Below are 114154 nucleotides of genomic sequence, written 5' to 3'. Positions count from 1 at the left end.
CCCTTTCCTCCTCCGGTGACCAGCGCGTGTTTGCCCTGCAGCCGCTTCATGATGGGGTCTCTCCGGACTTGTCCCCTGATGCCGTTCCCGATTCACGCGGCACATACTCGAGATTGTCCCGATCACTCATCCGGTCGATCACGTAGACGCGTTCCACGCGGCTCATGCCCTTGACCTGTTCCTCGGTGACCGGCCTGTAGCCCCAGAACAGCGTGGTGAAAAGACGCTCTTTCATGTCGATGCCTTCTGTTTGCCAAGGTGATGAGTCCGGCGGGTGACCATGCCTCTTTCGTTGAGCCAGCCTTGCGCCTGCGCCAATGCGGCTACGCGGGGGTAAAGCTGAAGCGCCTTCTGGTCGATCAGGTTTGCGCATTCGATGGCCGCGATCTGCATAACATCCGCGCGTTGGGCATCCTCCAGGCCGGGCAGGCGGCTCGCGGCTTCCCACACGACGTCCTCCCATCTGTCCGAAGAGTTGTGCAAGGCGTCGTCCAGTAGACGAGGACGCGGCAACGTGGAGAAGATGCGGACCAGTCGCTCCGCTTCCTCGCCTATCAGGGCCAGCACGGCGGGGCGGTCCTGCGCAAGAACGCTGACGTGCTGGAATGACTGCGTGGCATAAACTGAATGGAAGAGCCCAGCGAGGCGCGTGGGCTCTGGAACGTCAAACTCTGTCAGCAGTCGATAGGTGCCCACGAGGTGGTCGTACAGCGTGGCGCGACCGCTGTGGTGGATCTCGTGGGTGCGGGTCTGCTTGAGGAAGCTGGCGCAGCCGGGGGGGACAACGGCGTCATGCGAGCCGGGAACCTTGGTCTTGATCACCAGGCATACCCGCAATGCCGAACAACGGCGACTGACGGAGCGCGCGGAATGTGTCAGCCGGCCATCGAAGGCGAGAACCCTGCCTGGCTTGGGCAGCACTGCATAAGCGACATCGTCCATCTCATTGGCGACGATGGTCTCGCCGGCCCATTCGAGGCTCCAGGTCGGGTTCAAGTAGATGATGGTCGAGTAGTTGCCATTGAAGCGCGTGTCGATGTGGGGGTAACCCTCGACCCCGTAGGTGTGCGCGTTGGCGTAGAACCGAACCAGTTGATGACCCGGCAGGACCGTGCGCTGGAGCAAATCCCAGAGTCGCTTGAGCACGCCGCCGTCCGCCGAGCCAAATAGTTGGCTGGTGTAGTCGGCTTGGCTGTCCGGCAGTGCGTCCAGGAAGTCGTAGTTCCAATGCCCGAATTGCTGTTCGCTTCGGTCAGACTGGGAGCCGAAGGTCCAGCGGATGTTCCGCTCAAAGTACGCCTGCAGGTCCTGCAACAATTCGTGAGGGACGATTGAATCGCTCACCACCACGCCGTTTTCGTTCAATGTCATGGGAATGTCCTTCACTTGCTCATCGATTGTTGGCGCGCCAGGTTGTCGAAGAGCCTCACTAGCGGTGGTCCGTAGGCCATGGCGTTGAATCGCTGAACCGTGGGATCCATGCCCTCCTTTGCTCGGTCGATCTGCTGGGCAATCGTTTCCAACCCGTCTAGCCGGTTGGCGAAGATGTCATTGATCGTCCCAATCTGACGAGGATGCACCGCTTGCTTGCCCGCGAATCCATAGGACCTGGCTTGACGGGCATGGGCCTCGTTGCCAAGATCGTCTTGCATGTTGAAGTAGGGGGTGTCGATGGCCTGCAGCGCAAGGCGATGGGCGTGCAGCGCCACTTCCTGTCTCGCCCAGGAAAAGTCCGTGGTCTCGGGCGACACGCACATGTCGGCGGAAAAGTCGGCGGAGCCAAAAAAAACGCCACCGACGTAGGCCGGAAGCCGGTCCAGGGTGCGCAATTCGCAGAGTGATGCCACCGACTCGATCAGCAGGTAGATCTTCGTGTCGGGACTCGTGTCGCGGACGATCGAATGCGCCAGATGCGCGTCTGCTTCGAGGCGGGGTTTGGGGATCAACAGGTAGTCCGGCTGCAGCTGTCGGTCCCGGATGAAGAGTAAGTCCTCGATGCCGTCGCGGGTCTGCGTAGCGTTGATGCGGATGCAGCGCTTCACGTCGGTTTCTACTGGCAACTGCTCCGCCAGCGCGAGGCGAGCGTTGACCTTCTGGTTGGGTGGGACCGAGTCCTCTAGATCGAAGATCGCCACATCGGCGCCGACCTCCGAGGCCTTTAGCAATAGACGCGTGTTCATTGCCGGCGCATAGAGCCAGCTTTTGATGGTCATGGTTCTCTCCCCTGGTTGCTCGGGCTGATGTCTCAGATCGCTTCGCGGTTGTCTTTGATGAGCCGCCCCTTACGTCGGATGCCGGACTCGAAGTGGCTGAATGGCACAAGTTGCACGCTCACGGGGTACTCTTCCGGAGAGAACTCCGGGACGATCGCGCAGAGTTCACTCTTAACGCGGCAAGTGAGGTCGCCTTCGGTATATCCGGCTGCATCTAGCGCGATGACAACTGTTGCAGAACCGAGGTCGAGGTCGAGACGCAGCTTCAACAGCGGGACATCGATCGATAGTGCAGCGATCAGTGTTGCCACATCTGTCTCCGTGATGAGCACGCGTGGCCCCAGCGGATACTGGGTGGTGAAGCGGCGACCATGTATGGAGAACTTGCGTTCCGCCGCGCCGGGGGCCTCCACCCACATGCCACGATCGCCGATGTCCATGCGGATGGCCGGCGCTGCAGTGCGCAGCAGACTGGTGACTACGCAAAGTCCCATTCGGCTGACCTCCTCAATCGGCTGCATCGTCGTCGGGTCCATGATCTCCAGCAGGCTGGCATCCGCGCAGACCCTGAACTCGTTTTGAGCGAAGCCGGCCTCGCTGAGGCCAATCAAGCCAGTCTCCGTGGTGGCGAACATGAAGGGAATGACCGTCGCATTTGGAAATGCGCGCTGGACGACGCCGAGCTGGGCGCCATACATCAACTCACCGCCGCAGAGGATGCGCGTGATAGTGGCGTCCGGCTCCCCATGCGCCATGATGTGTTGAGCTAATCCCAGGAAGACCGAATTGATGCCAGCCAGCACGTTGGCCCGGAACTTCTGGTAGGTGCCTACGATGTGAGCAAAGGGATGATCCGAGCCAATCGGCACCTCAGCGCACAGGCCGGGGAATTGCTCAAGCGTGCCATGCACGAACATGAAGGATGCGCTGCCCCCCACGCAGAGGTTGGCGACGATATCCCCCTCCTGGAGCGCGCCGGACTTCCAGTGACGCGTAGCCAGGATGTTGGTGGTGGCCTTCCATTCCTCGCGCCCAAACAGAGTGGCCTTGGGCTTGCCCGTGGTGGCCGAGGACTGATAAATGATTCCGTCCGAGCGACCGTGAGGATCAAAAAAGCTGATGGCCTGCGCGTCATGTACAACCTCCATCAAGCGGTCATGAGTGAGCACAGGGATTCGGGCCCATTCAAGTGCGCCCTGGGGGAGATCGCGATAGAGCCTGCCGTACAGCGGTGAGCTGGCGCGGGCCAATGCAATCAGTTGTTCAACGCTATATCGCACTTGGTCACCCTCCTACTTTGGGAAACAGCACCGGCGCGTCAACGTCCACTTGGTGGCCACCTTCTGTCGTCCAGCGCTCGGACAACGAGGGCGGGACCATCAAGCCCAGGGCGTCGCGGAGTGCCGACATCTTTCCGGGCATGATCGGGAACAGCAGAGTGGAGGCTGAGACCAAGCCTTGATGCAGGGTATTGAGGACGGTGTCCAGTTGGAGCTGCCCGTCCGGCTGCTTGGCCAGAGCCCACGGCGCCTGCTCGCTCACATAACGATTCAGTCCGCGTACGAACTCGAGGATTTGCTCCACGCCATGTGAGAGGCGCAAGTCCTCCACCCACGCGGGACACGCCTGCCTCAGGCGCTCGCTCTCCGCCTCCAAGTGGCGTTCGGTGGCCCCGAGATGGGAGGCCGCGGGAACGCGGCCACCGCGATATCGGGCAATCATCGCCAAGGTCCGTGCTGCGAGATTTCCGAGGTCGTTGGCAAGATCATTCGATAGCCGTTGCTCGATGACCTGTTCGCTAATGACTCCATCGGCCCCGAAGGGAACCTCGCGGATCAATACATAGCGCAGAACGTCGACGCCGTATTTGCGAGCTGCATCGAGCGGGTCGACGCCATTGCCCAGCGACTTGCTCATCTTTCGTCCGTCAGAGCCTAGCAGATGGCCGGAGACGTGAAGTCGCTGATAGGGGGGCAGCCCAATGGCCAAGCACATGGCCAACCAGAACAGGGTATGCGGCCTGAGAATGTCCTTGCCGATGATGTGACGTGTATGCGGCCAGAAGCGGTCGAAGCGCCCCTCTTCCTTCCGCAATTCGGACACATAGCTCAGCAGCGCGTCGAACCACACATACGTCACGTGTGCGTGATCCCAGGGCAGCGGAATGCCCCAGCTGACCCGATCCCTCGGGCGGGAGATGCTCAAGTCCCCAATGGGCTCCTCCAGCAAATGCCGGACCTCCGCGGCATATTCCTTCGGATGGACCAGGCTTGGCTGGTTCCTCAACAGCGCCTGAATGGCCTCTCGATACTTCTCCATCCTGAAGAAGTAATTTGTCTCGCGACGCAGTTGAGGCGGTTCCTTGTCTTCTGGCAACTTGCCGTCTACCAGCTCCTTCTGGGTGACGTAACGCTCTTGTCCAATCGAATACAGGCCTTCGTATTCGGCCTCGTAGATGTCGCCGTTGTCATGGAGAGATTGCAGGATGGCGCTTACATACGCCTTATGCGCGGGATCCGTGGTCCGGACGAAGGCTGTGGGTACCACGCTCAATTGGTCCCAAGCCTCGCGGAACGCCGCAGCATTGCGGTCCACAAAGGCCTGAATGGGCTCATTCATGGCGGCCGCGGCCTTGGCAATTTTTTCACCGTGTTCATCCGCGCCCGTGATAAACACGGTGGGCCGGCCCTCCAAGGCGCCAAAGCGCGCCACCACATCGGCATGGATGCTGGCATAGGCGTGGCCGAGATGGGGACGGTCGTTAACATAGTAGATGGGCGTCGTCAGATATAAAGGACGGTCCGCTGCTGGGGCTGTTCCACTCATGAAGCTTCCTATTGCGCAGTGGCGGGTTCTATGTCCGTGGATCGCAGCGCTGCCCCGCAGACGTCCATGAGCGACGTGCAGAACGCATTCATCTGCTCGGGGGTCAAATCTGCGCGCGGCATGATTCGCAGCCCAGCGGTGTCTTTGGGAACAATGGGAAAGAAGACTGCCGAGGTATAGAAGCCGCGAGCCAGCAGCGCCGTGGCGCTGCCAACGGCAGTCTCGGCCGAATCGAGCAGGATGACTCGAACGGGCGATTCCGTGAATCGGTTGATGGACTCAAATTGCTCGTCGAGGCGCGATAGGTTTCGCCGCCACGCGGCTTGCAGCCGGGCAAGTTCCGGGCTCTTATGGAGTGCCAGTGATGCAAATGTCCCACCGATGCCCGCGGAATTCATGTATTGCGACCACGGATTGCCGTACCGAACCAGCCGCTCTTTAATACTTGGATTGCCGCTGACTAGCAAGCCTCCGCAGGCGCCGAACGCCTTTGCCAACGATCCAACGACGATAGTGCGATCGTTGAGTTCGCCCAGGTTTCGAAGCACGTGACCTTCTCCGCGCTCACCGGTGATCGACAAGCCGTGCGAGTCGTCGAGATAGAGAAACAGGCCATAGCGGTCCTGAAGGTACTTCAATTGCTCGACGGGGGCGAAGCCCTCCACACTGTATGTGCCGTCGCCGATATAGGCCACGATTTCGTGCCGCTTGCAGAGATCTTCGACGAAGTTGAGGTCGTTGTGCGGACATGTCTCCACCTGAGTTTCGTCGCCACAGATGGGCTTGACGTGATTCATGGAGAAATGGGCATATTTGTCGAAAGCCATGACTGGCTTTCGACCGCCTGAGAAAATTCCGGAAGCGAACATGGGAAGGAATGCGGAGGTCGCCGCAGCGCAGGAGATATAAGATACCGCCTCACCCCCATAATGCTCCGACAGGGCATCCTCCAGATCCGACAGTAGGGATATAACGAGGCGAGTTCGAGCAGTTGTCAAATGCAGCGTGCCCGCTTTCTCGATTCCATGTATTGCTCCCTGAAGAATGCTTTCATTGGTATCCAGTCCAAGATACGAGCAAGAGCACATATTGATGAACTGCCTGCCATCTCCGGATACGTAGGGCGCCATCTCGTGTTTGACGGCCAATCCTGCCAGCCCAGTTTCTTTCGCAGCCACCCAAGCAGGATCACTAATTGCCACCATCTTTGATATATTGCCAAACTTGTTCACGGAGAAATCCTTGGCGTTAAAGGGGCGAAGTTGTGCCTTGACTGCCTCGCAAGCGTGCGAGCGCAGCAAAGCGCCTTAAGAACAGAGGCTTAGTAGGAGAGGGGGTGTCGTTGGCCGCCGGGGCGGTTGGACGGCGACAGGCGATCGTCGAATTCCTCGACGGCTTGGGTATCAGATAAGCTATCATCCCCACCGACAAGCAGAATATCGAAGGGCACGAGCTCCCTTAAATCAAATATCTCAATTTCGGAGAGGCTGACTTCCGATGTCGGGCGGCGGTGCGCCAATTGCGGGGAGGGCATATGACGTTCATCGGTTTTCATTGATTTCCCTGTGTTGAAAGTCCGCCCTTGACCGGTGCATAAGGGGGGGCTTCATATCTATGCTTGGGTCAATTCGGCTTTATATTTGTATGCTGAATGAATAAATTGCGACATTAATGGTGTGTATAAAGATGGGCGGCTGTGCCAGCCCTTGCTCCATCCAAGAGTGGGCGAAAACCCTGTATTTCGCTCGGCAGGCTTGAGACGTTTTGCCGGACGAGAATCAGTCTCGCGCGCGCAGGAGTGGGGCCCCTTTTCGAGCCGAGAAGCTGTTGAGGGGGCGTTGGAAGCCTAAGTGCTCGCGCAGCGTTGTGCCGGTGTAGTCGGCTCGGAAGAGACCGCGCCGCTGGAGCTCGGGGACTACCAAGTCGACGAAGTCATCGATGCTGGAACTCATATCGTCAAACATGACATTGAACCCGTCAGCAGCACCTTCATTTAGCCAAGTCTGAAAGACGTCTGCGACTTTAGACGGAGTGCCAATCACCACCAAGTGTCCGTCAGCGACGAGGCTGCGGAGCAATTGCCGAATAGTGGGAAGCTCTCTCCGTATCAACTCCATCACAAGCTGTTGGCGGCTTTTGTGAATATTGGTATCGGGGAGCACCGCCGGAATTGGAACCGGTCCATCTATCGGAAACTGCGACAAATCCACGCCGATGCCGATGTACTGCGAGAGTGCCTTCAGCCGCGAGTTTGTGTCGGACAAGGCCAGCAGGTCATCACATTTGGCGATAGCCTGTTCTTCGGTCCGTCCTACAAAGACCAAGACGCCGGGCAAGATCTTGATCTCTTCGCGACTGCGACCAAAAGCGTCGAGGCGGCTGGTCATATCACGATTGAATGCGATGGCTTCCTCTAGATGGGAGGCCGCCGTGAAAATCAACTCCGCCGTTCGTGCACCGAGGTCGCGGCCCGGCCCGGAGGAGCCGGCCTGGACCATCACAGGATAGCCTTGCAAGGGCCGATGGGCGTTTAGCGGCCCTTTGACGGAAAAATGTTGGCCTTGATAGTCGAGCGTATTCATACGCGAGGGATCGCACCAGATGCCGCTCGCCTTGTCCTGCACAAAGGCATCGTCATCCCAGCTGTCCCACAGGCCCCGAATCACATCAACAAATTCCTCTGCGCGGTCATAACGATTCGAATGCAGGACGTGTTCACCTTGGCTGAAGTTGCCCCCGCCACTCAGCGAGGTCACAAGGTTCCATCCAGACCTCCCGCCACTTAGCCAATCCAAGGAGGACAGGCGTCGAGCGAGGGTATAGGGATCGTTGTATGTAGTATTGGCAGTGGCAATCAGGCCAATCCGTCGCGTGACGAGGGCCAACGCCGGCAGCAATGTCAACGGATCCCAGCGAACGCACTGCGGCGTACGGGCAATAACCTCCGGATCCGGCTTGCCGGACATGATGCTGACGCTGTCATTCATGAACAGAGCGTCGAACTTCCCACGTTCCAGAGTCTGCGCGATGCGCTGGAATGGCTCGAAGCGGCGTGCCGCGTCGATATCCGCCTCGGCATCCGGCCTTCTCCAACTATCGCTCGGAGTGCCTGGAATGAATGCACAGAGGCGAAGTTGGCGTCGAGTATCGATTGAGGTTTTTATGGTCATGCCTGCGCCAATCGAGCCAAGTGGCGAAGCTCTGCGCGCGCGATGAAGACAGCAACCAGGACATTGCGGATCTGCGCGAGATTGCCGAGGAGAGTCGGTGGCGCCAAGCCACAGAGAGGCTTGCGTACCGCCGCTTGGGAGAGAAAATTCATGGCACGGCAGCCGGATTCAGTGCATATCCACGTTGCTTGGAGCCATCGGATCGGTTCGTCGCACTGACGAGTGACCATCGCACGCCTCGAAATCGATAATTGCGTCTGCGTTGCATGTCGACGACTCCTCCTGTTCGATAGCACAAGGTCCAACTTGTCAATCTCCGAGGACCGAGAATCTATATAGACAGATCGTAGAAGGGCGAATCCAACTCGTCAAAAGTTGTGTTCAGTGAGGTCGGCGGATCGTTCGCAGTCCCGGCGGTCCGGGTCGTCCACCTCGTCCGTAGACGGGCGGACAGACGCTGCGGCCCACATGTCGAGATCGGCCGATCGGTTCATGGGAGGTTGCTGTGTGAGAGGCTGTAGCGATAGCCACATGGGTCCCGGCAATAGATTGAGGCAATCAAACAAGGAGTTGCAGCGGTCCTCGTCGAGCCCTTGTAACTTGAGCACAGAGACTGCGGCCTCCACCGTTGTCTTCTTGTCCTCGCTGAGGTAGAAGGCGTGCACGGTCGTTGATGGCCCACTCGACCTCCCTCCCAGGATTGCCACAAGCTGCGTCGGGTTGTCAGGTCTTCGAATTCCTGCGACGCTGAGACTGACGAGTCGGCCGTCGACCGGCCGATGGGGCGTAACGGTCTTCAGCGGTGATCGCTGCGTTGCGCTTCTTGTTAAGCACGCCTGGCTGCACCCGGTCAGCAGAACGATCAACTCAGAAAAATCTGCGCATGCAACTGCCTCCAAGTAGCACCAGAGCAGTGTGTCGACATCATGTTCAATGCGCCGTCGATAGGGCTGGAGAATCCTCGATCTGAAGGCCACCGCGCCACTTCGGTCGCGCACACGAGGCATCCGTACTTCGATGTCCCCTGCCAACGAACGCAGCGTACGAGCTGGCAAATATCCGTTGCGTACGAGGTGGACTGGACGGTCTCGCTTCAGAGAATTGTGGTGATCGATGAACTCGTCCACCTCGCGTTCGACGGCCTGCTCGATGAGCGATCTGGCCGCATCGCAGAAGACGGTCGTGAGATGTCTGCGCGTACAGATTTCTACATCCGACGCTACAACTGCATTGGAACCGATGACCAAGGCTGTCCTTCGTCCCCATCGCGTTGATACGGGCTTGGTCTTCCAGTTCAGCCTGAACGCGAGAGTTCACGTTCAAGAGAACTGGCGCCGCACCTGCGCACCTCCCCTACGCCGATGAGAAATTATTTGAATGAAATCCTGACTCTATGAGCGTGCACATCGCATGTGCCCGGAACAGAAGGCAGTCGCTCACCTCGCACTAAGGAAATCCGATGTTAGCCAGTTTGACGGGCACCAACAATCGTTGGCGTTACGCTGATGACATCGTTGCAGGCTTCGAGCATCACGCCGACGTGGAGCGACTCCGGGATGCGGTGCAAACGGGGTCCGAGCCTTTTGCAATTGAGCTATATGGGGAGCACGCGGCTGCAGAAGATGGCAAGCAGCACCATCGACAGAGCCGCGTAGCTCCAGAATTCCCATTGCAGCGACTCCAGTCGCGAAGCCTGCGCTGGGGATGTCGAGAGCCACGCGAACGTTGTTGCTTGTCCTATCGAGAAGAGCGTCAGAACGACCAGGGCGCACAGCGCGAATGCAAGTCGCACTGTGCGCCAGCGTTGGCGTCTTTTCTCTGCCCGATCACCCTCTGCTGCTGGCCTTGAGTGCCGATGGCCAGCACCAGCGCCAGCATCGCCATCACGATGAGTTTCTTGATGTTCATGGGCCTTCCTGTTCCATCGAGTTCCTGGATGGAAGGAAGTCTCTGCAGGCACTTTGAGGAACCCGTGCAGAAGGCCCTGTCGGCCTCAGGTCTGTAGCTGCGCGTAGTACAGCGCGCAGCAACGCCGCGCGCGTGCGATCCGTTGCACACCAGGGCACCATCTCAGGGTTTGCCTCGATCGGTTACACGATGGGACGACCTTAACTTGCGCGCCATCCAGCACCTCGACTGGAGCAACCGAGACAAGCCATGAACCGTAGAAGACTCCTGCTTTCCCTCACTGCGCCGGCCTTGCTGGCCACCTCTCGCCTGGCCCGTGCGGCCGCGGCCGACAAGGGCCTGATCGGCGTGTCGATGCCGACCTTCTCGTCGCGACGATGGGTCGACGACGGGCTCAGCATGATGCGCACGCTGAACCGCCTGAACTACACGGTGGACCTGCAGTACGCGGTCAACAACGCCGCCGACCAGCCGGGCCAGGTCCTGAAGATGATGGACGGCGGCGCGAAGGTGGTGGTGATCGGTGCGAGCGACGGCAGCGCGTTCACCGCGGTGCTGGACACCGCCGCGAAGAAGGGCGTGAAGGTCATCGCCTACGACCGGCTGATCCGCGACAGCGGCAACGTCGACGCCTATGCCACCTTCGACAACTTCGAGGTCGGCGTGCTGCAGGGCCGCGACATCGAGGCGCGGTTGAAGCTGCGCGACGGCGGCAAGGGCCTGATCGAGCTGTTCGCCGGCGCGGCCGACGACAACAACTCGCACTTCTTCTACAACGGCGCGCTGTCGGTGCTGAAGCCTTATATCGATTCGGGCGCGCTGACGGTGGGCTCCGGCAAGGTGGGAATGGCCGAGGTGGCGACGCCGCAATGGAGCGGCGCGATCGCGAAGGCGCGCTTGCAGGCGATGCTGAAGACGCTGTACGCGAAGCGGCGGCTCGACGCGATCCTCTCGCCGAACGACAACACCAGTGTCGAGCTGCTGACGGCGCTGCAGGGCGTGGGCTACGGCACCGCGGCGCAGCCGTGGCCGGTGGTGACGGGGCAGGATGCCGAGCTGAACTCGGTGCGCTCGATCCAGCGCGGCGAGCAGTCGTCGACGGTGTTCAAGGACACGCGGCAACTGGCGGTGCGCGTGGCCTCGATGGTCGACGAGTACATGAACGGCAAGCCGGCCACCATCAACGACACCAAGACCTACAACAACGGCGTCAAGGTGGTGCCGTCGTACCTGCTGAAGCCGGTGTTCGTCAACAAGGCGAACTGGCAGCAGGTGCTGGTGGAGAGTGGGTTCTACCAGCAGGGCCAGATCTGAGGGTCGACGAAGGGTAGATATCGACGCACAGCCGTTGCGCAGCGGCGCAGAATGGACCGTGCCGGCAATCCCCAGGAGACGGCCATGTGCGCAACAGCGAGGTGGACAGCATTGCCGATCGCGGCGTTCGCGGGGACGGCCATGGTGACGGCCATGGTGACGGCACAGGAAGCCAGGCCGAAGACCGAGGTCTACAAGGCCTCGACGGTGAACGTCGGCGACATCGTCCCGCCGCGCGTCGTCGCCCCCTGCCAACCGGGCCGCTGTCCGTTCGCCGGACAGACCGTCACGATGCTGATCATCAAGGAGGCCAACGAAGGCGCGCTGGGCGAACTCAGGGCCGAGTTCGAGGCCGCCACCGGCGCGAAGCTCAACCTGGTCCAGCTCACGCACCAGGATCTCTTCCCCACCTTCATGTCCGACCTCACCACCCATGCCGGCAAGTACGACGCCGCCTACGCCGGGGCCTGGTGGCTCGGTGAACTGGTGGCCGGCGACTACATCCTGTCGTACGACAAGTACTTCAAGGATCCGCGCTTCCCGGCCTGGAGCCTCGACGACGTGCTGCCCGCACCGCGCAGCCTGCTGTCGTACGCCGGCAAGAAGTACATGGTGGCCAACGACCACGACGGCCAGGTCATGTACTACCGGCGCGACCTGCTCGAAGACCCGCAGCACCGCGCGGCCTTTCGGCAGAAGTACGGCTACGCGCTCGACGTGCCGAAGACCTGGGCGCAGTTCCGCGACGTGGCGGAGTACTTCGACGGCAAGGACCTCAACGGCGATGGCGAGCCCGATCACGGGCTGTCGATGCACCTGAAGGTCGGTGCCCAGGGCATGTTCCATTTCATGTCGTTCTCGGCGCCGTTCGTGATCGGCCCCGACAGCCCGAAGCTGTACTGGTTCGATCCCGCCGACATGCGGCCGCTGATCGCGAGCCCCGGGCACGTGCGTGCGCTCGAGGCTTTCGTCGACCTGGTCCGCTTCGGGCCGCGGGACATGCGCCACTGGGACCTCGGCCAGAGCTGGGACTACCTGCTCGCCGGGCGCGCGGCGCTGACCTTCACCTGGGGCGACCTGGGCGCGCTGGCGCAGCAACCGGGCAGCAAGGTCAAGGGCAAGATCGGTGCGGCACCGGTGCCGGGCACGCGCGGGTACTACAGCCTCGCGCACCACGACTGGGTCGCCACCGCGCAGCCGAACGTGGTCGGCAACACCACCGGCGGGTCCTGGGCGGGCGTGATCTCGAAGCACTCGAAGGCGCCGCAGGCGACCTACTACCTGCTCGCGTTGATGGCGACCCGGGAGAAGTCGACGGTGTACGCGGTTCGCGGCTGGGATGGCATCGACCCCGGGCGCAGGTTCCACTTCCTGCCGCCCGACGGCACCGGGCAGATCGGCACCTACCTGCAAGCCGGCTGGAACGAGGTGGACGTGCGCGACTACCTGCATGCCTACTTCGAGAACTTCAGCAACCCGCTGCAGTTCCCCTACCTGCGCATTCCCGGCGCCTTCAGCTACTGGCAGGCGCTCGACGTGCACCTGGGCGAGGCCGTGGCCGGGCAACTGAGCGCCGAGGCGGCGCTGAAGGCCGCCGCGGTCGACTTCGAGGAGATCACGCTGCGCCTCGGGCGCGAACGGCAGCGCAGTGCGTACCGCCAATCTCTGGGACTCTAGACCCTGGGGCTCTAGAGCTGCTCGGCCAGTTCTCCGAGCACCTGGTCCAGTTGGCTGGACACCTCGTGCAACAGCGCGCCGATCTCGGCGTCGCCGGCGTGCCCCAGGCAGGCCTGCTCCAACGCGGCGGCCGCCTCCTGCAGCGCCGGCATGCCGAGCGTGCCGGCCTCGCACTTCAGGTCGTGGGCCGATCGCATCGCGGCGTCGGGATCCCCCGCCGCCAGCGCCGTCTTGAACTGCGGCACGAATTCCGTCTCGCGGTCGCGGAACATGCCCAGCATGCGGCGGTACAGCACGTCGTTGCCCCGCACGTTGGCCAGCCCGCTCACGCTGYCGAGGCCGGTGCCGGCGCGCCGCGGCTTCACCCAGCGCGCCAGCGTGGCGAACATCTCGTCGACCACGATCGGCTTGGCGATGTGGTCGTCCATGCCGGCCGCGAGCACGGCCTCGCGGTCGCCGACCATCGCGTTGGCCGTCATCGCGATCACCGGCAGGGTCCGCAGCGCCGGCCGCTGGCGCAGTGCACGCGTCGCGGCATAGCCGTCCATGCGCGGCATCTGGCAGTCCATCAGCACCGCGTCGAAGCGCTCGCGGGCCAGCACGTCGAGCGCCTCCTGGCCGTCGCAGGCGACGCTGACGCTCACGCCGGCGCGGCCCAGCAGGTCCACGGCCAGCTCGCGGTTGATCGCGTTGTCCTCGACCAGCAGGACGTGCGCGCCGGCCAGTGCCGCGCGGTGATCGAGCAGCGCGTCGGCGCGCCGCGTGCTGCGCGTGGGCGCGAGCGGCACGCGGCCGAGCGCGGTGATGCAGGCGTCGAGCAGCGACGAGGGCGTGACCGGCTTGGTCAGCAGCGCACCGACCGTCAACTGCCGTTCGGCCAGGTGCTGGCGCACCTCGTCGCGGCCGAAGGCGGTGGCCATCAACACCACCGGCGCCGGGTGGCGCAGCCCGGCCCGGTCGACCAGCGCCTGCGCGCAGGCCACGCCGTCCATGCCGGGCATCTTCCAGTCCAGCAACAGCAGCTGGTACGGCCGGTCGCCCGCATCCGCCTGCACCACCCGCCGCAAGGCCTCTGCGCCGCCGGCGGCGGCATCGGCGTCCAGGCCGAGCGCCCGGCTCATCTCGGCGAGCACCTCGCGCGCGGCGGCGTTGTCGTCGACGACGAGGACGCGCGTGCCCGACAGGCTGTCGTGGTGCGCGGCCGGCGCCACCGCCGCGGCGCCCGGCTGCAGGCTGAAGCCGAGCTCGAAGTGGAAGCAGCTGCCGCGCCCCGGCTCGCTGTCGACCGCCAGCTCGCCGCCCATCAGGTGCACCAGGTGTCGGCTGATGGCCAGCCCGAGGCCGGTGCCGCCGTAACGCCGGCTGGTCGAGGCATCGGCCTGCGTGAAGGGCTCGAACAGACGGTCCTGCTCCTGCCGGCTCATGCCGATGCCGGTGTCGCGCACCTCGAAGCGCAGCCGCGCCGGTGTGCCGCTCGCGTCGCCGGCGTCGCCCGCGTCGATCACCCGCACCGCCACCACGACCTCGCCCGCGGCAGTGAACTTGACGGCGTTGTTGCCCAGGTTCAGCAGCACCTGGCCCAGGCGCGACGGGTCGCCCACCAGCGCGGTCGGCAGCTGCAGCGGCAGTTCGAGCAGCAGCTCGAGGTCCTTCTCGTCGGCTTTCATGCCGACCACGTTGCTCAGGTTGTCCATCACCTCGCCGAGACCGAACGGGATCGACTCGATGTCGAGCTTGCCGGCCTCGATCTTCGAGAAATCGAGGATGTCATTGATGATGCCCAGCAGCGATTCGGCCGATGCGTTCACCTTCTGGATGTAGTTGTGCTGCCGGGCATCCAGGCCGCTCTGCAGGGCCAGGTGCGACATGCCGAGGATCGCGTTCATCGGCGTGCGGATCTCGTGGCTCATGTTCGCCAGGAAGCTGCTCTTCGCGCGGTTGGCGAGCTCGGCGGCGTCCTTGGCGCGCTGCGCCTCGGCGAACACCGATTCGAGGTGGGCGATGGTGTCGACCAGCCGCTGCGTCATGGTGTCGATGCTGCGCGCCAGCAGCCCGATCTCGTCGCCGGATTCGACCGCGGCGCGCGCCGACAGGTCGCCTGCCGCGATGCGTTCGGCCACGCCGGTCAGGCGGCGCACCGGCCCCACGATGCTGCGCTGGAAGCGCCAGGCCAGCAGCACCGCCGCCAGCACCGCCAGCAGCGCGAGCGCCGCGGCGGCGAGGCGGGCGTCGGCGATGCGGCGCACGGCGCCGGTCAGCGCCTCGCCGAGGCCCGCCTGCTGGCCTGCCGTGAGCCTGGCCAGGCGATCGAGCATCGCCTCGGCCTGCGGTGCCACCTGGGTGCGGTACAGGTAGAGGTCTTCGTAGGCGCGCTCGCCGTTCAGGATGCCGATGATCTGCAGTGCGAGTTCGGTCACCTCGGCCCGCTCGCGCGCGAGGTGGTCGAGCAGCGCGTTCTGCTGCGCGTCGAGCACGGTGCGCCGGGTCGCCACCGCGTTCCAGGCCGCGGCATTGGTGGACAGATGCGGGCCGTAGGCCAGCTTGAAGCTCAACTCGCCCGACGCGCCGTAGGCGATGAGGTTGGTCACCATCGCGTCGAACGAGGTCTGGAAGCGCAGCAGGTCGGACACCAGCTCGCGGCTTGGCGGGCTCGATGGGCGTGACCGCTGCAGCTCGAGGATGCGGCTGACGCCGTCGAGCACCTGCACGCGCCTGGCCTGCACGTCGACGCGCGACAGCCGCAGCGCGGGCTGGTTCCTCAGCGGGTTGTCGTGCAGGTCGAACAGTTGCTTCGGCAGGCCCTCCCAGCGGCGGTAGTCGGCCGTCAGGTCGCCGACGAGGCGGGCCGCGTCCACCTCGGGCCAGCTGTTCGACATCGCCTGCAGCGCGGCCAGGCGATCCTCGAACTCGCGCCGGGCGGCCTGGTACTGCTGCACGTCCTGCGGGTCGCTGAGCACCAGGTAGCCGCGCACGTGCAGTTGCATGCTCAGCAAGCTGGCCTGCGCCTGCGTCGAGGCGAGCGACGCGGGGAGGCGCAGGTCCTGGGCCAGCGCGATGTCGCGCGTCAGGTGCTGCGCCCCCAGCATGGCCAGCAGCACGACCAGCACCGTGACGCCGGCCAGCACGCCGAAGGCCGCCGTCAGCTTGCTGCCGATGCCGAGCGCCTGCCAGCGCTCCCAGGGCGCCGTCGCGTTCATCGCGGCAGGCCCAGCGAGGCGCGGAAGGCGCTGCGCTGCGCATGGCGCCCGAGCCGCACCGTGATCTCCTCGAAGTCGACGGAGGCCGCCTTGAGTGCGGCCTGCGGGCTCAGTTGCCCGCTCGTCGCGGCGGCCAGGCGCAGGTCCAGCGACTGCCAGTAGCTGAAGGCCCCGGGGATGCGCAGGTAGGGCAGCTGCAGCGGGTTGCTGAACGTGTCGTCATAGGCCTGCAGGTAGTCCCGCACGTCGGTGGCGTCCCAGCCGGCCTGCAGGTAGTCGTCCAGGCGGCCGCTGCCCCTGGGCGGCAGCAGGTGGTAGCGGCGGCCCGGGTCGATGCCGTCCCAGCCGCGTGCGGCGTAGACGCGCGACTTCGGCTCGCTGGCCATCAGCGCCAGCAGGTAGTAGGTGGCCGCCGGCGCCTTGGAGTCGCGCGAGATCACGCCCGCCCAGGAGCCGCCGGTGGTGTTGCCGACCCGGTTGGGCCGCTCGGTCTTCACCCACCGGTGCCGGCCTGCGTCGTAGTACTCGAAGGTGCCGGGCAGTTGCGCCGAGCCCACCTTGCCGCGCACCCGGCTGCCCGGCTGCTGCGCGAGCGCGCCGAGGTCGCCCCAGGTGAGCGTGAGCGCGGCGCGCCCGGACAGGAAGTAGTCCCAGCCGCGACCGAGGTCCCAGTTGAGCATCTCCTTCGGGCCGAACTGCACCAGGTCGACCAGCATCGCGAGGGCGCGCACGTGGCCCGGGCTGTCCAGCAGGGGCTTCATGGTCTGCGGGTCGAACCAGTACAGGTGCGGGTTGTCCGGGCCGATCACGAAGGGCGCGGACAGCGACATGAAATGGAACATGCCCTGCGCCCCGGCGCGCAGCGGCAGCAGCAGGCCGTGGTCCGGCTCGCCATCGCCGTTGAGGTCCTTGCCGTTGAAGTACTCGGCGATGTCGCGGAACTGCTCCCAGGTGGCCGGCGGCGCCAGCGGGTAGCCGTGGGCCTTCTGGAAGGCGGCCCGGTGCTGCGGGTCCGCCAGCAGGTCGCGCCGGTAGTACATCACCTGGCCGTCGTGGTCGTTGGCCACCATGTACTTGTGCCCGTCGAACACCAGCAGGCTGCGCGGCGCCGGCAGCACCTCGGCGATGTCCCAGGCCGGGAAGCGCGGATCCTTGTAGTAGCGGTCGTACGGGACGATGTGCTTGCCGGCGACCAGCTCGCCGAGCCACCAGGCGCCGGCGATGCAGGCGTCGTAGCGGCCGGTGCCGCTGGTCAGGTCGGAGATCAGCGTGGCGAACAGCTCCTCGTGGGGCCGCTGCACGATCTCGAGCGTGGCGCCGGTGGCGGCCTCGAATTCCGGCTTGATCTCCAGCACCGGTCCGCCGATCCCCTGGCCTTCGGCGACCAGCACCGTCACGTGCTGTCCCGCAAACGGGCAGCGGCCCGGCGTGCAGGGTTCGGCCACGCGGGGCGGCAGCACGTCGCCGGGGCGCACCACGGTCGTGTCGGAGCCCTTGGGCCGGGGCTGCGGGTCGGCGCCTTGCGCCAGGCTCGCGCCGAGCAGCCCTGCTGCGAGCGCGTAGACGGCCCGCGCCGGCCAAAGCTTGCGACCCATGCTCGTCTCCTCAACGCACACCGCTGGGCGACAGGGATCTTGCGCCTTCGGCCGCGCGTCTTGAACATGCGGCGGGCCGTTTCCAGGGTAAACGAGGGTGTCGAGTCCGGCATTGACAAGCCGATGCATCTGCCCATCATCATCGCCTGCAGGGGGCGTCTCTCCGTCCGAGCGGAGAACCAGGAGAAGGCGAATGATCGACCGGCGCAGTGCAGTCGCGTGGGGCGGTTCCGTGCTGGTGGCTGCGGCCCTGCCCGCGGCGCGGGCGCAGCCCCGCTACCGCATCGTCATCATGCCCAAGCTGGTGGGCATCGCGTACTACGACGCCGTCAAGACGGGCATCGATGCGGCAGCGCGCGAGCTGCCCGACACGGCGGTGACCTGGACCGGGCCGACGCAGGACCAGGTGGAACGGCAGATCGAGATGATCGAGCGGCTGATTCCAGAGAAGCCGGACCTGATCGCGGTGGCGGCGAACGATCCGGTGGCCATCGTGCCGGTGCTGCAGAAGGCGCAGCGGGCCGGCATCCACGTCATCAGCTGGGACGGCGACAGCCAGCTGCGCGAGTTCTTCGTCAACCTGGTGGATTTCGAGGCCTTCGGCAGCCAGCTGGTCGACGCCGTGCGTGCCGAGATCGGCCCGAAGGGCGACATCGCCATCGTGACGACGAGCTTCGCGGCGCCGAACCAGGCCAGCTGGATCGATGCGATGAAGCGGGCGATCTATGCGCGCAACCCGGGGCTGCGCATCGTCGACATCCGGCCTGCCGGCGAGAGCACCGAAGAGGCTTACCGGATCGCCCAGGACTGCCTGAAGTCGCTGGCCGGGCTGAAGGGCCTCATCGCGCTCGGGTCGCCCAACCTGCCGGGTGTCGCGCGCGCGGTGCGCGATGCCGGGCTGGTCGGCAAGGTGGCCGTGGTCGGCAACTCCACGCCGAACCTGATGCGCGAGTTCCTGAAGGACGGCACGGTCAGGACGGTGCTGCTGTGGAATGCGCCGGACCACGGCTACCTGACCGTCCATGCCGCGCGGCAGTTGCTGGCCGGCGGGCTGAAGGCGGGGCAGCCCTTCCAGGCCGGCCGGCTGGGCAGCTTCACGCCGCGCCGGGATGCGGTCAGCCTGCAGGTGGCCTTGCCGGTGATGGTGTTCACCAAGGCCAACGTGGACCAGCACAGTTTCTGAGCCTGTCGTGAAGATCGGCACGCGACTCAACCTGGTCTCGCTGGCGGCCATCCTCGTGATGACCGCCGCGGTGCTGGGGGCCGCCGTGTTCTTTCTCGAAGCGGAGCTGCGGCAGTCGCACGAGCGGCTGATGCAGCTCGAGCTGCAGGGGGCCACGCAGTCGATCAGGCAGCAGCTCAACCGCTCGGGCGTGGTCGCCGCCGCCAAGGAGGCCGAGGCGCAGCTGCTGCGGCTGCGCGCCAAGGAGGGCTTCGCGTCGGCGACGCTGTTCATCGTCGAGAAGAACGACAACCGCATCGTCTACCACCCGGACTTCCACATGGGCGATCGCGTGGACTACGGCTTCGTCGACGAGATGATGCGGCGCCAGGCGGGTTCGCTGGAGTACAGCTACAAGGACGAGCGGCGCATGGCCGTGTTCCACACGGTGGTGCCGATCGACTGGCTGGTGGGCGTGGCCGTGTCGCGCCGCGAGGTGCAGGCGGCCATGTTCGGGTTCATGAGCGCGATCGGGGGCATCACCTTCGCCGCCTTGTGCCTGAACGCGATCGCGGTCAGCCTGTTCGGACGCTGGCTGTTGCGCCGCATCGGCGTGACGCTGGACTGCGTGCGGCGGATCGAGCAGGGCGACATGACGGCCCGCATCGGACCCGGCACGCACGCCGGGTCCGACGACGAGATCGGCGCCTTGCAACGCAGCATCGACGCGATGCGCGAGCGCATCGAGCAGCGCACCCGGGAGCAGCTCGAGACGCAGGAGGCGCTGCGCGCCAGCGAGGCGCGCGTGCGCCGGGTGGTCGAGTCCAGCATGATCGGCGTGTTCTTCTGGGACACGACGGGTGCGATCACGGAGACGAACGATGCCTTCCTGGAGATCGTCGGCTACGACCGCGACGACCTGCGCGCCGGCCTGGTGAACTGGGGGCGGCTCACGCCGCCGCAACAGGCCGAGGCCGACCAGCAGGCGATCCGGCAGCTGCGCGAGACCGGCCGCTGCCAGCCCTACGAGAAGCACTACATCCGCAAGGACGGGAGCCGGGTGCCGGTGCTGATCGGCGGGGCGCTGCTGAGCGACTCGATGCACCAGGGCGTGGCCTTCATCGTCGACCTCACCGAGCGCCGGCAGGCCGAGACCGACCGCCAGGCGCGCCGCGATGCGGAGGCGGCCAGCTCGGCCAAGAGCGAGTTCCTGGCCAACATGAGCCACGAGATCCGCACGCCGATGAACGCGATCCTCGGCATGTCGTACCTGGCGCTGCAAAGCGGGCTGAACCCGCAGCAGCACAACTACATCCAGAAGGTGCACGGCTCGGCGGAGTCGCTGCTGGGCATCATCAACGACATCCTCGACTTCTCGAAGATCGAGGCCGGCAAGCTCGACATGGAGACGATTGCGTTCAGCCTCGGCGACGTGATGGACAACGTGAGCAACCTGCTCGGGATGAAGGCGGACGAGAAGGGCCTGGAACTGGTGTTCGCGGTGCCGCCGCAACTGCCGGCGGTGATGGGCGATCCGTCGCGCCTGGGACAGGTGCTGCTGAACCTGGGCAGCAACGCCATCAAGTTCACCGAGCGCGGCGAGGTGGTCGTGGCCATCGACGTGATCGAGCGGGACGACGTGTCGGTGCAGCTGCGTTTCGAGGTGCGCGATACCGGCATCGGCATCGACCGCGAGCAGCAGCAGCGCCTGTTCGAGGCGTTCACGCAGGCGGACGCCTCGACCAGCCGGCGCCATGGCGGCACGGGGCTGGGGCTCGCGATCAGCCGCAACCTGGTGCGGCTGATGGGCGGCGAGCTGGCCGTCGACAGCGAGCCGGGCCGCGGCAGCCGCTTCCACTTCAGCGTGCGCTACGGCCTGCAGAAGGGCGTGGCCGCACGGCCGCCGGCGCTGCGCCGGGACGGCTTGCGCGGCGGCCGTGCGCTGGTGGTGGACGACAACGCGAGTGCGCGCGACGTGATCGCCGCGATGATCGGCGCGCTCGGATTGACGGCCGATACCGCCGTTGATGGCCGGGACGCGCTGCGCCGGCTGGAGCGTGCCGACGCGGACGACGAGCCCTACGACCTGTTGCTGCTCGACTGGAAGATGCCCGGCATGGACGGCATGGAGTGCGCCCGCCTGCTGTCGCGGTCTGCCGGGCGGCGCCACCCGTTGCCGATGGTGCTGATGCTGACGGCCTTCAGCCGTGCCGACGCGCAGCAGCGCCTGGTCGAGCAGGCGCTCGCGGTCAGTGCGCTGCTCACCAAGCCGGTCACGCCATCGACGCTGCTGGATGCCTGCAGCAAGGCACTCGGCCTGGCGGTGCACCATCCGACGCGGCTGGTGCAGCGCGAAGAAGACCTGGCCCGGCACCGGGCCGGCCTGAGCGGGGCGCGCATCCTGCTGGTGGAGGACAACCCCATCAACCAGGAGCTGGCGCTGGAGGTGCTGCGGCGCGCCGGCCTGGTCGTGAGCGTGGCCAACGACGGCCAGGAGGCGCTCGACATGCTGGAGGGCGAGCAGTTCGATGGCGTGCTGATGGATTGCCAGATGCCGGTGCTGGACGGGTTCGCGGCGACCCGGGCGCTGCGCCTGCAGCCGCGGCTGCGGGACCTGCCGGTCATCGCGATGACGGCGAATGCCATGGTCGGGGATCGCGAGAAGGTGCTCGCCGCGGGGATGAACGACCACATCGCCAAGCCGATCAAGGTCGAGGAGATGTTCGCGACGCTGGCGCGATGGGTGCGGCCGGCCGAGCCGGCTGCGAAGCGGGGGTCGGGGTGAAGGGGCGGTCAGGGGGCGCGTCGCGTGTCGAGCATCGCGCACACGAAGCCGATGGCCGCGCACACGGTCGCCCAGGCCGTCAGCAGGCCCCCGAAGTTCTTCAGCAGGACGAAGGGTGCGAACCCGCTCGTGAACCAGTGGCTGAGCGGGATGAACGGCTCGGCGTAGCTGCCGGGTGGGCAGATGGCCTGCATGTCGAAGGACGGCGGCTTGCAGCCGGCCATCTCGACGATCTTGCCGGCGCCGATCGTGGAGACGAAGGGCAGCCCGAAGGCCAGGCAGAACGCGATGAGGCTGCCTGTGGCGAGCCAGAAGATGAACCTGCAGATGCTTCGATGTCTTGGCATGCGCGCTTTGATGTGGGGGCTTGCGGGTCGATTCGGGCGGGTGGATTGTGACGCAGGGGGCAGGGTGGCCGGCACAATGCCGGCATGCCGAACCCCTCTGCCGTCGACACCGTTCAGACGTTCTGGCGCCTGATGGCGACCAACGATTTCTTCTCCGTGGCGCAGGTGCTGGCGCCTGGCTTCGTGCTGGAGTGGCCGCAGTCGAACGAGCGCATTCGCGGCGCCGAGAACTTCGCGCGGATGAACAGCGAGTACCCGGCTCATGGGCCCTGGCGCTTCACGGTCAACCGGCTGGTGGGCGCGCAGGGCGAGGCGGTGTCGGACGTGTCGGTCACCGATGGCGTGCAGTCGGCACGTGCGCTCAGCTTCTTCACGGTGGAAGACGGGCTCATCACCCGGCTGGTGGAGTTCTGGCCCGAGCCGTACGCGGCGCTGGCGAACAGGGCGCACCTGGTCGAGCCGATCGAACCGTCGCGGTGAGGAATCTGTTTTGCTCAAGTTCCTGATCCGCTGCCTGTTCATGATTGCCGGCGTCGCATTGCTCAGCGACACCGCGCTGCCGATCCGCGACGAGACCGTCCGCGTCGATCAGCACACGAGCCACGTCAACGATGGCGAGTCGGCGCGCCGCGACAATCGCTCGGGCGACACGAGCTACACGCTGCACCTGGCGGGCGGCGAGGTGGCGAGTTGCTCAGTGGGTTATGCGGCGTACCAACGGCTGAAGGATGGCGATGCGATCCGCGTGCAATCGACGCGGCTGTTCCGCCAATGCGTGCGCGTCACGCGCGACGAAGAGGTGGTGGAGGCGACCCGCCACTGGCGTTGGATCGCCTGGGTGATCGGCGGTGTGTTGGTCGCGCTGGCGATCGGATGGCTGCGCGCCGACGATGAGGACGGCAGCATCGGGCTGGCCTGAAGCGGATGGCGTGAATCGCGCTAGCGCTTGCCCGTGCCGGCGGCCATCAGGACGATTCCGAGAATCGTCGCGGCGAGGCTCGACGCGAGCCCGGGGAACGACATCGTGAGTTTGAGCCAGAGTACGCCGCCGACTGCCAGCAGTCCGCCGATGACGGCGACCACTTGGCGCCACATCGAAAGCGGAGACAGGGCGTCGGCGATGGAGTCGATGGCGCTGCGCCGCTGCGGCACGATCGGCTTGGCAGCCGCTGTCGTTCTGGCGGCACGTGCCGCGTCGATCTGTCTTCGCGTGGCTCGTGCCGGGAAGCCGCAAGACGAGCAGGGATCGGTGCCCGGTGCATTGGATGCTTCGCAAGCGAAGCATTGCCATGCATAGGGGCGTTCAGAGTTCGACAAGTTGAACTTCTCCCGCATGGTCCCCGGTGAGGGCGTGCGCGAACTCGAGTGCGTCGGCAATGGATTCGCGCGGATGAGAAGAGGTCAGGATGAAGCGAGTCATGTTCGAGCCATCGCCGACGACGAGTTCATCGATGATGTCCTCGATGCGCGAACAGTCTTCACCTACCACTCCGACGAAGGCGACGCCGTCGGCAATGAACTCTTCGACGAGCGCGTCGAGTTCCATTCGGTAGCCCCGAGGGCAGTGAAGGACGATCTTGCGGGCGTAGGGCATCAGAACCAGTTCGCGAACGTGCACCAGCAGACGAATGCGATTCCCTTGTCCCGCCATATTTTCAGCAACATCGAGAATCTGTTTCTTCCCTTGGCTAACATGAGGACCATAGCGGTTGTCTTTGAGCCGCACGGCCGCTGGCAGGTCGGCTCTTGATGGCAGGACACCAATCAGGCGGGAGGAGGCAGTATGCATTCGACTTCAGGAGAGATCGACACCAAAGTCGGAGTACTGGTCGACTGCGAAAACGCAGACCCGGACATCCTCGACTACGCGCTGCGGGTAGCGGCCCAGTTCGGGCGCGTTGTGCTGAGGCGGGGCTTTGGTGGCCATGCCACCTTGGCCAACAAGTGGCAGACCGCTCTGGTCCAGCAAGCCTTCACCCCTTGCCTTCAATACGCCTATGCCGCTGGCAAGAACACGTCCGACATTGCCTTGGCGATGGACGCGATCGAGGCCCTGTTCGACCAGCGAGCCAGCACCTTCTGCCTGGTCACCAGCGATTCCGACTTTGCCGGCCTCTGCCGCAAGCTGCGCGAGCGCGGCGCCACCGTTCACGTGATTGGCGAGGCCAAGACGCCGGAGGCGCTGCGTAACGCCAGCGACCAGTTCTTCCAGTGGGCGCCGCCCGAGCCGGCGGCCGCCTCCCAGTCGACACCTCAAGCCACCAAGGCGCTGGCGCCGCCAAAGCCCAAGCAGCGACCGAAGTCGATCATCACTGCCGTCAAACTCCTGGCGGCGGACTCGCCCGACGGGCGCATTCACATCGGCGGCCTCGGCTCGTACTTGCGGCGTACCGACCCATCCTTCTCGCCGCAATCCTTTGGGCACACGGGTCTGGTCAACATGCTCAAGACCTACGATCTGCTCGATTTGCGCCAGGAGCCTGGCGGGCACTGGACCGTGGCCGCACCCGACAGCGCCCTCTGAGTCGTGTTCACCAGCACTCACCAATGATCAAGTTCACCTGACTCCTCGATGCCACTCACCCTTCCCCAACTCGAACGCCACCTCTTCAAGGCCGCCGACATCTTGCGCGGCAAGATGGACGCCTCGGAATTCAAGGAATACATCTTCGGGATGCTGTTCCTCAAACGCTGCTCCGACGTCTTCGAGCAGCGGCGTGATGAAGTGATCCGGCTTGAAATGCAGGCCGGCAAGTCCAAGGCGGAAGCCGAGGCCACGGCCAACAACAAGCGCTGGTACAAGCGCGACGGCTACTTCTGGGTGCCTGAAGAGGCGCGCTTCAGCTACCTGGTGGACAACTCGCGCCGGGCCAATGTCGGCGCCATGCTCAGCAAGGCCTTGGCCAGCATCGAAGGCGAGAACACCAGCCTGTACGACGTGCTGGAGCACATCGACTTCACCCGCAAGGTGGGCCAGAGCAAGATCTCCGACCTGAAGCTCCAGGAACTGGATCACCCACTTCGGCAAGCACCGGCTGCGAAACGACGACTTCGAGTTCCCCGATTTGTTGGGCGCCGCCTACGAATACCTCATCGGCGAGTTTGCCGACTCTGCCGGCAAGAAGGGCGGCGAGTTCTACACGCCACGCTCCATCGTGCGGATGATGGTGCGGCTGCTCAAGCCCACGTTGGAGCACGACATCTACGATCCTTGCTGCGGTTCGGGCGGCATGCTGATTGCGGCCAAGGAGTACATCGACGAGCACGGGCAGGACGGACGCAAGGCCAACCTGTTCGGGCAGGATTTCAATGGCACGGTGTGGTCCATCGCCAAGATGAACATGCTGCTGCACGGCATCAGCAACGCCAACCTGCAGAACGACGACACCTTGGCCGAGCCGCAGCATGTCGAAGGCGGCGAGCTGATGCACTTCGATCGCGTGCTGACGAACCCGCCGTTTTCCATAAACTGGGGCAACACCGAGAAGGACGCGGCCGGCAACCCCGCGTGGCAGCCGAAGTTCAGGGACCGCTTTCGCTATGGTGAGGTGCCGCTGGGCGCGAAGAAGGCCGACCTGATGTTCCTGCAGCACATGCTGGCCGTCGCGCGCGACGGCGGCATGGTGGCCACCGTCATGCCACACGGCGTGCTGTTTCGCGGCGGCGAGGAGGCCAGGATCCGCGGCAAGATCATCGAAGAGGACCTGCTGGAAGCCGTGATCGGCGTGGCGCCCAACCTGTTCTACGGCACGAGCATCCCGGCGTGCATCCTGGTGCTGCGCCAGCGGGTGCAGAAGGGGGCCAACCGCGTGAGCGGCAAACCGGCCGAACGGCGAGGCAAGGTGCTGTTCATCAATGCCGACCGAGAGTACTTCGAAGGCCGCGCGCAAAACTACCTGCTGCCCGAGCACATTGAGAAGATCGTCACCACCTTCGACGAGTTCCGGGCCGTGGAGAGCTTCTCGGACATCGTGGACATCGCGACGCTGAAGGCGAGTGGCTACAACCTCAACATCCGCCGCTACGCCGACAACGCCCCGCCGCCAGAACCGCATGACGTGCGTGCCCATCTGGTAGGCGGTGTGCCCAAGGCCGAGGTGGATGCCAAGGCGGCGCTGTTCACCGCGCACGGGGTGAACCCGCGGGATCTGCTGATGGAGCGGGATGCCAAATACTTGGACTTCAGCGCCGAACTGAACAAGCGCCAAGACCTCAAGCCAGCTATCGAAACCAACGCAGGCCTCGCCGCCAAGGAAGCGGCCATCCGCGCCGCCTTCGAGACTTGGTGGCAAGCGCACAGCGAGCGCATCACGGCGCTGGCGGATCAGATGGGCAACGCAGCCAGCCTCGTCGCGCTGCGCAGCGAGCTTCTGGACAGCTTCAGCCAATCCATCGAGGCGATCGGCATGCTAGACCGTTTCCAGGTGCGCGGCATCGTTGCCGGCTTCTGGTACCAGACCAAGTACGACTTCCTCACGCTGATGGCGCGTGGCGCCAAGGGTGTTGCGGACGCCTGGCGCACCAGCATCGTCACCGCGCTGGAAGACAAGGCCAGCAAGGAAAGCCCGCTGGAACACAAACTGGTCAAGTTCCTGATGAGCGACTTTGTCGAGGCCATCAACGAGCTGGAGGCGAAGAAGGCCGAATTGGATAGCCAGATTAAGGCGGCCAGCCCGAAGAGTGACGAGAATGGCGGCGGCACAGACGGTGAAGCCGAGGCCGCAGAGGCGGAAGATGAAGAGCTCGCGGTCGACGAAGCCCAGGTCAAGGCATGGAAGACGGAGCTCGCGGCCGTCAAGAAGCAGCTCAAGGCCAAGAAGGCGAGCTTTGTCGCGCACATCAACGAGGCGGTCGATGGCCTCTCATCCGAGCAGGCTGCCGACCTGCTGCTGACCATTCTGCACAACGACATGCGAGCCATCGTCGAGCGCTACATCGCAGCCCAGCGCAAGGACATCGTCGCCGCGTTCGAGAACTGGTGGGACAAGTATCGCGTGACGCTGACAGAAATCGAGGGTAAGCGCGACGCTGCGGTGAAGGCATTGCAGGGGTTCCTGAACGGATTGCGTTATGTCTAAGGTGCCGGTCTCTTCGTTGGCAGAGGTGAATCCTCTGCCCTGGATTCCAAGTGGCGTGACCAAAAGCGACGCCGTCTCATTCATTCCAATGGGTGATGTCTCCGAGTCGGGGCATTGGACAAGCCGTCAAGCGAGGCCACTCAAATCACTATCCAGTGGCTTCACGGCTTTCAGGGAGGGGGACGTTCTTCTAGCGAAGATCACGCCATGCTTGGAAAACGGAAAAGGAGTACATGCCGTCGGTCTTGCGAATGGGATCGGCTTCGGAAGCACCGAGTTCCACGTGCTACGCGCGAAGCCGGGAAACGTGCCGCGGTTCGTATTCCACTTGACCCAATGGCGTAGGTTTCGGCATGCTGCGGAAGGGCAAATGGTTGGCTCAGCTGGCCAGCAGCGCGTTCCGCACGCCTTCTTCGATGAGTATCTGGTCGCTGCCGTTAAGGAGGGTCACCAAGCGACCATAGCCCGCGTCCTTGATACCGTAGACAACGCGATCCGCGAAACCGAGGCGATCATCGCCAAGCTCAAGGCCGTCAAGCAAGGCCTGTTACACGACCTGCTGACGCGCGGTATCGACGCTAACGGCGAACTGCGTCCCCCCCAGGCTGAGGCGACACATCTCTACAAGGATTCCGCGTGGGGGCGGATACCGAATAAGTGGGATATTGCCGCGCTTGGTGCGCTACTCTCGGAGTCACCGCGAAATGGCTTGTACAAGCCGCCCCACCTCATTGGCCGAGGAACATTGTTGGTTGGGCAAACCGCCTTCACTGAAGACAGTTCAGTGAATTTCGCGATGGCCCGAAGAACACATATCGGACAGATGGAAATCTCTTCTTTTGGTATTCGCGCGGGGGATGTTCTCGTCTCCCGCGTATTCGCGACGTTGGACGGTGTAGGGCAGCCCGTGGTGGTTCCGGAGCTTCCGGAGGAAGCTGTGTACGAATCGAACATGATGCGCTTGCGGGCAAAGGGAGGCGTCATCACAAGCACTCTGCTCTTCAATCTGCTGAAGCAGCCTGCGACTCGGGCTGCTTTGCGTTCGCGCGCGTTCTTGTCGAATCAAGCGAGCATCAACAGGCGAGGCATCTGCTCTATCGAACTCCCACTCCCACCCTGGGAGGAGCAACTTGCCATCGAGGCACGAATCAAGACGATGACTGATCGGCTGAGGCATGAGGGGGACGCACTCTCGAAGCATCGAGCGCAGAAGGCTGGCCTGATGGATGACCTCCTTACCGGCCGCGTGCATGTCACATCACTGGCGGATGGCGACCAACAAAGAGGTACCTAATGGGTTGGGAACTCGAAGACGTCGAAAGGCCGTTTTTCGCTCAGTTGCAAGCGCTCGACTGGGCATACGTCAAAGGCAGTCCCGACGATTCGGTCGTCACTGGCCGCGCGAACTTTACCGAGGTAATCCAGGAAGGCGTGCTTCGGGAGCAATTGCGCGCTTTGAACCCCGGTCCGGACGGTCAACCTTGGCTAGACGACGCGCGTGTTTCAGCAGCGGTACTGACGATCACCCACCTGGGCACACACAAGCTGATGGAGGCCAACCAAAAGGCCACAGCGCTGCTGATCAAAGGCCTCACCGTCGAGGGCTTGCCCGGCTGGGATGGCGGGCGGGGCCAGACCATCCGCTACATCGATTGGGACACTCCGGCCAACAACCGCTTCACGGTCGTCAACCAGTACCGCGTGGATTGCCCGCCGGGTTTCAACAGCGCCAAAGCCTTCATCGTGCCCGACTTGGTACTGCTGGTGAACGGCATTCCACTGGTGGTGGTGGAATGCAAGAGCCCATCAGTGCAGGAGCCGCTGGCCGAAGCGGTGGACCAACTGCGCCGCTACAGCAACCAGCGCCGCGCGGCCTTCGAGGTGGACGACAACGAGGGCAATGAAGCCCTGTTCGCCACCGTTCAGCTGCTGGTGGCCACCAGCAAGGACGCCGCCCGCGTCGGCTGCATCGGCGCTGCTTTCGAGCACTACGCGCAGTGGAAGGCGGTGGTCGGGCCCGATGGGCAGGGCAGCGAGATCGAGGTCGCCCAATCGCTGGGCAAGCCCACGCTGTCGGAGCAGGAGCGGCTGATTGCCGGCCTGCTGAAGCCGGCGCACCTGCTGGACGTGGTGAAGAACTTCCTGCTGTTCATGCAGGTGGGCGGCCAAACCATCAAGTCGGTCTGTCGCTACCAGCAATACAGGGCAGTGAACCGTGCCATCGCGCGCCTGAAGACGGGGCAGACGCGCCTGCAGCACGGCGAGCAGGATCAGCGCGGCGGCATCATCTGGCACACCCAGGGCTCTGGCAAGAGCCTGACGATGGTCTTCCTGGTGCGCAAGATGCGAGCCGAGGCGGCGCTGCGACGCTTCAAGGTGATCGTGGTCACCGATCGCAAGGATCTTCAGGGCCAACTGTCGGCCACCGCCACGATGACCGGCGAAGTGGTGGAGGTGGCCGAGAGCGCCACCGGCGTGAAGACACTCGCCCGGCGCAAAGGCCCGGCGTTGATCTTCGCGACGATCCAGAAGTACCGCGACACCGACACGCAGGGCGATGCGCCGCTGACGGCGTCTGACCTGCCCGCCAGCCCGCAGCTGGTGGCCGAGCCGGTGGCCGGCTACAAGGCCGACGAGAAGTTCGAGGTGCTGAACGAGGACCACAGCATCCTCGTGCTGGTGGACGAAGCGCATCGCACCCAGGCGGGCGATCTGCATGCCAACTTGCTGGCCGGCCTGCCCAATTGCGCCCGGATCGGCTTCACCGGTACGCCCATCATCATGGGCGACAAGAAGCGCACCCACAAGATCTTTGGCGAGTTCATCGACCGCTACACGATCAAGGAAGCAGAAGCTGATGGCGCCACGGTGCCGGTGCTGTACGAGGGGCGCACAGCCCAGGGTGCCGTCAAGGATGGTGCCAGCCTGGATGAGCTGTTCGAGGACCTGTTCCGTCAGCATTCTCCCGAGGAGCTGGAGGCGATCAAGAAGAAGTACGCCACCAAGGGTCACATCTTTGACGCCCCCGCCCTCATCGTCGACAAGGCGCGCGACATGCTGCGCCACTACGTCACCAACATCCTGCCCAATGGCTACAAGGCACAGGTGGTGGCCTACAGCCGGCTGGCGGCCATTCGCTACTTCGGTGCGCTGAAGGCCGCACGCGATGAGTTGCTGGCCGAGGCGGCGGCACTGCCTGCCGAGGACAAGGCGTTGGACGATGAGGCGCTGTGCCAACGGCCGCCTTCACTGCAGGCCAAGGTGCAGGCCTGGCGCTACCGCGAGCTGCTGGCACGCATCGAAATGGCGCCCGTCATCTCGGGCAGCAACAACGATGACCCGGCGTGGAAGCCGTGGACGGACAGCGCCGCGCAAGAGCAGCTGGTCAAGCGCTTCAAGAAGCCGCTGACGCACGTCAAGCCCGACAAGGCCGACCCGCTTGCCTTCCTGATCGTGAAGTCGATGCTGTTGACGGGTTTTGACGCGCCGATCGAAGGGGTGATGTACCTCGACCGCCCGATCCGCGAGGCCGAGTTGCTGCAGGCCATTGCGCGGGTGAACCGCACGGGCTTCGGCAAGCGCTGCGGCATCGTGGTCGACTACTTTGGCGTGGCGCAACACCTGAAGGAGGCGTTGGCTGCCTACGCCGACGAGGATGTGGCAGGCGCACTGGCGAGCCTGAAGGATGAGGTGCCCATCCTGCGCGAGCGGCATCTGCGGGTGGTGGACTTGTTCCGTCAACGTGGCATCGAGACGCTGGAAGACACCGAGGCGTGCGTCGAAGTGCTCGGCAACGAGAAGCTTCGGGCCGAGTTCGTCGTCAAGCTGAAGGCGTTCTTGACCTCGCTGGACACGGTACTGCCTCGGCCGGAAGGGTTGCCGTTTTCGGTGGATGCCAAGCAGCTGGCCTATATCCACGCGCGGGCGCGCAACCGATACAAGGAAGGCCCCGTCCTGGGCAAGGACGTGGGTGCCAAGGTGCGCAAGCTCATCGACGACCACGTGGTGTCGCTGGGCGTGGACCCGAAGATTCCGCCGATCCAGCTGACCGATGCCGAATTCGACGCACACCTCGGGCGTGCGGCGAGCGAGCGTGCCAAGGCGTCCGAGATGGAGCACGCGATCCGCTCGCACATCCGGCGGCACCTTGATGAAGACCCAGTGCGCTTTCGGAAATTGTCGGAACGGCTGAACGACATCCTGCGCACGCTGGGCGAGCAGTGGAACGAGGTGATCTCGCAGCTGCAGCACATGATCGACGAACTGCGCGCAGGCACGTCCAAGGATGGTGGCCTGCCCGACGACGTACCGGAGCACTGCGCGCCGTTTCTGCGAACCGTTCTGGACGTGGTGTGCGCAGGGCAATCGCCCACCTCTGCCGAGTTGATCCGACTCAAGGACATTGCGGTGGAACTGGTTGCACTGCTGGTGCAAGAGCTTCAAAGCGATCCGAAGATCTGGTCCGCCAACAAGCGGGCGGCACAGGAGGACCTGAAAGCACAGGTGTTCGAGTTCATCATGACGCTGCGGCCACCGCTAGTAGACGATGCCCGCGCGGGCGTCTTGTCCGACGCGCTGATGGACCAAGCTCGGGCGTTGCACGATAAGCTGGTGCAACCATGACGGTGGCTGTCCTGTCACGTTCTTCAGCGAGCAAGCCGACCAAGTCGAAGCTGCTGCCGGACACGCTGGTGGTTGACGACCTGCAACTGGGCATCCGGCGTAGCACGCGCAGGCGCACGATGGAAATCACCGTGGATCGGACCGGTGAGCTTCTGGTGACTGCGCCACCGGATGTGGACGCCGAGGTGCTGCGAGCCTTTGTCGAGGAGAAGCGCTTCTGGATCTATACCAAGCTGGCCGAGCGTGACCGCCTGCACCGCGCGGTGCCGCGCAAGTCGTTCGTTGATGGCGAGGGCTTCCTCTACCTGGGACGGACACATCGGTTGAAGCTTGTGCCTGAGCAGGATCAGCCGCTGAAGTTGGCCAGCGGACGTTTCCTGATGCATCACGAGGTGGCGCCGCAGGGGCGTGAGCATCTGATCCGCTGGTATGCCGAGCGGGCCCGGCCTTGGCTGGCCGGTCGCGCTCAGGAGCACGCCGGACACATGGGCGTAGAGCCGGCCGGCGTGCGCGTGCAGGACCTGGGTTATCGATGGGGCTCCTGCGGCAAGGGCAATTGGCTGTACTTTCATTGGAAGGTCATCCTGCTGCCGGCGCGTATTGCCGAGTACGTCGTCGTGCACGAGATGGCGCACCTGCATGAGCCGCATCACACGCCGGAGTTCTGGCTTCGGGTGGAGCGCGCGATGCCGGACTTCGCTCGCCGCAAGGCGTGGCTGGCCGAGCATGGAATGGATGTGGAAGGAATCTGACGACCATGACCGGCTACTTCACCAGTGATCACTTCAAGCTCCTCGACAAGTGGCGGGGGCAGGTACGGGACAAATCGAACCCGGAACAGAACCGCGCATACCAGGACCTGGAGGCTGCGTATGCGGTCACCGAGGTTTGGGCGCAGGAGGTCCAGAAGCGTCTCTTCCCCCAGGGGCGAGTTGTAGTGCGCAAGCGGCCGACGAACCAGGGGAACAACTTCGCGCCGTACAACTGGGCGCGCATCTACCCGGAAAGCGACTCGCCCAAGGAATTGGCCTACACGGTCGGCATCAATTACGCGGAGGGGTTCGTCGTCAAGATCGACACCGTCGGATTGGATGATGGCGACCCCAGGCGCAAGCAGTACCTGACGCTGCGCGGCGCAGTCGACAACTCGTCACTCATACTGGCCACGCTACCCAAGTCCGACGGCCTCGGAAAGTCACTCGCCGAACTCGTTGACTGGAGCGTGACCGCGATTCGCGGCTTCAAGCTACGGTATGCGGATGTGATCTCAAAGCTCGGCCTGGCTGTTCGACTCAGCGACGAGGACTTGCTGAAGCGCTTCGTCGGCAAGCCCGCCTTCAAGGCGTTCATCGATACCTGGACGGCCGCTGATGCAACGTTGTTCTGCCGTCTTGGGCGAGCTGTGCATGACGCTGGCTACGACTGGTGGCACGTGGGCATAGGCGTCCAGATTCGCTTCGGGCGCAAGAACCCGGGCCAGGAGCGAGCGATCGGCGTGCTGGGCATTGTGAACGGGCGGCGAACGCAAAAGCTGTCTTGGCTGCCGCGTGGAACGGCGAGCTTGACCAAGTTCGAGCGTCAGCCGATCACCGATGACCTGGTCTCAAAGATCGACGCCGCGTTGCAGGCTGACCGAGCTGCATTGGATGCGTGGCTGATCCTTGATGACGAGCGCCAGGGCTTGTGGCCCGATCAACTCCGCGAGGACCCGGTCGAGCCGGGCGACGATGCCGACGAGGCAGAGGTAGCCATGACGAGCACCCGGCGCGAGCCGCTCAACCGCATCTACTACGGCCCACCCGGCACCGGCAAGACCTATCAGCTTCTGCAGCTGCTGGCGGATCAGTACACGCACGAGGTTGCCCAGGGCGATGCAGCGGAGTGGACCGCGCAACGAATCTCATACGAGTTCAGTTCGATGACTTGGTGGGAGGCGCTGGCAGCGACGCTCTACGACCTCCAGAGCCCCGCCAAGGTCGCGCAGATCATCGATCACCCCTTCATCAAGGCCGTGATCGCCGCCAAGGCGCGGACCAAGAACATTCATCAAACCGTCTGGGGAACCCTGCAAGAGCACACGGTTGAGGATACGAAGACTGTCAAGCAGAAGGCTCGCTTCGATCCGATGGTCTTCGACAAGTCCGCAGACTCAATGTGGCAACTGGCCGGCAATTGGAAGGAGCAGCTTCAACCCATTGTGAGCCTGGTCGACGAGATTCGTCGTGGGCCGGGCGGCAAAGGTGAGCGCATTGAGCGCTACTCGCTCGTGACCTTCCATCAGTCCTACGGCTACGAGGAGTTCGTCGAAGGTTTGCGGCCAGTGCTCGACTCTGAGCAGGCTGCTGGCCAAGTTCGATATGAGATCCGTGAAGGTGCCTTCAAGGAGTTGTGCCGCAGAGCACGCTTGGCGCCTGACCAACAGTTCGCCATGGTCATCGACGAAATCAACCGCGGCAACATCAGCAAAATATTCGGCGAGCTGATCACGCTGATCGAGACCGACAAGCGGGATCCCGTGAATGGCTCACGGCCTCCCGTGGTCGTGAAACTGGCGTACTCCGGCGAATCCTTCGCCGTTCCCGCGAACGTTGATCTGATCGGCACGATGAACACGGCCGACCGGTCGCTGGCCTTGATGGATACCGCGCTTCGCCGCCGGTTCGACTTCATTGCGCGCATGCCGGACGCGCGTGACATCGTCGGCGCGCCCTTGCACGACCTGAAAGTGACTGTCGCCGAAGACGTCATCGATATCTCGCGCATGCTTGGCCGGATCAACGAACGGATAGAGGCGCTGTACGACCGCGACCACACGATCGGCCACGCGTACTTCACGCCGCTTGCCGGGGTGCCGGATGGGCCGATCCGCTTCGCTGCACTGGGCGAGATTTTCCGGCAGCGGCTTCTGCCCTTGCTGGAGGAGTATTTTTTTGAGGACTGGCAGAAGATCAGGCTCGTGCTGGCTGACAACCAGAAGCCGGATGGTGCCCAGTTTGTCGTGGTCAGAGACGACCAAGCCTCCGACTTGGAGAGCCTGTTCGGCGCCGAACATGGGCTGGACGCCTATGCGACGAAGCGCCGCTATGCCTTGGGCGACGAGGCCTTTGCCGCGCCTGCAGCATACGTCGGCATCTACGAACTTGATTTGTAGCGTGCGATTCATGCCCAAACGGAGCGGCGAGACCATTTTTGAGTTTGATGCGGTAGCTCCCACAGGCGCTGGCGCGGGTGTCACCGAAGTTCCACCCGAGGTCTTTGCCTGGCTGGAACGGACTTGTCTACAGACTGCAGAGCGTGGGGAGGCGTCCTGGCTGCGGTTGACTCAGCGCCGTGGCCGTCGCGTGGTTCAGGTCACCAGCCACGTAGGCGTGATGCGCAGCCCGAGCGGATTCCAACTGGAGGTGTTGCCCAAGCTCGGGCGTGCCATCGAAGGTGGGGCGCCGGAAGCGCGCCGGTTGCTGATCGACATGCTGAAGTGCTTGCCGGGCTTCAGACACATCCGCACGGAAAGCGCTCACTTGTTGGCGACGAAGATGCCGCTGCTGGAAGTGTTCATCACCGAGTTCCTGTCGGCCGTCGAGCATGTCGTCAAGCGCGGTCTTCGTCGGGACTACGAGCCGGTGCAGTCGAATCTCTTCGCGTTGCGCGGCAAGTTGCTCGTGGCGCAGCAGTTGCGGCAGAACCTGCATCGACCAGATCGCTTCTTCACCGACCACGACGAGTTCTCGCCCAACAGGCCCGAGAACCGTTTACTGCATGCGGCTCTGAGGATTGTTCTCAGCGTCACGACGGCTGACCAGAACCAGCGTTTGGCCCGTGAGTTGTCCTTCGTCTTCGCCGATGTTCCGCCATCTACGCGGATCCGCGAGGACCTGCAGCGCGTTCGAATCGATCGGGGCATGGCCCACTACGAGGACGCCACCGCCTGGGCCCGGTTGATCCTTCAAGAGGAGTCACCCCTGACTGGCACCGGTGCCAACGACGCGCCCTCGCTGCTGTTCCCGATGGATGCGCTGTTCGAGACATTCGTGGCGAAGCACCTGGCCCGGCAACTCCAGCCGCTGCTCATGTTGAAGACGCAGTCCCGGCAGCATCACCTGGTTCGCCACCGGGGCGTCGACTGGTTCCGCCTGAAGCCCGACCTGCTGGTGCGTGAGGCTGCCGGCGAGCGCCTCGTTCTCGACACCAAATGGAAGCTGCTCGACAGCCGCAAATCCAGCGGCGCGGAAAAGTACGGTCTCGCACAAGCCGACTTCTATCAACTGCATGCTTACGGGCAGAGCTACCTTAGGGCCTCGGGCGACGTAGTGCTGGTGTATCCGCGCACTGAGGTGTTCGATCAGGCGTTGCCGGTGTTCGAGTTCTCGCATGCACCTGAATTGCGTCTGTGGGTTGCGCCGTTCTGTTTGAAGACGCGAACGCTCAGGTTGCCGGCGACCGAGCCGTTTGCATCGATTTTTCTGGCTGCAGCGTAGTCGAATGGGATCGACTGCTGTGGTCGATCCAGGGGCGTTGGGGCCCGCTTTGGCGGAGAGAGTGGGATTCGAACCCACGGACAGTTGCCCATCGCTGGTTTTCAAGACCAGTGCCTTAAACCGCTCGGCCATCTCTCCGCTGCCACGCAAGAGGCCGGAATTGTAGTCCGGCCGCGCGCGTCAGCCCGGCTTCTGCGCCTGCTGGCAGTCCACCTGGATCACCTCGGGCAGCTCGCCCGGCCCGCCCAGCCGCACCGCGGTGAGCTGCCCGCCCCACACGCAGCCGGTGTCCAGCGCCATCAGGTCGGGCCGAACCGTCAGCCCGAGCGTCGACCAATGCCCGAACGCGATCGGCACGCCGGCCGTGCGGCGCTGCGGTGCGTCGAACCAGGCGAACAGCCCCGCCGGCGCGGCGTCCGCCCCCTCGTTGCTCGACATGTCCAGCGTGCCGTCGGCGGCCACGAAGCGCACGCGCGTCAGCACGTTCACCGCGAAACGCAGCCTGTCCGCGCCCTGCAGCGCCGGATCCCAGCGCGCCGGCTCGTTGCCGTACATCACCCGCAGGAAGCCCACCAGGTCGTCGCCGCGCAGCCGCTGCTCCACCTCGCCGGCCAGCGCCAGCGTCGTCGCCAGGTCCCACTGCGGCGCCACGCCGGCATGCACCATCAGCCAGCCGTGCGCGTGCACCGCCATGCGCTGCCCGCGCAGCCAGTCGATCAGCGCCGCGCGGTCCGGCGCGTCCAGGATCTCGCCCAGCGTGTCGCGCCGTCCCGGCGCCCGCACCCCGTGCGCCACCGCCAGCAGGTGCAGGTCGTGGTTGCCCAGCAGGCAGGTCGCCGACGAGCCCAGCTGCTGCAGCCGCCGCAGCGTGCGCAGCGAGGCCGGGCCCCGGTTCACCAGGTCGCCCAGCAGGTGGACGTGGTCGCGCGAGGCGGAGAAGCCGATCTTCTCGAGCAGGCGCTCCAGCGGGTCGCAGCAGCCCTGCAGGTCACCGATCAGGTAGTTCATGGCGGGGATTCTGCCCGGCATGTGCCCGGCAAGCGCCCGACACCCCCGTCACGGTCCCGCCGGCGCCATCTGCTACCCTTGCGGCCTTCGTCGTTTTGCGCGTTCCGGGCCGGGCCCCGGCAGCGTGCTTCCATGGACATAGCGCTCCTCGCCTTCCTGATCATCCTCAACGGTCTGTTCGCCATGTCTGAAATGGCGCTCACCGCCAGCCGCAAGGCTCGCCTGCAGGTGATGGTGGAAACCGGCGACGACGGCGCGCGCGCCGCGATGGACCTGCACGAGAACCCCACCAAGTTCCTGTCCACCGTGCAGATCGGCATCACGTCGATCGGCGTGCTCAACGGCATCGTCGGCGAGGCCGCCTTCTCCGAGCCGCTCGCCGGCTGGATCCACCTGACCTTCAACATCCACGAGAAGGCCTCCGGCATCACCGCCACCGCGCTCGTGGTGATGTGCATCACCTTCGTCACGATCATCTTCGGCGAGCTGGTGCCCAAGCGGCTCGGGCAGATGTATCCCGAGAACGTGGCCCGCCTGGTCGCGCAGCCGATGGAGTGGCTGTCGATGGCGGTGCGCCCCTTCGTCAAGCTGCTGTCGTTCTGCACCGAGGGCACGCTGCGCCTGCTGGGCATCCGCGGCGGCCCGAGCCGTTCGGTGACCGAGGAAGAGATCGCCGCCAGCCTCGAGGAAGGCCTGGATGCCGGCGTGATCGAGGCGCAGGAGCACCAGATGGTGCGCAACGTGTTCCGCCTCGACGACCGCCAGGTCGGCTCGATGATGATCCCGCGCACCGAAATCATCTGGCTCGACGCCGCGGCCGGCCTGGACGACGTGTTGAAGGTGACCGGCGACCAGGAGCACTCGCGCTACCCGGTGTGCCGCGGCAGCCTGAGCGACGTGGTCGGCGTGATCTCGGCGCAGACGCTGTTGCAGCAGATGCTGCAGGGCCGGCCGCTGGCGCTGACCGAGGGCCTGCAGGCGCCGGTGTTCGTGCCCGAGACACTGTCGGGCATGGAGCTGCTCGAGCAGTTCCGCGCGTCGTCGGCCCAGCTGGTCTTCGTGGTCGACGAGTACGGCGAGGTGCAGGGCGTCATCACGGTGCGCGACGTGCTGGAGGCGATCACCGGCGAGTTCACGACCCCGGCCGACGGCGAGGCCTGGGCGGTGCAGCGCGCCGACGAGAGCTGGCTGTTCGACGGCCTGATCCCGGTGCCCGAGCTGAAGGACCGGCTGGCGCTGAAGGAGTTGCCCGAGGAAGACCGCGGCCGCTACAACACGCTGGCCGGCATGATCATGTTGTTGTTGGGCCGGCTGCCCAAGACCGCCGACACGGTGGATTGGGAAGGCTGGCGTTTCGAGGTGGTCGACCTGGACGGCAAGCGCGTCGACAAGGTGATGGCCACCGCCTTGCCCCCTGGAGCTGAAGTTCAATGATCACTGCCCTCTACAAGAAGCCCGCGCTGCTCGACCGCACGCGCCATGCCGGCAAGCACCTGCTGCCGCTCGACGCATCGGTGGCTGCCGGCATGAACGCGCTGTTCTGCACCTTCGGCGAGTTCGTCGAGGCGGGCAAGGAATACCCGATCCTCTTCGTCAACAGCGGCACCACCGAGAGCGGCGGCCCGCAGCTCAACCCCGTCGTGCTGCTCGGCCTGTCGCCCGGCGAGAACCTGTTCGTCGAAGGCAGCCAGTGGTTCGGCCGCTACGTGCCGGCCGCACTGCGCTGCTACCCGCTGGGCCTGACGCGGGTCGCCCGCGCCGACGGCACCGGCGACGAACTCTCGGTGGTCGTCGATGAAAGCTACGCCGGCCTGGTCGACGGCCCCGAAGGCGTGCCGTTGCTCAGCGCCACCGGCGAGCCGACCGAGACGCTGACCAACGCGATGAAGCTGCTCGAGCTGTACGACCAGGAAGCGCAGCGCACCCCGTTGTTCTGCGAACGCCTGCGCGAGCTCGACCTGCTGAAGGGCATGCGCGCCGAAGGAACGCTGAACGACGGCGAGGCCTTCTCGGTCGACGGCTTCCAGGTCGTCGACGAAGACAAGCTGCGGGCGCTGTCCGATGCGACGGTGCTCGAGCTGTACCGCAACGGCATGCTGGCGCTGATCTACGCCCACCTGGGCTCGCTGAGCTGCCTGCAGCGCCTGAGCGATCGCAAGACGCACCTGAAGACGCAGGCCGCGGCCGCCTGAGCGGAGACTGGTGATGTCGACAGGGCCTTCGGTGTTCGAGAGCTTCCTGTCGACGCCCGAGATGTCGGCGGTGTTCTCGCCGGCGTCGGTGATGCAGGCGATGCTCGACTTCGAGGCGGCGCTCGCGCGGGCCCAGGCCGCCGAAGGCCTGGTGCCGGCCGCGGCCGCCCAGGCGATCGCCGGCGTCTGCAAGGCCGAGCTGTACGACCTGGGCGCGCTGGTCGACGCCAGCGGCCGCGCCGGCAGCCTGGCGATTCCGCTGGTCAAGGCGTTGACGCAGGCCGTCGGCCTGTTCGATGCCGACGCGGCCGGGTTCGTGCACTGGGGCAGCACCAGCCAGGACGTGATCGACACCGGCCTCGCGCTGACGGCGCGCCGCGCGCTGGCGCTGGTCGACCGCGACCTCGGCACGCTCACCGCGTCGCTGCTGCTGCTGGCACGGCAGCACCGTGGCGTGCCGGTGCTGGCGCGCACGCTGATGCAGCCGGCGCAGGTGGTCAGCGTCGATTTCAAGCTGGTGGCCTGGATCGCGCCGCTGCTGCGTTGCCGGCAGCGCCTGCGCGCCGCGGGCCTGCAGGCGCTGCAGCTGCAGCTGGGCGGCGCGGTCGGCACGCTGTCGGTGATGGGCGAGCGCGGCCCGGCCGTCGCCCACCGCGTGGCCGGCGACCTCGGCCTGCGGCTGCCGCCCGGCCCGTGGCACACGCAGCGCGACGAACTGGCGTCGCTGGCCGGCGAGCTGGGCGTGCTGGCCGGCGCGCTCGGCAAGATCGCGAAAGACATCTCGCTGATGGCGCAGGGTGAGCTCGGCGAACTGGCCGAGCCCGCGGGCGCCGGGCGCGGCGGCTCGTCGACGATGCCGCACAAGCGCAACCCGGTCGCCGCGATGACGGCGCTGGCCGGCGCGCTGCGTACGCCGCACCGCGTGGCCGCGCTGCTGGCCGCGATGGTGCAGGAGCATGAACGAGGCCTCGGCAACTGGCAGGCCGAGCTGGCCGAGACGGCGGGGCTCTACCTCGGCGTGCACGGCGCGCTGAAGGCGCTGGCCGATGCCGCGCCGGGCCTGCAGGTCGATGCCGCGCGGATGCGGCACAACATCGATGCGCAGCACGGGCTGGTGTTCGCCGAAGCGGTGGCGATGCAGCTGGCGTTGCAGCTGGGCAAGGCGCGCGCGCATGCGCTGCTCGAGGCGTGGTCGCACGAGGGGGTGGCCGGTGGTCGATCGCTGCGCGAGGTGCTGCTGCAGGCGCTGGCCAAGGACGACACGCTGCGTGCGCTACTCAACGCCGAGCAGGTCGACGCGCTGTTCGATGCCGACCGCGCCGCAGCGCAGGCGAGCCGCGTCGCCGATCCGCAGCTCGCGCTGTGGCAGGAGCGCGCCGCCGCGCTGGACGCCGAGGCGCCGTGGTCGGCCTGGTTACCCCCGATAGTGCCCCACTGAGCCATTCGAAAGGGCCCGTGATGCCGAAGCAACAGGATGATTTCGACCGCGGCGTGAAGAACCGCCGTGCGGTGCTGGGCGACGCCTGGGTCGACCAATCGCTCGACGGCACGTCGGCCTTCAACGCCGAATTCCAGTCGCTGATCACGCGCTACGCGTGGCACGACATCTGGGGCCGCCCGGGGCTCGACACGACGACCCGCCGCCTGCTGGTGCTCGGCATGACGATGGGCCTGGCGCGCTGGGAGGAGTTCGAGCTGCATTGCCGCGCCGCGGTGCGCGGCGGCGTGCCGGTCGAGAAGATCCGCGAGACGCTGATGCAGGGCGCGATCTACTGCGGGGTGCCGGCCGCCAACACCGCGTTCAAGCTGACCACGCAGATCCTGCGCGACGAAGGCCTGCTGCCGCCGCCGGCGCCGCTGTCGGCCGGCGTGCGCACCTCCGCCCACCACACCTTCAGCCGGCCGCAGCTGAAGGTCGCGCTGCAGGGCGAGGGCGCGCCGGTGCTGCTGAGCCACGCGCTGGGGCTGAACCTCGGCATGTGGGACACGCTGGCCGCGCGGCTCGCGCCACGCCACGAGGTGCTGCGCTACGACCACCGCGGCCACGGCGGCTCGGCCATGCCGGCGGGGCCGTACCGCATGGACGAGCTGGTCGATGACGCGGCCCGCGTGATCCGCGAATGGGGCGCCGGGCCGGTGGCCTGGGTCGGGCTGTCGCTCGGCGGCATGGTGGGGCAGGGCCTGGCGATCCGCCACCCGGAGCTGGTGCGCTCGCTGGTGCTGGCCAACACCACTGCGCGCTATCCCGAGGCGGCGCAGGCGGCCTGGGCGCAGCGCATCGCGGCCGTCGAGCAAGGCGGGCTGGAGGCGATCGCCGACGTGGTGATGGAGCGCTATTTCCACGCCGGCTTCCGCAGCGGCCAGCCCGAGGCGCTGGCGGCGTTCCGTGCGGCGCTGCTGCGCACGTCGGCCGCCGGCTATGCCGCGACCTGCCACGCGGTGCGCGAGGTCGACTGGCTCGAGCGGCTGCCGCAGGTGCGCTGCCCGACGCTCGTGATCGCCGGCGAGCTGGATGCCGGCGCGCCGGTCGCGATGTCGCAGGCCATCGCGGAACGCATTCCCGGCGCGCGGCTCGAGGTGCTGGCCGAGGCCTCGCACCTGAGCGTGGCCGAGCAGCCGCAGCAGTTCGCGGCGCTCGTCGAGGGCTTCCTCAGCGCGACGACGTGAGGAAGCGGTTGCTCAGCAGCGGCCGGCCGCGCAGCGCGGCGCCGCGGCCGCTGGCCAGCGACAAGGCCTTTGGCGACTCCTGCGATGAAGCCACCGGGCAGCTCCCGTTCGCGCGGTAGTCGAGCGCGGCCTTCAACATGCCTTCGTTCGCGCTGCCGAGCGGCTGCGTGAAGTCGTCGGCCACCGTGCAGCCGGCAATGCCGGCGCCGCCGCTGCCGTTCGGCGCGAAGCCGTCGGTGTAGTCGCCGAAGCCCTGCGCGTTGACGCCCTGGAACTCGATCGGGAAGTACGAGATGCCGCAGTTGTCCTGCGCCGCGAAGCCGTAGGGCTTGCCGCAGGTGGTGCTGCCGATCTGCCGCACATCGACGCCGACGCCGCGCAGGCTGTTGATCACCGACTCGCTGGCCGAGCAGGTCTCGTGGGTGGTCAGCATGTAGACGCGCGACAGGTCGAGCGTCGGCAGCGCCGCGTTGGCGGTGCTGGTGGACTGGAACGGGTACGGCGCCTGCGCGTTGTCGGAGGTGCGCTTCGCGTTGTAGTTGAGCTTCTCGAACACCTGGCCGCTGGTGCGCGCGGGGCCGGCGATCATGTAGGCGAGCTCGCTCGCGATGTAGAGGTAGCCGCCGCCGTTGTAGCGCAGGTCGAGCACCAGGTCGGTCGCGCCCTGCGCCTTCAGCGACGAGATCGCCTCGATCAATTGCGCCTCGGCCGGTGCGACGTGCGACGTGAAGACAATGGTGCCGACCTTGCCGGTGGGCGTGGTCACCACGTTGTAGTTCAGCACCGGCTTGGTGGTGATGGCGGCGGTGGTCAGCGAGACGCTCACCTGGCCCACGCCCGCACGGTTGAGCACGTACGCGTGCGTGCCGCCGGTGTCGCTGGCGAACAGCGCGGCATTGAGCACGCCGACGCCGGCCGCCGTCTCATCGTCGGCCGACACGCCGTCGACCGTCACCAGCGTGTCGCCGCGCAGCACGCCTTTGGTGGCGGCCTCGGTGCCCGGCGTCACGTACGACACACGCAGCCCGCGCGGCGCCCGCGACGACAGCATGCGCCAGTTGATGCCGGTGCCAGCCTCGACGCCGGAGTCGAACAGCGCCGTGGAGGTGGCGGTCGGGAGGATGAAGCTGAACTGGTCCTTGCGGGCGCCACTGGCGGTGACGGCGGTCGTCTTCAGGGCCTCGAAATAGTTGTCGAGCGAGCCGTAGACGTCGGACGTGTTGCTGTATTGCGCCTGGCCGGCGGTGATGTTCGGGACTTCGCCGTACCAGAGGTAGGCATCGTTCATGTAAGCGCGCACCCATTGCTTCTCGATGTCGAGGCTGCCGGTGTGGCTGGACGCGTCGGGATTGGTCGGGGCGCATTGCTGCGCGTACTGCTGCGACGAAACGAGGCGGTTGCTGGAATCGCCATCCGAACCACCGCCGCAGGCGGTGAGGCCGGCCGCTGCGATGAGCAGGCTGATCCAGGTGGCGCGCATGCGTGCGCCGGCGTGCCGTTGGCGTTGAACTCCCATCCCTCGCTCCCGATGCATTGATCAGCCGCCGACTATACCGGCCGCTCCGAGCTGCCGTGAGACGGCTGCGGCGCAGGCGTTCAGCGCCAGCGCAACCGGGCCGGCCGGCCGCACGTCGAAGGTGGCGTTCGGGCCGATCGCGGCCAGGCTCAGCACCAGGTCGCCGTGCAGGTCGAACACCGGGGCGGCCATCGCGCTGACGCCGGGCACCGCGCCGTCGACGACGCGGCTCAGGCCCTCGCTGCGGATGGTCGCGAGTTGCGCGCTGAAGGCGGCGTCCAGCGTGCGGCGGCCGCCGTGCGGCTCCTGCGCCAGCACCTCGCGCAGGCGGGCCGGCGGCAGGTGTGCGGCGAACAGCAGGCCCGACGCGGTGCCGCGCATCGACATCACGGTGCCGTGGCGCATGTTGACGTGCACCGCGGACGGCGCCTCTTCGACGCGCACGATGGTCGGCCCACGGTTGCCCCACACCGCGATCGCGACGGTGTGGCCGACCTGCGCGGCCAGCGCCGGCAGCAGCGGCGTGGCCAGGCGCAGCGGGTCGAACTGCTGCAGGCTGATGAGCCCGAGTTCCATCGCGAGCGGACCGAGCCCGTAGCGGCCCGATGCCGCATCCTGCGCGATCAACCCGAGCTTGCCGAAGCTCACCAAGTAGGGGTGCGCCTTGGCGGGCGCCATGCCGGCTTCGCGCGCCAGGTCCTTCAGCGCCATCGGCCGGCCGTGGTGGGCGAGCGCGCGCAGCAACTGGCCGCCGACCTCGATGCTCTGGATGCCGCGAGGGGTGTTGGATGTCATCGGTGAATTCGGATATGTAGAATCAGTTAGACAGTAACGAATTCGTCGGCGGAGATCAAGCCATGGCACCCACGGACCCCTTGCGCTACCAGAGCGGCTTCGGCAACCAGTTCGCGAGCGAGGCGGTGCCCGGCGTGCTGCCGCTCGGCCGCAACAGCCCGCAGAAGGCGGCGCACGGCCTGTATGCCGAGCTGCTGAGCGGCAGCGCGTTCACCGCGCCGCGGGCCGAGAACCGGCGCACCTGGATGTACCGGCGCCAGCCGTCGGTGGTGGTCGGCGGCTACGCGCCGCATGCGCAGCCGTGGTGGAAGAGCGGTGCGGCCGAGGGCGTCGACGCGCCGCCCGACCCGCTGCGCTGGGCGCCGACGCCGGTGCCCGACGCCGCGGCCGAACCGCTCGATTTCGTCGACGGGCTGCGCAGCATCGTCGTCAATGGCGATGTCGATGCGCAGACCGGCATGGCCGCGCACATCGCCTTCATCAACCGCTCGATGACGCAGCGCGCCTTCGTCAATGCCGATGGCGAGATGTTGCTGGTGCCGCAGCAGGGCTCGCTCACGATCACGACCGAGCTCGGCGTGCTGCAGGTGGCGCCCGGCGAGATCGCGCTGCTGCCGCGCGGCATGGCGTTCAAGGTGGCGGTCGACGCGCCGTCGCGCGTGTACGTGTGCGAGAACCATGGCGCGCATTTCCGCTTGCCGGAGCTGGGGCCGATCGGCAGCAACGGCCTCGCGAACCCACGCGATTTCCTCGCGCCGGTCGCCGCCTTCGAGCAGGACGCCGCGCCGCACGAGCTCATCAAGAAATACGGCGGCCGGCTGTGGTCGGCGCGCTGCGCGGCCTCGCCGTTCAACGTGGTCGGCTGGCACGGCAACCTGGTGCCGCTGAAGTACGACACCGCGAATTTCATGACGATCGGCTCGATCAGCTTCGACCACCCGGACCCATCGATCTTCACGGTGCTGACGTCGCCGAGCGACACCCCGGGCACGGCGAATTGCGACTTCGTGATCTTCCCGCCGCGCTGGCTGGTGGCCGAGGACACTTTCCGCCCGCCCTGGTACCACCGCAACCTGATGAGCGAGTTCATGGGGCTGGTGCACGGCCAGTACGACGCCAAGCCCGAAGGCTTCCGGCCCGGCGGTGCGAGCCTGCACAACTGCATGGTGCCGCACGGCCCGGACGCCGATGCGTTCGAGCGTGCGTCGAACGCGCCGCTCGCGCCGCACAAGCTCGACAACACGCTGGCCTTCATGTTCGAGAGCCGCTACCGTTTCCGCCCCACCGAGTGGGCGATGAAGGGCGGTGCGCTCGACGGCGCGTACGCCGATTGCTGGCGCAACCTGAAGGACGGATTCCAATGAACGCCGCTGACATCGCCGGTCTCGACGACACGCACGACGCGGGGCTGCGCAGCTGGGTCGCGTCGGCCCAGGATCCGCTGACCGATTTCCCGCTGCAGAACCTGCCGCTCGGGCGCTTCCGGCGCCGTGGCAGCGACGAGCCGCTGCGCGGCGGCGTGGCGATCGGCGATGCGGTGCTCGACCTGCGGCTCGCGCACGAGCTGTGCCCGTGGTCGCCCGAGGTGTCGCGCCTGCTGGAGCCGCTGGCGCGCGGTGAACTCAACGCGTTCATCGCGCTCGGCGCGGCGGCACGACGCACGGTGCGCGCGGCGTTATCGAATGCCTTGCGCGAAGGCTCCGACGACGAACCGTGGCTGCAGTCCTGCCTGGTGCCGCAGGCCCAGGCCGAGATGGCGATGCCGTGCGAGGTCGGCGACTACACCGATTTCTACACCGGCATCCACCACGCGACGGCCGTCGGCAAGCTGTTCCGGCCCGACCAACCGCTGCTGCCGAACTACGAATGGGTGCCGATCGGCTACCACGGCCGCAGCTCATCGCTGCAGGTCAGCGGGCAGGCCTTTCACCGGCCGCGCGGGCAGTACAAGACAGACGCCTTGGTGCCGGTGTTCGGGCCGTGCCAGCGGCTGGACTACGAGCTGGAGCTCGGCGCGATCGTCGGCCCCGGCAATGCGCTCGGCGAGCCGATCGCGATGGCGCGGGCCGAGGAGCACCTGGCCGGGCTGGTGCTGCTGAACGACTGGTCGGCGCGCGACGTGCAGGCCTGGGAGTACCAGCCGCTCGGGCCCTTCCTCGCGAAGAACTTCGCGACCACGCTGTCGCCGTGGATCGTCACGATGGAGGCGCTGCAGCCGTTCCGCCGGCCGTTCGAGCGGGCGGCCGACCGGCCGCAGCCGCTGCCGCACCTCGACGGCGAGGCCAACCGCGCGCAAGGCGCGATCGACATCGTGCTCGAGGTGTGGCTGCAGACGCCGGCGATGCGCGAGCGCGGCGAGGCGGCGGCGCGGCTGATGCAGTCCAACTTCCGCGATGCGTACTGGACGCTCGCGCAACTGGTGGCGCACCACAGCAGCAACGGCTGCAACCTGCGGCCCGGCGACCTGCTGGGCAGCGGCACGCAATCGGGGCCGTTGCCGGAGCAGGGCGGCTCGCTGCTGGAGCTGACGCAAGGCGGCAAGGCGCCGATCACGCTGCCGAACGGCGAGACGCGACGCTTCCTGCTGGACGGCGACAGCGTTGCGCTGCGGGCGTTCTGCGAGCGCGATGGGCAGCGGCGCATCGGGTTCGGTGAGTGCGTCGCGACGGTGCTGGCGCCGCAGTCTTAATCCTCGCCTCACCGAGCCCTAACCCACCGCTAACCCACGGCGTGCCGCCCGGCCCTATCGTTCGTCCCATGCGGAATCCTCCGCGACGCTTGTCCCCAGGAGATCACATGAAGATGAAGTCGTTGACCGCTGCCCTCGCCGCAGCTGGGGTGCTGGCCGCCGGATCGGCCGGCGCCTTCAGCCTGACGCCCGAGTGGCTGAAGAGCAAACCCGAGGCGAAGCCTGTCGCCGTCTCGTCCACCGCGCCGGCCCCGGTGCCGATGCTGCCGGCCGCGGGCCAGGTGCCCAACTACCGCGCGATCGTCGCCACCTCCGGCCCGGCCGTCGTCGGCGTCACCGTCGCCGGCCTGCACAAGGCCTCGGCCGAGGAACAGCAGCAGCAAGGCCTGCCGCCCGGTGCCGAGAACGATCCGTTCTTCCAGTTCTTCCGCGGCCTGCCGGGCTTCCAGCAGCGTGGCCAGCGCGGCAACCCGTCGGTGCCGTTCCGCGGCCAGGGCTCGGGCTTCATCATCAGCGCCGACGGCCTGATCCTGACCAACGCCCACGTCGTGCGCGAAGCCAAGGAAGTGACCGTCAAGCTCAGCGACCGCCGCGAGTTCTCGGCCAAGGTGCTGGGTTCGGACGCCGCCACCGACATCGCGGTGCTGCGCATCCAGGCCAAGGACCTGCCGATCGTGCGCCTGGGCGACCCGCAGAACATCGAGGTCGGCGACCCGGTGCTCGCGATCGGCGCGCCCTACGGCTTCGAGCAGACAGCCACCACCGGCATCATCAGCGCGAAGGGCCGTTCGCTGCCCGGCGATGCGGTCGTGCCCTTCATCCAGACCGATGCGGCGGTGAACCCCGGCAACTCCGGCGGCCCGCTGTTCGACGGCACCGGTGCCGTGATCGGCATCAATGCGCAGATCTATTCGCAGACCGGCGGCTTCCAGGGCCTGAGCTTCGCGATCCCGATCAACGTGGCGCTGAAGGTCAAGGACCAGATCGTCGCGACCGGCCGCGCCACGCACGGCCGACTGGGTGTCGCGGTGCAGGACGTGAACCAGAGCCTGGCCGAGTCCTTCGGCATGAAGCGCCCGGATGGCGCGCTGGTCGCGAAGGTCACCAAGGACAGCGCTGCCGAGAAGGCCGGGCTGAAGCCGGGTGACGTGATCACCGCGGTGAACGGCGACCCGATCGTGCGCTCGGGTGCGTTGTCGAGCCGCATCGGCCTGGCGGCGCCCGGCGACAAGGTGAAGCTGTCGGTGTGGCGCGAGCGGGCCGAGCGTTCGATCGACGTGAAGCTGGGCGGTGCCGACCCGGACGAGGACGTCGCGTCCGCCAATGGTGGCGACGCGCAAGGCGTGCAGCTTGGCCTGTCGCTGCGCCAGCTGACGCGCGAAGAGAAGCGCCAGAGCAAGCTCGAGCAGGGGCTGGTGATCGAAAACGTCGACGGCCCGGCGGCGCGCGCCGGCATCGAGGCGGGCGACGTGCTGCTGGCCATCAACGGCAAGCCGGTCACGTCGATCGAGCAGGTGCGGGCCGTGATGGCCGGCAAGCCGAAGAGCGTGGCGCTGCTGGTCGAGCGCGATGGCGAGCGGATCTTCGTGCCGGTGAACCTGGGCTGACCGGGTTCTCGCTGCCTGGCAAAAGCCGATCTGCGGGTCGGCTTTTTCTTTTCTTACAGAGAAAGGCCTCTGCACTGACACGTCCGCGCGCCGATGCCTGTCCGGTAGCGCCGGCATCGTCCCAGGCACATGCGCCACGGTAAGCGGTCCAATGAAGCTCACTTTCATGACAAGAAAGGACTTCATCATGAACAGCCACAAGTCCCTGCTCGCCCCGATCGCCGCCGCCCTCGCCATTGCGTCCGGCACCGCCGTGTGGGCCCAGGACGACCGCGCCCCGCTGCCGCCCACCAAGCAGGCCGGCGACATCACCTACGTGACGGGCGGCGTGGCCTACGAGGAAGTGCCGGCGTTCAAGGACGCCAAGCGCGACTACCCGCTCGCCATCGAGATCTACGAGAAGGCCGGCTCGAAGAACCAGTTCACCGCCGACACGCAGGTCAAGCTGATGGACAGGGAAGGCGACGTCGTGTTCGACGCGCAGGCCGACGGCCCCTACATGCTGGTGAAGGCGCCGCCGGGGCAGTACAAGATGGAAGCCACACTGAACGGCAAGACGGTCACCAAGCAAGTCACCGTGAACTCGCGCGGTACCGCCAATCCGGTGGTGGTGTTCCCGCAGGGCACCGACTGACCCACGCACCGCTCACTGCGCTGACGGGTCCGTCATCAGCGCGGTGTAGCGGCGCTGCATTTCCTCGTGCGTGAGCTTCTCGATGCTGTGCCCGATCAGCCATTCGTGGCCGAACGGATCACGCAGCTTGCAACTGCGTTCCCCATAGAACTGGTCGGTCGGCGCCATCAGCACGGTGGCGCCGGCCACCACCGCCTGGTCGAGCACCGCGTCGGCGTTGTCGACATGCAGGTGCACGCTGGCGTAGCTGGTCGTGCCGCCCACCGGCGGCGCTTCAATGCCGTACTCGGGGAACGCGTCCGACAGCATCAGCACCGACGGGCCGAGTTGCATTTCGGCGTGGCCGATGCGCCCGGAGGGTTCGGTCAGGCGGAATACTTCCTTCGCACCGAAGGCCTGTGCGTAGAACGCCATCGCGGCGGCGGTGTCGCGCACGCGCAGGTAGGTGAATACTTCGTGGATCATGTCGACTCCTTGTGTCTCGAACGTCTCCCGGATTGGCATCCGGGCTACAAATTCGTGCGCAATCTCCAGATCTCGGGGAACAGCACCACGTCGAGCATCTTGCGCAGGTAGCCGACGCCGCTGGTGCCGCCGGTGCCGCGCTTGAAGCCGATCACCCGCTCCACCGTCGTCACATGGCGGAAGCGCCACAGCCGGAACGCATCCTCCAGGTCGGTGAGTTCCTCGCCGAGCTGGTACAGGTCCCAGTGCTGCTGCGGCGCGCGGTAGGCCACCAGCCACGCCTGCTCGACGCCATCGTCGCAGGCGTAGGGCTGCGACCAGTCCCGCTCCACATGCGAGGCCGGCACCGGCAAGCCGCGCCGCGCCAGCAGCCGCAGCGCCTCGTCGTACAGCGACGGCGCGCGGTACACCGCCTCGACACGCGCCAGGATCTCCGGCGTGTGCGCATGCGGCTTCAGCATCGCGGCATTCTTGTTGCCCAGCATGAACTCGATGCAGCGGTACTGCCAGCTCTGGAAGCCGCTGCTGTTGCTCAGGTACGGCCGGATCGCCGAGTACTCCGGCGGCGTCATCGTCGCGAGCACATCCCAGGCATGCACCAGCTGTTCCATGATGCGGCTCACGCGCGCCAGCATCTTGAACGCCGTGCCCAGGTCGTCGCTCGCGATGCGCTGCACCGCGGCCCCCAGCTCGTGCAGCATCAGCTTCATCCACAGCTCGCTGGTCTGGTGCTGCACGATGAACAGCATCTCGTTGTGCTCGGGCGACAGCGGGTGCTGCGCGTTCAGGACCTCGTCGAGGTGCAGGTAGTCGCCATAGCTCATGTCGCGCGAGAAATCGAGCTGCGCGCCTTCCTCGCGGACGATGCGTTCGCCCGCGCCTTGCTCGCCCGAGGCGTCGCCGGATTCGTGGTGCGGGCAGCTCATGTCACCGCCGCGCGCTGGTTGAAGCGCGCCTGTTGCCACTCGCCCGTCTGCAGCACCTGCACCAAGTGCTCGACCGCGTCCCACACGTCGATGAACCGGGTGTACAGCGGCGTGAAGCCGAAGCGCAGGATGTCGGGCGCGCGGAAGTCGCCGATCACGCCGCGCGCGATCAGCGCCTGCATGACCGCGTAGCCACCCTCGGCGCGCGCGAAGCTCGCCTGGCTGCCGCGCTGCGCTGCGTCGCGCGGCGTCTGCAGCGTGAGGCCGTGGCCGGCGCAGCGCGCCTCGACCAGCGCGATGAACAGCTCGGTCAGCGCGACCGACTTGCGGCGCAGCGCCGGCTGCCCGCCGTGCGCCTCGGCCGCGAGCATCGTGTCGACGCCGCACTCCAGCGCGGCCAGCGACAGCACCGGCGGCGTGCCGCAGACGAAGCGCCGGATGCCGGCGGCCGGGTGGTAGTCGGGCGTGAACATGAACGGCGCCGCATGGCCGAGCCAGCCCGACAGCGGCTGCCACAGCTGCTCGGCGTCCATGCGGGCGGCGATCATCGGGTGCATCCAGACGAAGGCCGGTGCGCCCGGGCCGCCGTTCAAGTACTTGTAGCCGCAGCCGACCGCGAAGTCGGCCGCGCCGGCGCGCGGCCCGCTGCCCTTCAGGTTCACCGGCACCGCGCCGGCCGAGTGCGCGAGGTCCCACACCACCAGCGCGCCGGCGGCATGCACGGCGAGGTTGGTCTCTTCCATGCGGTGCATGCGGCCGGTGCGGTAGTTCACGTGCGTCAGCATCAGCACCGCGAGCCGGTCGTCGATCAGCGCCGGGATCTCGTCGGCGCCGGCCAGCATCAGTTCGAAGCCGCGCTGCCGCGCCAGGCTCTCGGCGATGTACAGGTCGGTCGGGAAGTTGAAACGCTCCGAGACGATGCGCTTGCGGCTCGGCGTGTCGCGCTGCGCCAGGTCGAGCGCCGCCGACAGCGCCTTGAACAGGTTCACCGAGGTCGAGTCGGCGACGATCAGCTCGTCCGGCCCTGCCCCCAACAGCAGCGCGATCTTGTCGCCGATGCGCTGCGGCAGGTCGATCCAGCCGGCGGTGTTCCAGCTCTTGATCAGGTCGCGGCCCCATTCGGCGGCGGCCACCTGTTGCACGCGGGCCGCGGTGGCGCGCGGCAACGCGCCGAGGGAATTGCCGTCGAGGTAGATCACGCCATCCGGCAGGTCGAACAGCTCGCGCAGCGGCGCCAATTCATCGCGGTTGTCGAGTGCGAGGCAATCTTGTCGTGTCGTCGTCATGCAGGGGTCTTTCAGAGTTCGCGCAGCACGGCGCGCACCGGGGAGGCGCACGCGAGCATCAGCTTCAACGGCAGCGCGATCAGTTCATAGTCGCCGGCCGGCACGTCGTCGAGCACCAGGTTCTCGAGCACGCGCAGGTCGCGCGCCAGCAGCTGGTGGTGGCTGTCCAGCGTCTTGCTGTCGGCCGGGTCGACCGACTGGCTGTCGATGCCCACCAGCTGCACGCCGCGGTCGGCCAGCCAGCCGATGGTCTCGGGCGCGAACGAAGTGAACTCCGGCGACCACGCGGTCGGCGCCTTCAGCACGCTGCGCACCAGCACGCGCGGCGGCAGGTCGGCGGCGAACGGCACCAGGTGCTCCGGCCGCACCAGCGCGCCGATGCCGATCGCATGGATCACGCGGCAGCGGCCCAGGTAGGGCGCCAGGTCGACCGCGCCGATCGCCGGCGCGTCGTCGCCGTAGTGCAGCGGCGCATCGGCATGCGCGCCGATGTGGGGCGACATCGTGATCGCGCTCAGGTTGACCGGGCAGCCCGGGCCGATGCGCGCGGTCCAGGCCTGCGAATACGCCTCGTCGCCGGGGAACAGCGGCGAGTCGGGCGCGATGGGTGGGGAGATGTCCCAGAGCTTTTTCACGGCCGGAACAGTAGCACCGCCGCCGGCCTCGTGGTGTCGGTAATTTCAGACATCGCATCGCCGGATAGAGATACTTGACACCTGAAATATCAAGGTCTAAATTGCGCCAGCGTGGCGATTCCCGCCGCGGCGCCCCGGAGTTCACACAACCATGCGCATCGCCTGCATCGGCGGCGGCCCGGCGGGCCTGTACTTCGCGCTGCTGATGAAGAAGCAGGATCCGTCGCACGAGGTCACGGTGTTCGAGCGCAACCGCGCCGACGACACCTTCGGCTGGGGCGTCGTGTTCTCCGACCAGACCCTGGGCGCCGTGCAGCGCACCGACCCGAAGAGCGCCGCGCAGATCCTCGACGCCTTCAACCACTGGGACGACATCGAGGTGCACTTCAAGGGCGAGGTGATCCGCTCGTCCGGCCACGGCTTCTGCGGCATCGGCCGGCGCAAGCTGCTGAACATCCTGCAGGACCGCTGTGCCGAAGAGGGCGTGCTGCTGCGCTTCGAGACCGACTGCGCCGACGACACCACCGTCGACGCCGACCTGGTGATCGCCTGCGACGGCCTGAACAGCCGCATCCGCAGTCGCTACGCCGCCACCTACGAGCCGGATGTCGACACCCGGCTGTGCCGCTTCGTGTGGCTCGGCACGCACAAGCGCTTCGATGCGTTCACGTTCGCGTTCGAGCGCACGGCATGGGGCTGGTTCCAGGTGCACGCCTACCGCTTCGATGCCGATACGTCGACTTTCATCGTCGAGGCGCCCGAACCGGTGTGGCGCGCCGCGGGCCTGGCCGACATGGGCAAGGAAGAGAGCATCGCGTTCTGCGAGGAGCTGTTCGCGAAGATCCTGGACGGCCAGCCGCTGATGTCGAATGCGGCGCACCTGCGCGGCTCGGCGCAGTGGATCCGCTTTCCGCGGGTGGTCTGCAAGCGGTGGATCCACCACAACGGCCGCGCGCCGGTGGTACTGATGGGCGATGCGGCGCACACCGCGCATTTCTCGATCGGCTCGGGCACCAAGCTGGCGTTGGAGGATGCGATCGATCTGGCCGCCGAGATCCACGCACATCCGGGCGCGCTGGACCAGGCGCTGTCGAGCTACGAAGCGCAGCGCAGCATCGAGGTTCTGAAGATCCAGAACGCGGCACGCAACTCGACCGAATGGTTCGAGAACGTCGAGCGCCATGCGCGGCTCGATGCGCCGCAGTTTGCCTATTCGCTGCTGACGCGCTCGCAGCGCATCTCGCACGAGAACCTGCGGCTGCGCGATGCGGCCTATGTCGGCGGCTACGAGCAATGGCTGGCCACGCGTGCCGGGCTCGACGGCACGCACGCCGTGCCGCCGATGTTCACGCCGTTCACGCTGCGCGGTGTGACGCTGAAGAACCGCGTCGTCGTCTCGCCGATGGCGCAGTACAGCGCGGTCGACGGCGTGCCGGGCGACCACCACCTGGTGCACCTCGGCGCACGCGCGCTGGGCGGCGCCGGGCTGGTGTTCGCCGAGATGACCTGCACCTCGCCCGACGCCCGCATCACGCCCGGCTGCCCGGGGCTGTACACCGATGCGCAGATGCTCGCGTGGAAGCGCATCGTCGACTTCGTGCACCAGGGCAGCAGCGCGAAGATCGCGATGCAGCTCGGCCACGCCGGCGCGAAGGGCTCGACGCGCGCGCCGTGGGATGGCGAAGACCTCCCGCTCGCTGCCGACAACTGGCCGCTGGTCTCGGCCTCGCCGCAGCAGTACCTGGACGGCGTCAGCGACTGGTCGCGGGCGATGACGCGCGACGACATGGACCGCGTCACCGCTGATTTCGTCGCGGCCACCAGGCGTGCCGTACAGGCCGGCTTCGACTGGCTCGAGCTGCACTGCGCGCACGGCTACCTGCTGTCGTCGTTCCTGTCGCCGCTGACCAACCAGCGCACCGATGTCTACGGCGGTGAGCTGGCGAACCGGCTGCGCTACCCGCTGGAGGTGCTGGCGGCGATGCGGGCGGCGTGGCCGGCCGACAAACCGCTGTCGGTCCGCATCTCGGCGCACGACTGGGTACCGGGCGGCAACACACCTGAGGATGCGATCGCGATCGCGCGGGCGTTCAAGGCGGCGGGTGCCGACCTGGTCGACGTGTCGTCGGGCCAGGTCAGCCCGCAGCAGCAGCCGGTGTACGGGCGCATGTACCAGACGCCGTTCGCCGAGGCGATCCGCAACGAGGCCGGCATCGCGACGATGGCGGTCGGTGCGATCTTCGAGGCCGACCATGTGAACGGCATCATCGCGGCCGGCCGCGCCGACCTGTGCGCGATCGCGCGGCCGCATCTCGCGAACCCGGCGTGGACGCTGCTGGAGGCCGCGAAGATCGGGCACGTCAACGGCGTGGGGGCGGACTGGCCGCGGCAGTACCTGTCGGGCAAGTCGCAGCTGGAGCGCAACCTGGAGCGCGAGCGCGCGATGGCGGCGCAGACGGCGGGGCTGTCGGCGCAAGAGCAGGCGAACCTGGCGCAGGGCGTATGAGCACGCTGACCGGCTTGCATGCGGTGGTGACGGGTGGGGGCAGCGGGATCGGCGCGGCGATCGCGGCGGCGCTGCTGGAGGAGGGGGCGCGGGTCACGTTGATGGGGCGAAGCGAGGCCCGGTTGCTGCAGGCACGGGAGCGCTTGGCGGGCAGGGCTTCGACAGGCTCAGCCCGACCCTTCGACAGGCTCAGGGCGAACGGGGGAGGAGCCGGAGCGAACGGGGGAGTGGCCGGAGTGAACGGTGGGGAATCCGTTCGGGCTGAGCCTGTCGAAGCCCTGCCCGCGATCCACGTCTGCCCCGTTGATGTCACCGACCCGGCCAGCGTCGAACAGGCCTTCGACTCCGCCGGCCCCGTCGATCTCCTGATCAACAACGCCGGCCAGGTCGAGAGCCTGCCTTTCTCCCGCACCACGCTCGACCAATGGAACCGCCTGCTGCAGGTCAACCTGACCGGCACCTTCCTGTGCACGCAGCAGGTGCTGCCCGGCATGACCGAGCGCGGCTTCGGGCGCATCGTCAACATCGCGAGCACCGCCGCATTGAAGGGCTACGCCTACGTCGCCGCGTACTGCGCCGCGAAGCACGGCGTGCTCGGCCTGACGCGCGCGCTCGCGCTCGAAGTCGCGCGCAAGGGCATCACCGTCAACGCCGTCTGCCCCGGCTACACCGACACCGACATCGTCGCCCGCGCCGTCGAGCAGATCGCGAGCAAGACGCAGCGCAGCACCGAAGCGGCGCGCGACGCCCTCGCCGCCGCCAACCCGCAGGGCCGCCTGGTGCAGCCCGACGAGGTCGCGCAGGCGGTGCTGTGGCTGTGCCGGCGCGAGTCGGCCAGCATCACCGGCCAGGCGATCGCGGTGGCCGGCGGGGAGGTGATGTGATTTCCGAAATCAACGACCTCGAATCCCGCGTCATCGACGATCACCACCAAGCCCTCAAGCTCTGGCTGCGCCTGCTGTCCTGTACCAACCGCGTCGAGTCGGTGATCCGCAACCGGCTGCGCAGCGAGTTCGCGACCACGCTGCCGCGCTTCGATCTGCTGGCGCAGCTGGAGCGCGAGCCGGCCGGCCTGACGATGGGCGAGCTGTCGCAGCGCCTGATGGTGACCGGCGGCAACGTGACCGGCATCACCGACCAGCTCGAAGCCGAAGGCCTGGTGCGCCGCGCGCCGCACCCGGGCGACCGGCGCGCGTTCGCTGTGCAGCTGACAGCCTCCGGCCGCCGCCAGTTCCGGCGCATGGCGGCCACGCACGAGCAGTGGGTCGTCGAGCTGTTCGCCGGCTGGTCGGCCGACGAGAAGACCCAGGTGCAGGACTTGCTCTCGGTGCTGAAGCGCCACCTGGCCGGCGTCGACAGCGCGCTGCCTGCCAAAGCCTTGAAGAAGACCCGAACGAAGGAGAAGACCCCATGACGCGTGCGATGGATTCCCACCTCGCGGACGGCAACCGCCAGGGCGCGGCCGCGATCGTGCCGCGGCACGTCGGCTGGGCGCTGCACGGCCGCGTCGGCGTGATCACGCTGAACCGGCCGGAGCGCAAGAACCCGCTGACCTTCGAGTCGTATGCCGAACTGCGCGACCTGTTCCGCACGCTCGCGCAGGTCGACGAGGTGCGGGCGATCGTGGTGCAGGGCGCCGGCGACAACTTCTGCTCCGGCGGCGACGTGCACGAGATCATCGGCCCGCTGACGAAGATGACGATGCCCGACCTGCTGGCCTTCACCCGCATGACCGGCGATTTCGTGAAGGCGATGCGCGCCTGCCCGCAGCCGATCGTCGCGGCGATCGACGGCGTGTGCGCCGGCGCCGGCGCGATCATCGCGATGGCGTCGGACCTGCGGGTCGGCACCTCGCGCAGCAAGACGGCTTTCCTGTTCTCGCGCGTCGGGCTGGCGGGCTGCGACATGGGCGCCTGCGCGCTGCTGCCGCGCATCGTCGGGCAGGGGCGGGCGTCGGAGCTTCTGTACACCGGGCGCTCGCTGGGCGGCGACGAGGCGCTGCAGTGGGGTTTCCTGAATCGGGTGAGCCAGCCGGAAGCGCTGCAGGCCGATGCGCTGGCCTGGGCGAGCGAGATCGCGGCCGGGCCGGGTTTTGCGCATGCGATGACGAAGCGGATGCTGCATCAGGAATGGGCGATGGGCGTCGACGAGGCGATCGAAGCCGAGGCCCAGGCGCAGGCGATCTGCATGATGACGCAGGACTTCCACCGGGCGTACGAGGCCTTCGCCGCGAAGGCCAAGCCCGTCTTCGAAGGCGACTGATGAGTGCGCACCTCGACTGGCCGTTCTTCGAGGCAAGGCACGTCGCGTTGGAACAAGAGCTTTCGCGCTGGTGCACCGAGCACCTCGCCGACGTGCCGCACGACGATGTCGACACCACCTGCCGTCATCTCGTGAAGCAGCTCGGTGACGCCGGCTGGCTGCAGCACGCCATCGCCGCGAAGCCGGGCGACGCGATCGACACCCGCGCGATCTGCCTGCTGCGCGAGACGCTGGCGCGATACCACGGCCTGGCCGATTTCGCGTTCGCGATGCAGGGCCTCGGCGCCGGAGCGATCTCGCTCGACGGCACCACCGCGCAACGCGAGCGCTACCTGCCGCGGGTCGCGCGCGGCGACGCGATCGCGGCGTTCGCGCTGTCGGAACCCGAGGCCGGCTCCGACGTGGCCGCGCTTGCCTGCGCCGCGCGCGACGATGGCGACGCCTACGTGATCGACGGCGAGAAGACCTGGATCTCGAACGGCGGCATCGCCGATTTCTACGTGCTGTTCGTGCGCACCGGCGAAGCCCCGGGCTCGCGCGGCATCACCGCGCTGATCGTCGATGCCGACACGCCGGGGCTGGAGATCGCCGAGCGCATCGAGCTGATCGCGCCGCACCCGCTCGCGAGGCTGCGCTTCAGCGGCTGCCGCGTACCGAAGACGCAGCGGCTCGGCGAAGCAGGCCAGGGTTTCAAGCTCGCGATGCGCACGCTCGACATCTTCCGCACCTCGGTCGCGGCGGCCGCGCTCGGTTTTGCGCGGCGCGCGCTCGACGAGGCGCTGCAACGCGCGACGACCCGCAAGATGTTCGGCCAGACGCTGGCCGATTTCCAGATCACGCAGGCGAAGCTCGCGCAGATGGCGACCACCGTCGACAGCGCGGCGCTGCTGACCTACCGCGCCGCATGGCAGCGCGACCAGGGCCGCAACGTGACCCGTGAGGCCGCGATGGCCAAGCTGGCCGCCACCGAGGGCGCGCAGCAGGTCATCGATGCCGCGGTGCAGCTGTGGGGCGGCGCCGGCGTCGTCAGCGGCAACACGGTGGAGACGCTGTACCGCGAGATCCGTGCGCTGCGCATCTACGAAGGCGCTACCGAGGTCCAGCAATTGATCATCGCCCGAGAGCTGTTGAAAGGAGCGTGAGATGTCCGCGCATGTCGACACCTTTGCCCGAGACCACCTGCCGCCGCGCGATCAATGGCCCGAGCTGGTGTTCGACCTGCCGGAGCTGCAGTTCCCCGCCGAGCTGAATTGCGCGGCCGAACTGCTGGACCGCTGGGTCGATGAAGGCCATGGCGACCGGCTGTGCATTCATGGGCAAACGCAAGGACAAGGCGTGCGCTGGACCTACGCGCAGCTGCAGGCCCAGGCCAACCGCATCGCGCATGTGCTGGTCGACGACCTCGGCCTCGTGACCGGCAACCGCGTGCTGCTGCGCGGGCCGAACTCGCCGATGCTGGCCGCCTGCTGGTTCGGCGTCGTGAAGGCCGGCGGCATCGCGGTCGGCAGCATGCCGCTGCTGCGCGCGAAGGAGCTGGTGCAGATCGTCCACAAGGCCGAGATCAGCCATGCGCTGTGCGATGTCCGCCTGGCCGACGAACTCGCGCTGGCCGGCCCGCCCTGCCCGACGCTCGCGCACGTGCTGCACTTCATGACCGATCGCGACGGCAGCCTCGAAGCGCGCGCGGCCACCAAGCCGGCCCGCTTCGACACCGTGCGCACCGCGGCCGACGACACCTGCCTGATGGCCTTCACCTCGGGCACGACCGGCACGCCGAAGGCGACGCTGCATTTCCACCGCGACGTGATGGCCGCCTGCGCCTGCTGGCCGCGCCATGTGCTGCGGCCGACTGCCGCCGACGTGTTCATCGGCAGCCCGCCGCTCGCGTTCACCTTCGGACTCGGCGGGCTGTTGCTGTTCCCGCTGTCGGTGGGCGCGTCGACGGTGCTGATCGAGCGCCCGGGGCCGGATGCGCTGCCGGCCGCGATTGCGCAGTACCGCGCGACCACGCTGGTGACCTCGCCGACCGCCTACCGTGCGATGGCCGGCCAGCTCGCCGCGCACGACCTGTCGTCGCTGCGCCAGTGCGTGTCGGCCGGCGAAGCGCTGCCGGCCGCAACGCGCCAGCTGTGGAAGGACGCGAGCGGCATCGAGATCATCGACGGCATCGGGTCGACCGAGTTGCTGCACATCTTCATCTCGCACGACGAGTCGCATGCGCGGCCGGGCGCGACCGGCACCGTGGTGCCCGGCTACCGGGCCTGCGTGGTCGACGACGCCGGCCGGCCGCTGGCGCCGGGGCAGGTGGGGCGCCTCGCGATCAAGGGGCCGACCGGCTGCCGCTACCTGGCCGACGAGCGGCAGCGCCAGTACGTGAGCGACGGCTGGAACCTGACCGGCGATGCCTACCTGCAGACCGAGGACGGCTACTTCGTCTACCAGGCGCGCACCGACGACATGATCATCTCGGGCGGCTACAACATCGCCGGGCCGGAGGTGGAGGCGGCCCTGCTGCTGCACCCGGCGGTGGCCGAGTGCGGTGTGGTCGGCGTGCCGGACGACGAGCGCGGGCAGATCGTCAAGGCCTTCGTCGTGCTGCGCGCCGGGCAGGCGGGCGATGCGGCGATGGCGAAGGCGCTGCAGGATTTCACCAAGCAGGCGATCGCGCCGTACAAGTACCCGCGCGCGGTCGAGTTCTGCGCCGCGCTGCCGCGCACCGAGACGGGCAAGCTGCAGCGCTTCAAGCTCCGTTCGGGCTGAGCCTGTCGAAGCCTGCGTACACAAAGAGGAGACATCAGGATGAAAGTGCTGCAACCCCCCGAGTGGCTCCCCCCGCGCGGCTATGCGAACGGCGTGGCCGCCGAGGGCGTGCTGGTGTTCGTCGCCGGCCAGATCGGCTGGAACGAACGCTGCGAGTTCGAGAGCGACGATTTCGTCGACCAGGTGCGGCAGGCGCTGCGCAACGTCTGCGCGGTGCTGGCCGAAGGCGGCGCGACACCGCAGCACATCGTGCGCATGACCTGGTACGTGCTGGACCGCGCCGAGTACCTGGCGCGCGGCCGCGAGGTCGGTGCGGTGTTCCGCGAGCTGGTCGGCAGCTACTCGATCGCGATGAGCGCGGTGCAGGTCAGCGCGCTGATGGAGCCGCGGGCGCGCGTCGAGATCGAGGTCACGGCCGTCGTGCCGCGGGCCTGATCAGGGCGGCAACTCGTCGGCGGAGCGCGGCTGCGCCATCCGCACGCCGTTGTGCTCGGCCCGGAAGCGCGCCGACATCTCGTAGACCCGCTTGCGCACCCGCATCACCGCGCCCAGCGGCCGGTGCGCCGCGAGGCCGTGCCACGGGCTGAACGACATGCCGTCGTCGATGGCCGCCGAGCGCGTCTCGGTCCACGCGAGCTGCGGCCGCATCACGATGCGCGCGACGGTGACGAACGGGCTCTGGTCCTCGGGCCAGCGCACCGACGCATCCTCGATCGGCATCGTCTGCAGGTCGGTGCACAGCTGCACGCGCAGCTCCCACTCGCCGCCGGCCCGTGCGAAGTGCGACAGCACCGCATCGCGCAAGGCCTGTGGCCGGTCGTGCATCTCGACGTGCGCGCCGGTCAGCGCCTGCAGTTCCTCGGACACCGGCACCACCTGCACCTTGCCCATGTACGGCCCCCACAGCATCGGCACCTGGCTGAAGTAGGTGTCGCCCAGCGGGTTCGTCTGCGGATGCCCGCCGAGCGCCTTCAGCGTGCCGCTTTCGAGCCCCACCTGCTCGATCGCCCTTTCGGCACCGCGCAGCACCGCCGAGACCGCCTTCTTCAGCGTCGGCACGCGGTCGGTGGTGGCCGCGAGCAGCTTCAGCCCGGCCAGGAACTGCTTCGGCCCGGCCGAGCCGAACACCGGGCCGTTGACCAGCACGAAGTCCTGCGTGAACTGCCCTTCGCTGCCGGGCAGCCGCACGCCGTCGACGCCGATCAGCTTGATCGCCATGCCGCGCGGCGTCGACACCGCGTCGTCGAGGATGTCGCCGGGGATCGTCGACAGCCGCATCACCAGCGGCCATTCGCCGGGCGCCGCGAACGCGCCCTGCGCATACGCCGCCGGCAGCCCGGTGGGCACGCGCAACTCGCCGCGCAGCAGGCCGTGGCTCTTGGCGTGCACACCGCGCAGGCCGTGGCCCGAATGCGCCCAGGTGGTCTGGGCGATGTCGCGCATCGTCTTGATCATCTGGTCGCAGGTCTCGGACTCGTCCTCCTCGGCGTGTTCGAAGGACGCGTCGTACGGGATCGGCGTGATGTTCATGGCGCGATGATGGCCGCCACGCCGGGCCGCCTGCGTCGGACGCGGAACTGAATGCCTGTAGGAGCAGGCCGCCCTGGCCGTGTGTCCTGGTGGTGCGTCAATACCCTCGCAGGTCGTCCACCTTCAGCACGGGTTCGTTGCCGCGAATGCGCTGCAGCGTGCGCGTGACGACCTCGATGTCGTTGTCGAAACCGCCGTGCGACGCCCGCACCAGCACCGGTTTGCCGTCGCTGCCGATCGCCGTCTCGATGCGGTCGCTGGTGACGAGCTGCGTGCGCGCCGCGAGCTTCGCATCGGCCGCTGCGGCGCGCCAGGTCGCCAGCGCCTCGCCGGTGTCGGACGAGCCGTCCCAGCCGGCGAACGCGGTGTCGTTGACGGCGTCGAGCCCGAGGATCGGCGTGCGCAGGTCGGTCTCCAGCGCGTTCGACACCAGGTACAGCAGCGACTTGCGGTAGATCGATGCGACGTTGTCGTCGCGCTCGACCTTGTCGGACAGCACGTCCAGGTGCAGCCGCTCCATCACCTGCGGGTTGCCCGCATAGTGCTGGTTCGCGAACGCGACGGTGCAGGCCGGCGCATACAGGTTGACCGACGCGAGGCGCTGCGCGAGGCCGTCGTCGCGGCCGGCGTGCTGGCGCGCCGTGAGGGCGCTGAGAAAGTGGCCGAGCGCGATCGAGCCGGCCGAGTGGCCGACCAGGTGCAGCTCGAACTGCGCGCCCCAGGTGGCGGCCAGCGACTGGATCGCGTCCAGCAGCAGCTCGCCGCCATGGCGCGGCGCGAAGGCCAGCTGCGCGTTCTCCTTCATCTCGCTCCAGATCGGCTTGGCGAGCGGGCGGCCGATGGTCTTCTCGATCAGCAAATCGGTCTTGTCGGTCAGCCATTCGCCGGCCCCGGCGCGTGCCGGTTCGCGGTGGAAGGCATCCGACAGGATGTCGCCGATCGATTCGAGCATGCCGGTCTTCCACACCAGGAACAGCGGGTAGCAGCCGTTGCCGAGCAGGTAGCGGCCCATCGCGGCGGCCCGCTTGACCGCATCGGCCTCGTTGTTCAGGCCGCCGTGCACGTAGAGCAGCAGCCTTTTCGGTCCCGATCCGGGGCCGTCGGGCTGGCTGCGGAACCACTGGTCCGGCAACGCGTAGGCCTGCTGCTGCAGCTTGCGCGGCTGTTCGTCCTCGGTCAGGTAGCGGCTGACGCGGCCGTCGTTGCCGAGCACCACGCTGTGCTGGTAGGCGAGGGCGGTGTCCCACCAGCCGTTGCGGTTCGCGTCGCTGCGCTTCGCGCCGGTGCTCTGGGCGCCCGGCTGCGACACCGCGAGCCGCCCGGCCACCACGCCCGGCACGCCGAGCGCGACCACCCAGGCGTCCATGCCGTTGGCCAGCCAGTCGAGGTACGACAGCGTCGCGAAGCCGCCGGCGCCCCAGTCGCTGCCCCAGGAGTTCTGCAGCACGAAGCCGCGGTCGTTGAAGCCGACCAGCGCGAACGCATGGCCGCCTTCCTTCGAGGGCCGGCCGTCGAACCCGATCAGCGGCAGGTCGGCATGGCCTTTCGGTTCACCGGCGACGTCGGGCACGCCATCCCAGCCGTCGTGCGTGAAGGCCGAGACGAACACCGCGCCGTGCTGCGCGATGGCGGCCTGCATGTCGGTGATCGACTGCGTGTCGACGCGGTAGTAGACGCCCAGCGTGTTCTGCGTGGCGCGCGTCGCGAAACCGTAGCGCGCGGTGTCGGACTTGTCGGCCTGGTAGGGCCAGTCCTTCTCCAGGCACACGCCGTTGTTGAACCAGCCCTTCAGCGCGCCACGGCAGCTCGAGCCCTCGTAGTTCTCGCCGTCGTATTCGTCGTGTCGGCGAGCCAGCGTGTAGAGCATGCGCGGGCTGACGGATTCGAAGCGGGCCGGCGTCTTCGCCTTCAGCCAGCGCAGGTAGTTGATGACGCAGCCCAGGCCGAAGCCGGTGCAGGCGCCTTCGCTGCCCTGGTTCAGGATCAGCCCGGCCTTGGCATAGCCGGGCAGGAAGCGCTGCACGACCTCGGCGCCGGGGAACTCGTCGGGCAGCGTCAGGGCCGCGGGCATGTACTGGCGGTCGCGCAGGTCGGCGGTGTCCTTCTTCGTGCGCGAGACGCGGTGGGTGCTGCCGGCGGGGCGGCGCGACTTGGGCGCTGCGCGCTTGGCTGCCCCCGCTCCGGCGGTCCCCGGCGCATGCGCGGCGCCGGCGAGGTCGAACACGCTGCGGAATGCGTCGAGCCCATGCGCGCCGCCGTTGACCAGCTTGCGTGCCGCGGCGAGATCGCCCTTGCCGACCGCGGCGCGGAACTTGTCGGCCTTGTCGAACAGGAACTGCGCGAGCACCACCGCGGCCACCTCGGGCGCGTTCGCCTTGTCGGGGTCGGCATCGAGCGCGAGGCCGATCACCTCGCCGTAGTGCTTGTAGTTCGCCTTGCCGGTGAGTTGTACGAAGCCGCGGCCCTTGTAGCGCGCGCCATCGCCGGCCGCGCCGTTGCCGATGTCGCGGCGCAGGTCGTAGCTGCTGAACGGCGCGCCGCCCGGTGGCGTGTTGAAGCGCGACTGGAACTCGGCGATCGGAACGAACCCTTCGGTCTCGGCGCGGATGGTGCCGAGCGCGCCCAGCACCATCGGCCGGTCGACCAGGCCGGCCGCGCGCAACGCGGCCTCGACATACGGCAGGTAGCGCGCGATGTTGGCCGGCTTGGTGGCGGGGAACAGCTGGCTGACGAAGCCGACCGTCAGCACCGGATCGGGTGGCGGGCCTTCGTCGGCGAGCTTCAGCAGCATCTGGCAGCGCGGGCCGACGATGCCGTCGGCGATGACGCCGATGCCGGCCTGCCAGCGCCGGATCGCGGCATCGAAGCCGTCGTCGATCGAGGAGGCGGCGCTGGTCAGCACCGGGAAATCCGCGGCATCGGGGCCGAGCTCGGTGGCGAGCGCCTGCGCGAGGCGAGCCACGTCCGGACCGGACGCACCCTTGGAGATCAAGAGCTTCATGGGCTCCTCCGTGGTGGTTGAGACTGCGTGGCCAGTATCGGGCGCTGCCGGTCTACGTCCATCCCACATGTGATGGACGCGGCGGCGGTGCTACCGTTGCGGGATGTCCAGCACGCCCGTCGTTCCGCCGCCCGTTCCGCCACCCGTTCCCCCTGCCGTTCCGCCCGTTGCACCCGCTGCTTCGGCCTGGGCGCCGCTGTCGCTGCCGGTGTTCCGCATGCTGTGGGGCACCTGGGTGGCCGCCAACGTCTGCATGTGGATGAACGACGTGGCGGCGGCCTGGCTGATGACCTCGCTGACGACCTCGCCGGTGCTGGTGGCGCTGGTGCAGTCGGCGTCGACGCTGCCGGTGTTCCTGCTCGGGCTGCCGAGCGGCGCGATGGCCGACATCCTCGACCGCCGGCGCTACTTCATGCTGACGCAGGTGTGGGTGGCCGTGGTGGCGGTGGTGACCTGCATGACGATCGCGTTCGATGCGATGAACGCGCCGCTGCTGCTGGTGCTGACTTTCGCGAACGGCATCGGCCTCGCGATGCGCTGGCCGGTGTTCGCGGCGATCGTGCCGGAACTGGTGCCGCGCTCGCAGCTGCCGTCGGCGCTGGCGCTGAACGGCATCGCGATGAATGCGTCGCGCATCATCGGGCCGATCGTGGCCGGCGCCATCATCGCGAGCGCCGGCAGCGCGTGGGTGTTCGTGCTGAACGCGCTGCTGTCGATCGGCGCGGCGTTCACGATCAGCCGCTGGAAGCGCGAGCAGAAGGCGAGCACGCTGCCCGGCGAGCGCTTCCTCGGCGCGATCCGCGTCGGCGTGCAGTACGTGCGCCAGTCGGCGCGCATGCACGTGGTGCTGCTGCGGGTGTCGCTGTTCTTCCTGCAGTCGACCGCGCTGCTCGCGCTGCTGCCGCTGGTGGCCAAGCGGCTGCACGGCGGCGGTGCCGGCACCTTCACGCTGCTGCTGGCGTCGATGGGGGCGGGCGCGATCGCCGCGGCGCTGAACCTGCCGCGCATCCGCCAGCGGCTGGGGTCCGACGAGCTGGTGCGCTGGGGTTCGTTCGTGCAGGCGATCGCGATGGTGTTGGTGGCGCTGGCGCCGAGCGTGGCGGTGGCTGCGATCGCGATGGTGGCGGCTGGTGCGGCGTGGATCTCGGTGGCCAATTCGCTGACGGTGTCGGCGCAGCTCGCGCTGCCCGACTGGGTGCGGGCGCGCGGCATGTCGATCTACCAGATGGCGCTGATGGGCAGCAGCGCGGCCGGCGCGGCACTGTGGGGCCAGGTGGCGGCGATGACCGACGTGCGCAGCAGCCTGATGGCCGCGGCGGCGATGGGCTGCGTGGCGCTGCTGCTGACGCGGCGGGTGCGGCTGTCGGCGGTGGCCAAGGAAGACCTGACGCCGGTCAACACGCTGAAGCCACCGGTGACCGCGCTGCCGCTGGACCCGCACGACGGGCCGGTGCTGATCGCGATCGAGTACCGGATCGACCCGGTGCGCGCCGGCGAATTCCTGCACGTGATGCAGGAGCGGCGCAGCAGCTGCCTGCGCCGCGGCGTGCTGTCGTGGAGCCTGTTCCGCGACACCTCCGACCCGGCGCTCTACGTGGAGCAGTTCGTCAACGAATCATGGGCCGAGCATCTGCGGCACTTCGAGCGGATGACGGTGTTCGACATGGAGTTGCGCGAGCGGCGCCTGGGTTTCCATGTGGAGCAGTCGCCGCCGAAGGTGACGCGGTATGTGGCGCAGGGGTTGGGGTCCTAGTCGTTTTTCCCCCATGGGTTCTTGAAGAGCTGAATCGCTTTCGAGACGGTTTTGGTGGCACCGTCGATCATTCTTTTCAGACGCAGGCGATCCGCGGCATCGGACAGCTCCATGTCCAACCGCGTGATGTCAAAGCCGGTCTGAAGCGAGTCCTGGAATCCCACTCTGGTCCGTTGCTCCGCGAGAAATTCATCCTCGAAACCGCAGGTCAGCAGTTCTTTCGCTTGATGCTTCTGCTTGCTCCATCGGTGCGCTTCCGCCTCCCCGATGGCATTTTCAAGTGCGTTGCAGTCAGGCCGGCCGGTCCGGATCCATGACGTCAAGGCTTTCTCACCCTCCGTCGTCAAGAGCCTTCCCTTCAGAGGCCATCCTGTCAGCGCCAGACACAGCGGATCCGCCAGCTCTCGGGTTCCGAAGGCACAGGCCGACAATGTCATCAAGCCCTTCAAGCGCTCGAAGTGTGCTCTGCGCAGTGCTGTGGCCGAACCCAGCGCGGCAGCCGTCTTGTCGGTGCGCGACAGCGCGTTCAACGTCACGAGGTGACTGGCCGGTGGCGAGCGATCAGCCACCAGCCTGCGGCTGATCTCATGAATGACGTCTTCGGGCAACAACTTGTCTTGCAGCGCGGCGGCAAGTTGCCGATGCAGGAGGCCTTGAAGCTCCTTCTCGGGCAGAAGGCGGTGAGAGGCCTCTTTTCGTCGCAGGTAGGCGAGTGTCAGCTTGATGACTCGACCTGTCTCGAGCTCGATGACTTCGCCCGGCTGCTTCTTGGCTAACTGATCGGTGACCAGGCCGAAGTCAACGTCGATCTCGATTCCCTTCCACTGCGAACCGCAGAGAGCCATCACGTCCTCGAACTCCGAGAAGTTCTGCGCATGCAGGGACGGTGAAATGCGAACGCATTTCAGCGAAGGGCAGCGAGCGATGAGTTCGCGCAGGAACCCGACGGATCCCTTGGAAAAGTGCGCCTGCCCTGCGTCCGGGCGTCCGACGATGCTCAGGGTGGCGAGCGGGCGTGCCGCCGTCCCGGGGCTGTCCGGATCGGGCGGTGCCTTTTCGCCCAAGGTTTTCAGCAGATGAGCCAGCGAGCTCAGGTTCCCGCACTCAAGGTGAAGTTCAGTCAGTGACCGACATCCTTCGCCAAGCGCCTCGGCTTGTTCCTGTGTCAAGTGGGGCACGCGGAGCTTGAAGGCGAGCAGCTCGGGGTTGTGGACGAGGCCCGCTGCGAGTGCGGTGATCCAATCACCGTCATCGGTCACATCGGGGTCCGAGATGCTCAGCATTGCCAAGCCAAGCAAGCCGGGCATCGCCCAGGAGAGTGACAGCAGGGCATCGCAACAGGTGATGCATCCGAGCAAGTCCAACTCAAACGGGACGCTGCGCTTTTCCTTCAGCACATCGCACAACTCAGCGATGCATTCCATGGTGAGTTCGCACCCGGTAGCGAACTCGATCTGGTGAACATGCGGCAGATTCTTCAAGGAACTCGTGACGATGCCAGCGCCCTCGACGATGCCCTGCAGGCGTGTGAGCTTGAATGTCGTCACGACCTCACGAAAGCGACGCTTGTTGCCTTGGGCGAGGCATCGCTTGGCGAACCACAGCGCGCAGGCGGGATGCAGAAACGGGTGATGTTTGGTGAACGCCTTGTACTTGGCTTGCGTTGCCTTGTCGGCATCGGAGATGTCGATTCCAAGGTCACGACTCAGCGTCTCGATGAGCGTCTTGCCTTCGCCGTAAGGGTTTAGCGCGGGGTCGATCGATGATGGAATGAATGTGCGCGGACGTGATTTCTCGGTGATTTCCATGGCGCCCCCTTGGTTCATGAAAGGGGTGAGTGACAGCCGCCTCGAAATGGTTCAACCGTCGACGCGCTCAGGCGTGACCCTTGTTCCCCTCCTGCCAGGCCGCGAACTCCAACGGCCTGAGGCCGAAGCGAACGGCATTGCCTGCATGCAGGCTCTTGAACTCGCCGACAACCAGGTCGACGAAGTGATCCTGGTCGCTCACGTCGACCGTCGAAGGGATCCTGGCGCGCACCGCTGATGCCGTGAGCGCGTCGCCGCCGCGCACGATGCCCGCGACGACTTCGCTCAACGCACGGCGGTATCGAAGCCGGAAGACATCGGGCGGGACCAGCTCCCGAATGACCGCGACATAGTGCTGGCACGAATGCGCGTAGGCCGAGACGAAGACGTCGCGCAGCAGTTCGATGCGGTTCAGTTCATAGACTCCCAGCAGCGCGTCCACGTAGTCTTGCTGCGGTACCTCGATGAACGACAGCGGGCACAGGTTGTGGCGGATGAACGGGATGTTGGCGGCCAGCCGGGACACGCGCTTGTTCACGTCCTCGAAGGGCTGCAGGTAGGGCACGTGCACCATCAGGAAGAAGGCTTGCTCGAAGGGATCGCGGATCTCCGCGGCCGTCTGCACGACGATGTCGAACAAGGCCTCCAGTTGCTGTGTCGGTGGCAGGTACACGCTGCCGCCGATCCCGACGCCTCGGCGTCGGATGCGGCCCACGGCCGACGGGTCGGCCATCAGGCCGTCCGACAGCAGCGCGTGCAGCGTGATGAGCGTGTCCGGCTTCATGCTCGCGCGTTCCGGGTCTCGCACCAGGTATTCGATGGCCTCCTTGTGGTTGAGGATCATCTGGGTTTCCAGCGCGTCCTTGCCTTCGGCCGCCTGGCCGAACTCGATCAGTCGCTCGGTGTCGAGGCGGCTGTAGGTGTTGCCTTCCAGCCGGGAGGAGGCCCATGACAGGTCGATCAGCAGCCGGGCGAGGATGTCCTTCGCAAACGTGCCGGCCGGCGCCTGCTCCGAGGGAGATTGCCCCATGTCATGCAGCCGGTCGCGCAAGCCTTGCGGCAGGTAGGCCGTCTGGTTGGGGAGGTAGTCCTCCAGGAACGCGAGGTTGTAGCCCACCGGCCGGCGCTGCAGGCGCGGCAGGCGGATGCAGGCCCGGATCTCTTCGCCTTCCCGGGAAATGGACGCAGTGGCTGCGGCGATGGCGCGGGACCTGTCGGTACGGCCGTAGGTGGGAAGGGGTTCGGCGACCCCGATGGATCGGGCCAGGTAGCGCGTCGAGCGCCCGTCACCCTGCGTGACGATGCGGTTCTGCTCGACGAGCGCGGCCAGGCGGCGCTGCAGCGTCCGGCGCTTCACCGGCTCGTCCAGCGCTTGGGAAATTGCGTCCAGGCCAATGCCCGCGGGATGCGCGGCAATCAGTGCGGCCAGGCGGTCGAACTCTTGTTGTGGCGTGATTCGTGGCATTCGCGTCAATTCCTGGGATGGAATCGCGCCAGTATTGCGCCACTCGAAGTGGCGCGCAAGCCATTTATCGCGCCATATCCTCCATCGCCGACACGATCGCCCCCGGCGTCGTGACCCAGATCTCGCGGTGGTGGTCCATCACATGCCGCAGCGCGCGCCGCAGGTGCCGCAGCCGATACGGCTGTCCGACGATGTATGGGTGCAGCGCGATGCCCATCACCAGCGGCTGGCGCTGCGACTGCTCGAGCATCTCATCGAACTGGTCGACGATCATCTGCGCGAAGTCCTTCGCGTCCATCTGCCGCGCGATGACCATCGGGATGTCGTTCAGCTCCTGCGGGTAGGGCACCGACCACAGCGTGCCGCCGCCGCGCGTGCGCAGGCGCACCGGCTGGTCGTCGTGGCACCAGTTCAGCGTGTACTGGAAGCCGGCCTCGGCCAGCAGGTCGGGCGTGACGTGGCTCTCCGAGATCCACGGCGACAGCCAGCCGCGCGGCGCCAATGCATGGCGCCGCGTCATCGTGTCGCGGCAGTGCTCGATCAATGCGCGCTCGTCGGCCTCGGCCAGCGATCCCTGCCGGACCGAGTTGGTGTGGCCGTGCGCGATCATCTCGTCGCCGCGCTGCACGAAGGCATCGACCAGCGGCGCGCTCAGTTCGTACAGCGCGGTGTTCAGGATCACGCCGGCCGGCATCGCGAGCTGGTCGAACAGCTCCAGGCAGCGCCACGCGCCGACGCGGTTGCCGTACTCGCGCCAGCTGTGGTTCAACACGTCGGGGTGCGGCGAGGCGGGCCCAAGCGCTGCGCCCAGCCCTTCGCCGAACGCGAAGTCCTCGAGGTTGAAGCCGAGGTACACCGCCAGCCGCTGCCCGTTGGGCCAGCGGAAATCCGGCCGCTGCGTGATCGGCGAGTAGTCGAAGCGGCCGTGCGTGCGCAGCGGACCGAAGCGGGGATCGGGGTCCGGATGGCTCATGGCGCAGGCCGAAGCAAGCTGCGCACCACGGTCACGGTGCAATCCGACTGCGCCACCACCTCGGCCGACACGCTGCCCAGGTAGCGCCGCAGCCCGCCGCTGCTGCGCGCGCCCATCACGACGTGGTCGACCTGGTTCTTGCGCGCGTAGTCGACGATCGCGGTCGCCGCATCGGGCGCCTCGAGCACGTGGAAGGTCACCCGCCCGGCCTGCTCGGGGCGCGTGGCCTCCAGGTCCTGCAGCAGCGGACGCGCCCAGTGCTTCAGCTGCACCAGCAGGCCCACGTGCTTGCTGCCGCCGTCCTTGTCGAGCATCTCGTCCATGCCGATGCGGTTGATCTTCAGCACCGCCAGGCACGCGAGGCGCGCGCCGGGCTCGGTGTGCAGCAGGCGCTGCACCGTGTCGCGCACCGCCTCGAGCAGCGCCGGCTCGGCGTTCGCGACATCCACCGCGGCCAGCAGGATCGGGCTGCGCGCCGCCTGCCCCGCCGCATTGCCACGCTCGGCCGGCTCGGCACCGAGTGCCGCGAACCAGCGCCGCAGCGTCTGCACGCGGCCGCTGCGCGCGCGCCGCGTCGCGCGGTCGGTCAGCACCACCTGCTCCGGGTTCTGCAGCTCGAACGCAAGCTGCGCCGCACTCTGGTGCCGCTTGTCGGGCTGCACCTCCAGGCAGCGCAGCACCAGCTCCTGCAGCCACGGCGGGCAATCGGGCCGCCACGCGAGCGGCGGCAGCGGATCCTGGTAGAGCCGCTGGCGCAGCCCGCGCACGCTGGTGGGCGCGCCGAACGGGCGCTCGCCGGTCAGCAGGTGGTACAGCAGCACGCCGAGCGCGAACAGGTCGCTGCGCGGGTCGTTGCGGATGAACTGCACCTGCTCCGGCGACATGTACGGGCCGGTGCCCATCGGCAGTTCGAACTCCTCGTCGAGCAGGTCGGGCAGAAAGTCGTGGCGCGACAGGCCGAAGTCGACCAGCACCGCGTCGCTGCGCGAGCCGTCCGCAGCCTTGCGGAACATGATGTTGCTGGGCTTCACGTCGAGGTGCACCACGTGCTGGCGGTGCAGGTCGTGCAGGGCCGTCGCGATCAGCGCGCCGCAGCGCACCACCTCGTCGATCGGCAGCGGCGCGTCGTCGAAGCGCTTGCGCAGCGAGTCGCCCGACAGCCGCTCCATCACGATGAACGGCTGCCCGGTGAAGTCGGCCTTGGCGATGAACTTCGGCACGTGCACGCCGCTGATCGACGGCAGGATCATCTGCTCGACCTCGAAGCCGACGATGCTGGTCGGGTCTTCGCCGCCCTTGATGCGCGGCACCTTCATGATCAGCGGCATCGGGTCGTCGCTGCCGAGCCGCGTCACCGCCCACAGGTTGGCCATGCCGCCCTGGTGCAGGTGGGCATCGAGCCGGAAGCCGTCGATGACCTGGCCGGCGGCCAGGCGCGACGAGGGCTTTGCCGGCCCGGCCTCAGTGTCCATCGATCAGGCGCTGCGCAAGCCGTTCGGGCAGGCCGGCGGCCAGCACCTTGGCGGCCGCGGCCTCATGGTCGTAGGGCACGCGGTGGTAGGTGAGGTCGCCGCTCACGGTGTCGAACGTGGCGTAGGCGGCGGCCGGGTTGCCGTCGCGCGGCTGGCCGGCCGAACCGGGAATCACCAGCCACTGGCGCTGCGGCGACAGCGGGATCGGCACGCCTGGCACCGGCGTGAAATCGCCGACCTTGCCGGTGCCCGACAGGTGGAACAGCAGCGGCTCGTGCACATGGCCGCAGAAGGTGATGCGCGCATCGGTGGCGTGCAGGCTGCGCACCGCGTCAAGCCGGCCGGTGACGTAGCCCCACGCGGCCGGCGCATGCGCATTGGCATGCACGTAGAGGCGATCGGCGTCGCGCGCGGTGAGCGGCAGCTTCGCCAGGAAGTCGAGCTGCGGCGGCGTCAGGCGCTCGTGGGTCCAGGCGGCGGCCTCGCGCGCGTCGGGCACCATGGTCGGCTGCGGGCCCTGCACCGCGGCCGCGTCGTGGTTGCCCAGCACCGCGATCGCGCCATTGGCCACATGCGCCTGCACGCAGTCGACCACCCAGCCCGGCTCGGCGCCGTAGCCGACGTAGTCGCCGAGGAACACGTGCTGCTGCGCGCCCTGCGACTGCGCATGCGCGAGCACCGCCTCGACGGCCTCGCGGTTGGCATGCAGGTCGGTGACGAGGGCAAGCTTCATGCGGGCGTGTGCCGCGGATCGACCGGGTTCAACCGATGCGGCCCAGCAGCAGGTACTCCATCAAGGCCTTCTGGACGTGCATGCGGTTCTCGGCCTCGTCCCAGACGACCGATTGCGGTCCGTCGATCACGTCGGCCTCGACCTCCTCGCCGCGGTGCGCCGGCAGGCAGTGCATGAAGAGCGCGTCGGGCTGCGCGGCGGCCATCATCTCGCGGTCGACGCACCAGTCGGCGAAGGCCTTCATGCGGGCCTCGTTCTCGGCCTCGTAGCCCATGCTGGTCCACACGTCGGTGGTCACCAGGTGCGCGCCGGCGCAGGCTTCGAGCGGGTTCTTGAAGACCTTGATGCAGCCGGTGTCGCTGGTGTCGTTGATGCCCGCCGCCTTGGCGTCGACCTCGTAGCCCGACGGCGTGCTGACGTGCAGCGTGAAGCCGAGGATGCTCGCCGCCTGCAGCCAGGTGCTGGCCATGTTGTTGCCGTCGCCGACCCATGCGACCACCTTGCCGGCGATGCTGCCGCGGTGCTCGATGTAGGTGAAGACGTCGGCCAGGATCTGGCACGGGTGGTACTCGTTGGTCAGCCCGTTGATCACCGGCACGCGCGAGTTGGCCGCGAAGGCCTCGAGCTTGGTCTGCTCGTAGGTGCGGATCATCACCACGTCGACCATGCGGCTGATCACGCGCGCGCTGTCCTCGATCGGCTCGGCGCGGCCGAGCTGGCTGTCGCCGGTGGTCAGGTTCACCACCGAGCCGCCCATCTGGTACATGCCGGCCTCGAAGCTCACGCGGGTGCGCGTGGAGGCCTTCTCGAAGATCATCGCGAGCGTGCGGTCGACCAGCGGCGTGTATTTCTCGTAGTTCTTGAAGCGCTTCTTGATGATGCCCGAGCGCTCGAACAGGTAGGCGTATTCCTCGGCGCGGAAGTCCTTGAACTGCAGGTAGTGCTTGATGAGGCTCATGCCGGGCTTCATGGCGTGGCGGGGGTTTCGGACAGGAAGCGCTTCACCAGCGGGCACAGGATGGCCACGATCTGCGCCGCTTCGTCGGCCGTGAGGATCAGCGAGGGCACCAGGCGGATCACGCGATCGGCGGTGACGCTCAGCAGCAGGCCGGCCTCGGCCGCGCGGTTCAGCAGCACGCCGCACGGGCGGTCGAGCTCGATGCCGAGCATCAGGCCCTGGCCTCGCACCTCGACGAAGCCCGGCACGCCGGACAGCTCTTTCTCGATGCCGGCCTTCAGCGCGGCGCCGACGGTGGCGGCGTTCTCGAGCAGCTTCTCTTCTTCCATGATGCGCAGCGTCTCGACACCGGCGCGCATCGCGAGCGGGTTGCCGCCGAAGGTGCTGCCGTGGTTGCCCGGGCCGAACACGTTGGCCGCCTTCGGGCCGCAGACGATCGCGCCGACCGGCACGCCCGAGCCCAGGCCCTTGGCGAGCGGCATCACGTCCGGCTTGATGCCGGCCCACTGGTGCGCGAACCACTTGCCGGTACGGCCGAGGCCGCACTGCACCTCGTCGAGCATCAGCAGCCAGCCGCGCTCGTCGCAGATCTTGCGGATGCCCTGCAGGTACTCGACGGTCGAGACGTTGATGCCGCCTTCGCCCTGGATCACCTCCAGGAACACCGCGACCACGTTCGGGTTCTCGGCCGCCACCGTGCGCACCGCGGCCAGGTCGTTCAGCGGCACGCGCACGAAGCCTTCGACCAGCGGGCCGAAGCCGGCCTGCACCTTGGTGTTGCCGGTGGCCGAGAGCGTCGCGATCGAACGGCCGTGGAAGGCCTTTTCGTAGACGATGATCTCCGGGCGCTCGATGCCCTTGTCGTGGCCGAACTTGCGGGCGATCTTCAGCGCGCCCTCGTTGGCTTCGAGGCCGGTGCTGCAGAAGAAGGCATTGGTCAGCCCCGACACCTCGGTCAGCTTCGCGGCGAGCTGCTCCTGCAGCGGCACCTGGTAGTAGTTGGAGCTGTGGATCAGCTTGCCGACCTGGTCCTGCAGCGCGGCGACCAGCTTCGGGTGCGCATGGCCGACGGTGTTGACCGCGATGCCGCCCAGGCCGTCGAGGTATTTCTTGCCGTCGGTGTCCCACACCCAGCAGCCTCGGCCATGCGACAGCGCGAACGGCAGGCGACCGTAGGTCGGCATCACGTGGGGCATGGGCTGGGCAGCGGGGGTGGTGGTCGCATTCATTGCGGCAGGACTCCGGAAGTTCGGAAGGAAGTGCGGAATACAGGACGGCAGGGCGCCGCCCGGGGCCTTGGATTCTAAGGGTCGGGTCCGACGCGCCGATAAAGGCACAGGCGCCAACCCTTTCCGGGCCCGGCAATCTGCTGCGGCGCAGCATATTCGCGGCACAATAGCCGCCGGCCGACCCGCCCTCCGTTCGACCCACGCCCGCAGCACGCATGACCTCACCCTTGCCCCGCGAAGTGTTCATCCAAGGCCTCACCAAGGATGGCAAGACCTTCCGCCCCAGCGATTGGGCGGAGCGGCTGGCGGGTGCGATGTCGAGCTTCCGCCCGGGTGGTTCGGCCGGCGGCATCGGGTCGTTCATCGGCTACTCGCCGTACTGCGTGCCGCGCGTGATCAACGGCGTGAAGTGCGTGATCGTCAGCGAGGAGCTGAAGGCGCTGGAGCCGATGGCCTGGGACTTCGTGATGAACTTCGCGCGCGACAACGACCTGCAGGTCGTCGAGGCCTGCCTGCTGCCGAACGGGCAGTTGGCGCCGGTGCCGCCGTCGGCCCAGCAGGCCGCCTGAATCCCGGCGTTCCTTGCCGCAGCATCTGGCGGCACCAATGAAAAAGGCCCGCTGAGCGGGCCTTTTCACTTACCACCTGGAATCTTTTCAATCAGGCTGCGAGAGCCTTGATCTTGGCCGACAGGCGGCTCTTGTGGCGAGCTGCCTTGTTCTTGTGGAACAGGCCCTTGTCAGCCACGGAATCGATGACGCCTTGAGCGGTCTTGAAGATTTCGGCAGCCTTGGCCTTGTCGCCGGCGACAACGGCCTTCTGAACGTTCTTGACGACCGTGCGGAACTTCGAACGCAGCGCGGTGTTGGCTGCGTTGAGCTTCACGTCTTGACGGACGCGCTTGCGGCCCGACGCGATGCGGACCGTCTTCTTGACTTTGGAGGAAGTAGCCATTTGTTTGCGTGATCCAGGTGGGTGGGGCAAAGACCGCGAGTATAGCATTCACATTTCGGCCCGGGCAAATCGGCAGACACGACGTGAGCAGGCGCTACCTATAATCCGCCCGCTTCCTGCCCCCGCCCCATGAACCTGCTGCGTGCCGCCTCCGTCGTCTCCCTGCTGACCCTGGCGTCGCGCATCACCGGGCTGGGCCGCGAGCTGATGGTCGCCGCGATGTTCGGCGCCGGCGCCTGGACCGACGCCTTCCAGGCCGCCTTCCGCATCCCCAACATGCTGCGCCGGCTGTTCGCCGAAGGCGCCTTCGCGCAGGCCTTCGTGCCCATCCTCGGCGAGACCCGCGCCCGCGAGGGCGACGAGGTCACCCACCTGCTGGTCAACGCCGTCGCCACCGTGCTGTTCTGGGCGCTGCTCGTCACCTGCGTGGCAGGCATGGTCGGGGCACCGGTGATCGTCTGGCTGATGGCCTCCGGCCTCGCGCAGTTCGACGGCGCCGTCGTGATGACGCGCTGGATGTTCCCCTACATCGGCTTCATCTCGCTGGTCGCGCTGGCCGCCGGCGTGCTCAACACCTGGAAGCAGTTCGCGGTGCCGGCCGCGTCGCCGGTGCTGCTGAACCTGGCGGTGATCGGCGCCGGCTGGGGCCTGGCGCCGGTGTTCGGCCGCTGGGGCGTCGAGCCGATCTACGCAATGGCCGTCGGCGTGATGGTCGGCGGCGTGCTGCAGCTCGCCGTGCAGCTGCCGGCGCTCGCACGCATCGGCCAGTTGCCGCGCATCGGCATGACGCCCACGCGCATCCGCGCCGCGTGGCACCACCCCGGCGTGCACCGCGTGCTGCGTCAGATGGCGCCGGCGCTGCTGGGCGTGTCGGTGGCGCAGCTGTCGCTGCTGATCAACACGCAGATCGCGTCGCACGTCGGCGTCGGCGCGGTGTCGTGGCTGACCTATGCCGACCGGCTGATGGAGTTCCCGACCGCGCTGCTCGGCGTCGCGCTCGGCGTGGTGCTGATCCCGCAGCTGTCGTCGGCCCAGGCGCGCGCCGATGCCGAGGCGTACTCCGGCCTGCTCGACTGGGGCCTGCGCCTGGTGGTGCTGCTCGCGTTGCCGTGCGCGGTGGCGCTGCTGGTGTTCACGACGCCGCTGGTCGCGTCGCTCTACCACCGCGGGGCCTTCCGGGCCGAAGACGTCGCGCAGACCGTGCTCGCGCTGCGCGGCTACGGCGTCGGGCTGATGGGGCTGATCGGCGTCAAGATCCTGGCGCCCGGCTTCTACGCCCGGCAGGACATCCGCACGCCGGTCCGGATCGCGGTGGTCGTGCTGGTGCTGACGCAGGTGATGAACCTGTTGTTCGTGCCGCAGCTCGGCCATGCGGGGCTGGCGCTGTCGATCGGGCTGGGCGCGCTGGTCAACGCCGTCTGGCTGTTCGTCGGCCTGCGCCGGTCGGGCAGCTACACGCCGTCGGCCGGCTGGGCCGGCTTCACCTGGCGGGTGTTGCTGGCGACCACGCTGCTGGGCGCCTTGCTCGGCTACGCGTCGCTGAAGCTCGACTGGATCGCGCTCGGCCAGCAGCACGGCGCGCGGGCCGCGTGGCTGGCTGCCTGCCTGGGCGGCGCGGCGATCGTTTACTTCGGCACGCTGTTCGCCACCGGGTTGAACCTGAAGCAGTTCGCCCGGCGAGGCTGAAATGCGACGCTAAACTGGCTGGATGGCCCGTCCGTTGCAGTTCGAAGCGCCCACCGCGCTGGAGTATTTCGCGTCGCTGGTGGCGGATGACGCCAGCCTGTCGCTGACCGAGGCCGCCGTCGCGATCGGGCAGGACGACGATCCCGGCCTCGATGCCCAATCGGTGCTGGCCGAAATCGACCAGCTCGCACTGCGCCTGAAGCATCGCGTGCCGGCCGATGCGGTGCCGCTGCAGCGCCTGCGCCGGCTGAACCATTTCTTCTTCAACGACCTCGGCTTCGCCGGCAACGTCAACGACTACTACGACCCCGGCAACAGCCACCTCGGCACGGTGCTGCGCACGCGGCGCGGCATCCCGATCACGCTGGCGGTGCTGTACATCGAGCTGGCCACGCAGATCGGCCTGCAGGCGCGCGGCGTGTCGTTCCCCGGGCATTTCCTCGTCAAGCTGCACATGCCGCAGGGCGAGGTGGTGATCGATCCGTTCACCGGCCATTCGCTGTCGCGCGACGAGCTCGACGACCTGCTGATGCCGTACCGCCAGAGCCATGGGCTGGTGGGCGATTTCGACGTGCCGCTCGGGCTGTTCCTGCAGGCCGCGCCGGCGCGCGACGTGCTGGCGCGCATCCTGCGCAACCTGAAGGAAATCCACCGCAGCGGCGAGGACTGGCCGCGCCTGCTGCAGGTGCTGAACCGGCTCGTGGTGCTGCTGCCCGACGCCTGGGAAGAGCGGCGCGACCGCGGCCTCGCCTACGCCGAGCTCGGCATGACCGGCGAGGCCCTGCACGACCTGGACCTGTACCTGGCCCATGCGCGGGCCGCCGAAGACCAGTCGGCGATCCGCGCCCGCGTCGCCCGGCTGCGCAGCGCGGGACCGCGGCGCCTGCACTGACGCACCGCGGCGGCGGCGAAGCGGCCCCGCGCTGACACCGGTTTCAGCCGTTTTGGGGCCCGGCGCCACCGGCCCTTAGAATTTGCCGCTTCCTGCCGGCACCGCCCACCCCGGGTCTCGCTTTCAAAACTGAGCACGCCGGCATCACCGACCCCGTCGATGCAACTCTCTCCTGCGCAGCGTCAAACCCTTTCGTGGCTGGCCATCGCCCTGGTGCTGCTGGTGCTGGTGTGGCTGCTGGCGCCGGTGCTGACGCCGTTCATCGTCGGCGCGGTGCTGGCCTATGCGCTGCATCCGCCGGTCGAGCGGCTGGCCGCACGCGGCGTGCCGCGCGTGCTGGCGGTGCTGGGCGTCGAGGTGCTGGCGCTGCTGCTGGTGCTGACGGTGCTGCTGCTGATCGTGCCGATCCTGTCGAAGGAGCTGCCGCTGCTGCGCCAGCAGGTGCCGCTGCTGATCGACCGCTTCAGCCTGTGGGCGACGCCGTGGCTCGCACAGCTGGGCATCCATGCGCAGCTCGACACCGCGAGCATCAAGGAATTCGTCGTCCAGCGCCTGGGCGACAACATGGAGGAGTGGGTCGGCACCGTGCTCAGCTCGGCACGCATCGGCGGCAGCTTCCTGCTGGCGATCGTCGGCAACGCGGTGCTGATCCCGGTCGTGCTGTTCTACCTGCTGATGGACTGGCCGCGCCAGGTGAATCGGCTGGAAAGCCTGATCCCGCCGCGCCTGCAGCCGGGCGTGCGCAGCTTCATGGCCGAATGCGATGCGGTGCTCGGCCAGTACCTGCGCGGCCAGCTGCTGGTGATGGGCATCCTCGCGGTCTGCTACAGCATCGGCCTCGCACTGTTCGGCTTCGACCTGGCGGTGCCGGTCGGCGTGTTCACCGGCCTGGCGGTCTTCATTCCCTACCTCGGCTTCGGGCTCGGGCTGGTGCTGGCGCTGCTGGCCGGCACGCTGCAGTTCGCGAGCGCCTACGGGCTGGTCGCGGTCGCGGTGGTGTACGGCGCGGGCCAGGTGCTGGAGAGCGTGTACCTCACGCCGCGCCTGGTCGGCGAGCGCATCGGGCTGAGCCCGCTGACGGTGATCTTCGCGCTGCTCGCGTTCGGCCAGCTGTTCGGCTTCGTCGGCGTGCTGATCGCGCTGCCGCTCAGTGCGGTGATGGCGGTGGCGGCCGGGCGCGTGCGCGGCGCCTACCTCCACAGCAAGCTGTTCCGCGGGTGACCGGGCGATGCGCCAACTGCCCCTGTTGATTGCCAGCGACCCGGCGCACACCTTCGAGACCTTCGTCGCGGCCGGCAATGCGCTGGCGCTGGCCCACCTGCGCGGCCTGACGCGCCAGGCGGCGCCGGTGCTGCTGTGGGGGCCGTCCGGCGCCGGCAAGACGCATCTGCTGCGGGCGCTCGCCAGCTCGGTGCAGCAGCAGGGCGGCCGCGTCAGCTGGTTCACCGCGGGCGACGACCTGCCGTGGCTGTTCGACGAAGGCGACATGCTGATCGTGCTCGACGACTGCGACGCGCTCGACGAAGCCGGCCAGCACGCCGCGTTCGCGCTGTTCGTGCAGGCGACGACGCACGGCATCCCGGTGGCGGCTGCCGCCCGCGTGCCGCCGGTCGACCTGCCGCTGCGCGAGGACTTGCGCACCCGGCTCGGCTGGGGGCACATCTTCGCGATCGAGCCGCTCGGCGAGGCCGAGGCCCGCGCCGCGCTGCGCCGCGAGGCCGACCGGCGCGGCATCTTCCTCTCGGACGACGTGATGGACTACCTGCTGACGCGCTTCTCGCGCGACCTGAAGCACCTGATGAAGCTGCTCGACCGGCTCGACGAATTCGCGCTCGCGCACAAGCGGGCGATCACGGTGCCGCTGCTCAAGCAGATGCTGAGCGAGGAAGGGCCGGCGCCGTCATGAACCTGTGCCTGTTCGACCTCGACCACACGCTGATTCCGTTGGATTCCGACCATGCCTGGGGCGAGCACATGCTGCGCCTGGGCTGGGTCGACACCGACGAATTCCGCCGCGCCAACGACGCCTTCTACGTGCAGTACCAGGCCGGCACGCTCGACATCCACGAATACATCGAGTTCGCCACGCGCGCCTGGCGCGGCCGCCCGGCCGCCGAACTGGCCGCCGCGCAGGCGGGTTTCATGCGCGAGGTGATCGTGCCGGCGATGCTGCCGGCGGCCATCGCGCTGGTGCGCGACCACCAGGCGCGCGGCGACCTGGTGGCCATCGTCACCGCGACCAACGAGTTCGTCACGGCGCCGATCGCCCGGGCCTTCGACGTGCCCCACCTGCTCGCGGTGGAGCTGGAGCGCGGTCCGGCGGGTAACATCACGGGCCGGATCCACGGAACACCTTCGTTTCGAGACGGCAAGACGGCCCGCACCCGCGAGTGGCTGGCAGGCCTGGGGCATCGGCTGCAGGATTTCGAGCGAATCAGCGTCTACAGCGATTCGCCGAACGACCTGCCGCTGCTGGAATGCGCCACCGAGCCGGTGGCAACCAACCCCTCGCCGACGCTCGAAACCGTGGCGCGTGARCGAGGCTGGCGAGTACTACAACTATTCAACCAATGATCAAGAAGTTCATTGACAAGCTGCTGGGCAAGACCAGCACCCCGATCGCGGTGCCCAAGGGCAAGCGGGTCGAAGTCGCGGCTGCCGAGCACGGCATCGACCCGGCGCTGGTCGACGAGAACGCGGTGCGCGTGGTGCAGACCCTGGCCGATGCCGGCTACGAGGCCTACATCGTCGGCGGCGCGGTGCGCGACCTGCTGGTCGGGCTGCGGCCGAAGGATTTCGACGTCGCCACCAGCGCCACGCCCGAGCAGGTCAAGGCGCTGTTCCGGCGCGCCTTCATCATCGGCCGGCGCTTTCGCATCGTGCACGTGGTGTTCGGCCGCGGGCGCGAGCACGAGGTGATCGAGGTCTCGACCTTCCGCGCGATGATGGACGCCACGGCGTCCGAGCAGGTCAGCGGCAACGAGAAAACCTCGAAGAGCGAGCTGGCCGGCAAGACCCATGCGGTCGATGCGGCCGGCCGCGTGCTGCGCGACAACGTCTGGGGCCCGCAGATCGAGGATGCGGCGCGCCGCGACTTCACGGTCAACGCGATGTACTACGACCCGCAGCGCCAGATCGTCGTCGACTACCACGGCGGCATCAAGGACGCGAAGAAGAAGGTGCTGCGCATCATCGGCGACCCGGTCACCCGCTACCGCGAAGACCCGGTGCGCATCATCCGCGTCGTGCGCTTCGCGGCCAAGCTCGGCTTCACGATCGACCCGAAGACGCGGGCGCCGATCCGCGAGCTGGCCGCGCTGCTCGACAGCGTGCCGGCCTCGCGCACCTTCGACGAGATGATCAAGCTGCTGCAGACCGRCCACGCGCTGGCCAGCATCGAAGAGCTGCACAAGCAGGGCCTGGCCGGCGCGGCGCGCGGGCTGTTCCCAATCCTCGACGTGATGCTCGACGACGCGCAGAAGCACCCGGCGCGCCAGAAGTTCGTGCAGCTCGCGCTGGCCGACACCGATCGCCGCGTCGCCGAGAGCAAGCCGGTGGCGCCGAGCTTCATGCTCGCCTGCATGCTGTGGCACGAGGTGCTGGACCGCTGGCTGCGCCTGAAGAAGGGCGGCGAAGCGCCGTTCCCCGCGCTGCAGCAGGCGATCGACGCGGTGTTCGATGCGCGCATCGGCGACATCTCCGGCCGCGGCAAGCTGGCCGGCGACATGCGCGAGATCTGGCTGATGCAGCCGCGCTTCGAGCGCCGCACCGGCAACGGGCCGTTCACGCTGGTCGAGCAGCCGCGCTTCCGCGCCGCGTTCGACTTCCTGCGGCTGCGCGCCGACGCCGGCGAGATCGAGGCCGAACTGGCGCGCTGGTGGGAAGACTTCTCGCTCGCCGATCCGGACGAGCGGCATCGGCTGATGCAGGGCAAGCGCGACGGAACGCGCGAAGGCCCGCGCGAGGCCCCGCGGCGTTCGGCCTCCGGTCCGCGTGCGGCTCCCGCGGCCCGTGACGCGTCGCCCGCGAAGGCGGGTGATGCCGCCGAGGCGGACGAGGGCGCTGAAGCGACGGACGGCGACCTGTCGGCCGAACCGGCCCGCAAGCGCCGCCGTCGCCGCCGCAAGCCCGGTGGCGGTGAAGGGGGTGCTGGCGGCGCCGGTGGCGGCGCGGCCCCGGCCTCCGGTGGCGATGCCGGCGAATGAAGCCCGCGCCGAATGGGCCTTCATCGGCCTGGGCGCCAACCTCGGCGATGCCCGCGCGACGCTGACCCGGGCGCTCGCCGAACTGGCGGCAATGCCCGGCGTTGACGCGCTGCAGGCCTCGCCGCTGTACCGCACGAAGCCGGTCGATGCGCAAGGCCCCGACTTCGTCAACGCCGTCGCGCGCCTGCGCACCACGCTGCCGCCGCTGGCGCTGCTGGCCGGGTTGCAGGCCATCGAAGCGGCCCACGGCCGTGAGCGGCCGTACCGCAACGCACCCCGCACGCTCGACCTCGACCTGCTGCTGTACGGCGAGCAGGCGATCGACGAACCCACGCTGACCGTGCCGCACCCGCGCATGCACCTGCGGGCCTTCGTGCTCGCGCCGCTCGCCGACCTGGCGCCTGACCTGCTCATCCCCGGCCGCGGCAGCGTCGCGGCGCTGCTGGCCGGACTCGACTTCCAACCCCTCTCGCGGATCGATCCATGAATGCCATCCCCGTGTCGGTGCAGACCGTCGTGCTGCTGATCGCGTCGAACGTCTTCATGACCATCGCGTGGTACGGCCACCTGAAGAGCCTGGCCGACAAGCCGTGGTTCGTCGCGGCGCTGATCAGCTGGGGCATCGCGCTGTTCGAGTACCTGCTGCAGGTGCCGGCCAACCGCATCGGCTATGCCGGCGGCTTCTCGCTCGCGCAGCTGAAGATCACGCAGGAGGTCATCACGCTGGGCGTGTTCGTGCCGTTCGCGATGATCTACATGGGCCAGCCGTTCAAGCTCGACTACGTGTGGGCCGGGCTGTGCCTGGTCGGCGCGGTTTATTTCATCTTCCGCTCATGAGTTCTCCGGTGAGCGCGGGGCTCGAGCGCTTCCGCCATATTGCGATCGAGGGGCCGATCGGCGTCGGCAAGAGCTCGCTCGCGCGCCGATTGGCTGCTCACCTCGGGGCCGAGACGATGATGGAGCAGGCGGGCGAGAACCCGTTCCTCGAGCGCTTCTACGCCGACCAGCCCGGCTATGCCTTCCAGACGCAGGTGTTCTTCCTGTTCCAGCGGCTGCGCCAGGTGCGCTCGCTGGCGCAGCCGGGCATGTTCTCGCAGGCGGTGGTCAGCGATTTCGTGTTCGCCAAGGACGCGATCTTCGCGCGGCTGAACCTGAGCGACGAGGAATACGGGCTCTACAGCCAGATGTATGGCCAGGTCGCGCCGCAGGTGCCGCAGCCCGACCTCGTGATCTGGCTGCAGGCGCCGACCGCGACGCTGCTGCAGCGCATCCAGCGCCGCGCGATCGCGATGGAGCAGCGCATCGCCATCGACTACCTGCAGCGCCTGGCCGATGCCTACGCCGGCTACTTCGAGGGCTTCGATGCGGCGCCGGTGCTGGCCGTCAACACCGAGCACTTCAACCCGATCGAGCGCGAGGCCGACTGGCGGGCGCTGCTCGACCGGCTGGCCGGCTTCCGCGGCCCGCGCGAGTTCTTCGACCCGGGCGCGGCACCGCGATTGGCCTGACCCACCCGGCTACACTGCCCCGTGTGACGAATTGGTGACAGCGCGACGACAGCGCGGCCGACCCCCCAGGAGACCCCGATGCTGTTTGGCAAGCTGCTGCCGCGCGAAGGCAATTTCTTTGAGCTGTTCAACCAGCACGCCGCGTTCATCGTCGAAGGCGCTCGCGCCTTCATCGCGATGATCGAGAACTACAGTGACCTCAACCTGCGCGAGAAGCATGCGAACGAGGTGGTGGCCGCCGAGCGCGCCGCCGACCGCATCACCGCCGAGGTCAACCGGCTGCTGCACAAGACCTTCATCACGCCGATCGACCGCGAGCAGATCCACGGCCTGATCAACGCGATGGACGACATCGTCGACCTGCTGCAGGACGCCACCGAGACCATGCAGCTGTACGACGTGCGCGCGATGACCGAAGAGGTGCTGCGCCTGGGCGACCTGAGCGCCAAGTGCTGCGAGCGCGTGCAGCACGCGGTGTCGCTGCTGCCGCGGCTGAACCAGCACGACGCCAGCGAGGCCGCGATCAAGACCTGCGAAGAGATCGACAAGCTCGAGTCCGACGCCGACCGGGTGATGCGCGCCGCGATGTCCAAGCTGTTCCGCGAAGAAAAAGACGTGCGCGAGCTGATCAAGCTGAAGGCGATCTACGAGCAGCTCGAATCGATCTCCGACCGCTGCGAGGACGTTGCCAACCTGATCGAGGGCGTGGTCCTCGAGAACTCCTGAGCGGACGGGGCTGCGGATGCAATCGGTCCAGGTCGCCTTCTGGGTGGTGGCGCTGCTGGTGGCGCTGGCCATCGTCTTCGACTTCATGAACGGTTTCCACGACGCGGCGAATTCGATCGCCACCGTCGTGTCCACCGGCGTGCTGAAGCCGCAGCAGGCGGTCGTCTTCGCGGCCTTCTTCAACGTGCTGGCGATCTCGGTGTTCCACAACCTGACGGTGGCTGCCACCGTCGGCAAGGGCATCGTCGTGCCGGGCGTCGTCGATCACCACGTGGTGTTCGGTGCGCTGATCGGTGCGATCGTCTGGAACGTCGTGACCTGGTGGTATGGCATCCCGTCGAGCTCGTCGCATGCGCTGATCGGCGGCATCTGCGGCGCGGTCATCGCGAAGGCCGGCGTCGGCGCGCTGGTCGGCGGCGGCCTGCTGTGGATCGTGGCCTTCATCTTCATCTCGCCGGCGCTCGGCTTCCTGCTCGGCTCGCTGGCGATGGTGGCGGTGGCCTGGATCTGCCGGCGCAGCTCGCCGCTGCGGGTCGACAACTGGTTCCGCCGGCTGCAGCTGGTGTCGGCCGGCCTGTACAGCCTGGGCCACGGCGGCAACGATGCGCAGAAGACCATCGGCATCATCTGGATGCTGCTGATCGCCACTGGCTATGCCGCGGCCGATTCGAAGACGCCGCCCGGCTGGGTCATCGGCAGCTGCTACCTGGCGATCGGGCTGGGCACGATGTTCGGCGGCTGGCGCATCGTGCTGACGATGGGCCAGAAGATCACCAAGCTGAAGCCGGTCGGCGGCTTCTGCGCCGAGACCGGCGGGGCGATGACGCTGTTCCTCGCGACCGCGCTCGGCATCCCGGTGTCGACCACGCACACCATCACCGGCGCGATCGTCGGGGTCGGCTCGGTGCGGCGCGCATCGGCGGTGCGCTGGGGCGTTGCCGGCAACATCGTGTGGGCCTGGATCTTCACGATCCCGGCAGCGGCGTTCGTCGCCGCGATCGCCTACTGGGCGAGCTTCACGATGTTCCCCTGACCGGCCGCCAAGGCGATCACCGGTTCACTGGCTGATCTTTCGCGCTTCCTCGACCTGGTACTCGAAGTAGCGCTGGCCGCCGAACGCGATGGTCGCCATCAGCACGGTGGCGCCGAGCAGCAGCGCGATCACGACGCCGATCACCGCGAGCCAGCCGGCCGGCGTGACCGGTTCGCCGCGGTTGAAGCGCAGGCTCCACTTCTCGTCGGGCATCAGGCCGTAGATGATCGCCGCCAGCATCGCCGCCGCGATCGCGATGCCCAACAGCGGAATCAGCGCCCACGACAGCGGGTCGTCCTGGCCGATGCGGATCACGCGCAGCACGCCATAGGCGCCGATCAGCGTCGGCACCGGCCACAGCCAGCCCCAGACGTCGCGTGGACCGTGCAGGTAGAAGCGGTGCAGCCCGAGGCTGCCGCCGACCAGGGCGATCCAGGTCGCGAGCGTCTTCGACTTGGCCACGGTCACAGGCCGGCGGCCGGCGGCACGGCGTCGCCGCTGCCGAGCGCCCGTTGCATCAGCACCACGTCGAGCCAGCGCTCGAACTTCCAGCCGGCGGATTTCAACAGCCCGGTGTGCTCGAAGCCGAGGCTGCGGTGCACGCCGATCGATCCGGCGTTGGCCGAATCGCCGATCACCGCCAGCATCTGGCGCGCGCCGAGCGCCTCGCACTGCGCCATCAACTCGGCCAGCAGCGCCTTGCCGGCGCCTTGCCCGCGGGCGGCATCCGACAGGTAGATCGAATCCTCGAGGCAGAAGCGGTAGGCGCGGCGCGGGCGGAAATGGTTCGCGTAGGCATAGCCGAGCACCTCGCCGCCACGCTCGGCCACCAGCCAGGGCAGGCCCTTGGACAGCACGTCGTCGCGGCGGCGGGACATCTCGGCGAGGTCGGGCGCCTCGAGCTCGAAGGTGCCGGTGCCGTGCAGCACGTTCCAGCCGTAGACGGCGGTGATGGCGGGGAGGTCGGCGGCCGTGCTGGCGCGAATCGTGATGGGGCTCTCGGACATGATGGGGTCGGGGGGTGGTCTGACGAGTTTATAATGTCGGGTTTCGGTGACGGCCGGCCCGGAGGGTCGGCGTATCTACGGCACCGACCCCCCGATCTGCTTGCCCTGAGTGTCTCCTGGTGCGGTGGATGTTTTCGATAATCTCAAGGAAACAACATGGTCGTGATTCGACTCGCACGTGGTGGCGCCAAGAAGCGTCCGTTCTACAACATCGTCGTCGCTGACTCGCGCGTCCGCCGTGACGGCCGCTTCATCGAGCGCGTCGGCTTCTACAACCCGGTGGCGTCCGGTGCCGAAGAGCCGCTGCGCGTGGTGTTCGACCGCATCGCGCACTGGGTTTCGCTGGGTGCCCAGCCGTCGCCGACGGTGGCCCGCCTGGTCGCCCAGGCCAAGGCTGCGACCCCGGTTGCCGCTGCAGCCTGAAGTCCGGCCTGAGGACGTGTCGATGACCACCGCGCCGGTGCCGACCGGGACGATCGATCCCGCGTGGCCCGAGGATGCGGTGGAAATCGGCAGGATCCTCGATGCCTGGGGTGTGAAAGGCTGGCTTCGCGTGCAGCCTTTCGCCTCCGATCCCCAGGCTCTGTTTTCTTCGCGCCGGTGGTTCGTGAAACCGCCGGAGCCGCAAGGCATCAAGCTGCCGGCGACCGCCGCAGCCGCCTTTCCGTCCTTCCTGAAGGTCGTGCAGGTCAAGGAGCACGGCGATGGCGTCGTTGCCCAGGTGGCGGACGTCGCCGATCGCACCGGGGCCGAGGCCCTGCGCGGCGCGCGCCTGTTCGTCAGCCGCGCGAGCTTCCCGACCGCCGAGAAGGACGAGTATTACTGGGTCGACCTGATCGGCATGACGGTCGTGAACCGCGAGGGCCAGACCCTCGGCACCGTGGCCGGCCTGATCGACACCGGCCCGCACAGCGTGCTGCGGCTGGCCGCCCCGACGCCGGCCGAGGAGCGGCTGATCCCGTTCGTCGGCGCCTATGTCGACGATGTCAGCATGGCTGAGCGCCGCATCACCGTCGACTGGGGCCTGGACTACTGACCCTGCGCGATGCGCTTCGACGTCGTCACGCTGTTCCCCGAGCTGTTCTCGCCCCACCTGACCGTGGGCGTGACGCGCCGCGCGTTCGAATCGGGGCTGGTCGACGTGCGGCTGTGGCCGCTGCGCGATTTTGCCGACGACAACTACCGCCGTGTCGATGACCGTCCCTACGGCGGCGGGCCGGGCATGGTGATGCTGGTCGAGCCGCTGGAGCGTGCGCTCACCACCATCCGCGGCGAGCGTATCGATGGGGCTGAGGTGGCGGTCGTGCATTTCACGCCGACCGGCCGCCGCATCGATCAATCGGTGATGCGCGAGTTCGCGGCCGGTCCCGGCGCGGTGCTGCTGTGCGGCCGCTACGAGGGCATCGACCAGCGCTTCATCGACCGCCACGTCACGCTGGAGCTGAGCCTGGGCGATTTCGTGCTGTCCGGCGGCGAGCTGCCGGCGCTTGCGCTGCTCGACGGCGTCGCCCGGTTGCAGGACGGCGTGCTGGGAGACGCGCAGTCGCACCAGCAGGACAGCTTTTCCGATGGCCTGCTCGATTGCCCGCACTACAGCCGGCCCGAGGTGCTCGATGCCCCGGCCGGCCCGGACCCGGTGCCGCCGGTGCTGCTGTCGGGCCACCATGCCGACATCGCGCGCTGGCGGCGCGAGCGTTCGCTCGAGATCACCGCCCGGCGGCGCCCCGAACTGATCGCTGCCGCCCGCGAGCGGGGCGAACTCAGCAAACTCGACGAGAAGTTCCTCGGCAGCCTCGGGCTATAATCGCAGGCTTTTCGATCCTCTACCGGGCGTGGCCGCCTTCTTCTTGAGCGGCCACATGAAAAATCTGCAATCGCGCCGGCAAGATCACAGGAGAACCCCATGGACCTGATCCAGACCCTCGAGCAAGAAGAAATTGCTCGCCTCAACAAGACCATTCCCCCCTTCGCCCCTGGCGACACGGTGATCGTCAGCGTCAACGTCGTCGAAGGCACGCGCAAGCGGCTGCAGGCCTACGAAGGCGTCGTGATTGCCAAGCGCAACCGCGGCCTGAACTCCAGCTTCATCGTGCGCAAGATCTCGAGCGGCGAAGGCGTGGAGCGTACGTTCCAGCTGTACAGCCCGCTGATCGCGACGATCGAAGTCAAGCGTCGCGGCGATGTCCGCCGCGCCAAGCTGTACTACCTGCGCGAGCGTTCGGGCAAGTCGGCCCGGATCAAGGAAAAGCTCGCCTGACGAAGTCAGGGCCCGACGCCAGTCGGGTCTGCCGCGCAGCGGCAAGCGAGGTTTCGCGCGCAGCGCAAAAGCTGGCGAACACCTCGGCAAAAGAGCCGCCTCACACGAGGCGGCTTTTTTCTTGTCCAATCGATCCATGCCGCTGAGCTTCAACCCGCTGGAATTGCCCGTCGAGGGCATCGACGACCACCTTCCCGCCGTTGCGTTGCCGCAGCTCTCGCCCGAGGCCTTGCGCAGCCGCTTCCTCGCGCCGCCTGCGTGGTCCCCCGAGATCGCCGCCGAGCGCAGCTTCGTGACCCGTGCGCCGGCCCATGCCTCGGTGCTCGTGCCGCTGGTGCAGCGCGAGGTGCTGTGCGTCGTGCTGACCCAGCGCACCGATCACCTGACCGACCACCCCGGCCAGATCAGCTTTCCCGGCGGCCGCGCCGAAAGCTACGACGCCGATGCCGTCGACACCGCACTGCGCGAGGCCACCGAAGAGATCGGCCTCGCCCGCGAGTACGTCGACGTGCTCGGCAGCCTGCCCACCTACACCACCGGCACCGGGTTCATCGTGACGCCGGTCGTCGGCCTGCTGCGCGGGGGCTTCACGATCCAGGCCGATCCGTTCGAGGTGGCCGAGGTGTTCGAGGTGCCGCTCGCGTTCCTGATGAGCCCGGCCAACCACCGCCGGCACAGCGTCGAAGTGGGCGGCGTGCGGCGCGAATTCCTGTCGATGCCGTGGACCGGCGTCGCCGCCGACGGCCGCCCGCGCCAGTACTTCATCTGGGGTGCGACCGCCGCGATGCTGCGCAACCTGTACCGATTCCTCGCCGCGTAGCCTCACCGAACCAGGCCTCGCCGCTATCATCGCGGGCCATGAGTTTCTTCGCCGTCCTGTTCGCGCTGCTCATCGAGCAACTGAAGCCGCTGCCGCGCCGCAACTTCGTGCACGACGGCCTGACCGGCTGGATGCGCTGGACCGGCCGCAACTTCGACGCCGGCCAGGACCACCACGCCTGGGTCGTCTGGTGCGTGACGACGCTGGTGCCGGCGCTGCTGGCCTGGGCGGTCTTCGCGATCGTCGTGCGCTTCAGCCTGGTCGCGGCGCTGGCCTGGAACGTCGTCGTGCTGTACCTGACGATGGGCTTCCGACAGTTCAGCCACTACTTCACCGACATCCGCGATGCGCTCGAGCGCGGCGACGAGCTCACCGCGCGCCGGCTGCTGGCCGAGTGGCGCCACCTCGATGCCAGCGAGCTGCCGCGCGCCGAGCTGCTGCGCCACGTGATCGAGCATTCGCTGCTGGCCGCGCACCGCCATGTGTTCGGCGTCTTCTTCTGGTTCGTCGTGCTGTCGTCGCTCGGCCTCGGGCCGGCCGGCGCGGTGTTCTACCGCATGGCCGAGTTCGCGAGCCGCTACTGGGCCTTCAAGAGCCGCACCGTCGGCGCGCCGGTGAACGAGCGGCTGCTCGCGCTGTCGCAGCGCCTGTTCGGGCTGATCGACCACCTGCCGGCGCGGATGACGGCCTTCGGCTTCGCGGTGGTCGGCAACTTCGAGGAGGCGGTGTCGTGCTGGCGCCGCGACGCCGGGCTGTGGAAGCATGCGAACGAGGGGATCATCCTGTCGGCGGCCGCCGGTGCGGTGGGCGTGCAGCTGGGCGGCAGCGCGGCGCCGGGCGTGACGCCCGACCGCTCGAAGACCTTCGACAGCGGGGCGCCGGATGAGCTGTCGAATGCCGAGGGCTCGACGCCCGGGGCGCCGCCGCAGACCGGGCACCTGCGCAGCATCGTCGGCCTGGTGTGGCGCTCGGTGGTGCTGTGGATGCTGCTGCTGGCCTTGCTGTCCCTGGCCAACCTGATCGGCTGATCAGAACCGCTGCCGGCCCAGCTCTTCGCGGATCTCGCCGTAGATGCGGTGCCGCGATTCGCTGATCTCGCCGCGCGCCAACGCGGCCAGCACACCGCAGCCGGGCTCGTGCTGGTGCGTGCAGTTGTAGAACTTGCAGTCGGTGGCGGCCGCGCGGATGTCCGGCATCAGCATTGCCAATTGCTGCGCCTCGATCTGCCGCAGCCCGAATTCCTGGAACCCCGGCGAGTCGATCAACCCGGTCGTGCGCGCCGAATCGAGCCAGTACCACTGGGTCGAGGTCGTCGTGTGGCGGCCTGAATTCAGCGCCACCGAGATGTCGCCCACCTGCGCGCGCGCATCGGGTGCCAGCAGGTTGATCAGCGTGCTCTTGCCGGTGCCGCTCGGCCCCAGCACCAGCGTCGCGCGATCGGCCAGCAGCGGGCCCAGCCGATCGCGTGCCTCCTGGGGCCGTGTCTTCAGCGCCAGCTCGATCACGTCGGCGCCCATCGCGCTGTAGGGCTTCAGGCGCTCGCGCGCCGCGGCGATCTGCGGCAGGTCGGACTTGTTCAGGATGATGCGCGTCGGGATGCCGGCGCTCTCGGCGGCGATCAGCGCGCGCGCCAGCTGCGACTCGCTGAACACCGGCTCGGCCGCCACCAGCACCAGCAGCTGGTCGAGGTTGGCGGCGAACGACTTGGTCTTCCACTCGTCCTGGCGGAACAGCAGGTTGCGTCGCGGGTCGACATGCTCGATCACGCCTTCATCGCCGGTGACCTGCCAGCGCACGCGGTCGCCGACCACGCAGTCGCTCTTCTTGCCGCGCGGGTGGCAGACGATGCGCTCGCCGTCGGGCGTCTCGACGATGTAGTGGCGCCCGTGCCCCGCGACCACCAGCCCGGTGTCGAGCGCGACGGTGTGGCTCAAGCGAGGAAGGCGACGAGCGCGTCCGCCTTGGCCGCGCAGATGAAGTCGTTCAGCGAGATGCCGCCGACCGAGTGCGTGTTGAAGCGCGCGACGCAGCGGTCATAGGTGACGGCCAGCTCGGGGTGGTGGTCTTCGGTGTGGGCGATCCAGGCCAGCGCGTTCACGAACGCGATCGTCTCGTGGTAGTTCTTGAAGCTGAAGGTCTTCTCGATGGCGCCGTTGTTCAGGTGCCAGCCGCTGACCTGCGCCAGGTGGCTGCGGACTTCGTTCGGGCCCATCGCGTCGGCGCCTTCCAGCGCCTTGCATTTCAGGTGCAGCAGGTTGCTCATGGTGTCAGCTCGGTTGTGGATGCGTCTGGGGACGCGCTTGCGAATCAAGGGCCGCCAGGCGCTCGGTGGCCGGCGGGTGGGAGTAGTAGAAGCTCGCGTACACCGGGTCCGGCGTCAGCGTCGTCGAATTGTCCTCATGCAGCTTCAGCAGGGCCGCAGCAAGGTCTTGCCCGTTCGCCTGCGAGCAGGCGTAGGCATCGGCCTCGAACTCGTGCTTGCGCGAGACCCGTGCCGCCAGCGGCCCGGCGAACACGCCGAACACCGGCATCGCGAGCATCAGCAGGATCAGCGCCAGCGCGTCGTTCGGGGCCGCAAGCGACGGCTGCACGCCCAGCCCCAGGAAGAACCAGGCCTGGTTCGACAGCCAGCCGAGCAGCGCGAAGGCCAGCAGGCTCAGCACCGTCATCGTCAGGCTGCGCTTGAGCAGGTGCCGCAGCTTGAAGTGGCCGAGTTCGTGTGCCAGCACGGCTTCCATCTCGGGCGGGCTCAGCTTGTTGATCAGCGTGTCGTAGAAGATCACGCGCTTCGATTTGCCGAGCCCGGTGAACATCGCGTTCGCATGGGCCGAGCGCTTGCTGCCGTCCATCACGTAGAAGCCCTGGGCGGTGAAGCCGCAGCGCGCCATCAGCGCGAGCGCCTGCTCCTTCAGCGTGCCGTCGGGCAGCGGCTCGAACTTGTTGTAGAGCGGCATCACGACCAGCGGGTACACCACCTGCACGAACAGGCCGAAGGCCGTCCATGCGAGCCAGGCCCAGAACCACCAGTAGGCGCCGGCCGCGCCCATCAGCCACAGGATCAGCGCGACGATCGGCAGGCCGAGCACGATGCCGACCAGCGTGTTGGTGACCAGGTCGCGCACGAACAGCTGCCAGGTCATGCGGTTGAAGCCGAAGCGCGCTTCGAGGCGGAAGGTGGCATGCAGCTCGAACGGCAACTCGAGCACGGCGCCGATCACCGAGAAGGCGAGCACCAGCGCCAGCTGGTAGGCGAGGCCACCGAAGCGCGGGGCGACGGCATCGCGCAACACGCCGTTCAGCGCGTCGAGCCCGCCCAGCAGCGTCCAGCCGAGCAGCACGACGGCGCCGAAGGCCATCGACACCAGCCCGAAGCGGCCCTTCGCGAGCGTGTAGTCGGCGGCTTTCTGGTGCGCTTCGAGCGACACCTTGCCGACGAAGGCGGCCGGCACGGCGCCGCGGTGCGCAGCGACATGCCGCATCTGGCGCGTCGAGAGCCACAGGCGCAGGCCCAGCGAGGCGAGCAGCGCGGCGGCGAACAGCAGGGTCAGGTGAATGGCTTGCATGGGCTGCAAGTGTAGGGCGCGGGTCGGCGAGAATGCCCCCAAGGAGAAAACCCATGAGCGACATCGCAAGCCCGCTGCAGCAGAGCGACCAGAACCTGATCTGGATCGACCTCGAGATGACCGGCCTCTACCCGGACACCGACCGCATCATCGAGATCGCGGTCGTCGTCACCGATGCCCAGCTGACGCAGCGCGTCGAAGGCCCGGTGTTCGCGATCCACCAGAGCGACGCCACGCTCGACGCGATGGACGCCTGGAACAAGGGCACGCACGGCCGCAGCGGCCTGATCGACCGCGTGAAGGCGTCGACCATCGACGAGGCCTCGGCCGAGGCGCAGGTGATCGATTTCCTGAAGCGCTACGTCGGCAAGAGCACGTCGCCGATGTGCGGCAACAGCATCTGCCAGGATCGCCGCTTCCTGGCGCGCACGATGCCGAAGCTGGAAACCTTCTTCCACTACCGCAACCTCGACGTCAGCACGCTGAAGGAATTGGCCAAGCGCTGGAAGCCGGAGATCCTCGCCGGCTTCAAGAAGGCGCAGGCGCACACCGCGCTGGCCGACATCCATGAGTCGATCGACGAGTTGGCTTATTACCGCGAGCACTTTCTGGCGAAGTGACCGTGGCGAAGTGACGCGCCGCGGAGAGTCCTCGCCAAATAGGGGGCTTTGCAGCTTGCGGGAAAACCCGGATCCCCCTAGAATCCGCCCTTCGCCTCGGCATGCCGGGGCGTTTCGTTCATCCCCTCTGACCTCATCGAGTCTTCCCATGGTGGTTCCTCCACCGTGCGGCCTGTTCGAACCCCTCACGGGAATGGTTGGCGGCGATGCCGTCGCTTTGACTGTTCCCATGTTCCCCGGCACCGGCGCGAGTCTTCTCGCCGATCTGGGTTCGGACCTTCTCCCCAGCGACTGATCCGCGTGCGCTTGATGCGCGCTGGTGTCGTGCTGTGCCCGTCGGGGCCGGCGGCACCGTGTTTGAGAAAGAAAATGATGAGTTCAGAGAACAATTTCGAGGCCCTGGGCCTCCACGCCGCCCTGCTCCAGGCCTTGAAGGATTCGGGCTACGAGACCCCGACCGACGTTCAGTCCCGCGCCATTCCGCCGGCCCTCGAAGGCAAGGACCTGATGGTCGCCTCGAGCACCGGCAGCGGCAAGACCGCCTCGTTCGTGCTGCCCGGCCTGCAGCGCATCCTCGCCGCCCGTGGCGACAACACCAAGCGCCGCGAGAAGGGCCTGGTCTACGGCCCGCGCATCCTCGTGCTGGCCCCCACCCGTGAACTGGCGATGCAGGTCGACAAGGCCGCCACCGTCTACGGCAAGCATGTGCAAGGCCTGCGCGTGACCACCGTCGTCGGCGGCGTGCCGTACGGCGCGCAGCTGAAGGCGCTGCGCGGCCCGCTCGACATCCTGATCGCGACCCCGGGCCGCCTGCTCGACCACCTGAACAGCGGCAAGGCCATCCTCGAGAACGTCGAGATGCTGGTGCTCGACGAAGCCGACCGCATGCTCGACATGGGCTTCATCGACGACATCCGCACGATCGCCGACCAGCTGCCGCAAGACCGCCAGACGGTGATGTACAGCGCGACCTTCGCCGGCCACGTGGGTCGCCTGGCGCAAGACCTGCTGCGCGATCCGCAGCGCATCGAGGTCACCTCGCACACCGACACGCACGAGAACATCGAGCAGCGCCTGCACTGGGCCGACAACGGCGCGCACAAGAACGCGCTGCTGGACCACATCCTGACCGAGCGCGACATGGAGCAGGCGGTGGTGTTCACCAGCACGCAGCGTGATGCCGACTGGCTGGCCGACCGCCTGGCCGACATGGGCCACGCCGTGGCGTCGCTGCACGGCGGCATGCCGCAAGGCCGCCGCACCCGCGTGCTGCAAGGCCTGCGCAACAAGGAACTGCGCGTGCTGGTCGCCACCGACGTCGCCGCGCGCGGCATCGACGTGCCCACCATCAGCCACGTGATCAACTACGGCCTGCCGATGAAGGCCGAGGACTACGTGCACCGCATCGGCCGCACCGGCCGTGCCGGCCGCAATGGCCTGGCGGTGACGCTGGCCGAGCGCATGGACACCGGCATGATCCGCCGCATCCAGGCCTTCACGACGCAGAACATCCCGGTCGCGACGATCGTCGGCCTCGAGCCGAAGTCGCCGGAACCGCGCATGTTCGCGGCCCGTCCGGAAGGCAAGTTCGGCGGCAAGCCGTTCGGTCGCCCGAACGGTGGCGGCTTCAACAAGGGCTACAGCAAGCCGGCCCCGCGTGGCGGTGAAGGTTTCGCCCCGCGTGGCGAAGGCTTTGCGACCCGCGGCGCCGACGGCTTCGCGCCGCGCGGTTCGTTCGATCGCCCGGCGCCGGAACGCCGCGACAACCCGTTCGCGAACCGTCCGCCGCACGAAGGCGCGCCGCGTCACGCGTTCGACCGCGCACCGGCCGACCGTGGCAACAACGCCGGCTTCGCGCCGCGCAAGCCGGGTGGCCCGGGTGCCAACAAGGGCGGCTTCGGCAAGCCGCAGCGTCCGCGCCAGGGTGGCTTCAGCCGCTGATCGCGGCTGACCGGATGACAAAGGGCCCGCACTGCGGGCCTTTTTTTTTGATCTGATTGGTCTGATCTCGTCATAATCGGACCAAATCGTTCAGATCGGACCTCATGCCTGGAATTGATGACCGCCGTTTGCTGGAGCTGATCGCGCGCCTGCGCGATGAGGGTGTCGACGAGGTCAGTTCCTCGCAGCTGATCGAGCGCAGCGGTGCGGGTGCGATGACCGTCAAGCGCCTGCTCGGGCGGCTCTGGTCCTCGGGTGAGCTCGTCAGGGAGGGCCAGGCCCGCGCCACGCGCTACCGCTTGCCGGGTCCGATGAGGGTGAGCGCGCCGGCACCGCCGCCGTACCAGCGGGCCGCGCTGCAGCCTCGGTGGTCGGCCGCAGCGCTGGCGTTGCGCGCAGAGCTGCAGCAACCGCTGGGCGCGCGATCGCCGGTGACCTACCGCCGCGGGTTCGTCGAGGACTACCGCCCCAACGACAGCGCGATGCTGCCGCCCGCTCTCGCGAAGGAGTTGGCCGAACTCGGCCGCATGCAAGGCCAGCAGCCGGCAGGCACCTATGCGTGCAAGGTGCTCGAGCAACTGCTGATCGACCTCTCGTGGTCGTCGTCGCGCCTGGAGGGCAACCGCTACTCACGCCTCGATACCGAAGAGCTGTTCAAGAGTGGATTGACGGGCGACGACAACGACGCCGTGATGCTGCTGAACCACAAGAACGCGATCGAGTTCATGGTCGATGCGGTTCCGGAGCAGGGGCTCTCGATGGGCATCGTGCGCAACCTCCATGCGGTGCTGATGCGCGACCTGCTGGTCGACAGCGACGGCCTTGGCGCGATCCGCCGCAAGGTCGTCAACATCAGCGACACCGTGTACTTCCCATCGCAGGTTCCGTCGCTGCTGTCCGAGATGCTGGAGCGCATTCTCGACACGGCGCGCGTCATCAAGAACCCGATCGAAGCGGCCTTCTTCCTGTGGGTCAACATCGCCTACCTGCAGCCGTTCGAGGATGGCAACAAGCGCACCAGCCGGTTGGCGGCCAATATCCCGCTGATGCTCTACAACCGCGCACCACTGGCGTTCCTCGACGTCGACCGAGGCCACTACGCCGAGGCGATGGTGGGCGTCTATGAGCGGCAGGACGTGTCGCTGGCCGTCGACCTGTTCGACTGGACCTATCGCCGCTCCTGCGCGAAGTACGCGGTGGTGCTGGAGGCGATGAGCACACCGGATCCGCTTCGCTTGCGATACCGCGAAGCCCTCAACGAGGCGATCGGCTTGATCGTGCGCGATCGCAAGACGCTGGCCGATGCGACCGAGGCGCTGCAACTCGGCAACGACAAGGCACCGGGCTTCGCGCCCCTGTTGCGAGAAGAACTGCGCAAGCTCGAAGCGTTCAACTGTGCGCGTTACCGCGTGACGATGGGCGCCACCGAGGCGTGGATTGCTGCGGGGCGTCCTGCCTGACAGGCGTTGAACAGTTTCCTGAGGCATGGCGGGAACGATCGAGGCCGAGCTGTGACCAAGCTCCTTCATTCTTCTCGTCGAGCCTTCCATGGAAAAGACCTCCGTTCCCAAACGAAGCGAGCTCAAACCTCACCCTCGCCGACACGATGTCGCTGCGCTGTCGGCGGGGCGCTTCACGTCAAGGATTCTTTGGACGCTGGGTCAGGGGCCTGACAAGGCCGTTGCCGCGCTTCTGAAACTGTTCGAGCACGACAAGGTCACTTGCCTGGACCTTCGTGGCCAGCGACTCAATGGACAGCGCGGAATGGCTCTTCGAGCATTGCTCGAGCACGCGAGTTGTCCTCTGCGCGAACTCGATCTTTCAGGTTCGGCGCTGCCGCTGACCGTCTTGCGGGGCGTGGCGGAGAACGAGACATTGACCGCGTTGAAACTCGCAAATGCCCGCCTTCCGGCAAACCTGATGACTTATTTCCATGTCAACGCGCTGGTCGACGTCGTCGCAAGCAAATCACTGACGCATCTTGATCTGCGGGGGGTGGATCTCGTGGGTGTCCGGGAATCGGCCGCCTTCGCGAAGTTCTGTTCGGCCCTGGGCCAGAACAAGAACCTCGAATGGCTTGAACTTGGTGGCACCTGCCTGGGCAACGAGCAGCTTGGCCATCTCGCAGCGGCGCTGAAGGCTCATGGACAGTTGAAGTACCTTGGGCTCGGCGACAACGATTTGTGTTGGAGCGATGCGGGGGCTGACGGATTCATGAATGCTCTTTTCGCGAATCAATCATTGACGCACCTGGTGCTGCCGTGTCCTGAAACGATGCAAGACGATTTCGATTCGCGGATTCTGCGCATGCTGGAAAAGAACACGACGTTGACGGTGCTGGAACCCTACAACACTCCTGGCAGGCCGCCACAGGCCTGCTCTTCGCGAGCCCATGACGTGCGAGTGAAGCTGGAGCAAAACCGGTTTGATCAGAACCGGCTGCGGGGCGATGCGTGCGATCTGTCCATTCGCCCACCGTCACCGATGATGAAGTGTCTGCATGAAATGACGCCGGATGCATTCGACGCATTGCTGCGCTCGCAGTGCATCACGCGCTTGCTTCTGCAAGGAGCGCGGCTCGACGAGGAAGACGTCGAGACACTCGCGCATGCCATCGGCCATCCGACATGCCGGGTGAGGGAGCTTGATCTGACGGGGGCGACATTTGCGACGATGGGGATTCTTTTCGAGCAGATGCAGCACAACACATCGTTGCGCCGCCTCTGCCTCGGTGGCGTGGACGTGGTGAACGAACGAGGCCGGTTTCCATTGCAGGCCCATCACATTGGGGCGATTGCCAGATTCTTGACACGCACGCGGACGCTGCACACCTTGACGCTGAGCGGGCAGGGGACACTCGGCGCAAACGCAGCAGCGTTCGACGGCTTGATGGAAGCCCTGGAGAGGAATGTCAGCCTGAAGTGTCTCGACATCGGCGCCACGCTTCTTCCGGGGACTCACCTGACGCTGATCTCATCGGCCTTGCGGTGGCATGCACTGGAGTACCTCAATCTCGACTCGAATCCACTGTGCTGGGGGCCGGAGCTGAAGGCATTCCTGAAAGGACTCGCGCAGAACGAGTCGCTGCTGAAGCTCGTATTGCCTCGTGCCGTGTGCGGGAGCGACGAGCTGGTCGCGTGCCTGTGGAACATGAAAGACACGTTGCACCTCTGCCACCTTCCTCCCTTCAGCGACGAGGCGTCGCTGCCCCACCGGCAGACCAAGCGCGGTGCCATTCGGAAACTGCTCCTCGACAACCAGCGGCGCCAGGCCGAGAAAGTCGAAGCGGATCAATGGCGGGTGAAAACGCTCGTGGTCGCCTTGGAAGAGCGCAATCTGCCGCGTGACGTGACGGTCGATACGGCCAGGAAACTGATCCAGGTGACTTCGGCCAACATGCGCATCTGATGTCGCTGCACTCGGCCTGCGCGAACTCACTCGACTGCCGAGGGCACCCGCTCATGCGCCCCGATCTCCACCGCCAGCGCCGCCCCCAGCAAGAAGATCTGGCACGACCAGTAGATCCACACCAGCAGCGCTGCGAACGACCCGGCGGCGCCCAGCGTCGAGCGCAGCGCGGTGCCGGCGATGTACGCATTGATGCCGTAGCGCCCCGCCAGGAACAGCACCGCCGCCACCGCCGCGCCGATGAAAGCATGGCGCGCGCGCAGGTGCGCATCGGGCAGCCACACCATCAGCAGCGAGAACAGCGTCGTCATCACCAGCCACGACCACAGCAACTCCACCGACTGCAGCAGCGGCCCGAGCGCGGGACCGAGCGCATCGGTCTGGTCGACCACCCAGCGGATCGCCAGCAGCGCGACCGCCTGCAGCACCATCGCGACCGCGAGCAGGAAGCCGCAGCCGAGCAGCACGCCCATCGACAGCAGGCGGATCTGCACCAGCCGCCACAGCGAGCCGCGCTCGGGCGGCGCCCCCAACATCTCCTGCAGCGACGCGCGCAACTCGACGAACACGCCGACCGCGCCGACCAGCATCGTCACCACCGCGATCACCGGCGCCGCGACGGCGAACCCGCCGGCCCGCTCGCGCGACAGCAGCCGCGTTGCCGCGCTCGGCGCGCTGGCCAGCAGGTCGGCCAGCGTGCGGGCCTCGCTCGGGCCGAGCAGCCGGCCGACCGCGTCGACCATCGTCGCGTTCGCGCTCTGGTCGCCGAGCAGCCACACCAGCAGGCTCGTCACGACGACGAGCAGCGGCGCCATCGAGAACGCCGCATAGAACGCGACCGCCGCCCCCTGGCGCGCGCCGTGGCATTCGATGAAGCGGTTGATGGCCCGCACCGCCAGCGAGACGACGCGCCCCGGCGCACTCGCGACCATGCGGTGCCAGAGGCGGGCGACGAGCCCCGGGGTGTCGGTGGCCTCGCCCTGCGCCATGCCGGTCAGCCTTCCATCAGGCGCGCGAGTCGCGTGGCGGAGCGCGAATGTTCGGCGACGACCTTCATCACGACGATCAGCCCCGGGCCGAGGAACAGGCCCCACACGCCCCACAGCGCGCCCCAGAACACCAGCCCGATGAACACCGCGGCGGCATTCATCCGCGCGGCGCGGCTCTGCAGCCAGGCCGCGACCGCGGTGCCGATCAACGTCGACACCACCACCAGGTAGGCCGCCGTGCCGATCGCCGCGCCGGCTGTGCCGTGCGCCAGAAAGGCCTCGGCCGCGCCGAACGCCGTCAGGATGCCCATGCCCACGTAGGGCACGACGTGCAGCACCGCGGCCGTCACGCCCCACATCGCCGCGTCGGGAATCTCGCCCCACGCGAACCCGGCCCACACCGCCAGGCCGATCAGCAGGTTGGTGACCAGCAGCACGCCCACGTAGATGCGGATCTGGCGCGAGCATTCGTGCAGCGCGCGGCAGGCGCGCGTGCGCGACTGCGAGCGACCGCCCCACAGGTCGATGAAGCGGCCGGCGAGCGGGCTGCCGCCGCTCAGCACGAAGAACGCGACGAACACGATGATCGTCAGGTCGCCGGTGAACTTCATCAGGATCGACGAGCCGTTCAGCGCGGTGTCGCGCATCCACAGCGTGACGGACTCGGTCAGCGTGTGCGCCGGGGCCGCGGGGATCAGCTTCTGGCGCGACGGCTTCGGCGGCGGCGCGCCGTTGGCCATGCCCTGGGCCGCGCGGTCCAGTTCCTGCAGCGCATCGCGTGAACGCTTGAGCACCGAATCGTCGTCGGCCTCGGTCGGCGTGATGCGCTCGGCCACCATGCGGATGATCTCGGGGCTGCGGTCCACCATGCGCAGCAGCTTGCCGCCGAAGGCCATCGACGCGAGCGCGGCGAGCGCGAGGAACAGCACCAGCGACAGCAGCACCGCGAGGATCTGGCTCCGCAGCAGGTGGCGCAGGCCGGCCACGACCGGCGCGACCAGCATCGCGAGCATCAGGCCGGCCACCACCGGCACCAGGAAGCGCTGGCCCCACCACAGCGCGCCGATCACCGCGACCGTCGCGATCACCGTGGCCGCAGGGGCCGAGCGCGGCAACGGCCCGGGGCCCCCGTCGTCGAGCGGGGACACGGTCTCGTCGACCGGCGATGCGACACTGTCGCGCACGGCCTCGACGGAAGGTTTCGCCGCGGGCGTCAAGGTGCCGGAGAGGGACATCGTGTGTGAAGACGGCGCACCGAGCGCCCTGTCCTCAACGCCGCAAGGCGCACGACCCCGCAGGGTGGTGCGCCTTCACACGGACGAGCCGTGAGGGTCGTGAGGATTACGGACGGATCAGGATGTCGTTCTTGACCGACTTCACGCCGTTGACGTTGCGGGCGATCGATTCGGCGGTGCTCTTCTCGCTCGCGCTCTTCGCGAAGCCCGACAGCTGCACGGTGCCGTTCAGCGTCTCGACGCTGATCGACGAGGCATCGACTTCCTTGTTGCCGACGTACTTGGCCTTCACCGCGGTGGTGATGGCGGCGTCGTCGACGTAGGCGCCCACGGTCGATTGATCGCGCGTCACGGCGCAGCCGGTGGCGGACAGCAGGGCGACGGCGGACACGATGGCGGCGAGGGTGTTGCGAACAAACATGTGGTTCTCCTTCAGTGTGTAAACGTTGTGGTGCAGGTGGTCGGCAGGAAGGTGAACATCAGGCCCCCACCCGTGCGGGCCCGTGTCGCGGAATCTCGTTCAATAAAACATGAACATCACTTGTTGCTGATCGCTTTCGCGCCCAGCAATCCGATCAGGACGACGGCGACGAACAGCACCAGGAACAGCACGAACAGGAACTTCGCGATGCCTGCTGCGCCGGCGGCGATGCCGGTGAATCCGAACACGCCCGCGACGAGCGCGATGGCGGCAAAAATGATGGCCCACTTCAGCATGTCGTTCTCCTTGGTGCGCGGTGGATATTCGATGACGCAACTCTATGGGCGGCCCCTGAGTCGATCCATCGGACGCTGGCGTGAGCGCGTGTAGGACGGAATGCTTTGCCGATCCGATGGGTTGAAAGCGTGTGTTGCGATCGGCAAAAAGAAGCGCGCCCGTGGGCGCGCTTCGAGAAGAAATGTCGACTGCTCAGTGCACGGTGAAGTCGGTGCCTGGCACGGTCGATGGTTGAACCGTCGGCGATGGTCTGGACGGTTCTGCAGGCGGTGCTGTTGTGGGTGCCGGTGTCGATGCGGAGGCCGCCGGCCGCGTGAAGTCCGCGATCGCGAGGTTGACCCAGCTGATGATCGACGCCAGGTCGAGTCGCGGCAGCACACCCGCCAACAACGCCCCGCCCGAGATCCAGCGCCATGGCTTCGCGCGGGTCAACAGCATGCCGCCGACGAATGCACCGGCCAGCAGCCACCACGGGTGCCGCTTCGCCAACGGCCCGGCCAGCTCCTGGCCGGCGTCGCGTGCGAACTCGAAGGTGGTGCGCCACGGATGGCCGGCCCACCAGCGGCGCAGCCAGCGCACAGCGATCGCGGCGGCGGGCAGGTCCGACAGCGCGTCGCCCAGCGTGCCGAGCCAGCCGGGTTCCTGCGGTGCACTGGGGGCATCCGGATCGCGCGGCGCACTCGCCTTCACGAGCGCATGGCGGATCGATTCGCGCGAAGCCGCGAGCCGTTCCTTCGGGCTCAACGCCCGCGTCGGCACGATGGCCGGCAGGCCCGGGTCGAGCTGGCCTTCTTCGACGTGGGTCATGTCGCGCCCACCTCGCCGAGCATGCGCGCATCGGCCTCGAACTGTTGTTGCACCGCAGCGAACGCGGGCTCGGCAGCAGGCCGCCGTGCGATCACGCCGGCCACCACCGCGACCACCGCCGGCACCGCCGGCGCAGCCCACAGCGCCCACACCGTGTCGGCCTGCAGCGAGGGCGTCACGGCCCACAGCATCAGCGCAACCCCTGCGAGCACCGCCGTCACGCCGACGCAGCACAGCGCGAGCGCGGTGAGCAGCAAGCGGACCGTCCAGCGGCTTTGCGCCTGGCGCGCTTCGCTGCCGATCAGCGCGGCATAGGCGCTCAGGTGATCGGCAACCAGTTCGGGCCGGGTCGCGACGAGCTTGATCAGCGGATGGATCATGGCAGGCACCGGAAGAGAGCTACAGCGGTGGACGGGATGCGGACGCGACAAACCCGGTCGCGGCGTGGTGCGCCGTACGACCGGGTTGCCCGGCGCCCACGGCGGGGATCACTGCTGGTTGTTGCGGCGCGCGCTTTGGATCAACGCGAGCAGGCCCATCAGCGCAGCACCGGTCGCCGCGGCGATCAGCACCGACTTGACGGGTTCGTCCTTCACGTAGCGCACGGTGGCGTCGCCGACCGAGGCGGCGCGCTCGCGCACGTGCGTCGCGGTGTCCTTGACCGCATCGACACCGCGGCGCGCCAGCGCTTCGGCCTGGCCGGCCAGGCGGGCAATCGTCGGTTCGGCCGTGTCACGGGCTTCCCCGATCGCGGTTTCGGCGCTGTCGAGCGCGGTGTTGGCAACACGGCGCGTGCTCTTGACCGCGCTGTCGGCCGAATCGGCCAGGCGGTTGACGGTGTCGCTCGCCTGGGTGCTGAGGTTGTCGGTCTTGAAGGTGGACGTGCTCATGGTTGTTTCCTTGAATGTGGTGTGTGGGATAACTAAGTTAGGCGAGGCGCAGCCTCGCCGCAAGGCGTGCCTAGGTGCCGCGCTTGATGAGGCCGAACAGGAAGGCGGCAACGGCCATGATCGCGAAGATGATGAAGAGGATCTTCGCGATGCCGGCGGCACTGGCCGCGATGCCACCGAAGCCGAACAGGGCGGCGATCAGCGCGATGATGAAGAACACGACGGCGTAGTACAGCATTCCTGGCTCCTTCGGTATGAGTGGTTGACGATGGACCGACTCTAGGAGCGAGGGCACGCGCGAGGAATGGGACGGCGAGCCGATGCGCTGTAGGAGGGGGCCGACGATGCTCGGCCCCGCCCTCGCAGCACCCGTCGGATCAGATTTGCGGCAGGGTGGCCTGGATGCGCGTGCCGCTGCCCGGCGTCGACTGGATGGCCATGCGCCCGCCCTCCGCCTCGACGCGGTAGCGCATGCCCAGCAGCCCGTGGCTGGACGGCCTCGCGACCTGCGTGTCGAAGCCGGTGCCGTTGTCGTGCACGTCGACCTCGGCCAGCGCGCCGCGCGCCTTCAGCGTCACGACGACCTGGCGCGCCTGTGCGTATTTCGCGACATTGGTCAGCGCCTCTTGCACGAGGCGGTACACCGTCAGCTCGCCCGACGGCTTCAGCGACACCGGCGCGAGATCGCTGACCACCTTGACGCCCGAACGCTCGGCGAATTCGCGGCCCAGGATCTCCAGCGCCGCCAGCAGCCCCAGGTTGCTCAGCGACGACGGCCGCAGGTCTTCGATGATGCGGCGCTTCAGCGCGATGCCTTCGTTCAGCGTGTCGTTCAGGTGCACCAGCCGCTCGGTGATGTCGGGCGTGTGGATCGTGATGCGCGACTTCAGGCGCGCCACGTCGAGCTTGGCCGCCGTCAGCAGCGCGCCCAGCTCGTCGTGCAGGTCGCGCGCGAGCCGGCTGCGTTCGTCCTCGCGGGCGGTCTGCAGATGCTGCGCCAGCTCGGTCAGCTGCGCGGTGCGCGCCGTCACCTGCACCTCCAGCAGGTCGCGCTCGGCCTGCAGCGCCTCCTTCTTGTGCACCCGCTCCTTCTCGAGCGTGTTCGACTGGCGCAGGTACATGAAGAAGGCCAGCACGCTCAGCGCCGTCATCGCGTTCACGCCGAGCCGGCTCAGCAGCAGCGTCTGGTAGACCTCGTCGCGGCGCGCCGCGATCAGCTTCGATTCGCGCGTCACCAGGCGCTCGGAGGCGAGGCGGATGCTCTCCATCTGCTCGCGCCCGATGTCGGTCTCGATGACCGCGCGCCAGGCCTCGTCGCGCCCGTCGGCACGCAGCTGCACCGTGGTGTCCATCTCGGAAACCTTGCGGCTGACCAGCGTCGCGAGCACGGTGAAATCGGCGACGCGGTCGGGCTCGTGCGCGTAGTACTCGCCGAGCGTGCGCAGCGTCTCGCCGATGTTCGCCATCGACGAGCGGTAGGGCTTCAGGTACTCGGGGCGGCCGGTGATCAGGTAGCCGCGCTGGCCGTTCTCGGCATCGAGCACCTGGCGCAGCAGCACCATGTTGCTGGTGCGGGCCATGCCCATTTCGCCCAGGCGATCGAGGGCGTCCACCGAGGTGCGGTACGCGGTCTCGCTGATGCCCATCAGCGTCAGCGCGGTCACCACCGCGAGCGGGAACGTGAAGGCACTGCGCTTGAATCGGTGAAAGAAGTTCTTCATGCGATTTTTCTGTGTGCCTCTAGAATCGATCGGAGTCCAACCACAGGGGACAGTCGCTCATGATCAAGATTGCCATCGTTGATGACCACGCGCTCGTGCGCGCCGGTCTGCGCCAGTATCTCGCGGAGCAAGTCGATCTGCAGGTCGTTGCCGAAGCTTCCAATGGCCGCGAAGCCCTCGACATCGTGCGCAAGGAACAGATCGACGTGCTGGTCATGGACCTGTCGATGCCGCAGCAGAGCGGCGTCGACGCGCTGGCCGCGATCCGCGCCCGCGAGCCCGACCTGCCGATCCTCATCCTCAGCGGTTTTCCGGAAGAGCACTACGCCACCACCTTGCTGCGCCAGGGCGCGAGCGGTTACCTGAACAAGGAGTGCGATCCCGAAGAGATCGTCACCGCGATCCGCACCGTCGCCCGCGGGCGCAAGTACATCACCCCGGCCGTCGCCGAACTGCTGGCCAACAACCTCGGCGGCAACGCGAACCGTCCGTTGCATGAGCAGCTTTCCGAGCGCGAGTTCCAGGTTTTCCTGCGGCTGTCGAAGGGCGAGACCATCGGCCACATGGCGGACAGCCTGTCGCTGAGCGTCAAGACCGTCAGCACCTACCGCACCCGCGTGATGGAAAAGATGAAGCTCGAGTCGAACAGCGACCTGACCTACTACGCGCTGAAGAACGGCCTGATCCAGTAGCCACGAGGCCGGTTCAAAGGGAGCGCTACAAGCTCCCCGAACTCGAATTCGCGGCCTCGCCCGAGGCCAGCCGCTGGCAGTAGCCGATCAGCGCATCGATCTCGTTCGACTTGTCGAACACCTTGTCCGCACCGAGCTCCAGGCACTTGCGCCGCATGTCGGGGGTCGCGTAGTTGCTGAGCACGACGAGCTTGGTCGACTCCGGCAGGTCGGTACTGGCCGACAGCACGCCGAGGCCCGACCCGCTCTTCAGGAAGATGTCGACGATCACCAGGTCGCAGCCGTTGCGTGGCTGCTTCAGCCAGTACAGCGCGGCGGCCTCGTTGTCGGCCGTGCCGACGACCTCGACGGCCACCAGTTCCTCGAGCGCCGCGATCAGGTTCTCGCGGATCACCGGGCTGTCTTCGACGATGTAGGTTTTCAGCATGTCCCGACTTCTGGATTTTTCTTCAACAGGCGAGGCACGCGCGGAAAGGACCTGCCTGCAAAGGTCACGGATCTTGCCATCTCCGCGGGAAACGTGACGGGAAGAGCCGCGAGGACGTCGACAGACATGCGCTCGATTGTATGAATCAGGCAACGCCGCCCCTGACGGAAGAGCGCGGGAGCGCATGTAGGAGGCAGCCTACAGGCGCGTCGCCGGCGTCTCGCGTAGGACAGCACCGACAGACGAAGGCCCTCTCGTCCGGCTGTGCCGGCGAGGGGCTCTCCCTAGACTCGTCCCCAGGTTTTCCGAATCTCGGAATCACGAAGAGCCGACGGGAGTGGCGAATGAAAAGACTGTTGATGTGGGCTGTGGGTGTGCCGTTCCTGGTGATCAGCATGGTCATGGTGTCGTTCAGCGACGGGCTGTCCACGCAGGTGGCGAGCCTGTCGTGGGCGCAACGACATTGACGGTGCCCGGCATGGCGCCTTCGGGGGTGGGCCGATGAATCCCTCGATCACCGTCTACGAAGGGTTCGATTTCGCGCTGCCGGCGGCAATCGAGGAGTTCGCCGGCGCGTTCTCGCGCTGGGACGCCCCGTCGCGCTCGGTGCGGCGTGCCCGCTTCAAGAGCGAGCTCACGCGCGCGACCGAAGAATTGCGCGCGTGCGTGCGACAGATCGAGACCTTCACCGATGAGCAGCGTTCGCTGTCGCAGGCGGCGCAGTGGCTGGTCGACAACTTCTACGTCATCGAGCGCATCCAGACCGCGTTGACGCAGCAGCTGCCCGACAAGGCGGTGCGCGGCCTGCCGGCCTACCAGACGGGCGGCCACCCGTCGCGCGCGCGCATCGAGCTGTTCTCGCACTTCTACCTCGAGGCCTGCGATTTCGACTTCGAGGCCGATGAACTGGTGCACGTGCTGGTCGAGTACCAGAAGGTGCACCCGCTGATGCTGCGCGAGCTGGCGCTGCTCGCGCCGATCCTGAACTTCCTGCTGATCCGCCAGCTGCGCGCCTGCGCCGAGCAGATCCTCGAGATCCACCGCGGCGCGCATGCGGCCGACCTGGTGTCCGATGCGGCGCTCACGCCGTCGAACGGCAACGCGCGCGGCCCGACGCAGAAGGCCTCGTCGGCCGTGCCCGACCTGAAGAACGCGTCGCCGGTGTTCCGCCAGGCCTACCTCGGCCAGCTGGCGCAACGCCGCCGCTACGACGACCCGGCCAGCATCGCCGGCGGCGCGCATGCCGAAGGCGTCGGCATCGTCCACCAAGCCGGCGCGATCGAAGACGACCTGGTCGTGCGCACGATGCTCGACGTGCGGGTGCGCAACATCTTCCGCAGCGTGAAGGCGATCGAGCTGAGCGACTGGGTCGACATCTTCGCGAAGACCTCGCTGGTCGACCGCGCGCTGCAGCGCAACAGCGTCTACGCGCGCATGGACCCCTCTTCGAAGGCCTTGTACCGGCTGCAGCTGGAGCGGCTGAGCCTGCGCGGCGGCCTGCCCGAGCCCGATCTCGCCGAGCTGGTGGTCGACCGCTTCGGCCGCCGCCGTGCCGAAGGCGACGAGGCCGGCCAGGAGGGCGAGGACGCCGACATCGGCCGCTGGCTGCTGTCCGACCGCCGGCCCGAGCTGGAGCGCAGCATCGGCCTGACGCCGAACCCGCTGCGGCGCATCGAGGACGCGATCCCGCACACCCGCCTGGTGCTGTACGCCGCGCTGGTGCTGGCGCTGACCTTCGCGTTCACCGTGCTGGGCTTCCGCGCCGGCTATGCGGAGCAGCACGTGTCGCTGCCGGCCTTCATCATCTTCCTGCTGGCGGTCTGGCCGGCCTCCGAAATCGCGGTGCTGCTGATCAACCGCATCCTCGGCCGGGTGTTCAAGCCGGCCCAGTTGCCGCGCCTGGAGTTCGCGCAGGGCCTGCCGCCGCAGTGCAAGACGATGGTGGTGGTGCCGACCATGCTGACCCAGCTCGACCAGGTCGGCCACCAGGTCGGCGAGCTGGAGCGCCACTACCTGTCGAACCGCGACGACCAGCTGCGCTTCGGGCTGCTGACCGACTGGCGCGATGCGCCCGACCAGTCGCTCGAGACCGATGCCGCGCTGCTCGCGCAGGCCCGCGAGGCGGTGGCGCTGCTGAACCTGCGCTATCCGCTGCCGTCGGCGAGCGCCGAAGACCGCTTCTACCTGTTCCACCGCTCGCGCTGCTGGAACGCGAACGAAGGCGCCTGGATGGGCTGGGAGCGCAAGCGCGGCAAGCTCGACGAATTCAACCGCCTGCTGCTCGGCGAGCCCGGCACCTCGTACGTCTTCGAAGACGGCACCGCCGAGCGCGTGCCGCGCGGCGTGCGCTACGTGATCACGCTCGATGCCGACACGCGCATGCCGGTCGGCTCGGTGGCACGCCTGGTCGGCACCGCCGCCCACCCGCTGAACCGGCCGCAGATCGATCCGCAGACCGGTCGCGTCGAGAGCGGCTACGCGCTGTTCCAGCCGCGCATCTCGTTCCTGCTGCCGCAGGCCGAGGACCACTCGGTGTTCCGCTGGATCTTCTCGAACGGTGCCGGCGTCGACCCCTACGCGGCCGCCATCTCCGACACCTACCAGGACACCTTCGGCGAGGCCACCTACACCGGCAAGGGGCTGTACGACCTGCAGGCCTTCCACACCTCGCTGTCGGGCCGGGTGCCGGAGAACGCGCTGCTCAGCCACGACCTGTTCGAGAGCGCGTTCGCGCGCTGCGCGCTGGTCAGCGACGTCGCGTTCTTCGAGGATTCGCCGTCGCACTCCGAGGTCGCGGCGGCCCGCTCGCACCGCTGGGTGCGCGGCGACTGGCAACTGCTGCCGTGGCTGCTGGGCGTGCGCGCCGAGCCGCTGTCGCCGCTGAACCGCTGGAAGATGCTCGACAACCTGCGGCGCTCGCTGCTGCCGATCGCGTCGTTCGCGCTGGTCGTCGCGGCCTTCATCGACCCGGCCGCGCAGCCGCTCGCGTGGCTGCTGCTGGTGCTGGCGTCGATCAGCCTGCCGGGATTGCTGGGCTGGTTCTCGGCCTTGTTCGCGCCGGTGCCGAAGGGCGTGCGCAGCAACCGGCCGGTGCAGCTGACGCGCGAGCTCGGCCATGTGGCCGGCCATGCGCTGATCGAGCTGGTGCTGCTCGCGCAGAGCGCCTGCGTGATGGCGGATGCGATCGTGCGGGCCATCTGGCGCACCTTCGTCTCGCAACGCAAGATGCTCGAATGGCGCACCGCCGCGCAGGCCAAGGCGGCCGCCGGCGGGCAGCTGCGGCAGTTCAGCTGGGCCATCAGCAGCGCGACGCTGCCGCTGATCGCGTCGAGCGCGCTGATCCTGCTGTTCAACCGCGATGCGATCGTCGCCGCGGCGCCGCTGCTGGCCGTCTGGTGGCTGGCGCCGGTGATCGCGGTCGCGATCAGCTCGCCGGTGCTGCTGGCGGGCCGGCTGGCCGGCGACCACGACCTGCGCGAGTTCCGCCGCGTGGCGCGCCGCACCTGGCGCTTCTTCGAGGACTACGTCGGCCCGGCCGACAACCACCTGCCGCCCGACAACGTGCAGTACGAGCCGGAAGAGGTGGTCGCGCACCGCACCTCGCCGACCAACATCGGGCTGTACCTGCTGGCGCTGACGCGGGCGCGCGACCTCGGCTGGCTGGCCGGTGGCGATTTCCTCGCGCGCATGAAGGCGACGCTCGGCAGCATGGCGAAGCTGGAGACCTACAACGGCCACCTGCTGAACTGGTACGAGACCCAGTACCTGCGGCCGCTGGAGCCGCGCTATGTGTCGTCGGTCGACAGCGGCAACCTCGCGGCCCACCTCGTCGTCGTCGCGCGCGCGCTGCAAGAAGAGCGCGAGCGCCCGGTGGTCGGGCCGGAGCGGCTGGCCGGTCCGCGCGACAGCTTCCTGGAGCTGCAGGCGGCGTGGCGCAGCGTGCGCGCCGGCGGCCCGCGCGGCGACAAAGGCAGCGCGCCGCGCGGCAACGTCAGCCCGGCCGAGATCGATCGCGCGGTCGCCGACCTCGGCACCAAGCTGCTGCAGGCCGATCCGGCGACGCCGGCCGATGCCGGCCGCGCGCTCGCCGGTGCCGCCCAACTGGCGCTGCACCTGAAGGAGCTGCTCGAGGCCTATGCCTTCGGCAGCGCCGACGGCGCCACGCAGGGCGCCGGCGCGTTGAAGCCGGTCGTCGACGAGGCGGCGCGGCTGTGCCATGCGCTGGCCGCGCACCTCGACGACCTGCAGCGCCACTGCCCGTGGGCGGTCGAGGCGGCATTCAGCACGCTGCAGCAGCAGGCGCCGGAGGTGTTCGCCGGCGCGCTCGGCAAGCTGCTCGCGCGGGTGCCCTGCGTCGGCGACGTGCCGGTGCACCTGATCGAGGTCGAAGCGGCGCTGAAGGCCGCGCAGCAGCGCGACGGCCAGGCGCCGGCCACCGCGATGCTGCTGGCCGCCGCGCTGAAGGCCTGCGCCGAAGCGCGTACCGCCACCGCGGTCTGGCTCGCCGACCTGGACGCCTGCGCGGCGCAGGCCGAGGCGGCCTGGCGCGGCATGCAGTTCGGCTTCCTGTTCGATGCGCGGCGCAAGCTGTTCTCGATCGGCTACCGCGTCGCCGAGCACCAGCTCGACGAAGGCCGCTACGACCTGCTGGCCTCCGAATCGCGGCTCGGCAGCTACCTGGCCGCCGCCAAGGGCGACGTGCCGGTCGACCACTGGTTCCGGCTCGGCCGGCACATGGGCCTGGTGGCCGCCGGCCCGGTGCTGATCTCGTGGTCGGGCTCGATGTTCGAGTACCTGATGCCGGCGCTGGTGATGAAGACGCCGCCCGGCAGCCTGCTGCACCAGACCTGCCACAACGCGATCGCCGAGCAGATCCGCTACGGCCGCGAGCAGAACGTGCCCTGGGGCATTTCCGAATCCGGCGTCAACGTGCGCGACGTCGAGCTGACCTACCAGTACGGCCCGTCCGGCGCACCGGCGTTGAGCCTGAAGCGCGGCATGGACCGCCAGCTGGTGGTCGCGCCGTATGCCACCGCGCTGGCCGCGCCGTTCGCGCCGGCCGAGGTGCGGCAGAACTTCGCGGCCCTGACCAAGCTGGGCGCGCTCGGTCCGCACGGCTTCTACGAAGCGATCGACTTCACCGCCGAGCGGCTCGGCGAAGACGAGAAGTGCGCCATCGTCAAGAGCCACATGGCGCACCACCAGGCGATGAGCCTGCTCGCGCTGACGCAACTGCTGACGACCGACAGCCTGGCCGATCGCTTCCACCGCGAGCCCGAGATGAACGCCTTCGACCTGCTGCTGCAGGAGCAGGTGGCCGGCTCGGTGGTGATCGCGCGCGACAGCACCGCGGCGCCCGAGCGCCACGAGAAGCTGGCCCGCCACTCGACGCAGCGCGTGCGCCGCGTGCAGGCCACCGACGTGCGGCGGCCGGCCGTGCACCTGATGTCGAACGGCCGCTACGCGACCGCGCTGACCGCCAGCGGCTCCGGCTACAGCGAATGCGCCGACCTCGACATCACGCGCTGGCGCGAGGACCGCGTGCTCGACGACTGCGGCCTGTTCATCTACCTGCGCGATGCCGATTCGGGCGTGCTGTGGGGCGCCACGCTCGCGCCGACCTTCAGCGAGCCCGATTACCAGGCGGTCGAGTTCGCCGAGGCGCGCGCGCAGTTCGACCTGCGCCAGCACGGCATCCGCAGCAGCCTGGAGGTGGTGGTCGCGCAGCAGGAAGACGCCGAGATCCGCACGCTGAAGCTGACCAACGAAGGGCACGGCGTGCGCCGCATCGAGGTGAGCGCGCTCGGCGAGGTGGTGCTGAACCAGCGCAATGCCGACATGGCGCACCCGGCCTTCTCGAACCTGTTCATCACGACCGAGTACGACGCGGCGCGCGGCGCGTTGCTGGCCACGCGGCGCCCGCGCGCGTCGCACGAGTCGTCGCCGACAGCGATCCTCGGCGCGGTGGTCGAGGGCACGCAGGCCGGCCCGCTGTCGTACGACACCGACCGCCGCACGGTGATCGGGCGCGGCCGCGGCAAGCGCGAACCGCTCGCGATGACCGAGCAGGGCGGCCTCGCGATGACGACCGGCGCGGTGCTCGACCCGGTGCTGTGCCTGCGCCAGACCATCGAGCTGAAGCCGGGCCAGTCGGCGCGCGTCGCCTTTGTGCTCGCCTTCGGCACCGACCGCGAGAGCGCGAGCCGCACCTGGCAGCGCCTCGGCTCGTTCAGCGCGCTGCAGCGCGAGATCTCGCGCTCGTGGGTGTATGCGCAGGCCAAGCTGCACCAGCTGGGTGTCGGCAGCGAGGAGGCGACGCACTTCCAGTCGCTGTCGGCCTACCTGATGTTCTCCGACACCGCGTTCCGCCCCGGCACCGAGTTCATGCGCGGCAACCAGCTGTCGCAGCGCGCGCTGTGGCGCTACGGCATCTCGGGCGACCGGCCGATCCTGCTGGTGACGATCGATTCGAACGACGACCTGCCGCTGGTGCAGCAGATGGTGCGCGGCCACCACTTCTGGAAGGCGCGCTCGTTCGAGGTCGACATCGTGGTGCTGAACGACCGCGCGACCTCGTACTCCGACGACATGCAGCACGCGATCGAGAACATGGTGCGGCAGGCCGGTGCCGGCCCCGACCCGCAGGCCGCCGGCGGCCGCATCTACGTGCTGCGCGGCGATCGCTTTCCCGACGACGAGCGCCGCCTGCTGATGACGCTGTGCCGCGTGCTGCTGCGCGGCGGCCAGGGCCTGCTGGGCGACCAGCTGCGCCGGCGCACGCCGCGCGAGGTGCTGCCGCTGCCGCAGGCGATGCC

Annotated in this window: 102 protein-coding genes, 1 tRNA gene and 1 pseudogene (1 of these 104 cut by a window edge); 55 read left to right on the top strand and 49 right to left on the bottom strand. The window is 67.5% G+C overall.

The window, feature by feature from the left end; all coding sequences use genetic code 11:
* From ACXJLU_RS01305 to ACXJLU_RS01255, 11 genes are all read right to left on the bottom strand, one after another.
* Nucleotides 1–50, bottom strand: the 5' portion of a protein-coding gene (locus ACXJLU_RS01305; RefSeq protein WP_457328708.1) for an SDR family NAD(P)-dependent oxidoreductase. Its footprint begins 712 nt before the window's first position; only the first 50 of its 762 coding nucleotides appear in the window; it begins with the start codon at nucleotides 48–50; its stop codon lies beyond the left edge, outside the window.
* On the bottom strand, nucleotides 47–235 hold the full coding sequence (locus ACXJLU_RS01300) for a hypothetical protein (protein ID WP_457328707.1): 189 nt from the start codon (nucleotides 233–235) through the stop codon (nucleotides 47–49). The genes ACXJLU_RS01305 and ACXJLU_RS01300 overlap by 4 nt, the downstream gene beginning before the upstream one ends.
* Nucleotides 232–1371, bottom strand: a complete 1140-nt coding sequence (locus ACXJLU_RS01295; protein ID WP_457328706.1) for a DUF6817 domain-containing protein — start codon at nucleotides 1369–1371, stop codon at nucleotides 232–234. Before ACXJLU_RS01295 ends, ACXJLU_RS01300 begins: the two co-directional genes overlap by 4 nt.
* Nucleotides 1372–1382: 11 nt before the next feature.
* Entirely contained in the window at nucleotides 1383–2213 is an 831-nt protein-coding gene (locus ACXJLU_RS01290; RefSeq protein ID WP_457328705.1) for an HpcH/HpaI aldolase/citrate lyase family protein, read from the bottom strand.
* Between the two features lie 32 nt (nucleotides 2214–2245).
* Nucleotides 2246–3493, bottom strand: a complete 1248-nt coding sequence (locus ACXJLU_RS01285) for a phenylacetate--CoA ligase family protein (RefSeq protein ID WP_457328704.1) — start codon at nucleotides 3491–3493, stop codon at nucleotides 2246–2248.
* A gap of 4 nt (nucleotides 3494–3497) precedes the next feature.
* Nucleotides 3498–5039 (bottom strand): methionine--tRNA ligase, encoded by a 1542-nt coding sequence (metG, locus tag ACXJLU_RS01280; RefSeq protein ID WP_457328703.1) that lies wholly within the window; start codon nucleotides 5037–5039, stop codon nucleotides 3498–3500.
* An 8-nt stretch (nucleotides 5040–5047) separates the two neighbouring features.
* On the bottom strand, nucleotides 5048–6271 hold the full coding sequence (locus ACXJLU_RS01275) for an aminotransferase class I/II-fold pyridoxal phosphate-dependent enzyme (RefSeq protein WP_457328702.1): 1224 nt from the start codon (nucleotides 6269–6271) through the stop codon (nucleotides 5048–5050).
* A gap of 89 nt (nucleotides 6272–6360) precedes the next feature.
* Entirely contained in the window at nucleotides 6361–6594 is a 234-nt protein-coding gene (locus tag ACXJLU_RS01270) for a hypothetical protein (RefSeq protein WP_457328701.1), read from the bottom strand.
* Nucleotides 6595–6817: 223 nt separating this feature from the next.
* Nucleotides 6818–8209 carry an LLM class flavin-dependent oxidoreductase gene (locus ACXJLU_RS01265; protein WP_457328700.1) on the bottom strand — a complete coding sequence of 464 codons (1392 nt, stop codon included), beginning with the start codon at nucleotides 8207–8209 and terminating at the stop codon, nucleotides 6818–6820.
* Nucleotides 8210–8577: 368 nt separating this feature from the next.
* Complete coding sequence (locus tag ACXJLU_RS01260; protein ID WP_457328699.1) at nucleotides 8578–9456, bottom strand: transposase; 879 nt, start codon at nucleotides 9454–9456, stop codon at nucleotides 8578–8580.
* A gap of 505 nt (nucleotides 9457–9961) precedes the next feature.
* Nucleotides 9962–10117, bottom strand: a complete 156-nt coding sequence (locus ACXJLU_RS01255; RefSeq protein WP_457328698.1) for a hypothetical protein — start codon at nucleotides 10115–10117, stop codon at nucleotides 9962–9964.
* 249 nt (nucleotides 10118–10366) lie between these two features.
* Between ACXJLU_RS01255 and ACXJLU_RS01250 the strand changes: the two genes are divergently transcribed.
* Both ACXJLU_RS01250 and ACXJLU_RS01245 read left to right on the top strand, forming a co-directional pair.
* Nucleotides 10367–11431, top strand: a complete 1065-nt coding sequence (locus tag ACXJLU_RS01250; RefSeq protein WP_457328697.1) for a substrate-binding domain-containing protein — start codon at nucleotides 10367–10369, stop codon at nucleotides 11429–11431.
* Between the two features lie 141 nt (nucleotides 11432–11572).
* Nucleotides 11573–13108, top strand: coding sequence for an ABC transporter substrate-binding protein (locus tag ACXJLU_RS01245; protein ID WP_457328696.1), 1536 nt, complete (start codon nucleotides 11573–11575; stop codon nucleotides 13106–13108).
* Nucleotides 13109–13119: 11 nt separating this feature from the next.
* On the opposite strand, the gene ACXJLU_RS01240 is transcribed toward ACXJLU_RS01245, so the two are convergent.
* Nucleotides 13120–16305, bottom strand: a complete 3186-nt coding sequence (locus tag ACXJLU_RS01240; RefSeq protein WP_457328695.1) for a response regulator — start codon at nucleotides 16303–16305, stop codon at nucleotides 13120–13122.
* Nucleotides 16302–17900, bottom strand: a complete 1599-nt coding sequence (locus ACXJLU_RS01235) for an ABC transporter substrate-binding protein (RefSeq protein WP_457328694.1) — start codon at nucleotides 17898–17900, stop codon at nucleotides 16302–16304. The genes ACXJLU_RS01240 and ACXJLU_RS01235 overlap by 4 nt, the downstream gene beginning before the upstream one ends.
* Nucleotides 17901–18093: 193 nt before the next feature.
* Here ACXJLU_RS01235 and ACXJLU_RS01230 point away from each other — a divergent pair, with 193 nt between their 5' ends.
* Both ACXJLU_RS01230 and ACXJLU_RS01225 read left to right on the top strand, forming a co-directional pair.
* Complete coding sequence (locus ACXJLU_RS01230) at nucleotides 18094–19083, top strand: substrate-binding domain-containing protein (protein WP_457328693.1); 990 nt, start codon at nucleotides 18094–18096, stop codon at nucleotides 19081–19083.
* Nucleotides 19084–19090: 7 nt separating this feature from the next.
* Nucleotides 19091–21847 carry a hybrid sensor histidine kinase/response regulator gene (locus ACXJLU_RS01225; protein WP_457328692.1) on the top strand — a complete coding sequence of 919 codons (2757 nt, stop codon included), beginning with the start codon at nucleotides 19091–19093 and terminating at the stop codon, nucleotides 21845–21847.
* An 8-nt stretch (nucleotides 21848–21855) separates the two neighbouring features.
* Here the strand turns inward: ACXJLU_RS01225 and ACXJLU_RS01220 are convergent, their stop codons facing one another.
* Nucleotides 21856–22194: a hypothetical protein gene (locus tag ACXJLU_RS01220; RefSeq protein ID WP_457328691.1), complete on the bottom strand. Its 339-nt coding sequence runs from the start codon at nucleotides 22192–22194 to the stop codon at nucleotides 21856–21858.
* An 84-nt stretch (nucleotides 22195–22278) separates the two neighbouring features.
* Between ACXJLU_RS01220 and ACXJLU_RS01215 the strand changes: the two genes are divergently transcribed.
* Together ACXJLU_RS01215 and ACXJLU_RS01210 are read left to right on the top strand one after the other, a co-directional pair.
* Entirely contained in the window at nucleotides 22279–22674 is a 396-nt protein-coding gene (locus ACXJLU_RS01215) for a nuclear transport factor 2 family protein (protein WP_457328690.1), read from the top strand.
* Between the two features lie 10 nt (nucleotides 22675–22684).
* Nucleotides 22685–23113 carry a hypothetical protein gene (locus ACXJLU_RS01210; RefSeq protein ID WP_457328689.1) on the top strand — a complete coding sequence of 143 codons (429 nt, stop codon included), beginning with the start codon at nucleotides 22685–22687 and terminating at the stop codon, nucleotides 23111–23113.
* 20 nt (nucleotides 23114–23133) lie between these two features.
* Here the strand turns inward: ACXJLU_RS01210 and ACXJLU_RS01205 are convergent, their stop codons facing one another.
* Nucleotides 23134–23511, bottom strand: a complete 378-nt coding sequence (locus ACXJLU_RS01205) for a hypothetical protein (RefSeq protein ID WP_457328688.1) — start codon at nucleotides 23509–23511, stop codon at nucleotides 23134–23136.
* Nucleotides 23498–23983, bottom strand: a complete 486-nt coding sequence (locus ACXJLU_RS01200) for a DUF7684 family protein (RefSeq protein WP_457328687.1) — start codon at nucleotides 23981–23983, stop codon at nucleotides 23498–23500. The genes ACXJLU_RS01205 and ACXJLU_RS01200 overlap by 14 nt, the downstream gene beginning before the upstream one ends.
* Here ACXJLU_RS01200 and ACXJLU_RS01195 point away from each other — a divergent pair.
* From ACXJLU_RS01195 to ACXJLU_RS01160, 8 genes and pseudogenes are all read left to right on the top strand, one after another.
* Entirely contained in the window at nucleotides 23978–24718 is a 741-nt protein-coding gene (locus ACXJLU_RS01195; RefSeq protein WP_457328686.1) for an NYN domain-containing protein, read from the top strand. The genes ACXJLU_RS01200 and ACXJLU_RS01195 overlap by 6 nt on opposite strands.
* 48 nt (nucleotides 24719–24766) lie before the next feature.
* A pseudogene (locus ACXJLU_RS01190) lies at nucleotides 24767–25135 on the top strand (type I restriction-modification system subunit M N-terminal domain-containing protein); the annotation flags it as partial.
* A 127-nt stretch (nucleotides 25136–25262) separates the two neighbouring features.
* Nucleotides 25263–27272 carry an N-6 DNA methylase gene (locus ACXJLU_RS01185; protein ID WP_457328685.1) on the top strand — a complete coding sequence of 670 codons (2010 nt, stop codon included), beginning with the start codon at nucleotides 25263–25265 and terminating at the stop codon, nucleotides 27270–27272.
* A 55-nt stretch (nucleotides 27273–27327) separates the two neighbouring features.
* Complete coding sequence (locus ACXJLU_RS01180; RefSeq protein ID WP_457328684.1) at nucleotides 27328–28566, top strand: restriction endonuclease subunit S; 1239 nt, start codon at nucleotides 27328–27330, stop codon at nucleotides 28564–28566.
* Complete coding sequence (locus ACXJLU_RS01175; RefSeq protein WP_457328682.1) at nucleotides 28566–31895, top strand: type I restriction endonuclease subunit R; 3330 nt, start codon at nucleotides 28566–28568, stop codon at nucleotides 31893–31895. The genes ACXJLU_RS01180 and ACXJLU_RS01175 overlap by 1 nt, the downstream gene beginning before the upstream one ends.
* On the top strand, nucleotides 31892–32647 hold the full coding sequence (locus ACXJLU_RS01170; RefSeq protein WP_457328681.1) for a M48 family metallopeptidase: 756 nt from the start codon (nucleotides 31892–31894) through the stop codon (nucleotides 32645–32647). Before ACXJLU_RS01175 ends, ACXJLU_RS01170 begins: the two co-directional genes overlap by 4 nt.
* Before the next feature lie 5 nt (nucleotides 32648–32652).
* A complete protein-coding gene (locus tag ACXJLU_RS01165) occupies nucleotides 32653–35046 on the top strand; it encodes an McrB family protein (protein ID WP_457328680.1) in 2394 nt (797 codons plus the stop codon).
* Nucleotides 35047–35056: 10 nt separating this feature from the next.
* Entirely contained in the window at nucleotides 35057–36370 is a 1314-nt protein-coding gene (locus tag ACXJLU_RS01160) for an McrC family protein (RefSeq protein WP_457328717.1), read from the top strand.
* Nucleotides 36371–36420: 50 nt separating this feature from the next.
* On the opposite strand, the gene ACXJLU_RS01155 is transcribed toward ACXJLU_RS01160, so the two are convergent.
* A tRNA-Ser gene (locus tag ACXJLU_RS01155) sits at nucleotides 36421–36508 on the bottom strand.
* Between the two features lie 42 nt (nucleotides 36509–36550).
* On the bottom strand, nucleotides 36551–37378 hold the full coding sequence (locus ACXJLU_RS01150) for a symmetrical bis(5'-nucleosyl)-tetraphosphatase (RefSeq protein ID WP_457328679.1): 828 nt from the start codon (nucleotides 37376–37378) through the stop codon (nucleotides 36551–36553).
* Between the two features lie 132 nt (nucleotides 37379–37510).
* Between ACXJLU_RS01150 and ACXJLU_RS01145 the strand changes: the two genes are divergently transcribed.
* The 4 genes from ACXJLU_RS01145 to pcaCD are packed head-to-tail and all read left to right on the top strand — an operon-like array spanning nucleotide 37511 to nucleotide 42237.
* A complete protein-coding gene (locus tag ACXJLU_RS01145) occupies nucleotides 37511–38812 on the top strand; it encodes a hemolysin family protein (protein WP_457328678.1) in 1302 nt (433 codons plus the stop codon).
* Entirely contained in the window at nucleotides 38809–39570 is a 762-nt protein-coding gene (locus ACXJLU_RS01140; protein WP_457328677.1) for a SapC family protein, read from the top strand. Before ACXJLU_RS01145 ends, ACXJLU_RS01140 begins: the two co-directional genes overlap by 4 nt.
* 13 nt (nucleotides 39571–39583) lie before the next feature.
* A complete protein-coding gene (gene pcaB / locus ACXJLU_RS01135) occupies nucleotides 39584–41008 on the top strand; it encodes a 3-carboxy-cis,cis-muconate cycloisomerase (RefSeq protein WP_457328676.1) in 1425 nt (474 codons plus the stop codon).
* 20 nt (nucleotides 41009–41028) lie between these two features.
* Nucleotides 41029–42237, top strand: coding sequence for a bifunctional 4-carboxymuconolactone decarboxylase/3-oxoadipate enol-lactonase PcaCD (pcaCD, locus tag ACXJLU_RS01130; protein ID WP_457328675.1), 1209 nt, complete (start codon nucleotides 41029–41031; stop codon nucleotides 42235–42237).
* Here pcaCD and ACXJLU_RS01125 read toward each other — a convergent pair.
* Nucleotides 42221–43753 (bottom strand): S41 family peptidase, encoded by a 1533-nt coding sequence (locus tag ACXJLU_RS01125; RefSeq protein WP_457328674.1) that lies wholly within the window; start codon nucleotides 43751–43753, stop codon nucleotides 42221–42223. The genes pcaCD and ACXJLU_RS01125 overlap by 17 nt on opposite strands.
* A gap of 21 nt (nucleotides 43754–43774) precedes the next feature.
* Nucleotides 43775–44548 (bottom strand): IclR family transcriptional regulator, encoded by a 774-nt coding sequence (locus ACXJLU_RS01120; protein WP_457328673.1) that lies wholly within the window; start codon nucleotides 44546–44548, stop codon nucleotides 43775–43777.
* 62 nt (nucleotides 44549–44610) lie between these two features.
* On the opposite strand from ACXJLU_RS01120, the gene hmgA reads away from it, so the two are divergent.
* The 4 genes from hmgA (at nucleotide 44611) to ACXJLU_RS01100 (ending at nucleotide 49478) form a co-directional block, all read left to right on the top strand.
* A complete protein-coding gene (gene hmgA / locus ACXJLU_RS01115) occupies nucleotides 44611–45912 on the top strand; it encodes a homogentisate 1,2-dioxygenase (protein WP_457328672.1) in 1302 nt (433 codons plus the stop codon).
* Nucleotides 45909–47237, top strand: coding sequence for a fumarylacetoacetase (fahA, locus tag ACXJLU_RS01110; RefSeq protein WP_457328671.1), 1329 nt, complete (start codon nucleotides 45909–45911; stop codon nucleotides 47235–47237). The genes hmgA and fahA overlap by 4 nt, the downstream gene beginning before the upstream one ends.
* 107 nt (nucleotides 47238–47344) lie before the next feature.
* Complete coding sequence (locus tag ACXJLU_RS01105; protein ID WP_457328670.1) at nucleotides 47345–48844, top strand: Do family serine endopeptidase; 1500 nt, start codon at nucleotides 47345–47347, stop codon at nucleotides 48842–48844.
* Between the two features lie 187 nt (nucleotides 48845–49031).
* Nucleotides 49032–49478 (top strand): hypothetical protein, encoded by a 447-nt coding sequence (locus ACXJLU_RS01100; RefSeq protein ID WP_073465706.1) that lies wholly within the window; start codon nucleotides 49032–49034, stop codon nucleotides 49476–49478.
* A gap of 12 nt (nucleotides 49479–49490) precedes the next feature.
* On the opposite strand, the gene ACXJLU_RS01095 is transcribed toward ACXJLU_RS01100, so the two are convergent.
* From ACXJLU_RS01095 to kynB, 4 genes are read right to left on the bottom strand one after another with little or no spacing between them, the layout of a single operon-like run.
* Nucleotides 49491–49943, bottom strand: a complete 453-nt coding sequence (locus tag ACXJLU_RS01095; protein ID WP_457328669.1) for a VOC family protein — start codon at nucleotides 49941–49943, stop codon at nucleotides 49491–49493.
* 44 nt (nucleotides 49944–49987) lie between these two features.
* On the bottom strand, nucleotides 49988–50869 hold the full coding sequence (kynA, locus tag ACXJLU_RS01090; protein WP_457328668.1) for a tryptophan 2,3-dioxygenase: 882 nt from the start codon (nucleotides 50867–50869) through the stop codon (nucleotides 49988–49990).
* Complete coding sequence (kynU, locus tag ACXJLU_RS01085; protein ID WP_457328667.1) at nucleotides 50866–52155, bottom strand: kynureninase; 1290 nt, start codon at nucleotides 52153–52155, stop codon at nucleotides 50866–50868. Before kynU ends, kynA begins: the two co-directional genes overlap by 4 nt.
* An 11-nt stretch (nucleotides 52156–52166) precedes the next feature.
* Entirely contained in the window at nucleotides 52167–52790 is a 624-nt protein-coding gene (gene kynB / locus ACXJLU_RS01080; protein WP_457328666.1) for an arylformamidase, read from the bottom strand.
* 151 nt (nucleotides 52791–52941) lie between these two features.
* On the opposite strand from kynB, the gene ACXJLU_RS01075 reads away from it, so the two are divergent.
* The 7 genes from ACXJLU_RS01075 to ACXJLU_RS01045 are packed head-to-tail and all read left to right on the top strand — an operon-like array spanning nucleotide 52942 to nucleotide 60753.
* On the top strand, nucleotides 52942–55296 hold the full coding sequence (locus ACXJLU_RS01075) for a bifunctional salicylyl-CoA 5-hydroxylase/oxidoreductase (RefSeq protein WP_457328665.1): 2355 nt from the start codon (nucleotides 52942–52944) through the stop codon (nucleotides 55294–55296).
* Nucleotides 55293–56180 (top strand): SDR family NAD(P)-dependent oxidoreductase, encoded by an 888-nt coding sequence (locus ACXJLU_RS01070; RefSeq protein ID WP_457328664.1) that lies wholly within the window; start codon nucleotides 55293–55295, stop codon nucleotides 56178–56180. The genes ACXJLU_RS01075 and ACXJLU_RS01070 overlap by 4 nt, the downstream gene beginning before the upstream one ends.
* Entirely contained in the window at nucleotides 56177–56710 is a 534-nt protein-coding gene (locus ACXJLU_RS01065) for a MarR family winged helix-turn-helix transcriptional regulator (RefSeq protein ID WP_457328663.1), read from the top strand. Before ACXJLU_RS01070 ends, ACXJLU_RS01065 begins: the two co-directional genes overlap by 4 nt.
* The gene (locus ACXJLU_RS01060) at nucleotides 56707–57558 is read left to right on the top strand and encodes an enoyl-CoA hydratase family protein (RefSeq protein WP_457328662.1); all 852 of its coding nucleotides are present in this window, start codon (nucleotides 56707–56709) and stop codon (nucleotides 57556–57558) included. Before ACXJLU_RS01065 ends, ACXJLU_RS01060 begins: the two co-directional genes overlap by 4 nt.
* Nucleotides 57558–58700, top strand: a complete 1143-nt coding sequence (locus tag ACXJLU_RS01055; RefSeq protein WP_457328661.1) for an acyl-CoA dehydrogenase family protein — start codon at nucleotides 57558–57560, stop codon at nucleotides 58698–58700. Before ACXJLU_RS01060 ends, ACXJLU_RS01055 begins: the two co-directional genes overlap by 1 nt.
* 1 nt (nucleotide 58701) lies before the next feature.
* Nucleotides 58702–60318, top strand: coding sequence for an AMP-binding protein (locus ACXJLU_RS01050; RefSeq protein WP_457328660.1), 1617 nt, complete (start codon nucleotides 58702–58704; stop codon nucleotides 60316–60318).
* A gap of 39 nt (nucleotides 60319–60357) precedes the next feature.
* Nucleotides 60358–60753 (top strand): RidA family protein, encoded by a 396-nt coding sequence (locus ACXJLU_RS01045; RefSeq protein WP_457328659.1) that lies wholly within the window; start codon nucleotides 60358–60360, stop codon nucleotides 60751–60753.
* Here ACXJLU_RS01045 and ACXJLU_RS01040 read toward each other — a convergent pair whose 3' ends face one another.
* Together ACXJLU_RS01040 and ACXJLU_RS01035 are read right to left on the bottom strand one after the other, a co-directional pair.
* Nucleotides 60754–61848 (bottom strand): catalase family protein, encoded by a 1095-nt coding sequence (locus tag ACXJLU_RS01040; RefSeq protein WP_457328658.1) that lies wholly within the window; start codon nucleotides 61846–61848, stop codon nucleotides 60754–60756.
* Between the two features lie 97 nt (nucleotides 61849–61945).
* Nucleotides 61946–64849 carry a C1 family peptidase gene (locus tag ACXJLU_RS01035; RefSeq protein ID WP_457328657.1) on the bottom strand — a complete coding sequence of 968 codons (2904 nt, stop codon included), beginning with the start codon at nucleotides 64847–64849 and terminating at the stop codon, nucleotides 61946–61948.
* A gap of 103 nt (nucleotides 64850–64952) precedes the next feature.
* On the opposite strand from ACXJLU_RS01035, the gene ACXJLU_RS01030 reads away from it, so the two are divergent.
* Nucleotides 64953–66602, top strand: a complete 1650-nt coding sequence (locus ACXJLU_RS01030; protein WP_457328656.1) for an MFS transporter — start codon at nucleotides 64953–64955, stop codon at nucleotides 66600–66602.
* Here the strand turns inward: ACXJLU_RS01030 and ACXJLU_RS01025 are convergent.
* From ACXJLU_RS01025 to ACXJLU_RS00995, 7 genes are all read right to left on the bottom strand, one after another.
* Nucleotides 66599–68410 carry a leucine-rich repeat domain-containing protein gene (locus ACXJLU_RS01025; RefSeq protein ID WP_457328655.1) on the bottom strand — a complete coding sequence of 604 codons (1812 nt, stop codon included), beginning with the start codon at nucleotides 68408–68410 and terminating at the stop codon, nucleotides 66599–66601. The genes ACXJLU_RS01030 and ACXJLU_RS01025 overlap by 4 nt on opposite strands.
* 67 nt (nucleotides 68411–68477) lie before the next feature.
* The gene (locus ACXJLU_RS01020) at nucleotides 68478–69875 is read right to left on the bottom strand and encodes a Fic family protein (RefSeq protein WP_457328654.1); all 1398 of its coding nucleotides are present in this window, start codon (nucleotides 69873–69875) and stop codon (nucleotides 68478–68480) included.
* Between the two features lie 64 nt (nucleotides 69876–69939).
* A complete protein-coding gene (locus ACXJLU_RS01015) occupies nucleotides 69940–70848 on the bottom strand; it encodes a polysaccharide deacetylase family protein (protein ID WP_457328653.1) in 909 nt (302 codons plus the stop codon).
* Complete coding sequence (locus ACXJLU_RS01010) at nucleotides 70845–72320, bottom strand: serine/threonine protein kinase (RefSeq protein ID WP_457328652.1); 1476 nt, start codon at nucleotides 72318–72320, stop codon at nucleotides 70845–70847. Before ACXJLU_RS01010 ends, ACXJLU_RS01015 begins: the two co-directional genes overlap by 4 nt.
* A complete protein-coding gene (locus ACXJLU_RS01005) occupies nucleotides 72310–73053 on the bottom strand; it encodes a metallophosphoesterase family protein (protein WP_457328651.1) in 744 nt (247 codons plus the stop codon). Before ACXJLU_RS01005 ends, ACXJLU_RS01010 begins: the two co-directional genes overlap by 11 nt.
* Before the next feature lie 28 nt (nucleotides 73054–73081).
* Nucleotides 73082–74023 (bottom strand): ornithine carbamoyltransferase, encoded by a 942-nt coding sequence (gene argF, locus ACXJLU_RS01000; RefSeq protein ID WP_457328650.1) that lies wholly within the window; start codon nucleotides 74021–74023, stop codon nucleotides 73082–73084.
* On the bottom strand, nucleotides 74020–75240 hold the full coding sequence (locus tag ACXJLU_RS00995) for an aspartate aminotransferase family protein (RefSeq protein ID WP_457328649.1): 1221 nt from the start codon (nucleotides 75238–75240) through the stop codon (nucleotides 74020–74022). The genes argF and ACXJLU_RS00995 overlap by 4 nt, the downstream gene beginning before the upstream one ends.
* A gap of 215 nt (nucleotides 75241–75455) precedes the next feature.
* Between ACXJLU_RS00995 and ACXJLU_RS00990 the strand changes: the two genes are divergently transcribed.
* Complete coding sequence (locus ACXJLU_RS00990) at nucleotides 75456–75809, top strand: DUF3579 domain-containing protein (RefSeq protein ID WP_457328648.1); 354 nt, start codon at nucleotides 75456–75458, stop codon at nucleotides 75807–75809.
* Between the two features lie 91 nt (nucleotides 75810–75900).
* Here ACXJLU_RS00990 and rpsT read toward each other — a convergent pair whose 3' ends face one another.
* Entirely contained in the window at nucleotides 75901–76194 is a 294-nt protein-coding gene (rpsT, locus tag ACXJLU_RS00985) for a 30S ribosomal protein S20 (RefSeq protein WP_047500675.1), read from the bottom strand.
* A gap of 129 nt (nucleotides 76195–76323) precedes the next feature.
* Between rpsT and murJ the strand changes: the two genes are divergently transcribed.
* From murJ to ACXJLU_RS00930, 11 genes are all read left to right on the top strand, one after another.
* Nucleotides 76324–77880: a murein biosynthesis integral membrane protein MurJ gene (gene murJ / locus ACXJLU_RS00980; RefSeq protein WP_457328647.1), complete on the top strand. Its 1557-nt coding sequence runs from the start codon at nucleotides 76324–76326 to the stop codon at nucleotides 77878–77880.
* A 22-nt stretch (nucleotides 77881–77902) separates the two neighbouring features.
* Entirely contained in the window at nucleotides 77903–78772 is an 870-nt protein-coding gene (locus ACXJLU_RS00975) for a SirB1 family protein (protein WP_457328646.1), read from the top strand.
* 159 nt (nucleotides 78773–78931) lie between these two features.
* The gene (locus ACXJLU_RS00970) at nucleotides 78932–79993 is read left to right on the top strand and encodes an AI-2E family transporter (RefSeq protein WP_457328645.1); all 1062 of its coding nucleotides are present in this window, start codon (nucleotides 78932–78934) and stop codon (nucleotides 79991–79993) included.
* Between the two features lie 7 nt (nucleotides 79994–80000).
* Nucleotides 80001–80678, top strand: a complete 678-nt coding sequence (hda, locus tag ACXJLU_RS00965; RefSeq protein ID WP_457328644.1) for a DnaA regulatory inactivator Hda — start codon at nucleotides 80001–80003, stop codon at nucleotides 80676–80678.
* Entirely contained in the window at nucleotides 80675–81346 is a 672-nt protein-coding gene (locus ACXJLU_RS00960) for an HAD family hydrolase (RefSeq protein ID WP_073465680.1), read from the top strand. The genes hda and ACXJLU_RS00960 overlap by 4 nt, the downstream gene beginning before the upstream one ends.
* Nucleotides 81343–82977 carry a polynucleotide adenylyltransferase PcnB gene (gene pcnB, locus ACXJLU_RS00955; RefSeq protein WP_457328643.1) on the top strand — a complete coding sequence of 545 codons (1635 nt, stop codon included), beginning with the start codon at nucleotides 81343–81345 and terminating at the stop codon, nucleotides 82975–82977. Before ACXJLU_RS00960 ends, pcnB begins: the two co-directional genes overlap by 4 nt.
* Nucleotides 82964–83464 (top strand): 2-amino-4-hydroxy-6-hydroxymethyldihydropteridine diphosphokinase, encoded by a 501-nt coding sequence (folK, locus tag ACXJLU_RS00950; protein ID WP_457328642.1) that lies wholly within the window; start codon nucleotides 82964–82966, stop codon nucleotides 83462–83464. Before pcnB ends, folK begins: the two co-directional genes overlap by 14 nt.
* Nucleotides 83461–83814 (top strand): DMT family protein, encoded by a 354-nt coding sequence (locus tag ACXJLU_RS00945; protein ID WP_073465678.1) that lies wholly within the window; start codon nucleotides 83461–83463, stop codon nucleotides 83812–83814. Before folK ends, ACXJLU_RS00945 begins: the two co-directional genes overlap by 4 nt.
* The gene (locus ACXJLU_RS00940) at nucleotides 83811–84485 is read left to right on the top strand and encodes a deoxynucleoside kinase (protein ID WP_457328641.1); all 675 of its coding nucleotides are present in this window, start codon (nucleotides 83811–83813) and stop codon (nucleotides 84483–84485) included. Before ACXJLU_RS00945 ends, ACXJLU_RS00940 begins: the two co-directional genes overlap by 4 nt.
* 78 nt (nucleotides 84486–84563) lie before the next feature.
* Nucleotides 84564–85211, top strand: coding sequence for a DUF47 domain-containing protein (locus tag ACXJLU_RS00935; RefSeq protein ID WP_073465676.1), 648 nt, complete (start codon nucleotides 84564–84566; stop codon nucleotides 85209–85211).
* A gap of 16 nt (nucleotides 85212–85227) precedes the next feature.
* Complete coding sequence (locus ACXJLU_RS00930; protein WP_457328640.1) at nucleotides 85228–86244, top strand: inorganic phosphate transporter; 1017 nt, start codon at nucleotides 85228–85230, stop codon at nucleotides 86242–86244.
* A 24-nt stretch (nucleotides 86245–86268) separates the two neighbouring features.
* Here the strand turns inward: ACXJLU_RS00930 and ACXJLU_RS00925 are convergent, their stop codons facing one another.
* Nucleotides 86269–86712: a hypothetical protein gene (locus ACXJLU_RS00925; RefSeq protein WP_457328639.1), complete on the bottom strand. Its 444-nt coding sequence runs from the start codon at nucleotides 86710–86712 to the stop codon at nucleotides 86269–86271.
* Entirely contained in the window at nucleotides 86709–87251 is a 543-nt protein-coding gene (locus ACXJLU_RS00920; RefSeq protein ID WP_457328638.1) for a GNAT family N-acetyltransferase, read from the bottom strand. The genes ACXJLU_RS00925 and ACXJLU_RS00920 overlap by 4 nt, the downstream gene beginning before the upstream one ends.
* Before the next feature lie 156 nt (nucleotides 87252–87407).
* Here ACXJLU_RS00920 and rpsP point away from each other — a divergent pair, with 156 nt between their 5' ends.
* The 6 genes from rpsP (at nucleotide 87408) to ACXJLU_RS00890 (ending at nucleotide 91356) form a co-directional block, all read left to right on the top strand.
* Nucleotides 87408–87674 carry a 30S ribosomal protein S16 gene (gene rpsP, locus ACXJLU_RS00915; protein ID WP_457328637.1) on the top strand — a complete coding sequence of 89 codons (267 nt, stop codon included), beginning with the start codon at nucleotides 87408–87410 and terminating at the stop codon, nucleotides 87672–87674.
* Between the two features lie 22 nt (nucleotides 87675–87696).
* On the top strand, nucleotides 87697–88287 hold the full coding sequence (gene rimM / locus ACXJLU_RS00910) for a ribosome maturation factor RimM (protein ID WP_457328636.1): 591 nt from the start codon (nucleotides 87697–87699) through the stop codon (nucleotides 88285–88287).
* A gap of 9 nt (nucleotides 88288–88296) precedes the next feature.
* Nucleotides 88297–89055: a tRNA (guanosine(37)-N1)-methyltransferase TrmD gene (gene trmD / locus ACXJLU_RS00905; protein WP_457328635.1), complete on the top strand. Its 759-nt coding sequence runs from the start codon at nucleotides 88297–88299 to the stop codon at nucleotides 89053–89055.
* 99 nt (nucleotides 89056–89154) lie between these two features.
* A complete protein-coding gene (rplS, locus tag ACXJLU_RS00900; RefSeq protein WP_073465669.1) occupies nucleotides 89155–89508 on the top strand; it encodes a 50S ribosomal protein L19 in 354 nt (117 codons plus the stop codon).
* 136 nt (nucleotides 89509–89644) lie between these two features.
* The gene (locus tag ACXJLU_RS00895) at nucleotides 89645–90328 is read left to right on the top strand and encodes a CoA pyrophosphatase (protein ID WP_143171489.1); all 684 of its coding nucleotides are present in this window, start codon (nucleotides 89645–89647) and stop codon (nucleotides 90326–90328) included.
* Nucleotides 90329–90366: 38 nt separating this feature from the next.
* Nucleotides 90367–91356 carry a CobD/CbiB family protein gene (locus ACXJLU_RS00890; RefSeq protein WP_073465667.1) on the top strand — a complete coding sequence of 330 codons (990 nt, stop codon included), beginning with the start codon at nucleotides 90367–90369 and terminating at the stop codon, nucleotides 91354–91356.
* Here ACXJLU_RS00890 and rsgA read toward each other — a convergent pair whose 3' ends face one another.
* From rsgA to ACXJLU_RS00875, 3 genes are read right to left on the bottom strand one after another with little or no spacing between them, the layout of a single operon-like run.
* Nucleotides 91357–92262, bottom strand: coding sequence for a ribosome small subunit-dependent GTPase A (rsgA, locus tag ACXJLU_RS00885; protein WP_457328634.1), 906 nt, complete (start codon nucleotides 92260–92262; stop codon nucleotides 91357–91359).
* A complete protein-coding gene (locus ACXJLU_RS00880; protein WP_457328633.1) occupies nucleotides 92259–92591 on the bottom strand; it encodes a 4a-hydroxytetrahydrobiopterin dehydratase in 333 nt (110 codons plus the stop codon). The genes rsgA and ACXJLU_RS00880 overlap by 4 nt, the downstream gene beginning before the upstream one ends.
* 4 nt (nucleotides 92592–92595) lie before the next feature.
* Nucleotides 92596–93891 carry a M48 family metallopeptidase gene (locus tag ACXJLU_RS00875; protein WP_457328632.1) on the bottom strand — a complete coding sequence of 432 codons (1296 nt, stop codon included), beginning with the start codon at nucleotides 93889–93891 and terminating at the stop codon, nucleotides 92596–92598.
* Between the two features lie 53 nt (nucleotides 93892–93944).
* Between ACXJLU_RS00875 and orn the strand changes: the two genes are divergently transcribed.
* From orn to ACXJLU_RS00855, 4 genes are all read left to right on the top strand, one after another.
* On the top strand, nucleotides 93945–94511 hold the full coding sequence (gene orn / locus ACXJLU_RS00870; protein WP_073465664.1) for an oligoribonuclease: 567 nt from the start codon (nucleotides 93945–93947) through the stop codon (nucleotides 94509–94511).
* 372 nt (nucleotides 94512–94883) lie between these two features.
* Nucleotides 94884–96452, top strand: a complete 1569-nt coding sequence (locus ACXJLU_RS00865; protein ID WP_457328631.1) for a DEAD/DEAH box helicase — start codon at nucleotides 94884–94886, stop codon at nucleotides 96450–96452.
* Between the two features lie 104 nt (nucleotides 96453–96556).
* A complete protein-coding gene (locus tag ACXJLU_RS00860; RefSeq protein WP_457328630.1) occupies nucleotides 96557–97912 on the top strand; it encodes a Fic family protein in 1356 nt (451 codons plus the stop codon).
* 88 nt (nucleotides 97913–98000) lie between these two features.
* Nucleotides 98001–99860, top strand: a complete 1860-nt coding sequence (locus ACXJLU_RS00855; RefSeq protein ID WP_457328629.1) for a leucine-rich repeat domain-containing protein — start codon at nucleotides 98001–98003, stop codon at nucleotides 99858–99860.
* Between the two features lie 26 nt (nucleotides 99861–99886).
* On the opposite strand, the gene ACXJLU_RS00850 is transcribed toward ACXJLU_RS00855, so the two are convergent.
* The 9 genes from ACXJLU_RS00850 to ACXJLU_RS00810 all read right to left on the bottom strand — a co-directional run bounded on the left by ACXJLU_RS00850 (nucleotide 99887) and on the right by ACXJLU_RS00810 (nucleotide 106220).
* Nucleotides 99887–100849 carry a YihY/virulence factor BrkB family protein gene (locus ACXJLU_RS00850; protein ID WP_457328628.1) on the bottom strand — a complete coding sequence of 321 codons (963 nt, stop codon included), beginning with the start codon at nucleotides 100847–100849 and terminating at the stop codon, nucleotides 99887–99889.
* Between the two features lie 5 nt (nucleotides 100850–100854).
* Nucleotides 100855–102084, bottom strand: a complete 1230-nt coding sequence (locus ACXJLU_RS00845) for an AI-2E family transporter (RefSeq protein ID WP_457328627.1) — start codon at nucleotides 102082–102084, stop codon at nucleotides 100855–100857.
* A 106-nt stretch (nucleotides 102085–102190) separates the two neighbouring features.
* Nucleotides 102191–102505, bottom strand: coding sequence for a BON domain-containing protein (locus ACXJLU_RS00840; RefSeq protein WP_457328626.1), 315 nt, complete (start codon nucleotides 102503–102505; stop codon nucleotides 102191–102193).
* Between the two features lie 116 nt (nucleotides 102506–102621).
* Entirely contained in the window at nucleotides 102622–102801 is a 180-nt protein-coding gene (locus tag ACXJLU_RS00835) for a DUF1328 family protein (protein ID WP_047584709.1), read from the bottom strand.
* Between the two features lie 193 nt (nucleotides 102802–102994).
* Complete coding sequence (locus tag ACXJLU_RS00830) at nucleotides 102995–103609, bottom strand: hypothetical protein (protein WP_457328625.1); 615 nt, start codon at nucleotides 103607–103609, stop codon at nucleotides 102995–102997.
* Nucleotides 103606–103989 (bottom strand): hypothetical protein, encoded by a 384-nt coding sequence (locus ACXJLU_RS00825; protein WP_457328624.1) that lies wholly within the window; start codon nucleotides 103987–103989, stop codon nucleotides 103606–103608. Before ACXJLU_RS00825 ends, ACXJLU_RS00830 begins: the two co-directional genes overlap by 4 nt.
* Before the next feature lie 108 nt (nucleotides 103990–104097).
* On the bottom strand, nucleotides 104098–104499 hold the full coding sequence (locus ACXJLU_RS00820) for a hypothetical protein (protein WP_457328623.1): 402 nt from the start codon (nucleotides 104497–104499) through the stop codon (nucleotides 104098–104100).
* Nucleotides 104500–104569: 70 nt separating this feature from the next.
* The gene (locus tag ACXJLU_RS00815) at nucleotides 104570–104737 is read right to left on the bottom strand and encodes a DUF1328 domain-containing protein (RefSeq protein WP_047500752.1); all 168 of its coding nucleotides are present in this window, start codon (nucleotides 104735–104737) and stop codon (nucleotides 104570–104572) included.
* A gap of 139 nt (nucleotides 104738–104876) precedes the next feature.
* Complete coding sequence (locus tag ACXJLU_RS00810; protein WP_457328622.1) at nucleotides 104877–106220, bottom strand: sensor histidine kinase; 1344 nt, start codon at nucleotides 106218–106220, stop codon at nucleotides 104877–104879.
* A 59-nt stretch (nucleotides 106221–106279) separates the two neighbouring features.
* Between ACXJLU_RS00810 and ACXJLU_RS00805 the strand changes: the two genes are divergently transcribed.
* Nucleotides 106280–106912, top strand: a complete 633-nt coding sequence (locus tag ACXJLU_RS00805) for a response regulator (protein WP_056805727.1) — start codon at nucleotides 106280–106282, stop codon at nucleotides 106910–106912.
* A 25-nt stretch (nucleotides 106913–106937) separates the two neighbouring features.
* Here the strand turns inward: ACXJLU_RS00805 and ACXJLU_RS00800 are convergent, their stop codons facing one another.
* A complete protein-coding gene (locus ACXJLU_RS00800; protein WP_073465655.1) occupies nucleotides 106938–107339 on the bottom strand; it encodes a response regulator transcription factor in 402 nt (133 codons plus the stop codon).
* A gap of 344 nt (nucleotides 107340–107683) precedes the next feature.
* On the opposite strand from ACXJLU_RS00800, the gene ACXJLU_RS00795 reads away from it, so the two are divergent.
* Both ACXJLU_RS00795 and ACXJLU_RS00790 read left to right on the top strand, forming a co-directional pair.
* A complete protein-coding gene (locus tag ACXJLU_RS00795) occupies nucleotides 107684–107806 on the top strand; it encodes a hypothetical protein (protein WP_255376863.1) in 123 nt (40 codons plus the stop codon).
* Nucleotides 107807–107840: 34 nt separating this feature from the next.
* Nucleotides 107841–114154: glucoamylase family protein (locus tag ACXJLU_RS00790; protein WP_457328620.1), on the top strand; the 6314-nt coding region annotated here is incomplete at its 3' end.

Source organism: Rhizobacter sp. P5_C2 (assembly GCF_054049715.1).
The sequence above is the reverse complement of the archived record's forward strand: the minus strand, read 5'-3'. Positions and strand labels throughout refer to the sequence as shown.

Coding starts and splice junctions, on each gene's coding strand:
- ACXJLU_RS01300 (WP_457328707.1), bottom strand. CDS start 235: ATGAAAGAGCGTCTTTTCACCACGCTGTTCTGGGGCTACAGGCCGGTC.
- ACXJLU_RS01295 (WP_457328706.1), bottom strand. CDS start 1,371: ATGACATTGAACGAAAACGGCGTGGTGGTGAGCGATTCAATCGTCCCT.
- ACXJLU_RS01290 (WP_457328705.1), bottom strand. CDS start 2,213: ATGACCATCAAAAGCTGGCTCTATGCGCCGGCAATGAACACGCGTCTA.
- metG (WP_457328703.1), bottom strand. CDS start 5,039: ATGAGTGGAACAGCCCCAGCAGCGGACCGTCCTTTATATCTGACGACG.
- ACXJLU_RS01270 (WP_457328701.1), bottom strand. CDS start 6,594: ATGAAAACCGATGAACGTCATATGCCCTCCCCGCAATTGGCGCACCGC.
- ACXJLU_RS01265 (WP_457328700.1), bottom strand. CDS start 8,209: ATGACCATAAAAACCTCAATCGATACTCGACGCCAACTTCGCCTCTGT.
- ACXJLU_RS01255 (WP_457328698.1), bottom strand. CDS start 10,117: ATGAACATCAAGAAACTCATCGTGATGGCGATGCTGGCGCTGGTGCTG.
- ACXJLU_RS01250 (WP_457328697.1), top strand. CDS start 10,367: ATGAACCGTAGAAGACTCCTGCTTTCCCTCACTGCGCCGGCCTTGCTG.
- ACXJLU_RS01245 (WP_457328696.1), top strand. CDS start 11,573: ATGGTGACGGCCATGGTGACGGCACAGGAAGCCAGGCCGAAGACCGAG.
- ACXJLU_RS01235 (WP_457328694.1), bottom strand. CDS start 17,900: ATGGGTCGCAAGCTTTGGCCGGCGCGGGCCGTCTACGCGCTCGCAGCA.
- ACXJLU_RS01230 (WP_457328693.1), top strand. CDS start 18,094: ATGATCGACCGGCGCAGTGCAGTCGCGTGGGGCGGTTCCGTGCTGGTG.
- ACXJLU_RS01220 (WP_457328691.1), bottom strand. CDS start 22,194: ATGCCAAGACATCGAAGCATCTGCAGGTTCATCTTCTGGCTCGCCACA.
- ACXJLU_RS01215 (WP_457328690.1), top strand. CDS start 22,279: ATGCCGAACCCCTCTGCCGTCGACACCGTTCAGACGTTCTGGCGCCTG.
- ACXJLU_RS01195 (WP_457328686.1), top strand. CDS start 23,978: ATGCATTCGACTTCAGGAGAGATCGACACCAAAGTCGGAGTACTGGTC.
- ACXJLU_RS01200 (WP_457328687.1), bottom strand. CDS start 23,983: ATGCATACTGCCTCCTCCCGCCTGATTGGTGTCCTGCCATCAAGAGCC.
- ACXJLU_RS01175 (WP_457328682.1), top strand. CDS start 28,566: ATGGGTTGGGAACTCGAAGACGTCGAAAGGCCGTTTTTCGCTCAGTTG.
- ACXJLU_RS01170 (WP_457328681.1), top strand. CDS start 31,892: ATGACGGTGGCTGTCCTGTCACGTTCTTCAGCGAGCAAGCCGACCAAG.
- ACXJLU_RS01165 (WP_457328680.1), top strand. CDS start 32,653: ATGACCGGCTACTTCACCAGTGATCACTTCAAGCTCCTCGACAAGTGG.
- ACXJLU_RS01160 (WP_457328717.1), top strand. CDS start 35,057: ATGCCCAAACGGAGCGGCGAGACCATTTTTGAGTTTGATGCGGTAGCT.
- ACXJLU_RS01150 (WP_457328679.1), bottom strand. CDS start 37,378: ATGAACTACCTGATCGGTGACCTGCAGGGCTGCTGCGACCCGCTGGAG.
- ACXJLU_RS01145 (WP_457328678.1), top strand. CDS start 37,511: ATGGACATAGCGCTCCTCGCCTTCCTGATCATCCTCAACGGTCTGTTC.
- ACXJLU_RS01140 (WP_457328677.1), top strand. CDS start 38,809: ATGATCACTGCCCTCTACAAGAAGCCCGCGCTGCTCGACCGCACGCGC.
- pcaB (WP_457328676.1), top strand. CDS start 39,584: ATGTCGACAGGGCCTTCGGTGTTCGAGAGCTTCCTGTCGACGCCCGAG.
- pcaCD (WP_457328675.1), top strand. CDS start 41,029: ATGCCGAAGCAACAGGATGATTTCGACCGCGGCGTGAAGAACCGCCGT.
- ACXJLU_RS01125 (WP_457328674.1), bottom strand. CDS start 43,753: ATGGGAGTTCAACGCCAACGGCACGCCGGCGCACGCATGCGCGCCACC.
- ACXJLU_RS01120 (WP_457328673.1), bottom strand. CDS start 44,548: ATGACATCCAACACCCCTCGCGGCATCCAGAGCATCGAGGTCGGCGGC.
- hmgA (WP_457328672.1), top strand. CDS start 44,611: ATGGCACCCACGGACCCCTTGCGCTACCAGAGCGGCTTCGGCAACCAG.
- fahA (WP_457328671.1), top strand. CDS start 45,909: ATGAACGCCGCTGACATCGCCGGTCTCGACGACACGCACGACGCGGGG.
- ACXJLU_RS01105 (WP_457328670.1), top strand. CDS start 47,345: ATGAAGATGAAGTCGTTGACCGCTGCCCTCGCCGCAGCTGGGGTGCTG.
- ACXJLU_RS01100 (WP_073465706.1), top strand. CDS start 49,032: ATGAACAGCCACAAGTCCCTGCTCGCCCCGATCGCCGCCGCCCTCGCC.
- ACXJLU_RS01095 (WP_457328669.1), bottom strand. CDS start 49,943: ATGATCCACGAAGTATTCACCTACCTGCGCGTGCGCGACACCGCCGCC.
- kynA (WP_457328668.1), bottom strand. CDS start 50,869: ATGAGCTGCCCGCACCACGAATCCGGCGACGCCTCGGGCGAGCAAGGC.
- kynU (WP_457328667.1), bottom strand. CDS start 52,155: ATGACGACGACACGACAAGATTGCCTCGCACTCGACAACCGCGATGAA.
- ACXJLU_RS01075 (WP_457328665.1), top strand. CDS start 52,942: ATGCGCATCGCCTGCATCGGCGGCGGCCCGGCGGGCCTGTACTTCGCG.
- ACXJLU_RS01070 (WP_457328664.1), top strand. CDS start 55,293: ATGAGCACGCTGACCGGCTTGCATGCGGTGGTGACGGGTGGGGGCAGC.
- ACXJLU_RS01060 (WP_457328662.1), top strand. CDS start 56,707: ATGACGCGTGCGATGGATTCCCACCTCGCGGACGGCAACCGCCAGGGC.
- ACXJLU_RS01055 (WP_457328661.1), top strand. CDS start 57,558: ATGAGTGCGCACCTCGACTGGCCGTTCTTCGAGGCAAGGCACGTCGCG.
- ACXJLU_RS01050 (WP_457328660.1), top strand. CDS start 58,702: ATGTCCGCGCATGTCGACACCTTTGCCCGAGACCACCTGCCGCCGCGC.
- ACXJLU_RS01045 (WP_457328659.1), top strand. CDS start 60,358: ATGAAAGTGCTGCAACCCCCCGAGTGGCTCCCCCCGCGCGGCTATGCG.
- ACXJLU_RS01040 (WP_457328658.1), bottom strand. CDS start 61,848: ATGAACATCACGCCGATCCCGTACGACGCGTCCTTCGAACACGCCGAG.
- ACXJLU_RS01035 (WP_457328657.1), bottom strand. CDS start 64,849: ATGAAGCTCTTGATCTCCAAGGGTGCGTCCGGTCCGGACGTGGCTCGC.
- ACXJLU_RS01030 (WP_457328656.1), top strand. CDS start 64,953: ATGTCCAGCACGCCCGTCGTTCCGCCGCCCGTTCCGCCACCCGTTCCC.
- ACXJLU_RS01025 (WP_457328655.1), bottom strand. CDS start 68,410: ATGGAAATCACCGAGAAATCACGTCCGCGCACATTCATTCCATCATCG.
- ACXJLU_RS01020 (WP_457328654.1), bottom strand. CDS start 69,875: ATGCCACGAATCACGCCACAACAAGAGTTCGACCGCCTGGCCGCACTG.
- ACXJLU_RS01015 (WP_457328653.1), bottom strand. CDS start 70,848: ATGAGCCATCCGGACCCCGATCCCCGCTTCGGTCCGCTGCGCACGCAC.
- ACXJLU_RS01010 (WP_457328652.1), bottom strand. CDS start 72,320: ATGGACACTGAGGCCGGGCCGGCAAAGCCCTCGTCGCGCCTGGCCGCC.
- ACXJLU_RS01005 (WP_457328651.1), bottom strand. CDS start 73,053: ATGAAGCTTGCCCTCGTCACCGACCTGCATGCCAACCGCGAGGCCGTC.
- argF (WP_457328650.1), bottom strand. CDS start 74,023: ATGAAGCCCGGCATGAGCCTCATCAAGCACTACCTGCAGTTCAAGGAC.
- ACXJLU_RS00995 (WP_457328649.1), bottom strand. CDS start 75,240: ATGAATGCGACCACCACCCCCGCTGCCCAGCCCATGCCCCACGTGATG.
- ACXJLU_RS00990 (WP_457328648.1), top strand. CDS start 75,456: ATGACCTCACCCTTGCCCCGCGAAGTGTTCATCCAAGGCCTCACCAAG.
- rpsT (WP_047500675.1), bottom strand. CDS start 76,194: ATGGCTACTTCCTCCAAAGTCAAGAAGACGGTCCGCATCGCGTCGGGC.
- murJ (WP_457328647.1), top strand. CDS start 76,324: ATGAACCTGCTGCGTGCCGCCTCCGTCGTCTCCCTGCTGACCCTGGCG.
- ACXJLU_RS00975 (WP_457328646.1), top strand. CDS start 77,903: ATGGCCCGTCCGTTGCAGTTCGAAGCGCCCACCGCGCTGGAGTATTTC.
- ACXJLU_RS00970 (WP_457328645.1), top strand. CDS start 78,932: ATGCAACTCTCTCCTGCGCAGCGTCAAACCCTTTCGTGGCTGGCCATC.
- hda (WP_457328644.1), top strand. CDS start 80,001: ATGCGCCAACTGCCCCTGTTGATTGCCAGCGACCCGGCGCACACCTTC.
- folK (WP_457328642.1), top strand. CDS start 82,964: ATGCCGGCGAATGAAGCCCGCGCCGAATGGGCCTTCATCGGCCTGGGC.
- ACXJLU_RS00945 (WP_073465678.1), top strand. CDS start 83,461: ATGAATGCCATCCCCGTGTCGGTGCAGACCGTCGTGCTGCTGATCGCG.
- ACXJLU_RS00940 (WP_457328641.1), top strand. CDS start 83,811: ATGAGTTCTCCGGTGAGCGCGGGGCTCGAGCGCTTCCGCCATATTGCG.
- ACXJLU_RS00935 (WP_073465676.1), top strand. CDS start 84,564: ATGCTGTTTGGCAAGCTGCTGCCGCGCGAAGGCAATTTCTTTGAGCTG.
- ACXJLU_RS00930 (WP_457328640.1), top strand. CDS start 85,228: ATGCAATCGGTCCAGGTCGCCTTCTGGGTGGTGGCGCTGCTGGTGGCG.
- ACXJLU_RS00920 (WP_457328638.1), bottom strand. CDS start 87,251: ATGTCCGAGAGCCCCATCACGATTCGCGCCAGCACGGCCGCCGACCTC.
- rpsP (WP_457328637.1), top strand. CDS start 87,408: ATGGTCGTGATTCGACTCGCACGTGGTGGCGCCAAGAAGCGTCCGTTC.
- rimM (WP_457328636.1), top strand. CDS start 87,697: ATGACCACCGCGCCGGTGCCGACCGGGACGATCGATCCCGCGTGGCCC.
- trmD (WP_457328635.1), top strand. CDS start 88,297: ATGCGCTTCGACGTCGTCACGCTGTTCCCCGAGCTGTTCTCGCCCCAC.
- rplS (WP_073465669.1), top strand. CDS start 89,155: ATGGACCTGATCCAGACCCTCGAGCAAGAAGAAATTGCTCGCCTCAAC.
- ACXJLU_RS00895 (WP_143171489.1), top strand. CDS start 89,645: ATGCCGCTGAGCTTCAACCCGCTGGAATTGCCCGTCGAGGGCATCGAC.
- ACXJLU_RS00890 (WP_073465667.1), top strand. CDS start 90,367: ATGAGTTTCTTCGCCGTCCTGTTCGCGCTGCTCATCGAGCAACTGAAG.
- ACXJLU_RS00880 (WP_457328633.1), bottom strand. CDS start 92,591: ATGAGCAACCTGCTGCACCTGAAATGCAAGGCGCTGGAAGGCGCCGAC.
- ACXJLU_RS00875 (WP_457328632.1), bottom strand. CDS start 93,891: ATGCAAGCCATTCACCTGACCCTGCTGTTCGCCGCCGCGCTGCTCGCC.
- orn (WP_073465664.1), top strand. CDS start 93,945: ATGAGCGACATCGCAAGCCCGCTGCAGCAGAGCGACCAGAACCTGATC.
- ACXJLU_RS00865 (WP_457328631.1), top strand. CDS start 94,884: ATGAGTTCAGAGAACAATTTCGAGGCCCTGGGCCTCCACGCCGCCCTG.
- ACXJLU_RS00860 (WP_457328630.1), top strand. CDS start 96,557: ATGCCTGGAATTGATGACCGCCGTTTGCTGGAGCTGATCGCGCGCCTG.
- ACXJLU_RS00855 (WP_457328629.1), top strand. CDS start 98,001: ATGGAAAAGACCTCCGTTCCCAAACGAAGCGAGCTCAAACCTCACCCT.
- ACXJLU_RS00850 (WP_457328628.1), bottom strand. CDS start 100,849: ATGGCGCAGGGCGAGGCCACCGACACCCCGGGGCTCGTCGCCCGCCTC.
- ACXJLU_RS00845 (WP_457328627.1), bottom strand. CDS start 102,084: ATGTCCCTCTCCGGCACCTTGACGCCCGCGGCGAAACCTTCCGTCGAG.
- ACXJLU_RS00840 (WP_457328626.1), bottom strand. CDS start 102,505: ATGTTTGTTCGCAACACCCTCGCCGCCATCGTGTCCGCCGTCGCCCTG.
- ACXJLU_RS00835 (WP_047584709.1), bottom strand. CDS start 102,801: ATGCTGAAGTGGGCCATCATTTTTGCCGCCATCGCGCTCGTCGCGGGC.
- ACXJLU_RS00830 (WP_457328625.1), bottom strand. CDS start 103,609: ATGACCCACGTCGAAGAAGGCCAGCTCGACCCGGGCCTGCCGGCCATC.
- ACXJLU_RS00825 (WP_457328624.1), bottom strand. CDS start 103,989: ATGATCCATCCGCTGATCAAGCTCGTCGCGACCCGGCCCGAACTGGTT.
- ACXJLU_RS00820 (WP_457328623.1), bottom strand. CDS start 104,499: ATGAGCACGTCCACCTTCAAGACCGACAACCTCAGCACCCAGGCGAGC.
- ACXJLU_RS00815 (WP_047500752.1), bottom strand. CDS start 104,737: ATGCTGTACTACGCCGTCGTGTTCTTCATCATCGCGCTGATCGCCGCC.
- ACXJLU_RS00810 (WP_457328622.1), bottom strand. CDS start 106,220: ATGAAGAACTTCTTTCACCGATTCAAGCGCAGTGCCTTCACGTTCCCG.
- ACXJLU_RS00805 (WP_056805727.1), top strand. CDS start 106,280: ATGATCAAGATTGCCATCGTTGATGACCACGCGCTCGTGCGCGCCGGT.
- ACXJLU_RS00800 (WP_073465655.1), bottom strand. CDS start 107,339: ATGCTGAAAACCTACATCGTCGAAGACAGCCCGGTGATCCGCGAGAAC.
- ACXJLU_RS00795 (WP_255376863.1), top strand. CDS start 107,684: ATGAAAAGACTGTTGATGTGGGCTGTGGGTGTGCCGTTCCTGGTGATC.